Genomic DNA, 112,195 nt, shown 5'->3' on the forward strand with positions numbered 1-112,195 from the left:
GCCCGAGAGTGACACCGACCCGCGTACCGAGGTCGGGCAGGTGGGGGCGGCGCTGAACCGGATGCTGGGGCACGTCGCCGCCGCGCTCGCCGCGCGACAGGCCAGCGAGACCCGGGTACGCCAGTTCGTCGCCGACGCCAGCCACGAGCTGCGTACGCCACTGGCCGCGATCCGCGGCTACGCCGAGGTGGCCCGGCGCGGACGGGACCGGGTGCCGCCGGACGTGGCGCACGCGCTGCGCCGGGTGGAGTCGGCCAGCACCCGGATGACCAGCCTCGTCGACGACCTGCTGCTGCTGGCCCGGCTGGACTCCGGCCGGCCGCTGGTGGCGGAGCCGGTCGACCTGACCGCGCTGATCGTCGACGCGGTCAGCGACGCGCACGTCGCCGGACCGGAGCACCGCTGGCAGCTCGACCTGCCCGACGAGGTGCTCGACGTGCCGGGCGACGCCGTCCGGCTGCACCAGGTGGTGGCGAACCTGCTGGCCAACGCCCGGGTGCACACCCCGCCGGGCACCACGGTCACCACCCGGCTGGCCCGCACCCCCGGCGGCGTGCAGCTCAGCGTCGCCGACGACGGGCCGGGCATCCCGCCCGAGTTGCAGGGCGAGGTCTTCGAACGGTTCGCCCGCGGCGACAGCTCCCGGTCCCGGGAGCACGGCAGCACCGGCCTCGGCCTGGCGATCGTGGCGGCGGTGGTGGAGGCGCACCACGGGTCCGTCGAGGTCGAGAGCCGGCCGGGTCACACCGTCTTCCGGGTGCTGCTGCCGGCTTCCACAGCCGACGCATAGCCCGGTCACGGGGCCGGTCCAACCGGCCTCGCCAGGCTTGCCGGCATGGACAGAACCGAGACCCTGCTGACCGCGCCGGCGGTGACCGCACCGCCGGCACCACCCGCGCCGGAACCCGTACCCGTGGCGGCGGAACCCCCGCCGCCGCGCCCGGATCCGCGCTGGACGCGACCGGCCCTCGCGGTGCTGCTGCTCGCCACCGGCGTGCTCTACCTGTGGGGCCTCGGCGCCTCCGGCTGGGCGAACTCGTTCTACTCGGCGGCGGCGCAGGCCGGCGCGGAGAGCTGGAAGGCGTTCTTCTACGGCTCCTCCGACGCGGCCAACTCGATCACGGTGGACAAGACCCCGGCGTCGCTGTGGTTGATGGCGCTGTCGGTGCGGATCTTCGGCCTCAGCAGCTGGTCCATCCTGGTGCCGCAGGCGCTGCTCGGCGTCGCCACGGTCGGCGCGCTGTACGCCACCGTCCGCCGCTGGTACGGCCCGGTGGCCGGCCTGCTCGCCGGCGCGGTCCTCGCGCTCACCCCGGTCGCCACCCTGATGTTCCGGTTCAACAATCCCGACGCCCTGCTCGTCCTGCTGCTGGTCCTCGCCGCGTACGCGACGGTGCGGGCGGTGGAGACGGCCGGCACCCGGTGGATCGTCCTGGCCGGCGCGCTGGTCGGCCTCGGCTTCCTCACCAAGATGCTCCAGGCGTTCCTGGTGGTCCCGGTCTTCGCCGGGGTCTACCTGCTGGCCGCGCCGACCGGCCTGGGGCGGCGGATCTGCCAGCTGCTGCTGGCCGGGCTGGGCCTGGTCGTCGCCGCCGGCTGGTGGGTGGCCGTCGTCGAGCTGGTACCGGCGAGCGCCCGCCCCTACATCGGCGGTTCGCAGGGCAACAGCATCCTGGAGCTGACCCTCGGCTACAACGGCCTGGGCCGGATCACCGGCAACGAGGAGGGCAGCGTCGGCGGTGGCCGGGCCGGCGGCGGTGGCCCGTTCTCCGGCCAGACCGGCTGGCTGCGGATGTTCGACACCGAGGTCGGCGGCCAGATCTCCTGGCTGCTGCCGGCCGCGCTGATCCTGCTGGTCGCCGGCCTGGTGCTGGCCGGCCGGGCGCCGCGCACCGACCGGCGCCGCGCCGGCCTGCTGCTCTGGGGCGGCTGGCTGCTTGTCACCGGGCTGATCTTCAGCTTCATGTCCGGCATCTTCCACGCGTACTACACCGTCGCCCTCGCCCCGGCGGTCGGCGCCGTGGTCGGCGTCGGCGCCGTGCTGCTCTGGCGGGAGCGCGCCGCCGCGCCCGGACCGGTCGGGGCGCACGAGCCGGGCGTACCGACGGAGCCGGTTCCCGGCGCGGCGACGCCCGGGACGCGGGCCGGCCGGCGGGGTCTGCTCGCCACCGTGACGCTGGCGGCGGCCCTCGCCGTCACCGCCTGCTGGTCCTGGCGGCTGCTGGGCCGCAGCCCGGACTGGTACCCCTGGCTGCGCACGGTGGTGCTGGTGGGCGGGCTCGCCGCGGCGGTGCTGGTGGTGCTGGCGGGCCGGTTGCCCCGGCGGGTCGTGCCGGTGGTGCTCGCGCTCGGCGCGGCCACCGCGCTCGCCGGGCCGGCCGCGTACGCCCTGCAGACGGCGGCCACCCCGCACACCGGCTCGATCCCGAGTGCCGGCCCGGCGGTGCAGGGCGGCTTCGGCCCGGGACGGGGCGGCTTCCCCGGTGGCCGGATGCCGGCCGGCGCCCAGTTCCCCGGCGCCCCGGGCAGCCCGAACGGCCAGTTCCCGGGCCTACCTGGCGGCACCGGTCAGACCGGCCAGCCCGGCGGCGTCCCCGGCGGGCTGCCGGGCCAGGCCGCCGGCGGTGCCGGCCGGGCGCCGGGCGGCGGCGGGATGGGCGGGCTGCTCGACTCCCGCGCGCCGAGCGCCGAACTGAAGGCGCTGCTGGAGCGCGACGCCGCCGACTACACCTGGATGGCGGCCACCATCGGCTCGAACAACGCCTCCGGCTACCAGCTCGCCACCGGGCGGCCGGTGATGGCGATCGGCGGCTTCAACGGCAGCGACCCGTCCCCGACGCTGGCGCAGTTCCAGGCGTACGTGGCCGACGGCCGGATCCACTGGTTCGTCGGCGGCGGCGGGTTCCGGGCCAACGGGGGCAGCTCCGCCTCGCAGGAGATCGCCGCCTGGGTCGCCGAGACCTTCGAGTCGCAGACCGTCGACGGGGTCACCGTCTACGACCTCAGCAGCGGGCGGGAGGGATGAGGATGACGTACGCCACCGGCCCCCGCCCGGCCGTCGAGACCCGGGACGCGGTGCCCGCCGCGGTGCTGGACGTGGTGGTCCCGGTCCACAACGAGGAGGTTGACCTGGGCCCCTGCGTACGGCGGCTGCACGCGCACCTGAGCGCGCACTTCCCGTACCCGTTCCGGATCACCGTGGCGGACAACGCCAGCGTCGACGCGACCCTGGCCGTCGCCGAGGCGCTCGCCGCGGAGCTGCCCGAGGTGCGGGTGCGGCACCTGGCGGCCAGGGGCCGCGGCCGGGCGCTGCGGGCCACCTGGTCGGCCTCGGACGCCCCGGTGCTGGCCTATATGGACGTGGACCTCTCCACCGACCTGGCGGCGCTGCTGCCGCTGGTCGCGCCGCTCATCTCCGGCCACTCCGACCTGGCCATCGGCACCCGGCTGGCGCGTACCTCCCGGGTGGTGCGGGGCGCCAAGCGGGAGGTGATCTCCCGGGCGTACAACCTGCTGCTGCGGGGGGCGCTCGCGGCGCGGTTCTCCGACGCGCAGTGCGGGTTCAAGGCGATCCGCGCCGACGTGGCCCGGGAGCTGCTGCCGCTGGTGCAGGACGCCGGCTGGTTCTTCGACACCGAGCTGCTGGTGCTCGCCCAGCGGGCCGGGCTGCGCATCCACGAGGTGCCGGTGGACTGGGTGGACGACCCGGACAGCCGGGTGGACATCGTCGCCACCGCCCTGGCCGACCTGCGCGGCATCGGCCGGCTGGGCCGGGCGCTGCTGACCGGGGCGCTCCCGGTCGGGCGGCTGCGCGAGCAGCTCGGCCGGGCGCCGCTGACCGCCCCGCCGGCCCAGGTGCCGGTCGGGCTGCCCCGGCAGCTGGCCCGGTTCGCCGCCGTCGGCTTGGCCAGCACGCTGGCGTACCTGCTGCTCTTCGTGGCGTCCCGGGGGGTGCTGGGCGCGCAGTGGGCCAATCTGCTGGCGCTGCTGGTGACGGCGGTGGCCAACACCGCCGCGAACCGGCGGCTCACCTTCGGCATCACCGGGCGTCGGCACGCCGGCCGGCACCATCTGCAGGGGCTGCTCGCCTTCGGCCTCGGCCTGGCGCTGACCAGCGGGTCCCTCGCGGCCCTGCACGCGGCCACCGCGCCGTCGCGGCCGGTCGAGCTGGCGGTGCTGGTGGCGGCCAACCTGGCCGCGACCGCCCTGCGTTTCCTGCTGCTGCGCCTGGCCATGCACCACCGCCGGCCCGCGCCGCAGGTCAGGGGTTGAGGGCGGCGGCGAGGACCTCGACGAGGCGGCGCGCGTACCGCCCGTCGGGGTCCCCGTCGGCGTCGAGGTCGGCGAGGCTCATCCCGAGCAGGCGTCCGGAGCGCACCAGCGGCGTGAGCAGCGCGAGCAGGTCGGCCCAGCCCAGGCCGTCGGGCTCCGGGTACGTCACGGCCGGCAGCACCCGCGGGTCGAGCACGTCGACGTCCAGGTGCAGCCAGGCCGGCGCGGCGCCCTCCGCCGCCAGCTCGCGGCCAACCGCCCCGGCCCCCCGGCGTCGCAGCTCCGCCGCTGGCAGCTGGGGGATCCGCGGGTCCACCCGGTCGGCCTCCCGGCGGGCCTCCTCGTCGCCCGGCAGGCGGTGGCCGACCAGCCGGACCAGCTCGGGCGCCACCAGCGGCGTCGCCCGGTCGACGAGGTCCGGGCCGTGGCCGGTGAGGATGGACAGCTCCATGTCCGCGCCCTCCCCGGTGGCCGAGCCGAACCCGTCCTGGAAGTCCGGGTGACCGTCCAGGAACCACAGCCCGCTGCCGGGCGGCAGGGCGAGGAAGACGCCGAGCAGGATGGTGCAGTCACCGCCCAGGACCAGCGGGTGCCGCCCGGCGGCGCGGACCGCCGCCACCCCGGCGGCGATCGCCCGACTGGCCCGACGGACCTGCTCCGCCCCGATCAGCCCGGTCGCCAGGTCCCGCGTGGCGTCGTCGATCCGGGCGTCGACCGCTCCGCCGTCGTCGGCGTCCAGCGCGGTCAGCAGGCCGGCGGCCCGCAGCGCACGGGGGCCGCGTTCCTCACCCCGGCTCCGGCCGGAGGAGTCCAGCGCCGCGTCCAGCACCGTCCATCGCACAGGCGCAGGTTAGCCCCGACATGGCAGGCTGGGCGGGATGTACCGGGAACGTCGGGCCGCCCTGCGGGGCGCCGTGCTGTGGGCCGCCGTCAGCGAGGGCGCGGCCACCCGGGTGCTGCCGGACGGCTGTCTCGACCTGCTCTGGTCCAGCCGGTCCGGGCTGCTGGTGGCCGGGCCGGACCGCACCGCGCACCTGAGCGTCGCGACGCCGGGGGAGCGGTGGCTGGGGCTGCGGCTGCCACCGGGCACCGGCCCCGCGGTCTTCGGCGTCCCCGCCGACGAGCTGCGGGACCGTCGGGTGCCGCTCGACGCGCTCTGGGGCCGCGCGGCGGCCGAGGTCGCCGAGCGGCTGGGGGACCGGCCGACGGGGGCCGCGCTGGAGGCGGTCGCCGCGGCCCGGCTGGCCGCCGCCGGCGGTCCCGACCCGCTCGGCGCCCGGGTCGCCGCCCTGCTCGCCGCCGGCGCCACCGTCACCGCGGCCGCCGCCGAGGTCGGCCTCGGCCCACGCGTTCTGCACCGGCGCAGCCAGGCCCTCTTCGGGTACGGCCCGAAGACCCTCGCCCGCATCCTGCGGATGCGTCGCCCTCGCGCTGGCCCGCACCGGCGTCGGGCTGGCCGAGGTCGCCGCGCGCAGCGGGTACGCCGACCAGGCGCACCTCACCCGCGACGTGCGCGAGCTGGCCGGCGTCCCCCCGACGACCCTGCTCAGGAGCTGACCCGCGTGCGGTCGGTGCAGGGCTGACCCGGCGGCGGTCGCGCGTCGCTCGGTGCTTGGACTGGTCCCCGGCGGCGGGGACGGTCAGGCGGGCAGCGGGGCGTACAGGTCGACGCCGTTGCCGTCCGGGTCGTGCAGCACCGCGTACCGCTGGCCCCAGAAGGCGTCCCAGGGCGGCAGCTCGCCGTGGAAGCCGGCGCCGGTCAGCTCCGCCCAGTAGCGGTCCACCTCGGCCGGGTCGGCGCAGCGGAAGGCGAGGCTGACCCGGGGGCTGCCGGTCGGCGGCGTCCACCCCGGGTGGAAGGTGCGGATCATCGCCGCCGCGTCCCAGGCCAGCCGCAGGCCCCCGGGGAGGGTGACCTCCACGTGGTCCTCCGCGTCGGCCTCGGGCGGGATGGCCAGTCCCAGCCGCCGGTAGAAGTCGAGACTGCGGGCCATGTCGGCGACCACCACGCCGACCACATCCAGGTGAAGTGCCATGGCGACACGCTAGGCCCGGAGCGGGCTCCAGGTCTTGAACGGAACGGACGGGTCGCAGTGGTCGGTGTGGGCCGCACGACGGCCGTTGGCGGCGTACCGTGACGAAGGAACAAGTCCGGCCTTATGGGTGGAAAAGCCGCACCTCGGCGTGCCCGCAGCGCCGGCCCACACGAGGGCGAGGGAAGGGAGCGGTCGGTGATTCACCTGGCCTACCTGGACGCGGGGTCCGGCAGCCTGATCGTGCAGGCGGTGGTCGGCGGGGTCGCGGGGGCGGCCGTCGCCGCCAAGCTCTACTGGCGCCGGCTGGTCGACCGGTTCCGCCGGCAGCCCACCGACCGCGGCTGAGCAGGGTCCACCCCCGATGGCGGTCCCCGACACCGGGATCCGGGTCGAGCCCGGCTCCTTCCGCGACCCGGCCAACCGGGTCTTCCACGCCGGCGACGAGGTGCTGCGCGGGCTCGGCCCCGACGGCGCCCGCGACTGGGGGGCGCTCTCCGGCAGCGCCTTCTTCGCCGAGCTGCTCGCCGAGGGCAAGATCTGCGGCACCGAGCCGGTCGACGCGGCCCGGTTGCCGGGCTGGACGGCGGTGCTGCGGCACGAGCGCATCCCGTTCGTCTCCCACCCGTACGAGTGGTCGTTCGCGATGCTGCGCGACGCGGCGCTGCTGCACCTGGAGATCCTGCGCCGGGCGCTCTCCGCCGGCTTCACCACCAAGGACGGGTCGGCCTACAACCTGCAGTGGCGCGGCGCCACCCCGGTCTTCATCGACGTGGGCTCCTTCGCGCCGCTCGCCGACGGCGAGCCGTGGGCCGGCTACCGGCAGTTCTGCCAGACCCTGCTCTATCCGCTGCTGCTCCAGGCCCACCTCGGCCTGGACTTCCAGCCCTGGTTGCGGGCCCGCGTCGACGGCATCGAGCCGGACCAGATGCGCCGGCTGTTCCGGGGCGCCCGCCGGCTGCTGCCCGGCGTGCCGACCCACGTGCACCTGCACGGCGCCATGCAGGGCCGCAACGCCCGCGCCAGCACCACCGACGTCCGGGCCCAGCTGAAGGCCGCCGGCTACTCCCGCGACCTGGCCCTGGCCACCGTACGCGGCATCGACCGGCTGATCCGCCGCCTGGACCGGCGCCACGAGGGCAGCCACTGGGTCGACTACCAGCGCACCTGTGGCTACACCGTGCGGGACCGGGAGGAGAAGGAGCACTTCGTCGAGGCGGCGGTGGCCGCCGCTCCGCCCGGGCTGGTGCTCGACCTCGGCGCCAACGACGGCCGGTACGCCCGGATCGCCGCCCGGCACGCCGCGCAGGTGGTCGCCGTGGAGCAGGACCCGGCCGTGCTGGACTCCCTCTACCGGGCCCTGCGCGCCGAGGGCGAACACCGGATCCTGCCGCTGGTGATGGACCTGGCCGACCCCTCGCCCGGGGGCGGCTGGCGGGGCGTGGAGCGGGCCAGCTTCGGCGACCGGGCCCGGGCCGACGTGGTGCTCGCCCTGGCCGTCGCGCACCACCTGGCCATCGGCCGCAACGTGCCGCTGCCCGAGGTGCTCGACCAGCTCGTCGCGTACGGCCGGCCCGGCGGCCGGCTCGTGATCGAGTTCGTCCACCCCGAGGACCCGATGGCCCGCCGGCTGCTGGCCAACAAGCCGGACGGGCTCTTCCCCGACTACCGGCGTGACGAGTTCGAGCGGCTGCTGGCGGCGCGCTGTCGGGTCGAGCGGCAGCGGGAGCTGCCCTGCGGCACCCGCACGCTCTACCAGGCGGTGGTGGGTGGCTGACCCGGTCCTCGCGCCGCCGGCCGACCGGCGTGACCCCGGTCCGCCACCCGCGTCCACCCCGGCGGGCGTTGGCCGGTGGCGTGCCGAGCTGGGCCGGCTGCTGGAGGTGGCGGCCCTGCTCGGCCTGGTGGTCACCCAGCCCCTGCTCGACGTGCTCGGGCGCAGCCCCGACTTCTTCCTGTTCCACCGCGCCACCCCGCGCGACGTGCTGCTGCTGGTGGCGCTGATCGCGGTGCTGCCCACGCTCGCCGTCGCCCTGCTCGGGCTGGCCACCGGGCTGGCCGGCGGGCGGGTCCGGCGGGGCGCGCACCTCGCGGTCGTCGGGCTGCTGCTGGCCGCGCTCGCGGTGCAGGTGGGCCGGCACGGCACGCCGCTGCGGGGCGTACCGCTGCTGCTCGCCGCCGTGCTGCTCGGCGGCGCCGCAGCGGCGGCGTACGCCCGGTGGGGCGGGTTGGGGCGGGTGCTGCGGATCGCCGCGATCGGGCCGCCGGTCTTCGTCGCGCTCTTCCTCTTCGCCTCGCCCGCCTCGGCGGTCGTGCTGCCCCGGGCCCAGAGCGGCGCGGCGGGGGTGGTCGGGCCGGGCGAGCACCCGCCGGTGGTCATGATCGTCCTCGACGAGCTGCCGCTGGTCTCCCTGCTCGGCCCGGACGGCACAATCGACGCCGCGACCTACCCGCACTTCGCCGAGCTGGCCGCCGGGTCGACCTGGTACCGCAACGCCACCGGGGTCAGCGGCTGGACGCCGTACGCGCTGCCGGCGATGCTCACCGGCCGCTACCCGGCGCAGCCGCTCGCCCCGCACTACTCGCAGTACCCGGACAACCTGTTCACCGCCCTCGGCGGCCTGTACGACGTCCGCGCCCAGGAGAGCATCACCCGGCTCTGCCCGCCCAGCCGCTGCGACCAGCCGGCCGACCCGGAGCAGGGGCTCGGCGTGCTGGTCCGGGAGAGCGGCAAGCTGCTGCGGCAGGTCGCCGCGCCGGTGGACAGCCGGATCGACCCGGAGGAGTCGTACCGGGAGCGGACCCGCGCCGAGGCCGGCGTGGACGCCGCCGAGCCGGTCCCGGCCGACCCGAGGTTCCGCTTCGACAGCCTGGACGACAACCAGCCGGCCCGGTTCACCAGCTTCCTGGCCGGCCTGCGCCCGTCGTCCCGGCCCACGCTGCATTTCCTGCACCTGCTGATGCCCCACGCGCCCTGGACGTTCCTGCCCTCGGGAGCGCGCTACGCCGCCCCCGAGGACCTGCCCAACGACGGCGCCGGCTGGGTCGAGCTGGCCCGGGCCCGGCACCTGGCCCAGCTGCGCTACACCGACCGGCTGGTCGGCGAGACCTTGCGCACGCTGCGCGCCTCCGGCCTCTGGGACAAGGCGCTGATCCTGCTCACCGCCGACCACGGGGTGAGCTTCACCCGGGACTGGCAGGGCCGGGGACTGGACGCGATCGACCACGCGGCCGGCGAGGTGGCCTGGGTGCCGATGTTCGTCCGGACCCCCGGGCAGCGGGCCGGCCGGGTCGACGACCGCAATTGGGAGCACGTCGACCTGCTACCCACCATCGCCGACGCGGCGCACGTCCGGATCCCCTGGCGGGTCGACGGGCGCTCCGCCCGCCAGGCCCCGCGGCAGAGCGCCGAGAAGCACTTCTACGACCGGCCGGGCCAGCCGCTGACCCTGCGCGGCGGGGTGCCCAGCCGGCCGCCGGACCCGGCGCCGCACCCGCTGCTCGGCACCCTCGTCGGCGACCGGCCGACCGGCGGGACGGCCACCGTGGCGAACCGGGCGGCGTTCGAGCGCGTCGACCCGGACGCCGGCGAGCTGCCGGCCCTGGTCTGGGGGACCGTGCCCCGGGAGGTGCCCGACGGCACGCTGCTCGCGGTGGCGGTCAACGGCCGCGTCGGCGCGGTCGTGCCGGTGGTGCCCCGGGACAAGGGGGGCCGCCGCTTCGCCGCCCTGCTCCCCGACGACCACCTGTACCGCGCCGGGACCAACCGGCTCGACCTCTACCGGGTCGGCGCCGACGGCGACCTGCGCCGGCTCACCCTGTCGTAGAACCTTCGTCCCCGGCGTCCGTCATCGTCGCCGGTCGCCCCCGCTCACCAGGGTTTCCCAGCCGTCGGGCCGGGAATCGGGTGACGCATACCTCACCGCCGAACCACGGCGGGCGGTACCCCGGGGACCGTGATTACGGTAAAAGCGAAGGCAATTCAACGAAGATTCGCCGGCGAAGCGAGGAACCACATGACGGAAGTCAAGCTCGATCACCCCGGTGGGCAGCTTTCGATGCCGGTGCAGGCCGCGGTCGAAGGCCCCGCGGGCATCGGGGTGAGCAAGCTGCTGAAGGAAACCGGGATGACGACCTATGATCCCGGTTTCGTCAACACCGCGTCCTGTTCGTCCGAGATCACCTACATCGACGGCGACGCCGGCATCCTGCGCTACCGCGGGTACCCGATCGAGCAGCTGGCCGAGAAGTCCTCCTTCCTGGAGGTCTCCTACCTGCTGATCTACGGCGAGCTGCCCACCCAGCAGCAGCTCACCGAGTTCAGCGAGCGGATCCGGCGGCACTCGCTGCTGCACGAGGAGATGCGCCGGTTCTTCGACGGCTTCCCGCGCGACGCGCACCCGATGGCCGTGCTCTCCTCGGCCGTCAGCGCGATCTCGACCTTCTACCAGGACAGCCTGGACCCGTTCGACTCCGAGCACGTGGAGATGTCCACGGTCCGGCTGATGGCGAAGGTTCCCACCATCGCCTCGTACGCCTACAAGAAGTCCATCGGCCAGCCGCTGCTGTACCCGGACAACTCGCTGGGCTACGTGGAGAACTTCCTGCGGATGACCTTCGGCGTGCCGGCGGAGCCGTACGAGGTCGACCCGGTGGTGGCCCGCGTGCTGGACATGCTCTTCGTGCTGCACGCCGACCACGAGCAGAACTGCTCGACCTCCACGGTGCGGCTGGTCGGCTCCAGCAACGCCAACCTCTTCGCCTCGGTCTCGGCCGGCGTCAACGCCCTGTTCGGCCCGCTGCACGGCGGCGCCAACCAGGCCGTGCTGGAGATGCTGGAGAAGATCAAGGCCGACGGCGGTGACGTCCGCTCCTTCGTCCGCAAGGTCAAGGACAAGCAGGACGGCGTGAAGCTGATGGGCTTCGGCCACCGGGTCTACAAGAACTACGACCCGCGCGCCGCCATCGTGAAGAAGGCCGCCCAGGACGTGCTGGGCCGGATGGCCAAGCCGGACCCGATGCTGGACATCGCGATGGAGCTGGAGGAGATCGCCCTCGCCGACGACTTCTTCGTCACCCGCAAGCTCTACCCGAACGTGGACTTCTACACCGGCCTGATCTACAAGGCCATGGGCTTCCCGACCAAGATGTTCACGGTGCTCTTCGCGCTGGGCCGGCTGCCCGGCTGGATCGCCCAGTGGCGCGAGATGATCAACGACCCGGAGACCAAGATCGGCCGGCCGCGGCAGATCTACACCGGCTCCCCGGAGCGGGACTACACCGCGATCGCCGAGCGCTGAGCAACCCGTACCACGAAGGCCGCCGACCCCCTGCGGGTCGGCGGCCTTCGCCGTGCTCGGCGACCACGGCCCGGGGCACGACGCGGGCCGCCGGCCCCGTGCGGGGTCGACGGCCCGGTCCGGGTACGGCTCAGCGCAGGCCGGCGGCGACCAGCAGGTTCCCCTCCGGGGTCGGCGCGGACACCCGACCCAGCGTCATCCGCAGCTGGGCGCGCTCGGTGGTGAACGCCGCGTCGCCGGCGATCGCGGTGGCGTACGCGGTCGCGGTCCGGTGCGCGATCGCCGACCAGCCGTACTGCTCGTGGACCATGGCGCGGGCCCGGCGGGCGAGCAGCTGGGCCCGCTCGCGGTCGGAGAGCAGGGCGTCGACGGCCTCGGTGAGCGCGTCCGGGTCCTGCGGGGCGAAGGTCATCCCGGTGACGCCCGGCTCCACGATCTCGGCGAGCCCGCCGGTACGGGCGACCGCGAGGGGCGCGCCCGCCGCGGCGCCCTCCAGGGCCACCATGCCGAACGGCTCGTAGATGCTCGGCACCGCGAAGCAGTCCGAAGCGGCCATCACGGCCGGCAGGTCGGTGCCACCGAGGAAGCCCGGCATGCTCACCGCGCCGCCCAGCCCGAGCCGGTGCACCTCGGCCTCCAGCGCGGCCTTGTACGGGCCGTCGCCGACGATCACCGCGCGCAGCCCGGGGTGCCGCTCCCGCAGCCGGGGCAGCCCGGCGAGCAGGTGCTGCACGCCCTTCTCGTAGACCAGCCGGCCGGCGAAGGTGACCAGCGGGCCGTCCCCGGCGAACCGGGCCCGGGCCGAGGCGACCGCGGCCACCGGCACCCGCCAGCGGTGCGGCTCGACGCCGTTGGGCACCACGTCCACCCGGCCGGCGGGCACCCCGAACAGCGCGCCCACCTCGTCGCGCATGTACCCCGAGCAGACGATGACCCGGCCGGACTCGCTGGCCAGCCAGTGCTCGACGCCGTGGATGGTGCGGTTCATCTCCTCCGGCAGCCAGCCCTGGTGTCGGCCGGCCTCGGTGGCGTGGATGGTGCTGACCAGCGGGACGTCCAGGTGCTCGCGCAGGGTCATCGCGGTGTGCGCGACGAGCCAGTCGTGGGCGTGGATCACGTCGTACGAGCCGGCCTCGGTGGCGCGCAGCGCGGCCCGGGTCAGGGTGTGGTTGAAGGCCATCGTCCAGGCCAGCAGGGAGCCGGTGGCCAGCGGGAAGGTCACCGGGTCCTCGGCGGCGCGGACGATCCGCACGCCGTCGGCGTACTCCTCCAGGGGCGCGCCCTCGGCGTGCCGGGTGACGACGGTGACCTCGTGCCCGGCGGCGGCCAGCGCCACCGACAACGCGTGCACGTGCCGGCCCAGGCCACCGACCAGCACCGGCGGGTACTCCCAGGAGAGCATCAGGATGCGGCGGGTGCGCGGGGCCACCCCGGCGCCGGCGCCCTGCGTCGGGATCTGCGGGCGGTAGGTGGGGGAGGGCCGGCAGGTCCGGTCCGGTGCGGTCACGGGCTGCTCGCCGACCCGCGGGGTGGTCACATCAATCTCCGTCCATGCACGAAGGGTCGCGCCGGCAACGGTGGCGGCGGAAAGAAGGTGGGTGGGGTGGCCGAGGGCCGAGCGAAGGCGCCCGCGCGGGCGCGTCCGCATCAAGCAAAGGGCATGACGCCGTCCCGCGCATCTCGAAAAGGCCTATCGTGACGGAGGACACCCAAAGGTCTGTCTCGGCATCAGGTGGGTGGATATCGGGTGCCCACCGAACGGGTGGATTGGCCGGCGGCGGCGTGGGGCATTAGCGGCGTGCGCACCCGGTGGCCCGTCCGCCCGGTGCGCTCATGATCATGGGTCGAAGGAGCGACATGCAGGTCTGGCCGGGCGAGCGTTACCCCCTCGGGGCGACCTACGACGGGATGGGCACCAACTTCGCGATCTTCTCCGAGGTCGCCGAGAAGATCGAGCTGTGCCTCTTCGACGAGTGGGGCATCGGCACGGAGCGCCGGGTCGAGTTGCGCGAGGTGGACGCGTACGTCTGGCACGCGTACATCCCCGGGGTGGAGCCGGGCCAGCGGTACGGCTACCGGGTGCACGGCCCGTACGACCCGGCCAACGGGACGCGCTGCAACCCGCACAAGCTGCTGCTCGACCCGTACGCCAAGGCGGTCGACGGGGAGATCTCCTGGGACCCGGCGGTCTACGACTACGTACTGGGCGATCCGGACCGGATGTCGACCACCGACTCGGCGCCGTTCATGCCCAAGTCGGTGGTGGTGAACCCGTACTTCGACTGGGGCAACGACCGGCCGCCGCGCACCCCGTACCACCACTCGGTGATCTACGAGGCGCACGTGCGCGGGCTGACCATGCGCCACCCCGGGATCCCCGACGAGCTGCGCGGCACGTACGCGGCGATCGCCTCGCCCGTCATGATCGACTACTTCAAGCGGCTCGGCATCACCGCCGTCGAGCTGATGCCGGTGCACGAGTTCGTGCACGACCACCGCCTCGCCGACCTCGGGCTGCGCAACTACTGGGGCTACAACACCATCGGCTTCTTCGCCCCGCACCACGGATACTCCGCGCTCGGCCGGCTCGGCCAGCAGGTCCAGGAGTTCCGGGGCATGGTCAAGGCGCTGCACGCCGCCGGCATCGAGGTCATCCTCGACGTGGTCTACAACCACACCGCCGAGGGCAACCACCTCGGCCCGACGCTGAGCTTCAAGGGCGTCGACAACGCCAGCTACTACCGGCTCTCGGAAGAGGACCGCCGGTACTTCGTGGACTACACCGGCACCGGCAACAGCCTCAACGTGCGCAGCCCGCACTCGCTCCAGCTCATCATGGATTCGCTGCGCTACTGGGTGACCGAGATGCACGTCGACGGTTTCCGCTTCGACCTCGCCGCCACCCTGGCCCGCGAGTTCTACGAGGTCGATCGCCTCTCCACCTTCTTCGAGGTGGTCCAGCAGGACCCGGTGGTCAGCCAGGTCAAGCTGATCGCCGAGCCGTGGGACGTCGGCCCCGGCGGCTACCAGGTCGGCAACTTCCCGCCGCAGTGGACCGAGTGGAACGGCAAGTACCGGGACACCGTGCGGGACTTCTGGCGCGGCGAGCCGGCCACCCTCGCCGAGTTCGCCTCCCGCATCTCCGGCTCCGCCGACCTCTACCAGGACGACGGGCGGCGCCCCTTCCACAGCATCAACTTCGTCACCTGCCACGACGGGTTCACCCTCAACGACCTGGTCTCCTACAACGACAAGCACAACGAGGCCAACGGCGAGGAGAACCGCGACGGCGAGAGCCACAACCGGTCCTGGAACTGCGGCGTCGAGGGGGACACCGACGACCCGGCGGTGCTGGCCCTGCGCGCCCGGCAGCGGCGCAACTTCCTCGCCACCCTGGTCCTCTCCCAGGGCGTGCCGATGATCGGCCACGGCGACGAGCTGGGCCGCACCCAGGGCGGCAACAACAACGCCTACTGCCAGGACAGCGAACTCGCCTGGATCGACTGGGAGCACGCCGACGACGAGCTGCTGGCCTTCGTGCAGCGGCTCACCGACTTCCGGGCCCGGCACCAGGTGTTCCGCCGCCGCCGGTTCTTCACCGGCCTGGCGGTCGGCGGCCGCGCCGCCGGCTCGGGCCTGCCCGACCTGGCCTGGTACACCCCGGACGGCCGGGAGATGACCGGCGAGGACTGGGGCAACGACTTCGGCCGCTCGGTGGCCCTCTTCGTCAACGGCGACGGCATCCGCGAGCGCGGCCAGTACGGCCAGCGCCACCAGGACACCTCCTTCCTGCTCTGCTTCAACGCCCACGACGCCCCGCTGGACTTCACGCTGCCGGGGGAGGAGTTCGGGCAGCGGTGGGAGTTGGTGATCAGCACCGCGGAACCGGAACCGGAGAAGACCACGATCGTCGAGGCGGGCGGCGCGATCTGCGTGCCGGACCGCTCCCTGGTGGTCCTGGAGAGGACGGTCTGACCATGCCCGACACCCCTCGACCCGACCCGGCGGCGGCACCGACGACGCGGGTGGGGTCGACCTACCGCGTCCAGGTGCGGCCGGGCTTCGACCTCGACGCCACCGCCGGCCTGGCCGGCTACCTCGCCGACCTCGGCGTCACCCACCTCTACAGCGCACCCCTGCTGACCGCCACCCCCGGCTCCGCGCACGGCTACGACGTGGTCGACCACCGGGCGGTCAACCCGGAACTCGGCGGCGAGGCCGGCCGGCGGCGGCTGGTCCGGGCGCTGCGCGCGGCCGGGCTCGGCCTGGTCGTCGACATCGTGCCCAACCACGCCGGGGTGGCCCAGCCGGCCGCCAACCCGGCCTGGTGGGACGTGCTGCGCCGGGGCCGGTCCTCGGCGTACGCGGACTGGTTCGACATCGACTGGGACCGGGGCCGGCTGCTGCTGCCGGTGCTCGCCGACACCCCCGACGCCCTCGACGACCTCAAGGTCGTCGACGGGGAACTGCGCTACCACGAGCACCGCTTCCCGATCGCCGACGGCACCGCCGAGGGCGGGCCGCGCGAGGTGCACGACCGGCAGCACTACGACCTGGTCTCCTGGCGGCGTGGCGACAGCGAGCTGACGTACCGTCGGTTCTTCGCCGTCTCGGACCTGGCCGGGCTGCGGGTGGAGGACCCGGCGGTCTTCGACGCCACCCACGCGGAGGTGCTGCGGTGGGCGGCGGCCGGGGAGCTGGACGGCATCCGGGTCGACCACCCGGACGGTCTGCGCGACCCCGCCGGCTACCTGGCCCGGCTGCGCGCCGCCGCGCCCGACGCGTGGCTGGTGGTGGAGAAGATCCTGGAGTACGGCGAGGAGCTGCCCGACTGGCCCGTCGACGGGACCACCGGCTACGACGCCCTCGCGGCGGTCTGCGGGCTCTTCGTCGACCCGCGCGCCGAGGGCGACTTCACCGCCCTGGACGCCCGGCTGAACGGCCGGCACACCTCCTGGCAGGATCTGACCCACGACACCAAACTCGCCGCCGCCACCCGGCTGCTCGCCGCCGAGCTGACCCGGCTGGCCGCCCTCGCCCCGGAACTGGACCCGCAGGCCACCCGGGAAGCCCTCGCCGAGCTGGCCGCCTGCTTCCCGGTCTACCGCGGCTACCCGCCCGAGGGCGCCCGGCACCTGGCCGTGGCCCGCGCGGAGGCGGGACGCCGCCGCCCCGACCTGACCGCCACCCTGGACGCGGTCACCGCCCACCTGCGCGACCCGGAGCACGAGCTGGCGAAGCGGTTCCCGCAGCTGTCCGGCGCGGTGATGGCCAAGGGGGTGGAGGACACCGCCTACTACCGGTGGAGCCGGTTCGTCGCGCTCAACGAGGTCGGCGGCTCACCGGCGCACTTCGGCGTGCCACCGGCGGAGTTCCACCGCGCCGCCGCCGCCCGGCAGGTCCGCTGGCCGGCCGGCATGACCACGCTCTCCACCCACGACACCAAGCGCGGCGAGGACGTCCGGGCCCGGCTCGCCGTCCTGTCGGAACTGCCCGGACGGTGGGCCGAGCGGGTGCAGGACTGGATGTCCCGGGCACCGCTGGCCGACCCGGCCTTCGCCCACCTGCTCTGGCAGACCGCCGTCGGCGCCTGGCCCGTCGAGCGCGAGCGGCTGCACGCGTACGTGGAGAAGGCCGCCCGGGAGGCGTCGGTCTCCACCAGCTGGGCCGACCCCGACCTGGCCTTCGAGCGCGACCTGCACGCCCTGGTCGACCGGATGTACGACGACCCGGCGCTGCACGCCGAGATCACCGCCTTCGCCGACGAGATCACCCCGGCCGGCTGGTCCAACTCCCTCGGGCAGAAGCTGGTGCAGCTCGCCATGCCCGGCGTGCCGGACACCTACCAGGGCACCGAGCTGTGGGAGAACAGCCTGGTCGACCCGGACAACCGCCGCCCGGTCGACTTCGCCGTACGCCGGGAGGTGCTGGCCCGGCTCGACGGCGGCCGGCGACCGGCCGTCGCCGCCGACGGCGCGGTGAAGCTGCTGGTGGTCTCCCGGACCCTGCGACTGCGCCGCGACCACCCGGAGCTGTTCACCACCTACCGGCCGGTCGCCGCACCCGGGCCGGCGGGTGCGCACGCGGTCGCCTTCGACCGGGGCGGCGCGGTCGCGGTGGCCACCCGCCTCCCGCTGGGGCTGGCCCGCTCGGGCGGCTGGCGGGGGACCACCCTTTCGATTTCCGGCAACAGTGTTACGGACGTGTTCACCGGTCGGGTCTACAGTGGGTCTGAGCTGCTCCTGGATGATCTGCTGAGCACCTATCCCGTCGCCCTGCTGGCTCCCACCGACTCCGTGGAGGCTGCCGCATGACCGAGTTCACGGTGTGGGCTCCCGAGGCCGCGCGGGTCCGGCTGCGCCTGCCCGGCGTGGCCGACCATGACATGCGCTCCGGCCCCGGCGGCTGGTGGCGCGTCGAAATCCCCGCCGCCGGGCCGGGCACCGACTACGCGTTCCTGCTCGACGACGACGAGCGGGCCCTGCCCGACCCCCGCTCGGCCTGGCAGCCCGCCGGCGTGCACGGGCCCAGCCGGCTCTACGACCACACCGCCTTCCGCTGGACCGACCAGGACTGGACCGGCCGGCAGCTACCGGGCAGCGTCCTGTACGAGCTGCACGTCGGCACCTTCACCCCCGAAGGCACCTTGGACGCGGCGATCGGCCGCCTGGACCACCTGGTCGACCTCGGCGTCGACATGATCGAGCTGCTGCCGGTCAACGCCTTCAACGGAGAGTACAACTGGGGCTACGACGGGGTCTGCTGGTACGCCCCGCACCAGCCCTACGGCGGCCCGGACGGGCTGAAACGGCTGGTCGACGCCGCCCACGCCAAGGGGCTGGGGGTGATCCTCGACGTCGTCTACAACCATTTCGGGCCCTCCGGGGCCTACGCGCCGATGTTCGCGCCGTACCTCACCGAGCAGAGCAACACCTGGGGCCGCACCGTCAACCTGGACGGCCCGCACTCCGACGGGGTGCGCCGCTACATCGTCGACAGCGTGCTGATGTGGCTGCGTGACTACCACGTCGACGGGCTGCGGCTCGACGCCGTGCACGCCATGCCCGACTCCCGGGCCACCCACTTCCTGGAGCAGGTGGCCACCGAGGTGGAGGCGCTCTCGACCCACCTGGGCCGGCCGCTGTCGCTGATCGCCGAGTCCGACCTCAACGACCCGAAGCTGATCACCCCGCGCGAGGCCGGCGGCTTCGGCCTGCACGCCCAGTGGAACGACGACGCCCACCACGCCCTGCACACCCTGCTCACCGGGGAGCGGCAGGGCTACTACGGCGACTTCGGCTCGCTGGAGTGCCTGACCGACGTGCTGACCGGGGCGTTCTTCCACGCCGGCACCTGGTCCAGCTTCCGCAACCGCAGCCACGGGCGGGCGGTGGACCGGCAGCGGACCTCGGGGCACCGCTTCGTGGCGTACCTGCAGAACCACGACCAGATCGGCAACCGGGCCACCGGCGACCGGATCTCCGCCAGCCTCTCCCCGGCGCTGCTGCGCGTCGGCGCGGTGCTGCTGATGACCGCGCCGTTCACCCCGATGCTGTTCATGGGGGAGGAATGGGCGGCCAGCACCCCCTGGCAATTCTTCACCAGCCACCCCGAGCCGGAGCTGGCCACCGCCGTGGCCACCGGCCGCCGGCGCGAGTTCGCCGCGCACGGCTGGCCGCCCGGGGACGTGCCCGACCCGCAGGACCCGCAGACCTTCCTGCGCTCCCGGCTGGACTGGGCCGAGCTGGACAAGCCCGAGCACCGGGAGATGTACGAGTTCCACCGCCGGCTGATCACGCTGCGCAAGAGTCGGCCCGACCTGTCCGACCCCCGGCTGGACCGGGTCGAGGTACGCCACGGCGACCGCTTCCTGCTGATGCGCCGGGGCGAGCACCTGGTGGTGGCGAACCTGGCCGGGAAGGCGCAGCGGATCAACCTGCCGGGGGTGGTGCGCAGCGTGCTGCTGGCCACCGGTACCGGGGTCACGGTGATGCGGGACGGGATCGAGCTGCCGGCGGAGACGGCGGCGATCGTGGCGCTCTGAGGTCGGCGGCCCATGGCAAGATCTGCTGCGTGCAGATCGGGATGCTCGGATCGTTCGAGGTTCGCACGGACGACGGCGTCTTCGCCGACGTGCCGGGCGCGCGGCTGCGCGGACTGTTGATCGCTCTCGCGCTCGAACCTGGTCGCGTCGTCTCGAAGGCAACGCTCGTCGACTGGATCTGGGGTGAGCACCCGCCCGCCGACGCGACGAATGCCCTGCACCGCTTGGTTTCCCGGCTGCGTAAGGCGCTGCCGGAAGGATCGGTCGAGGGGCAGCCGGACGGCTACCGGTTGACGGTGGAACCCGACGCCGTCGACGCCGTGCGGTTCGAACGCCTCGTCACCGCGGGTCAGGTCCGCAACGACGACCATCCACGGCGGGTACGGCTGCTGCGCGAGGCCCTCGCCCTGTGGCGCGGTGCGGCCCTGCAGGACGTCGGTCTGCAGGGCAGTGCCGCGTTCGACGCGGCGGTCACCCGGCTCGAGGGGCTGCGCCTGAGGGCCTTGGAGGATCGGTTCGATGCGGAGGTCGACCTCGGCCACGGCGCGGAGCTGGTCACCGAACTGACCGACCTGGTGGCCGCGCATCCGGTGCGCGAACGGCTTGTCGCTGCGCTGATGCGTGCCCTCGTGGCGGCCGGTCGGGGCAGCGAGGCGCTGGTCGTGTACCAGCGCACGCGAGAAGCCCTGGCCGACGAACTGGGCGTCGACCCCGCACCGGAGCTGTCCGCCTTGCACGTCGCGCTGCTGCGGGGCGAGCTGGGACGGCGGGAGGAAAACCGGAAGACCAACCTGCGTGCCGAGCTGACCAGCTTCGTCGGCAAGGACGCCGATGTCGCCGCGGTCCGCGAACTCGTCGCCGACCATCGGCTCACCACCCTGATCGGGCCGGGCGGGTCGGGGAAGACCAGGCTGGCCACGGAAACCGCGCGCACGCTGCTCGACGACCTGCCGGACGGGGCCTGGCTGGTGGAGCTCGCACCCGTCGGCGCCGACGGTGACGTGGCGCAGTCGGCGCTCGCCGGGCTCGGCCTGCGGGATGCGCTGCTCGGCGAGGCACCGAACGCGGAGCCGACGGACCGGCTCATCGCCGCGATCCGCGAGCGCGAGGCGCTGCTGATCCTGGACAACTGTGAGCACGTGATCGAGTCGGCGGCGACGTTCGCCCATCGAGTGCTCGGGGAGTGCCAGCGGCTGCGGATCCTGGCGACGAGCAGGGAACCGCTCGGCATCACCGGTGAGGCGCTGTGGCTGGTCGAGCCACTGGCCCTGCCCGAGGGGGACGCCAGCCCCGGCGAGATCGAGTCCGCGCCGGCCGTCCGGTTGCTGCGCGACCGAGGGGGCGCGGTGCGCAAGGATCTCGCGGTCGACGCCCACACTCTGTCGACGATGGTGCGCGTCTGCCGGGCGCTGGACGGGATGCCGCTGGCGATCGAACTGGCCGCGGCCAGGTTGCGCACCATGTCCATCGACCAGCTCGCCCACCGGCTCGACGACCGGTTCCGCCTGCTGACCAGCGGTAGCCGTACCGCGTTGCCGCGGCACCGGACGCTGCGTGCGGTGGTCGACTGGAGCTGGGAGTTGCTCACCGACGCCGAACGGATGGTCCTGCGCAGGCTCTCGGTGTTCTCCGGTGGGGCGAGCCTCGAAGCGGCCGAGCGGGTCTGCGTCGGCGACGCGGTCGAGCAGGAGCAGGTGCTCGAGTTGCTCACGTCGCTGACCGAGAAGTCGCTGCTGGTCGCCGATCGCGACAGCGCACCGCGCTACCGGATGCTCGGCACGATCAAGGAGTACGCCGGGCACCGGCTCGCGGAGGCGGGGGAAGCGGACCTGGCGCGCCATGCGCATCTCGCCCACTTCACCGAACTCGCCGAGACCGCGGAGCCGCATCTCCGCCGCGCCGAGCAGTTGGAATGGCTCGCCACGCTCGGTGTCGAGCACGACAACATCAGTTCTGCGATGCGTGGTGCGCTCGCGGCCGGCGATGCGCACGCGGCGATGCGGCTCGCGGCTGGCGCGGGCTGGTACTGGTGGCTCAGCGGGCACAAGGCCGAAGGCATCGAGCTGATCACCGCGGCCACCAACACGCCCGGCGAGGTGGCCGATGAGATCCGGGCCACCGTGTATGCGCTCGTTGTGCTGTTCGTGAGCGCCGGGCGGGGCGACGAACACCATGCGGAGGAGTGGATCCACAAGGCATACCGGTTCAGCCAGCGCAGTCAGTCCCGTAATCCGCTGCTGGGATTGGTCGTCCCGCTGGAACGCATGTTGCAGGCGCCGGACGCGCTCCTGTCCGCGTGGGAACCATTGCTGGACGACGAGGACCCCTGGGTACGCGCACTGGCCCGGTTCCATCTCGGCAAGATGCGGATCATGCTCGGCCAGGGCGGGCGGGATGCGGATGCGTATCTCGAGATGGCGCTCGCCGAGTTCCGCGCGATCGGCGAACGGTTCGGGATCTCGATCGCCCTGAGCGAGCTGGCGGAGCGAATCGCCGTGCGCGGCGAGTTCGCCCGTGCCTGCGCGCACTACGAACAGGCGATCGCGGTCGTCACCGAAGTCGGTGCCATCGAGGATGTCATCCGCATGCGGTCGCGACAGGCTCAGCTGTACTGGCTGCTGGGCGACAAGGACTCCAGCACGGCGGCCATGGCCGAGGCGCAACGATGCGCGGAACGGGTCACCTGGCCGGATGCGCTGGCCGAACTGGCCCTCTCGAAGGCGGAACTCGCCCGCTGGCGCGGCGACGCCGAGGAGGCATACGAGCAACTCGGCGTCGCGACGACCATGCTGGGCGACGACGCGGAGCAGGCGAACATCCGCGCGGTGAAATACGACCTGCTCGGCCACCTTGCCGACGATCTCAGCGAGGCCCGCACGCACCACGCGGCGGCCTGCCAGGCGGCCTCCGAGGCGGGGCACGCACCCCTGATCGCGCAGATACTCGTCGGGATCGCGGACCTGGCACTACGCAGCGAAGAGTACGAGCAGGCCGCGCGACTGCTCGCGGCGAGCACCGGCGTACGCGGACTACCGGATCGTTCCCAGCCGGATGTGGCCCGGATCGAGCAGGCCGCGCGGAGCCGCCTCGGCGACACACGGTTCGCCGAGGCGGCTCGGGAAGGCACGCAGACGAGCTGGGCTCAGTTGGTCACGGTCACGCTCGCCTCCTGAACGCGGCAAGCCCCGTCAGCTTGCAACGCGCTGAATGGTGATGTCGCCGTGCCGCGTTCGGGCGTGAACCGTGAGCTGGTTGTCGGGCGTGTCAGGGTTGTCCTGGGGCGGTACGGAGTTGCGCACCGACCCTCGCTTGCTGTTGGCGTCCACCCGGGCAGCGGTGCCCTCGCTGATGCCGACCTCGATGTTTCCTGAGTGGTTCGCCAGCTCCGCCTGACCGCGGGTCAACCGGCCGATCCGAATGGCGCCGTTGCCTGTCTTGGCGGTGACGCTGCCGTCGGCGCGGTCGATGTCGAAACCGCCGCTGCCACTGCTGAGGTCGAGGTCGGCCGATGCGTGGCCGATCCAGATCTGCCCGCCGGAGCTCGAGAGCTTGACGGTGTCCTTGACCTCGCTGATCCGCAGTGCGAACGTGCTGCCGTCGATGGTGGCGCGCTCGGCGATGTGGCCGATCGTGACCTCACCGGCCGCGATGTTCGCCTGCAGCGCGTTGATCCGATCGAGCTGGACCCGACCGGATGCCATGTGCAGCTCGCACTCTCCCAATGAGCCGTCAGCGTGCACATCCGAGTGCGCCAGGTAGGAAACCAGGCTGGAGCCGGCGGGCAGGTCGATCGTGATGGCGACCGAACCGTTCTTGTCCCCGGAGGCGGTCGTCTTGACCGACAGCTGATCGCCGGCGAAGTCGACCTTGGTCTTGTCGGCCACCCTGACGTCCGACTGGCTCGCCTTGTTGATGGGTTCGACCAGCACCACGGTGTCGGTCCGGTCGCTCGCGGTGACCCGCACCTGAGCACCGGCGACCACAACGGTGGCGACGATGGGTCCTGGCGTGGCGAATGTAGGCATGACGCCGCTCCTCTTGTCTCATACGTGATCTGTTGGTGGGCGGCTCAGCCGCCCCAGCCGGTGAAGCATCGGTCCGCACGCCCACGGCGCGCGCTCGTCGGCGGCGAGCGCGCGCCGGGTCAGTTCGTCGCTGGCGGCTTCGGGGTCAGCCCGATCACGGCCCTCGGAAGGCCATCGCCCGGAAGGTCACGCGCGCTTCGTGAAGGTGGAACGCGCCCACAGGTAGCCGACGAGAGCGATGCCGACGCACCAGGCGATGGCGGTGATCGCGTCGCTGGAGGACGGTGCGCCGTTGAGCAACCCGCGCATGGTTTCGATGATCGGCGTGAAGGGCTGGTACTCCGCGAACTGCCGGAGGCCCGGCCCCATCTTCTCCGCCGGTACGATCGCGCTGCTGAAGAACGGCAGCATGACCAGCGGCACGGAGGCCAGACCCGCCGTCTCCGGAGACTTCGCCGCCAGTCCCAGGGCGACCGTGAGCCAGCCGGCCGCGAAACCGAGCAGCACGACGATGCCGACCACGCCGAGCCAGTCGAGGGAACTCGCCGACGGGCTGAATCCCAGCAGGAAGGCCACCCCGATGAGCGCCCCGATGGCGACCAGATTGGTCAGCACACTGGCGATGACGTGACCGGTCAACACCGCACCACGCGAGACGTGCATGACCTTGAACCGGTTGATGATGCCCTTCGTCATGTCGGAGTTCACCGACGTCGCGGTGGCCCCCAGCCCGTAACAGACGGCCAACAGCATCAGTCCCGGCGTCGCGTAGTCGATGTAGTCGACACCGACGTTGAAAGCGTCTCCGAACATGTACACGAACATCAACATGATCACGATCGGCATCAGGACCGCGTTGAACACCGAGGTGGGATTCCGGGCGATGTGCTTGAAGTTGCGACGCAGCATGACCATCGAATGGGACTTGGTGCTCATTTCGCGACCACCTCCGTGGTGTGGGTGTGGGTGTGGCCCGTCAGGGCGAGGAAAACGTCGTCGAGGTCCGGAGTGTGGACGGAGAGCTCTTCGGCACTGATCGAGTACTCGTCGAGCCTGTCCAGCAGGGCCCGCAGCGATCTCGTCCCACCGTCGCTCGGAACCCGCAGGGCCAGTGCGTCGTCGTCCCGCGTGGCGTCGGTGAGGACCCGCGCGGCCGCGTCGAGTTCGACGACGTCGGTGAACCGAAGCCGGACATGACTGCCGGGGACCTGGCGTTTGAGGTCGTCGGGAGTGCCCTGGGCAACCAGGCGGCCCTGGTTGAGTACCGCGATCCGGTCGGCGAGCTGATCGGCTTCCTCGAGGTACTGGGTGGTGAGCAAAATGGTCACGCCATCGGCCACCAACTCGCGGACGATCTCCCACATGGTGCGGCGGCTGCGCGGATCCAGTCCGGTCGTCGGCTCGTCCAGGAAGATGATCCGTGGCTTGCCGACCAGCGTCATCGCCAGATCCAGCTTCCGGCGCATGCCCCCGGAATAGGTCGACACCGGCTTCTGCGCCGACTCCACCAGATCGAACCGCTCCAGCAACTCCGTGACAACCCGCCTGCCGTCGCCGGAGCCCATGCGCTTCAGATCCGCCATCAGCTGCAGGTTCTCCTGGCCCGTCAGCAGCTCATCCACCGCCGCGAACTGACCGGTGACCCCGATTGCCGCACGCACCGCCTTGGTCTCGGTCGCGACATCATGCCCGGCAACCCGTGCCGTGCCACCGTCGGCCTTCATCAACGTGGTCAGCACGTTCACCGTCGTCGTCTTGCCCGCCCCGTTCGGACCGAGCAGGGAGAACACTGTGCCCGCAGGAACATCCAGATCGATGCCATCGAGGACGATTTTTTCCCCGAAAGCCTTTCGTAGCCCGGAAACCTCAACCGCTGAACTTGTCATGCGCCCACGATGGGCGGCCGACCTGTCACCTGCCTGACACGCCTCTGACACGGCCACTGACAGAAGCAGAGCCGGAGCTGGTGCAGACGTACCGGATCACCTCGTCGGTGCTGATGAAGCTCGGCGAGGCCGGGGCGGTCGAGCCGGGTGACCCCGGGGAGGCGGTGTACCGGCACGGGCAGACGGCCCGGCGGACGGCATCGCAGGGGCTGACGGCCGGCGGCGGGGCCGAGATCACCTCGGCCCCGCCGCCGTCAACCGAATGCGTCCGACAGGGTAGGGGCGCGGTCAGGCGCCGACGTAGGCGGCGAGGTGCTCGCCGGTGAGGGTGGAGCGGGCGGCGACCAGGTCGGCGGGGGTGCCCTCGAAGACGATCCGGCCGCCGTCGTGGCCGGCGCCCGGGCCGAGGTCGATGATCCAGTCGGCGTGCGCCATGACGGCCTGGTGGTGCTCGATGACGATGACCGACTTGCCGGAGTCGACGAGCCGGTCGAGCAGGCCGAGCAGGTGCTCGACGTCGGCGAGGTGCAGGCCGCTGGTCGGCTCGTCCAGGACGTAGACGCCGCCCTTCTCGGCCATGCGGGTGGCCAGCTTGAGCCGCTGCCGCTCGCCGCCGGAGAGCGTGGTGAGCGGCTGGCCGAGGCTGAGGTAGCCCAGCCCGACGTCGGCGAGCCGCTGCAGGATCGCGTGGGCCGCGGGGATCCGCGCCTCGCCGGCGCCGAAGAACTCCTCGGCCTCGGTCACCGACATCGCGAGCACCTCGCTGATGTCGCGGCCGCCGAGGTGGTATTCCAGCACCGACGCCTGGAACCGCTTCCCCTCGCACTGCTCGCAGATGGTGGCGACCCCGGCCATCATCGCCAGGTCGGTGTAGATGACGCCGGCGCCGTTGCAGGTGGGGCAGGCGCCCTCGGAGTTGGGGCTGAACAGCGCCGGTTTCACGCCGTTGGCCTTCGCGAACGCCTTGCGGATCGGCTCGAGCAGTCCGGTGTACGTCGCCGGGTTGCTCCGCCGGGACCCGCGGATCGCGGTCTGGTCGACCGACACCACACCGTCCCGCCCGGACACCGAGCCGTGGATCAGGGAGCTCTTGCCGGAGCCGGCGACGCCGGTCACCACGGTGAGCACCCCGAGCGGGACGTCGACGTCGACGTTCTGGAGGTTGTGGGTGGCGGCGCCGCGGATCTCCAGGGTGCCGGTGGGCGTGCGCACCGTCTCCTTGAGGGCGGCCCGGTCGTCGAAGTGGCGGCCGGTGATGGTGTCGCTGGCCCGCAGCCCCTCGACGGTGCCCTCGAAGCAGACGGTGCCGCCCGCCGTACCGGCGCCGGGGCCGAGGTCGACGACATGGTCGGCGATCGCGATCGTCTCCGGCTTGTGCTCCACGACCAGCACCGTGTTGCCCTTGTCCCGCAGCCGCAGCAGCAGGTCGTTCATCTTCTGGATGTCGTGCGGGTGCAGCCCGACGGTGGGCTCGTCGAAGACGTAGGTGACGTCGGTGAGCGAGGAGCCGAGGTGGCGGATCATCTTGGTGCGCTGCGCCTCGCCGCCCGACAGCGTGCCCGAGGGCCGGTCGAGCGAGAGGTAGCCCAGCCCGATCTCCACGAACGAGTCGAGGAGGTGTCGCAGCCCGGCGAGCAGCGGGGCCACCGACGGCTCGTCGAGTCCGCGGACCCAGTCGGCCAGGTCGCTGATCTGCATCGCGCAGACGTCGGCGATGTTCTTCCCCTTGATCTTCGACGACCGGGCCTCTTTGCTGAGCCGGGTGCCGTCGCACTCGGGGCAGGTCGTGAACGTCACCGCCCGCTCCACGAAGGCGCGGATGTGCGGCTGCAGCGCGTCGACGTCCTTGGACAGGAAGGACTTCTGGATCTTCGGGATCAGCCCCTCGTACGTCAGGTTGATCCCCTCGATCTTGATCTTGGTCGGCTCCTTGTAGAGCAGGTCGTGCAGTTCCCGCTTGGTGTACTTGCGGATCGGCTTGTCCGGGTCGAAGAAGCCGCAGCCGCGGAAGATGCGGCCGAACCAGCCGTCCATGCTGTAGCCGGGGATGGTGAGCGCGCCCTCGTTGAGCGACAGGCTGTCGTCGTACAGCGCGGACAGGTCGAAGTCGGTGACCGAGCCCATGCCCTCGCAGCGCGGGCACATGCCGCCGGTGATGGCGAAGCTGCGCCGCTCCTTGACGGTCTTCCCGCCGCGCTCGAGGGTGACCGCCCCCGCACCGCTGATCGAGGCGACGTTGAAGGAGAACGCCTGGGGCGATCCGATGTGCGGCTGGCCGAGCCGGCTGAAGACGATCCGCAGCATCGCGTTGGCGTCGGTGGCGGTGCCGACCGTGGACCGGACGTTGGCGCCCATCCGCTCCTGGTCGACGATGATCGCGGTCGTCAGCCCGTCGAGTACGTCGACCTCGGGCCGCGCCAGCGTCGGCATGAAGCCCTGCAGGAAGGCGCTGTAGGTCTCGTTGATCATCCGCTGCGACTCCGCGGCGATCGTGCCGAACACCAGCGAGCTCTTGCCCGAGCCGGAGACGCCGGTGAACACCGTCAGCCGGCGCTTCGGGATCTCGATGCTGACGTCCTTGAGGTTGTTCTCTCGCGCGCCCTGCACGCGGATCAGGTCGTGGCTGTCGGCAACGTGCGGCGCGGCCGACTGCGGGTCCGTCCTCGTGGCCATGCTCATCGTGTCTCCATCTGTGTGGCGGGGTCGCTTCGCGGGCTCCGTCGGCGTCGCGCTCGGCGCAGCAACCACGGTATCCATGCCCCTTCGCGTCTCGGTCACCGCGCGCCGACAGCCGGACGGCTCAGCGCAGCTCGTTGATCCGGATCAGGTTGCCGGTGGGATCGCGGAAGGCGCAGTCGCGAACCCCGTACGGCTGCTCGGTCGGCTCCTGGACGACCTCGGCGCCGCTGGCCCGCAGCCGCTCGAAGACGCCGTCGAGGTCGTCGGTGGCCAGGGTGATGGCGAGGTAGCTGCCCTTGGCGATCAGTTCCAGGATGGTACGGCGCTCGTCGTCGGTGATGCTGGGATCGGCGGCCGGCGGGTGCAGGACGATGGACGTACCCGGCTGATCGGGGGGACCGACCGTGATCCACCGCATCCCGTCGTACCCGACGTCGTTGCGGACCTCGAAGCCGAGGGTGTCGCGATAGAAGGCCAGGGCGGCGTCCGCGTCGGTGTGCGGGAGGAAGGCGTAGTGAATGCTGATGTTCATGGCGGTCACGCTATTTGCGGCTACCTGGCCCGTGCTTCTCGATTCCTGACCGGTCTGGTCACCTGTTTCGAGATGCACGGCGGCATCTCCGCCGTCGCGCGAGCCTGCTCGGCCCGATAGGTGCTCGGCGGCACACCCACCAACTCGGTGAAGCGGGTGCTGAAGGTGCCCAGCGACGAGCAGCCGACCGCGAAGCAGACATCGGTGACGCTGAGGTCGCCACGACGCAGCAGCGCCATGGCGCGCTCGACGCGCCGCGTCATGAGATAGGAGTACGGCGACTCGCCGTAGGCCTGCCGGAACTGGCGGCTGAGGTGCCCGGCTGACATGTTGGCACCGCGGGCGAGCGCCTCGACGTCCAGCGGCTGCGCGTACTCCCGGTCGATCCGGTCGCGGACCCGGCGCAGCCGCGCGAGGTCGCTCAGGCGCTGCGCCTCGGGGGATCTGCTGGTCACCTATGAGATCGTGCCACATCCGACGGCGTCTGGAGCGTTGCCGACCGCCATGCGGTGCGGGACGACGCCTGCTGACCAGCCGGCCCGATCCTCGCCCGCCCCGTCCGGAGCTACGTCCGGGTTTCGTGTTGATTCGGGGCTCGTGGGGCGATTGGTGGGCATAGCGTCAGGCGTGGCGGCTTCCGGCCGCCGGGCCGTCCCGTGGGCGGTCACGGCCGAGCGACGGTGGTGCGGACGTGGACAGGACCGAACCGACGGTGCTGGACGAGTTGGAAGGCAAGGGCCGGGGCACCCGTCTGCCCCGGCTGCTGGGCGTGGTCAGTCTCGCCCTCGGCGCGGGCGGCCTGCTCGCCCCGCGCGCGGTGGGCCCGGCTGACCGGGGTGGACGACTCCCCGCACGCGGCGGGCGTCATCCCGGCGGTGGCCGCCCGGGAACTGGGGCACGCCGCCGGGCTGCTCACCGGGCGTCGCCCCGGTGGCTGGGCCTGGACCCGGGTGGCCGGAGACGCGGCCGACCTGACCCTGCTCGGCCGGGCACTGGCCGACCGGTGCGGCGAGCGGCGTCGGCGGGTCGCCATGGCCACCGCCGTCGTCGCCGGGATCGCCGTCGTCGACCTGCTCGCCGCCGTCCGCGCCGGCCGGGCCCGCCGGGCCCGGGAACGGCTGATCCTCATGGCGGTCGGCGTCACCGTCAACCGGCCGGCGTCGGAGGCGTACCGGTTCTGGCGGGACCTGGAAAACCTGCCCCGCTTCATGGCGCACCTGGAGTCCGTCCGCGCCGACGACCTGCGCCGCTCGCACTGGACCGCACGGGGCCCCGCCGGCCGGCTGGTCGGCTGGGACGCCGAGATCGTCGAGGACCGTCCGGACGAGCTGATCGCCTGGCGTTCGCTGCCCGGCGCCCAGGTGCCCAACGCCGGCCGGGTCCGCTTCGTGCCGGCCCCCGGCGACCGGGGCACCGAGGTCCGGGTGGAGCTGGGGTACGCCCCGCCCGCCGGGCGGCTCGGCCGCGCGGTGGCGAAGCTCTTCGGCGAGGAGCCGGAGCAGCAGATCCGCGACGACCTGCGCCGGTTCAAGCAGGTGCTGGAGACCGGTGAGGTGGTCCGCTCCGACGCCAGCCCGCAGGGGATCACCCTGCACCAGCAGCTCAAGCAACGTCCCGCCCAGCCGTTGCCGGCCCGCTGAGCGCCACCGGGAAGGAAGGACGATGAGAGCCACCACCTGGACGGGCAAGGACAGCGTCAAGGTCGTCGACGTGCCCGACCCGCGCATCATGAACGCCCGGGACGCCATCGTGAAGGTCAGCTCGACGGCGATCTGCGGCTCCGACCTGCACCTCTACCACGGGTACATCCCCGCCCAGCGCAAGGGCGACATCCTCGGCCACGAGTTCATGGGCGAGGTGGTCGAGGTCGGCCCGGAGGTGGACAACCTCGCCGTCGGCGACCGGGTGGTGGTGCCGTTCCCCATCGCGTGCGGCAACTGCGCCTCCTGCCAGCAGGGCCGCTACTCGGTCTGCGAGAACTCCAATCCCAACGCCGGCATCGCCGAGAAGATCATGGGCCACTCGCCGGCCGGCATCTTCGGCTACAGCCACCTGCTCGGCGGGTACGCCGGCGGCCAAGCCGAGTACGCCCGGGTGCCGTTCGCCGACGTCGGCCCGATCAAGATCCCCGACGAGGTGCCCGACGACCAGGCGCTGATGCTCGCCGACGTCTTCCCCACCGCCTACATGGGGGCGGAGATGTGCGACATCACCCCCGGCGACGTGGTCGCGGTCTGGGGCGCCGGGCCGGTCGGCCTCCTCGCCGCCGCCAGCGCCCGGCTGCTCGGCGCGGAGCGGGTCATCGTGATCGACCGGGACCCGTACCGGCTGCGGCTCGCCGCCGAGCGGGCCGGCGCGGAGACGATCAACTACGAGCAGCTCGACGTGCTGGACGAGCTGAACCGGCTCACCGCCGGCCTGGGCCCGGACGCCTGCATCGACGCGGTCGGGCTGGAGGGGCACCACGGCAACGCCGCGATGTACGCCTACGACCGGGTGAAGCAGGCCGGGCGGCTGGAGACCGAGCGGCCGTTCGCGCTGCGCGAGGCGATCCTGGCCTGCCGCAGCGGGGGAGTGGTCTCGGTGATCGGGGCGTACGGCGGGTTCGTGGACAAGTTCCCGATGGGCGCGTTCATGAACCGCTCGCTGATCATGCGGACCGGGCAGTGCCACGTGCAGCGCTACACCCGGCCACTGCTGGCGCGGATCGTGAAGGGCGAGATCGACCCGAGCTTCGTCGTCAGCCACCGGATGCCGCTGAAGGACGCGGCCAAGGGCTACAAGATCTTCCAGAAGAAGCAAAACGACTGCACCAAGGTGGTGCTCAAGGTCTGACGGCGCGGGGCTGCGCGAGGATCCGTCACCCTGAGGCTGATCCGCTCAGGGCAGCGGCCACTCGTGCACCGGGCGGTTGCTGTGCATCAGGTCCACGTAGTGGCGGACCACCTCGCGCAGCGCCGCCGGCCGGTCCAGGTGGTCGGCGGACTCCAGCCGGTGCAGGGTCTCCACCTGCCACGTCGCCCCGTTGCGCCCGGTCAGGCAGCGCTGCTCGATGATGCTGAGCAGCCGGTCGCGCTCGGCCGGGTCCACCCCCCACCGGTCCAGCCCGTGGTACGCCAGCGGCAGCAGCCGCCGCAGCACCAGCTCGGTCACCGGCAGGTAGCCCAGGCCGGGCCAGTAGACCTGCGCGTCGATCCCGTGCCGGGCGCAGTTGGTGAAGTTCTCCTCCGCGGCGCTGAACGACATCTGCGACCACAGCGGACGGTCGGACTCCGCCAGGGCCCGGACCAGCCCGAAGTAGAACGCGCCGTTGGCGACGGTGTCCAGCACCGTCGGCCCGGCCGGCAGCACCCGGTTCTCCACCCGCAGGTGCGGGCGGCCCTTGAGCACGTCGTAGACCGGCCGGTTCCACCGGTAGACGGTGCCGTTGTGCAGCCGCAGCTCGGCCAGCTTCGGCACCCCGCCGGCGGCCAGCGCCTCGGCCGGGTCCTCCGGGTCGCAGACCGGCAGCAGCGCGGGGAAGTACCGGACGTTCTCCTCGAACAGGTCGAACACGCTGGTGATCCAGCGTTCGCCGAACCAGACGCGGGGGCGTACCCCCTGGGCCTTGATCTCCTCCGAGCGGGTGTCGGTGGCCTGCTGGAACAGCGGGATGCGGGTCTCCCGCCACAGCTCCCGGCCGAAGAACAGCGGCGAGTTCGCGCCGAGCGCCACCTGGATGCCGGCGACCGCCTGGGCGGCGTTCCAGTGGTCGGCGAACTGCGCCGGGCTGACCTGGAGGTGGAACTGGGTGCTGGTGCAGGCCGCCTCCGGGGTGATGGTGTCCGCGGTGGTCGCCAACCGCTCCACCCCGTTGATCGAGATCCGCAGGTCCTCGCCCCGAGCGGCGAAGATCTGCTCGTTGAGCAGCTCGTAGCGCGGGTTCTGCGACAGCGTCGCGGCGGTGAGGTGCTCCGGGCGCAGGGTGGGCAGGATGCCGATCATCACCATGTGCGCGCCGACCGTGCGGGCCTTCTGCTCGGCCGCGTTCAGGCTGGCCCGGACGTTCTCCTCGAACTCGGCGGTGCCGGTGCCGGCGAGCCGGCGGGGCGCCACGTTGATCTCGACGTTGAACTGCCCCAGCTCGGTCTGGAAGCTGGGGTCGGCGACGGCGGCGAGCACGTCGGCGTTGCGCATCGCCGGCATCGACTCCTCGTCGACCAGGTTCAGCTCGATCTCCAGCCCGGTCATCGGCCGCTCCACGTCGAACCGCGACTCGCGCAGCATCTCGGCGAAGACGTCCAGGCAACGGCGTACCTTCTCGCGGTAGCGGGCCCGGTCCTCTCGGCTGAAGGTCCGCGCGCCGACGTCTTCGCCCATTGGTCACCACCCTGTCACCGTTGGTTCCCCCAAACCTCGCACGTTCCGGCGCGGGCGGGGAAGACCCGAAGGACTCTTACCTACCCATTCGCGGCCTCCGTGATCCCCGTCCCTCAGCTGCGGTTCCGCCCCGGGTCGAGCGACCCGGCTGGTTAGCATGGCGCGATGCGTGAGAAGACGACCCGGCTGTTCGTGGCGGCGGCGATCGCCGAGGCGTGCTCCTGGCTGGCCCTGCTGGTCGGCATGGCCGTCAAGTACGGCCCGCCGGCCAACGAGATCGGCGTCAAGATCTTCGGGCCGATCCACGGCGGACTCTTCGTCGCCTACGGGCTGCTGGTGCTGGTGATGGCCCGTACCCACCGGTGGAGCCTGCCGGTCACCGCCGTCGCGCTGGTCAGCGCTGTGCCGCCGTTCGCCACGCTGTTCTTCGAGCGCTGGGCCCAGCGGCGGGGCATGCTCCGCGCCGCCCCCGAGCCGGCCCGCCCGCTCACCCCGGTCGGCTAACTGCCCTCGGCCGCCAGGAACGCGCCCAGCACGGCGGCGAGCTGCTCCGGCGCCTCCTCGGCCATGTGGTGCCCGGAGTCGACGGACGCCACCCGCAGGTCCGGGGCCCACTCGCGCCAGATCGCGGCCGGGTCGCCGTACAGCTCCTCCATGTCGTCGCGGGTGGAGAAACAGAACAGCACCGGGCAGTCGATCCGCCGCCCGGCGGCCCGGTCGGCCTCGTCGGCCGCCCGGTCCGGGCCGAGGCCGGCCCGGTAGTCCTCGCACATCGCGTGCACCGTCGCCGGGTCGTGGATGGCCCGGTGGTAGTCGGCGTACGCCTCCGCACCCATCTCGGCGGGGGAGCCGCCGTACCAGGCGTCGGGGTCGGCGTTGATCACCCGCTCGGCCGGCTTGTCCGACTGGGCCAGGAAGAACCAGTGCCACCAGCGGGCGGCGAAGCGGGCGTCGCAGCGGGCCAGCGCCTCGCCGATCGGCACCCCGTCCAGGACGCCGAGCCGGCTCACCCGGCCCGGGTGGTCCAGCGCCGTGCGCATCGCCACGTAGCAGCCCCGGTCGTGGCCGACGACCGCCGCCCGGTCGTGGCCGAGGGCGTCGAGCAGGCCGACGACGTCGGCCGCCATCGCCCGCTTTGCGTACCCGGCGTGGTCGGGGCCGGCCGGCGGCTTCGACGAGCCACCGTAACCGCGCAGGTCCGGGCAGATCACGGTGAACCGGTCGGCGAGCAGCGGCGCCACCCGGTGCCAGGTGGCGTGGGTACGCGGGTGCCCATGCAGCAGCACCACCGGCGGGCCGTACCCGCCGTGCCGTACCCGCAGCCGGACCGGGCCGACGTCGATCTGCTCCAGGGCGAATCCGGCAAACATGGCCTCCCCGGTGCCCGGGGCGGCGGGCCGGGAAACTCCTCAGCCGGTGACCACCGAGCAGGCCGCCACGCCGGCGAGCAGCAGCGCGCCGAGCAGCGCCTGGAGCAGCAGTGGCGGCCCCAGGTGCGACCAGACGGTCGCGGTGCGCGGGGTGAGCAGCTGCCCGGTGGTGACGTTGACGATCCGCTCCACCCGGGGCGGCAGGTCCGCGTCGGCCTGCCGGCGCAGGGTCAGCTGCACGTGGTCGGCCGGGTGCAGCGCGCTCTGCGGCAGGTGGCCGTGCAGCTCCACCTCGTAGAGCAGGCCGACGGCGTCGCGCACCCGCAGCGGGGTGACGAGGAACTCCGGGCCCTTCTTCAGGTCCTTCCAGCCGCGCCGCCCGCCGCCGCCCCAGCCGCCGGTGGAGAGCAGGCTGCGCACCAGCAGCATCAGCAGCCCCACCACGCTCGCCGCGGTCAGCACCGCCACCAGCACCGGCTGGCCGACCCGCACCTCGCGGGGATATCCCTCCAGCAACCGGACGACCCGCCCGGTGAGGATCCGCTGCGTCGGATGCACGACGCGGAGCCGGAGATCGCTGTCCATGGCCACCACCGAGAGTCCGGATACGTGCACTGATGGTAGCGGTCGCCCCGGTCGAACGACGTGAATGAACCCGGGTCACGCCGTCGTGCCGGCGAGGTGACATCCCCGGCGGCGCGGGTAAGCGTGCGGCCGAGCTGGAAAGGGGTCTCGAGCATGCAGCTGTCCTTCCTGCGCCCGCTCTACGACCGTCCCGGGCCGTGGTGCTCGGTCTACCTGGACGCTTCCAGGGACACCCACGACGCCCATCCCCAGGTGGACCTCCGCTGGCGGGCCGTCAAGGGGCGCCTGCTGGAGCAGGGCGCCGACGCGGCGACCGTCGAGGCGGTCGGGCAGGTGGTGCGTGGGCACGACCCGATGCCCGGCGACTACGGCGTGGCGATCTTCGCCACCGGTGGCCGGGTGGTGCTCACCGAGTACCTCAGCGCGCCACCGTTCAAGGACCTGGCCGTCTGGTCCGCCCTGCCGCACACCATGCCGCTGGTCGCCTCGCGGGGCGAGCAGATCGCCTGGGTCCGGGTGCTGGCCGACCGGTCCGGCGCCGAGGCGATCGCGATCAGCGCCGGTGGGGTGCCCCGCCGGGCGCAGATCGCCGGCCGGGAGAGCTACCAGCTGCGCCGGGTCCAGCCGGGCGGCTGGTCGCAGTCGCGCTACCAGCGCGCCGCCATGGAGGCGTGGCACCACAACGCCGGCGACGCCGTCGCGGCCACCGTCCAGTTGGCCGAGCAGGTCGGCGCCGAGGTGGTGGTGGTGGCCGGGGACGTCCGGGCCACCGGCATGATCGCCGCGCAGCTGCCGGACCGCTGGCAGGACGCGATGGTCCGTACCGACGCGGGCAAGCGCGCCGGCGGTGCCGACCCGCAGTTGATGGACGACATCACCGTGCAGGCCATCGCCGAGGTCGCCGAGCAGCACGTCAACGCCGCCCTCGACCGCTTCGGCATGCAGGAGGACGTGGGTGCCGGGCTGGAGGCCGTGGTGGCCGCCCTGCAGCGCAACCAGGTCGACACCATGCTCATCGTCGACGATCCGTCGGCGACCGGTCAGCTCTGGATCGGTCCGGAGCCGACCGACATCGCCATCGAGCCGGGGCAACTCGCCGCGGTGCGCGACCCGCAGCAGGTCCGGGCCGACGCGGCCCTGGTCCGCGCCCTGGTCGGCACCGACGCCGAGCTGGCTGTCCTCGGCCGGGACGAGGCACCCGACCTGACCGACGGCATCGGCGCGGTGCTGCGCTACGTCGACGCCGGCACCCCCGGGCGCGGCAATGGCTGACCGGACGGTCGCGGACCTGGTGGTGGACCGGTTGCGGGCCTGGCGGGTGCCCCGCGCCTTCGGCTACCCGGGCGAGTCCATCGCCCCGCTCGTCGAGGCGCTGGACGCCGCCGGGGGTGACCCGGAGTTCGTGCCGGCCCGCCACGAGGAGACCGCCTCGTTCATGGCCACCGGGCACGCCAAGTTCACCGGTGGGATCGGCGTCTGCCTGGCCACCCAGGGCCCCAGCGCGGTGCACCTGCTCAACGGCCTGTACGACGCCAAGCTGGACAGCAAGCCGGTGGTGGCGATCGTCGGGGAGGACGTCACCGGCCCGCTGGGCGGCGCGCACGAGGAGATCGGGCTGAGCCGGCTCTTCGGCGACGTGTGCAACCAGTTCGTCCGCTACGGCCGCGCCCCGGGGCAGGTGGTGGCCCTGCTGGACCAGGCGTTCCGGACCGCCGCGGCCACCCGCAGCCCCACCTGTGTGGTGCTGCCCCGGGACTTGCAGAGGACCGTCGTACCCGATCTCCAGCCGCAGGCGGCCGGGGTGCTGACCGCGACGCCGGGGGAGCCGCTGGCCCGGGTGCTGCCGCACGACGCGGACCTGGACGCCGCCGCGTCGTTGCTCACCATCGGGCAGCGGGTGGCGATCCTGGTCGGTCAGGGCGCCCGGGGCGCGGAGGACGAGGTCGTGGCCCTGGCCGACCGGCTCGGCGCCGGGGTGGCCACCTCGCTGCTGGGCAAGCCGGTGCTCGACGAGCGGCTGCCGTTCCACACCGGGGTGCTCGGCGAGGCCGGCACCACCGCCGCCGCGCAGCTGATGGGCGGCGCCGACACGCTGCTGCTGGTCGGCACGAACGACCCGTGGACCGACTACTTCCCGATGGCCGGGCAGACCCGGACCGTTCAGATCGACATCGACGGGCGGCGGATCGGCACCCGCTACCCGGTCGACGTGCCGCTGGTCGGCGACGCCGCCGAGACGCTGCGCGCGCTGCTCACCCGGGTGCACGACCAGCCGAACCGACAGTGGCGCGCCACCGTCGAGGGCTCGGTGGACCGCTGGCGGCAGGAATCGATCGCCCGGGCCGGAGCGCCCGCCCAGCCGGTCAACCCGCAGCTGGTGCTGCACGAACTCTCCCACCGGCTGCCGCGGCGCGGCGCGGTCGCCGTCGACGTCGGCTCGGTCATCTACTGGTACGCCCGCCACCTCGAGCTGCCGCCCGGGGTGAACGCGCAGCTCTGCGGAACGCTCGGCTCGATGGGCTGCGCGCTGCCGTACGCGCTCGCCGCCAAGCTCGCCCACCCCGACCAGCCGGTGCTCGCGTTGCTCGGTGACGGCGCGATGCAGCTCAACGGCCTCGCCGAGCTGATCACCGTGGCGCACCGCTGGCACGAGTGGACGGATCCGCGACTGGTGGTGCTGGTGCTCAACAACCGCGACCAGTCCGGCATGGGCGGCGGCCGGCAGGTCACCGACGCCACCCACCGCCGCCCGGACGTGCCGTACGCGGGCTGGGCCCGGCTGCTCGGGTTGCACGGGGTCCGGGTCGACCGGCCGGACCTGGTCGGGGCGGCCTGGGACGAGGCGCTCGCCGCGGACCGGCCGTGCGTGCTGGAGGCGGTGGTGGACCCGGAGGTGCCGCTGCGCCCGCCGGAACCGGCGCTGGCCGACCTGCGGGGGGTCTTCGCCGACGGCGACGCCGCCCGCCGGGTGCGCGAGCGGATGCTCGCCACCCGGATGACCGTGGAGGCGGAGGACCTCGTTTAGGGCAATCGGGGCAGGGCATCAGGAGACCCCCAGCCGTCACCGGGAGGTTTCATGTCCGACTCCGTCGACCGCCGCTACGGCCCCGCGCCGCTGCCGCAGCCCCGGGGCCCGGTCTCCACCGCCGTGGTCGAGGCGCTGCGCCGGTCGCCGCACGAGCTGCCGGCCGGGCTGGGCGCGGAGTTCGACCCGGCGGACCCGGTGGTCGACGAGGACCTTCAGCTCACCCTCTTTCTGTGCTACGAGCTGCACTACCGGGGCTGGCAGGGGGTGGACGAGGACTGGGAGTGGCAGCCGTCGCTGCTGGCGCTGCGGTCGGCCGCCGAGCGGCCCTTCGAGGCGGCCCTGCGCCGGCTGGTCGGACCGCTGCCGGCGGTGCTGCCCGGCGGGGTGCCGCGCGCGCTGGCCAACCTGGTGGCCGTCGCCGACGGCCCGTCGCTGGCCGCCGCGCTGCAGCGCCGGGCGACGCTGGCCCAGTTCCGTGAGTTCGTCACCCACCGGTCGATCTACCACCTGCGGGAGGCCGACCCGCACAGCTGGGGGCTGCCCCGGCTGGCCGGTCCGGCCAAGGCCGCGCTCGTGGAGATCCAGATGGACGAGTACGGCAACGGCCGGCTGGACCGGATGCACGCCGAGCTGTTCCGCCGCACGCTGGGCCGGCTCGACCTGGACACCGGGTACGCGGCGTACCTGGACCGGGTGCCCGCGGTAACCCTGGCCACCAACAACCTGATCTCGCTGTTCGGCCTGCACCGGCGGCTGCGCGGCGCGCTGCTCGGTCACCTCGCCGCCTTCGAGATGACGTCCTCGCTGCCCAACCGCCGGTACGGCAACGGCCTGCGCCGCCTCGGGCTGGACGAGACGGCCACCCGCTTCTACGACGAGCACGTCGAGGCCGACGCGGTGCACGAGCAGATCGCCGCGCACGACCTCTGCGGCGGACTGGTCCGCACCGAGCCCGGCCTCGCCGCCGACGTGCTGTTCGGCGCGGTGGCCGCCCTGGCGGTGGACCGGCTCTTCGCCGGCCACCTGCTGGACAGCTGGGCGGCCGGCGGCTCGTCGCTGCGGGCCGTCGCCGAGCCGTCCCGGGTGGCCGTGGCCGCCTGAGCCGTCCCGGCAGCACGCTGTTTGCACCGCTGCCCTCCGGGGGCGGTGGGTCAGCCTTTTCGGTCGGTGCCCGCGCGGAAGTTGATCGCCTTGTGCGTGCCGTCGCAGAACGGCTTCAGCGCCGACTTGCCGCACCGGCACAGCGCCACCGTGCCCCGCCGGGCGTCGATGCTGCGCCCGTCCGGGGTGACCAGGGCGAAGTCGCCCCGGACCAGCAGCGGTCCGTCCTCGTAGGGGGTGATGGTGGCCGCCGCGTCGGCGGTGGGGTGCTCGGCGCTCATGGGACCGGATGTGCCCCTGCCAGCCCGGCCGAAACCCGGCGGTGCGGCCGGACGCCGGTGGGCGTCGACTCACCCGAGCGCCCCGGACCGGCGTACCGTCGCCCACCCGAGCATTGCCCCCAATGCCCGTTTAGACCCCATCCGGACGGGAAGCCGGGTCGCGTGGTGAGCGAACGAGGCAAGGTGGGGCCGGTGCCCAAGGTGCAGAAGGGGCTGACGGCCGACGGTGCCGGCATGGCCGGCGACCGGGTCGTCGCCGCGGGCAGCACGGCCCGGGTACTGGTGGCGGCCACCACCCGGGCCCTGCGCGGCGACGACTGCGGCGACCTCGGCCAGTCGACGCCGCTGTCCCGGTTCACCGCGGCGCCCGAGCCGGTCCGCCGCGCCGCCGCCGCGCGGGCCGCCAGTCGGGTCGCGCTCACCCCGGACCAGACGGCCGAGGTCGACGCCGAGCGGGTCGCCCGGTGGTTCGTCGACCAGTACCCCCGTCGCCGGTACCCCGGGGTGGTGCTGGGCTCCCCGCACGCCTCGGCGGTGCACCTGGCAGTCGCCCTGGGCGTACCGTGGCTGCCCGCCGCCTTCGAGATGACCGCGCACTGGACCCGCGGCGCGGTGGACCGGCCGCGCGCGGCCCTGGACCACGGCGCGGCGCTCGCCGCCCGGGTGCTGGCTGGCAACCCCGAGCTGCACCTGCGGCAGGTGCACTGCCCGGCCAGCCGGGGCGCGCTGGCCGGGTCCACGGTGTCGCTGGTGGCCCGCTGGCAGGCCCTGCCCCAGGCGTACGCCCGCTTCCTGGCCGACCGGCTGGAGCCCGCCGCGTCGCTGCTGGTGGTCCGCGACGCGCGCACCTGGCCGGTCAGCGACGAGGGGCAGGGACACAGCTTCCAGCTCGGCTGCCCGGGCAGCGGCCTCGAGCCGGTGGACTTCCACCCCGACTCGCACGCGCTGCGCCAGGTGCTCCGATCGGCCGGCGGTGACGGCGGGCACTGGGAACCGCCGGAGGTCTCCGCCGCCGGCGAGCACGCCGAGCACGGGGTGGAGCCCGGCTTCATCGACGGGACGCGGCACTGGGGCCGGCGCCACGGCCACGGGCTGCACGAGGTGCACGTCCCGCAGCCCACGGCGCTGAGCGCGGCCGTCGCCGACCTGTACCGGCGCTGGCTGCGGCGGGCCGGCAAGACCGGCGACCGGCTGGTCGTCGAGTGCGGCCGGCTGCTCGACCCGTGGCAGGTGGTGCGGGCGGGGCTGGTGCCGTACTGGTGCGAGAACGCCACCCGGCGCAGCGTCGACGGGGTGGAGCTGTGGCTGGCCGGCAGCGAGCCGTTCAGCTCGGTGGACGTGCTGCCGGAGTCGCCGGGGATGCGCTCGCCCGCCCTCGCCGGGCTGCCCCAGTGGCTCGCCGTGGCCGCGTTCGGCCGCCGCCGCCGGGCGCTCGACCGCACCGCCGCCCGGGGCTACCCGGTCGCCTCGGTGCCCACTCGACGGGCCACCGAGGTGCTCCGCAACCAGCCGTACGACCTGCCGGTGCCGCCGCCGCTCGGGGTGGCCGAGGCGGTCGCCGCGCTGCGGGAGGACGGTGCTCCGATGGGCCTCGCCGTCTCCTGAATTCGGCGGGAAACCGGACGTCCGGCGGTTTCCCGCCGACCGGCCGGACCGAGCTGCCGAAACATCCTCGCGAACCCGGGGTCGCGTGATTGAGTACCTACGGAGCGGGAACACCGCTCGCTGCGACGGACCGAGCACGCCGCGTAGCGTGCTGTCGTCGCTCTCGCGCGTCCGGTGACACCGGCGCGGCACGTGACCCAACTTCCGGCCCGGTGCGTGGCCCGACCACGCGCACGACCGGCTCCCATCCGGGCGGGGGACCTTCCTGAGGGAGGCGCGGATGTTAGGACAGACCACCACAACCACACCACCGCCGACGGAACGCGGCCTGGAGGACCTGGACGCGGCCGCGCTGGCGTACGCGGCGCGGATCGCGGGCCTGCCACCGGAGCGTCGGCAGGAGGCCCGGGACGACCTCGTCCGGTTCGCCCTGCCCTTCGCCGGCCGGCTGGCCCGCCGCTACCGGGGGCGCGGCGAGCCGCTGGAGGACCTGGAGCAGGTGGCCCGCCTCGGCCTGGTCAACGCCGTCGACCGGTACGACCCCGAGCGGGGTTCGTTCACCGCGTACGCGGCGATCACCATCGTCGGCGAGATCAAACGGCACTTCCGGGACCGCACCTGGGGGGTGCACGTGCCCCGCCGGCTGCGCGACCTGATCCTGGAGGTCGGGCAGGCCACCGCGGCGCTGACCAGCGAGCTGTCCCGGGCGCCGAGCGTGGCGGAGCTGGCCGCGCGGCTGGAGACCCCGGAGGAGGAGATCCTCGCCGCGCTGGAGTCGGCCGCCGGCTACAGCCCGGCCTCGCTGAACGCGCCGGTGGGCGGGGAGAGCTCGGCCGAGTTCGGCGACCTGGTCGGCGAGTCCGACAACGCGCTGGAGTCCGTCGACGACCGGGTGACGGTCAGCGGGCTGCTGCACCGGCTGCCCTGGCGGGAACGGCGCATCCTGGCCATGCGGTTCTACGGCAACCAGACCCAGGCGGAGATCGCCGCCCGGTTCGGCATCTCCCAGATGCACGTCTCCCGGCTGCTGTCCCGGGCGCTGACCTGGCTGCGCCAGGCGATGCTCGCCGACGCGCCGCCGCCCTGGCAGAACGGCGCCGCCGAGTGCGAGACCGGCCGGAACCGGATCGCGCTCAAGCGCACCGGCGACCGGGTGGTGGTCGAAATCGGCGGCGAGATCGACCGGGACGGCGCCGACCAGCTGCGCCGGGTGATGCTGGAGGCGGTCACCGGCCAGCCCCGCGAGGTGGTGGTCGACCTGGACGGCGCCGGCGGGGTCGACGCCGGCGGGATCGCCGCCCTGATGGCCGGCCGTGACGCGGCGGCGCGCACCGGCGTCCCGCTGCGGCTGACCCGGGTCCAGCCCGCGGTACGCCGGTCGCTCACGGCCGCCGGCCTGCCCGCCACCGCCGACGCCTGATCATCGCCGCCCGACCCCGGCACGGCGCGCCTGTGCCGGGGTCGCCCGGCTGCCCGTTTCCCGCGACCATTGCTCGCCGCCCCGGCTGCCGGCTTGGTCACGACGGCCGGCGGCTAGCGGTCGGCGGCCCCTCGGCCGCGTCGCCGAGCCGCACGCGGACGGCTGGTCGGCGCGGGAGTCACCTGGCCGCTGGCCACTCGGCCGCGTCGCTGAGCCGCGCGCCGCGGAAGGCAGGTGGGCGCGCAGGCCCACCTGGCCGGCGGCCACTCGCCCCTGTCGCCGAGCCGCCCGCCGCCGACGGCAGGTTGGCGCGCACCCGTGGATCTTGGACAGTTGCCGTCAGCGGCGAACGGCAACTGTCCAAGATCCACCGTTGTCGCCCGCCGCGGCGCGAGGGAGCAACGGGGGCGACACGGTGCGGCCGCCACCACCGAGTCGCGGTGGTGGCGGCCACGTGCCCGTCGGCTCGCGAGCGGCCGGTCAGTGCTCCTCGGGGTCGCCCTTGGTGTGCGGATGCCGCCAGCGCTCGTCCGGCTCCGGGCGCTCCTGGGCGTCGAGCGGGTTGCCCTCCGGCTCGTCGGGCTGCTCGAAGCTGGGCCGGCGCACCGCCTCCGGCTCCGGTACCTCGACCGGCCGGGCCCCGGACTGCGGGGCGGGCTGGTACTCCACCGCCTCCCGGGCGCCGTGCGCACCCTCGGCCGCCGGCGACTCCGGGACGTGCCGCTCGTGTCGCAGCTCCTCGCGGAACTCCTGGGGCGGGAGGGTGGTGCGCTGCGGCAGGTCCCGGCCCAGGTCGGCCACGTGCGGGCCGTACTTGGCGTCGAACGCGGGGCGCTCGGAGCGGATCCGGGGCATCCGGTCGAAGTTGCGCAGCGGGGGCGGGCAGGTCGTCGCCCACTCCAGGGAGTTGCCGAAGCCCCACGGGTCGTCCACGTTCACCATCGCCCCGTACCGCCAGGATTTCCAGACGTTGTAGATAAAGAACAACGTGGACGCGCCGAGTACGAACGAGCCGATGCTGGAGACCATGTTCAGCGTGGTGAAGCCGTCCTGCGCCAGGTAGTCGGCGTACCGGCGGGGCATGCCCTCGTTGCCCAGCCAGTGCTGCACCAGGAAGGTGGTGTGGAAGCCGAGGAACATCGTCCAGAAGTGGATCTTGCCGAGCCGCTCGTCGAGCAGCCGGCCGGTCATCTTCGGGAACCAGAAGTAGATTCCCCCGAAGAACGCGAAGACCACCGTGCCGAAGAGGACGTAGTGGAAGTGGCCGACCACGAAGTAGGTGTCGGTCACGTGGAAGTCCAGCGGAGGGCTGGCCAGCAGTACGCCGGTGAGGCCGCCGAACAGGAAGGTGACCAGGAAGCCGACGGCGAAGAGCATCGGTGTCTCGAAGGTGATCTGCCCCTTCCACAGGGTGCCGATCCAGTTGAAGAACTTCACCCCGGTCGGCACCCCGATGAGGAAGCTGAGAACGCTGAAGAACGGCAGCAGCACCTGGCCGGTGCCGAACATGTGGTGCGCCCAGACGGTCATCGACAGGATGGTGATCGAGATGGTGGCGAGCACCAGACCGGTGTAGCCGAAGATCGGCTTGCGGGAGAAGACCGGAATGATCTCGGTGATGATCCCGAAGAACGGGATCGCGATGATGTAGACCTCGGGGTGGCCGAAGAACCAGAACAGATGCTGCCACAGCATCGGCCCGCCGGTGGTCGGGTCGAAGACGTGCGCGTTGAGCAGCCGGTCGGCGGCGAGCGCGAGCAGCGCGGCCGCCAGGAGCGGGAAGACCAGCAGCACCAGGACGCTGGTGAGCAGTATGTTCCACGTGAAGATCGGCATCCGGAACATGGTCATCCCGGGCGCGCGCAGCGTGATGATGGTGGTGACCAGGTTGACGGCGGTGAGGATGGTGCCCAGACCGCCGATGACCAGCCCGACCACCACCATGTTTGCCCCGACGCCGGGGGAGTGCTGTGCCGTGCTCAACGGCGTGTAGGCGGTCCACCCGAAGTCGGCCGACCCGCTTGGCGTGACGAAGCTGCCGTACAGCATCAGGCCGCCGAACAGGAACAGCCAGTAGCCGAACGCGTTCAGCCGGGGAAACGCGACGTCCGGGGCGCCGATCTGGATCGGGACGATGTAGTTGGCCATCCCCAGCGCCGCGGGTGTGGCGAAGAGCAGCAGCATCGCCAGCCCATGAGTGGTGAAGAGTTGGTTGTACTGCTCGGACGAGAGGAGCTGCAGCCCTGGCCGGGCCAGTTCGGCTCGGATCAGCATCGCCTCGATCCCGGCGATCACGAAGAACAAGAACGCGGTGACCAGGTACAGCAGGCCGATCTGCTTGTGGTCGGTGGTGCCGAGCAGCTTGATCACCTGGTTGCCCGGCAGCGCCGGTCGGACCGGGCCGGGGTAGCCGCCGAACCGCGCCGGCGCGAGGATCGCCGGTCCCCGGTCTCGTGCCGGCTCCGTGGTCACCCGTCTGGGCATTGGCTTCTCACCCCGTCGTCACGACAGAACGGACGAGCGCGACTACCCGCCCCTCAGCCCATGTAACCAGGCTAGAGAGGGAATTTCGGTCAATTCGCCGGCACGACCGCCCAGACGACCTTTCCGTCGGCGAGCGGGGCGCTGCCCCACCGCTGTGCCAATTCCCGGACCAGCATCAGGCCGCGCCCACCCTCGGCACGCAGCCCCGGGTTGTTCGGCCGCGCCGCGCTGCGGCTGCCGTCGGTCACCGCCACGTGCAGGTACGGCCGGCGCAGCGTCAGCGTCACCTGCATCGGCGTGTGCGCGTGCCGCACCACGTTGCCGACCAGCTCGCTGAGCACCAGCGAGGCCGGGCCGACCAGCTCCGGCGCGTTCCACCGGCCGCAGGCCTCGCCGACCAGCTCCCGGGCGCGCCGGCAGGCGCTCGCCACCGGCTCCAGCCGGGCCCGCAGCCGGGGTGCGGCGACCTCGCCGGCCAGCCGGGTCGCCTCGGCGCAGTCCCGGTGCACCGGCACCACCCGGCAGGTGGTGGACTCGGCGAGCCAGACGGCCGCGTCCGACGGGGGAGCGCAGACCAGCACCGGCACGGCCGGCCACCCGGCGGCCTGGCGGGCCGTGGCGGCGAAGACGGACAGCGCGAGCCGGTCGGCGACGGTGACGTCCTCCAAGTCGATCACCAGCGCGTCGGGCTGGGCGGAGAGGCAGCGGTCCAGCACGGTGTGCACCGACCGCATCGTGCCGAGGTCGAGCTCGCCGTGCAGGTGGACGACGGTCACGGGTGACTCGTCGCGCACCTCGCAGGTGATCCGGCTCGCCATCGGCCCCTCGATTCCGCTCGCATGCCCAGATCCAGCCAGGTACCCGGGGCTTCTCCGGGTGAAACCGGACCGACCGGATACGGTGGCCGGGTCAGTGGCGATCCCCGTCACGGCGGGCGAGCACGCCGAGCGCGAGCATTCCCGCGCCGAGCGCGAGGTGCAGGACGTCGTCGGCGGGGTTGACCGGGATGACGTTCGCCGCGCTGCGATGGTCGACGGCCAGCCCGTAGAGCCACAGCACCAGGTAGACCGCCCCGCCGCCGACCAGGTAGGCGCGCGCGAGCCGGACGGTGCGCGACAGCGCCAGCCCGGCCACGCCGAAGGCCAGGTGCAGCAGGTTGTGCAGCACCGACACCTGGAACAACCCGAACAGCTGGGCGCCGGACTGGTGCCCGGCCAGCCGCAGGTCGGCGTAGTCGCTGGTGATCCCGGGCACGAACCCCAGGGCCCCGATCAGGAGGAACACCGTGCCGACCGTGGCGGCGGCCCGGCGTACCGGCGCGCGGCCGTCGGCCGGGTTGCGCCGGGCCCGGGAGTGGGCCATCGGACCGGCCATCGCGCGCTCCCTCCGTCGCGGCCTGGCGTTCCCGCCCCCCGGCCCCACAAACGGGCCCGGACCATGCCGGTCCGGGCCCGTGAGAGCAGGGGGTACGCCTCAGGCGACCAGCAACTGCCGGGCCTTGGCGCCGTGCCGGACCCGCTCGTACAGCTCGACGTAGCGCTGCGCCATCACCGCCGGGGTGAACCGGGCCGCGGCCTCCCGCCGGCACTCGTCCGCGTCGAGCAGACTGGCCGCCAGCAGCAGGTCGCCGAGCTCGTCCTCGTCGGTGGTGAGCAGGCCGGTGCGGCCGTGCTCGATCAGCTCGGGCAGGCAGCCGCGGGCGGTCGCCACGACCGGGGTGCCCAGCGCGAGGGACTCCACCACGGCGGTGCCGCCCGGTTCCTCCCAGCGCAGCGGGAACAGCGCGGCCTTCGCCCCGGCCAGCAGGTCGTCGCGGTCCTGACCGGCCACCGTGCCGACCCAGCGGACCAGCTCGCCGTCGACGTGCGGGGCCACCTCGTCGTAGAAGAAGCGCACGTCCGGGTTCTGCCGGGCCTCGTCCCCGGCGGCGGCCAGGTCCTCCGGCCGGTGGTACGGCCCGACCGGGCCGGCGAGCACCAGCGGCACCCCGACCCGCTGGGCCAGCCGGGCGCCCACGTCCTGCCCCTTGCCCGGGTTGATCCGCCCCAGGATGATCGCGTAGTCGCCCTTCTCCGGGCGCGGCGTGCGGTCCGCGCCAACGGCCAGCGGGGTGGACAGGTGCACGTGCCCCACCGAGTGCTCCCGCAGCGCCCGGGGGGCGCGGGCCAGCTGGGAGGCGGAGACGCCGTTCACCCGGACCCGGTCACCGGCGTCCAGGTTGCCGTAGAGCTCGGGGTGCTTGGCCAGGTCCCAGTGCAGGGTGTGCAGCACGGGCGGGCCGTCCGGCCCCATCGCGGCCAGGGTGGCCAGCCCGACCGCCTCCACGTGGTCGTGCACCAGGTCGATGTCGTCGCGGTGGTGCAGCTGCCGGATCACCCCGTTGAGGTGGGCCTGGGAGACGCCGCACACCTGGTTGTAGGGGCGTTGCAGGGCGTGGAACTGCCCGTCGGGAAAGACCGAGAACTTCTCGTCCACCGGCAGGGTGCTGCTCTCCACCGAGGCCAGCACCACCCGTACGCCGAGGCGCCGCAGCTCCGGCACCAGGGTGGCGATGATGTTCTCGATCCCGCCGTAGCCGGGGGGCGGCACCGACAACCAGGGGCCGGCGTTCATCAGGACGGTGAGGCTCATCGCGCTGTGGTCCTTCCCTCGGCGGAGGGCCGGTCGGCCGTCCGCTCTCCGCCCCCGGCCGGCTCCTGCCGACCGTCGGGTACCCGTCGCGGCGACCCGCCGCTCACGCCGCCACCCGCCGGCTCGGCACCCGGTGCCGCAGCTGGGCCAGCGGCGGACGCTCCTCCACGGAGACGTCGCTGACCACGATCTCCCGGTCCAGGTTGGGCAGCGCGTCCGAGCCGCCCCGGCGGAACTGGGTCAGCATGGTGGCCGGCATGGTGCCGGGGCTTGCCCAGCCGCGGCGCTGCAACCGCGACCAGGCGGTGTGCATGATCTGCGCGGACATCCGGCCCAGCGCCGCGGTGTCCTGGTGGCGGTGCTTGCGCTCGCCGAGGTCGACCTGGGCGAGGGCGTCGAGGCCGACCAGCTCCAGCAGGTCGATCAGCATCGCTGTCTCGACCCCGTAGCCGGAGACGAACGGCACCTGCTCCAACACCTCCCGGCGTCCGGCGTACTCGCCGGCGAGGGGCTGCACGAAACCGGCCAGCTCCGGCCAGAAGAGGTTGAGCAGGGGGCGGGCCATCAGCTCCGTCACCCGCCCGCCACCGTCGGCCTCCACGCTGCTGGCGCCGACCAGCGGCCGGTGGTAGAAGCCCTTCACGAAGTCCACCGACGGATCGGTCAGCAACGGTCCGATCAGGCCGGTCACGAAGTGCGGACGGAACTCGCGCAGGTCGGCGTCGATGAAGGCGACCACGTCGCCCTCGGCGGCGGCCAGGCCGGCCCAGAGCGCGTCGCCCTTGCCGGTCAGTCGGGGCAGCCCCCGGGTCATCGCGTCCTGGCTGACCACCTCCGCGCCCGCCGCCCGGGCCACCTGCGCGGTCCGGTCGGTGGACCGGGAGTCCACCACGATCAGCTCGTCGACCAGGGCGACCCGGTCCATCAGGTGTTCGCGGATCGTCGACACGATCGCGCCGACGGTGACCTCCTCGTTGCGGGCCGGCAGCACCACACTGACCCGGGTGTCACCCTTGGCCCGCATCAGCCGCCGCGTCGGCCAGTCGTCGGCCGAAGTCGTCCGGTAAGTCGCCCATGCCTCCACCACTGGTGAGACGATCGAATCTGTATCCCGCACTGGCACACCCCCAGATCGTGGCGGAAACGCGGATATGGTTTTCCCATCTCCGCCCGCGTGCTAACCGGATCATGCCTAACAGCTTGATCACGGACCGTGCACCAGCCGGTTCCCGGCAGATGAACGGTTCATTGCCGAACGCACGGGGTTTCGCGTTCGGGCGGTGGGGGGAGTGCTGTTCCCGCGAGTCGGAGAACAGTGTCGAGAGGGTCGGTGGAATGCGCACGTGCCGGGTGGGACTGGTAGGGGCCGGTGGGGTGGCGCAACGCCATGCCCGCGTGTTGAGCGGTTTCGAGGACGTGGAACTGCTCGGGGTGCACGACGTGTCCCGGGACGCGGCGGCGGAGCTGGCCGGCGCGTACGGCGGCCGGAGCTTCGTCGACGTGGACGAGCTGCTCGCCGCCGGACCGGACGCGGTGTACGTCTGCGTGCCGCCGTTCGCGCACGGGCCGGTGGAGGAGGCGGTCATCGCCGCCGGCGTCCCGATGTTCGTGGAGAAGCCCGTCGCGGTCGACCTGGACACCGCCGAGCGGATCGCCGCGCTGGTGCAGGAGAAGCGGCTGCTCACCGCCGTCGGCCACCACTGGCGCTACCTGCACGTGGTGGAGCAGGCCCGCGAGCTGCTGGCCGACCGGCCGGTGCGGATGGTCAACGGTTCCTGGCTGGACAAGATCCCCCCGGTGGCCTGGTGGGCGGTGCGGGACCGCTCCGGCGGCCCGGTCGTCGAGCAGGCCGCGCACGTGCTGGACCTGGTGCGGTCGCTGGTCGGCGAGGCCGTCGAGGTGACCGCGTACGGCGACGGGAACCCGCCGCCGGTCGACGGCGCCGACATCGACTCGGTGACCGCGGCCACGCTGCGCTTCGCCAACGGGGCGGTGGGCACCCTCGCCGCGGCCTGCGTGCTGACCTGGAAGCACCGGGCGGGGCTGGAGATCCTCGCCGACGGCCTGGCGCTGTCGCTGGCCGAGGACGGCCTGGTGATCTGCGACGCCGACGGGGAGCGCCGGATCGAATCCGATCCGGACGGTGCCCGGATCGCCGTCGACCGGGCCTTCATCGACGCGGTGACCGGCGTCGGCGACGACGTCCGGGTGCCGTACGCCGAGGCGATGCGGACCCAGCGGCTGGCCCTCGCGGTCGCCGAGTCGGCCCGGACCGGGCGTGCCGTGACCCTGCCGACCGGCCCGGCGTCGGCGCCGCTGGCCACCGCGGGGGTGAGCGTCGATGCGTGACAAGGTCGTGGTGGTCAGCGGCCCCGGCGCCGTCGAACTGGCCGAACAGGACGCCGCCGAGCTGCGCGAGGGCACCTTCCGGGTGGAGACGCTCTACAGCGGCGTCTCCGCCGGCACCGAACTGAGCTTCGTCAAGGGCACCAATCCGTACCTCAACGTCACCTGGAACCCCGACCTCGGCCTGTTCCAGCCCGGTGCGGCGAGCACCCCGTACCCGGTCACCCGGCTCGGCTACATGCAGGTCGGCCGGGTGGTGGAGAGCCGCACCCCGGCCGTCGCAGTCGGCACGGTGGGCGCCATGACGTACGGCCACCGCACCGGCTACGTCGCCGACCCGGTCGCCGAGCGGTTCGTCCCGCTTCCCGACGACCTCGATCCGCTGCTCGGCATCTACGTCGCGCACATGGGCCCGATCTGCGCAAACGGCCTGCTGCACGCCGCCGCCGACCTGTGCGGCACCGACGTGCGCTCGCTCGGCGACGGGGTGCGCGGCCGGCGGGTCGCGGTGGTCGGCAGCGGCGTCGTCGCCCTGCTCACCGCCCTGTTCGCCAAGCGGCACGGCGGCGCCTCCGTGGTGGTGCTGGACCCGACGCCGCAGCGCCGTCAGGTCGCCGAGGCGCTCGGCCTGGAGACGCTCGACCCGGAGGCCGACGACCCGGCGGTGGTGCTCAAGACCCGGTGGAACCATGCCGCCGGCGACCGGGGCGCCGACGTGGTGTTCCAGTGCCGCGGCCAGGCCTGGGCGCTGCACCTGGCGCTGCGCCTGCTGCGTCCGCAGGGCACCGTGATCGACCTGGCCTTCTACCAGGACGGCGCGGACGCCGTCCGGCTCGGCGAGGAGTTCCATCACAACGGGCTCTCGCTGCGCTGCGCCCAGATCGGTCGGGTGCCGCGCGGCCTGACGCCGACCTGGGACCGGGAACGGCTCTCCGCCGAGACCATCGAGCTGCTGCGGCAGTACGGCGACGTGATCCGCAAGCACCTCGTCTCGGCGGTGGCGCCGATGGAGGAGGCGCCCGCCCTGCTGACCGACCTGGCCGAGCGTCGCCGGCAGGAACTCCAGGTGGTGCTGACCGGCTGAGCCGGGCATCCGGCACCCGGCTGGGCGCGGGCGGCTACGGTCGGCCCATGACCACCGCCGCCGTCCGCCGGCCCGCCGGCCTGGCCGCCCTGCTGCCGTACCTGCGCGCCCACCGCGGCACCCTCGCCGTGGTGGGCGCGTTGTCGTTGGCCGGCGCGGGCGCCGCGCTGGCGCAGCCGCTGCTCACCCGCCAGGTGCTCGACCAGATGGCGGCGGCCCGGCCGGTCGCCGGCCTCGTGGCGGCGCTGGTGGCCCTGGTGGTGGCCGGCGCCGCCCTCGGCGGCCTGCGCGACTTCCTGCTGCAACGCACCGCCGAGGGCGTCGTGCTGGGCACCCGGCGCCGGCTCGCCGGGCACCTGCTGCGGCTGCCCATCGTCGAGTACGACCGGCGCCGCACCGGCGACCTGCTCTCCCGGGTGGGCTCGGACACCACCCTGCTGCGGGCCGTGGTCACCTCCGGGCTCTTCGAGACGGTCACCGGCGCGGTGATGGTGGTCGGCGCGGCCGGCGCGATGGCCCTGCTCGACCCGGTGCTGTTCGGGGTGACCCTGCTGGGGGTGGCCGCCGGCGTCGGTTTCGCGCTCACCGTGGCCCGCCGGGTGCGCGGGCTGTCCCGCGCCGCCCAGGAGCGCGTCGGGGAGATGACCTCCGCCGTCGAGCGGGCCATCTCCGCCGCCCGGACCATCCGCGCCGCCCGGGCCGAGCACCGCGAGGCCGAGGCCGTCGGCGAGAGCGCCGCCCAGGCGTACGCGGCGGGGCTGCGGGTGGCCCGGGTGCAGGCGGTGGTCGGCCCGGTCAGCACGGTCACCATCCAGGGCGCGTTCCTGCTGGTCCTCGGCGTGGGCGGAGCCCGGGTGGCGGCCGGGGCGATCACCGTCGGCGACCTGGTGGCCTTCGTGATGTTCCTGTTCTTCCTGGTCCTGCCGCTGGGCCAGGCGGTGCACGCGTACACCCAGTTGCAGACCGGGCTGGGCGCGTTGCAGCGGATCGAGGAGGTGCTGGCCGTACCCGCGGAGGACGCCGGGGAGGGCGCGGACCCGGCGGCGGCCCCGTCCGCCGGTCGCCCGGCGGCGATCGAGTTCGACCGGGTGGGGTTCGGCTACCCGGACGCTGCCCCGGTGCTGCACGAGGTGAGCTTCACCGTGCCGGCCGGCAGCCGCACCGCCCTGGTCGGCCCCTCCGGAGCCGGCAAGTCGACCCTGCTCGCGCTCGTGGAGCGCTTCTACGAGGTCGACTCCGGGTCGCTGCGGCTCGACGGCGTCGACGTGCGCCGGCTGCCCCGCGACGCCCTGCGGGCCCGGCTCGGCTACGTCGAGCAGGAGGCTCCGGTGCTGGCCGGCACGCTGCGGCAGAACCTGCTGATCGGCGCCCCGGACGCGACCGACGCCGCGCTGCTGGCCGTCCTCGACGAGGTCAACCTCGGCCACCTCGCCGAGCGCACCGACGCCGGGTTGGACGTCCAGGTGGGGGAGGGTGGCGTGCTGCTCTCCGGCGGCGAGCGCCAGCGCCTGGCGATCGCCCGGGCGCTGCTCGCCGGCCCGCCGGTGCTGCTGCTGGACGAGCCGACCAGCAACCTCGACGCGCGCAACGAGGCGGCGCTGCGCCGGGCCATCGACGCGGTGGCCGTGCGGCGCACCCTGCTGATCGTCGCGCACCGGCTCGCCACCGTCGTCGACGCCGACCAGATCGTGGTGCTCGACGGCGGCCGGGTGGTCGCGGTCGGCACCCACGACGAATTGACCGTCACCAGTCCGCTCTACCGCGAGCTGGCCGCCCACCAGCTGCTGGTGAGCTGACCCGACCCGCCGCCCCTGACCTGCCCGGACGTGCCGCGACGGGGACACCCGGGACGCCCCGGACGAGCCGGGCAGCGACAGCCCGGCCGGTTCGCGTACCGTTGCCGCTCATGGGTGTGTCGCAACGGTTGAAGAGCAGGTTCCGGCGGTTCCTCCAGCGCCCGGGGACGACGGTCGACCTGGCCCCGCTGGAGAAGTTGCTGCCGCAGATCGCCGCGCGCGAGGACGAGCTGTCCGCCCTCGACGACGCCGAGCTGACCGAGGCCGCCGGCGCCGCCACGGAGTACGCGGAGATCTGCGCGATCGGCCGCGAGGCCGCCCGCCGCGGGCTGGACCAGCGGCCGTACGACGTGCAGCTGCTCGGGGCGATGGCGCTGCTGTCGGGCAAGGTCGCCGAGATGGCCACCGGTGAGGGCAAGACGCTCACCGCCACCATCGCCGCGTACGGGCACGTCCGGCTGGGCAACGGGCCGGTGCACGTGCTCACCGTCAACGACTACCTGGCCCGCCGCGACGCCGAGTGGATGGCGCCGGTCTACCGGCTGCTCGGGCTGACCGTGGGCTGGGTCAACGAGGCCTCCACCCCCGAGGAGCGGCGCACCGCGTACGCCTGCGACGTGACGTACGTCGCGGTCAGCGAGGCCGGCTTCGACTTCCTCCGCGACCAGCTCGTCACCGACCTCGCCGACCGGGTCCAGCCGCCGCTGAAGACCGCGATCGTGGACGAGGCCGACTCGATCCTGATCGACGAGGCCCGGGTGCCGATGGTGCTCGCCGGCGCGGTCGCCGGCGAGCAGGACCCGGTGCACGCCGCCGCGGCGCTGGTGCGCGGCCTGCGCAAGGGCAAGCACTACACCGTCGCCGAGGACGGCCGCAGCGTGGCGTTCACCGCCGCCGGCCTGGCCACCGTCGAGGCGAAGCTCGGCGGCATCGACCTGTACGACACCGAGCACGTCGGGCAGCTCTCGGCGGTCAACGTGGCGCTGCACGCGCACGCCCTGCTGCACCGCGACGTGGACTACATCGTCCGGGACGGCTCGGTCGAGCTGATCGACGAGATGCGCGGCCGGGTGGCCCAGCGCCGCCGCTGGCCGGACGGCCTGCAGGCGGCGGTCGAGGCCAAGGAGGGCCTGGACGCCACGGCCGAGGGCGAGGTGCTGGGCACCGTCACCGTGCAGGCGTACATCGCGCTCTACCCGACGGTCTGCGGGATGACCGCGACCGCCGTGCTCGTCGGCGACCAGCTGCGGGAGTTCTTCGGCCTCGAGGTGGCGGTGATCCCGCCGAACACCCCCTGCGTCCGGGAGGACGAGCCGGACCGCATCTACGCCACCCGGGCCGAGAAGGAGGAGGCGCTGATCGACGAGATCACGCGCTGCCACCAGGCCGGTCGGCCGGTGCTGGTCGGCACCCTGGACGTCAAGGAGTCCGAGGGGCTGGCCGCCGGCCTGCACGCCGCCGGGGTGCCCTGCGTCGTGCTGAACGCGAAGAACGACGACGAGGAGGCGGCGATCATCGCCGAGGCCGGCGCGTACGGCGCGGTCACCGTCTCCACCCAGATGGCCGGCCGGGGCGTGGACATCCGCCTCGGCGGCAGCGACCAGAGCGACCGGGACCGGGTGGCCGAGCTGGGCGGCCTGTACGTGATCGGCAGCGGCCGGCACGACAGCCGCCGGGTCGACGACCAGCTGCGCGGCCGGGCCGGCCGGCAGGGCGACCCGGGCGGCTCGGTCTTCTTCGCCAGCCTGGAGGACGACCTGGTGGTCCGGCACGCCAGCGACAGCGTGCCGGCCTCGCCGCGGATGAACGCCGACGGCCTGGTCACCGACGAGCAGGTGGACTACGCCGTGGAGCACGCCCAGCGGGTGGCCGAGGGCGTCAACCACGAGATCCACCGCAACACCTGGCGGTACAGCGTGGTGATCGAGCAGCAGCGCAAGGCGCTCGCGGAGCGCCGTGAGCGGCTGCTCACCAGCGACGTGGCCGCGCTGATGCTGCTCGACCGGGTGCCGGACAAGGCCGGCGAGATGGACGAGGACCTGCTCGCCCGGGTGGCCCGGTCGATCGCCCTCTACCACCTCGACCGGCTCTGGGCCGAGCACCTGGCCGAGCTCTCCGAGGTCCGCGAGGGCGTGCACCTGCGGGCGCTGGGCCGCCTCGACCCGCTGGACGAGTTCCACCGGGCGGCGGTGCCGGCGTTCAACGACCTCGTCCCCGAGATCGAGACCCGCACCCTCGCCACCTTCACCGAGACCGAGTTCGACGCCGACTGGGAGCCGGACGCCGCCAAGCTGGTGCGGCCGACCGCCACCTGGACGTACCTGGTCCACGACAACCCGTTCGGCTCGGAGCTGGACCGGCTGATCGCCTCGGTCGGCCGGCGGCTCTCCGCCGCTCGCTGAGCGGTCATCGGGGTCCCTTCCGGCGCGGGTCCGCGCCGGAAGGGACCCCTTTACGCGGTTTCGATCCTGGTTTGCGAGGGTAGAAGCCCGGGGCTCATGAGTCAGGGGAGATCACACGATGGGACAGGCAATGGGGCCGGTCGACGGGATCGGTCGGCGCGCGGGGGCCGTGCGCCGGTGAACCTGGACATGCGGGAGCCGACGATCGACACCCTCGGCGTGCTGGAGACCGCCGGCCTGCTGCGCGAGCTGACCGCCGGCCTGATCGCGGCCGACGACTTCGACGAGGCGCTGGCCCGGCTGGTGCGGATCGCCCGGGACGCCGTACCGGACGTGACCTGGTGCGGCTTCACCGCGCTGCGGGCCGGGGAGCCCGCTGGGGTGGCCGCCTCCGACCCCGGCCTGGCGGAGCTGGACGACCTGCGGCACGGCCCGGAGTCGCCGGCGATGAGCGCCATCGGGCGCCGGGAGATGACCGTCGCCCAGGACCTCGCCGTCGAGGAGCGCTGGCCGGGCTGGACAGCCCGGGCGCGGGGCCTCGGGGTGCGCGGGGTGATCTCCGCGCCGGTCGACGTCGACGAGCAGGCGATCGGGGTGATCAACCTCTACACCGACTCCGCCGGCACCTTCACCACCCGGCACCAGCTCACCGCGATGCTGCTCGCCGAGCACGCCGGCCTGCTGCTGGCGGCCGTGCGTGACCGGGTCAAGCAGGCCGAGCGCGCCGGTGAGCTGGACGAATCGCTGCTGGAGAAGGGCGTCGTCGGCCAGGCGGTGGGGGTGATCATGACCCAGCGCGGGTGCCCCGCGCCGGAGGCCCTCGACGTGCTGCGCAACGCCGCCTCCTCGCTGGACATCCCGCTGCGCGAGGTGGCCGAGCGCCTGGTCGCCACGGTGTCGCGTCCCCGGGAGGGTTGAGCGCGTCGTTTCGCCGGACTGGTGCCCGGGTAGCACCCTGGTTTCGTGAGCTGACACGAAACCTGGGGAGGAACCGATGGAGAGCCGGCTGCGGGTGCAGGGGCATCCGATCCAACCGATGCTGGTGACGTTCCCGTTCGGGCTCTTCGTCAGCGCGGTCCTCTTCGACCTCGCCGACGTGGCTGGCGGGCCGGCCTTCCTCGGCGAGGTCGGCTACTGGACGGCGGTCGCCGCCCTGGTCGCCGCCGCGCTCGCCGGGGTGGCCGGCATGGTCGACCTCTGGGACGTCCGGGCCGGGCGAACCCGCCGCACCATGGTCACCTTCAACCTGGTCAACGCCGGCATGGCCGCGCTGTTCCTGCTGGCCTGCCTGATCCGGGCCGACGCGCCGCAGCGCGGCGCCACCGCGGTCCTGGTGATCACCGAGCTGGTCGCCCTGGCCGTCGGCGCGGTCGGGGTCCGGCTGGGCGCCCGCCTGATGCGCCAGTTCGACGCGGGCCGCCGGGAGCCGAGCGGCTTCGAGGCCCTGGAGGGCGTGCCCGCCGCCGGCGCCACCGTGGAGATCATCCGCCCCCGCGCCTGACCCCGCCGCTCGCGCCGGGCCGTTCGCCGGCCCACGTCGGCGAGGTGGCGGTGGCCCCCGGGCCGGCTCCGCCCCGACCCGGGGTCGGCCGCGGCCGGCGGAATCCGGTTGTCGGCCACCCCTCGGGCCCGGCAGGGTGGCCGGATGGCAGAGCGCGCCTTCGCCGAACTGGTCGCCGAGGCGGCGGCCGCGCCCGTGCACGGCTGGGACTTCTCCTGGCTCGACGGCCGGGCCACCGAGGAACGCCCGCCGTGGGGCTACGCCCGGCTGGTGGGGGCCCGGCTGGCGGCGGTCTCCGCCGCGCTGGACGTCGACACCGGCGGGGGAGAGGTGCTGGCCGAGGCGCCGGCCCCGCCGCCGCTGCTGGTCGCCACCGAGGCCTGGCCGCCCAACGTCGCGGTCGCCCGGCGTACGCTGCGCCGGGTCGGCGCCACCGTCGTCCAGGTCGGCCCCGCGTCCGGGCTGCCGTTCCGGGACGCCTCCTTCGACCTCGTCACCAGCCGGCACCCAGTCGCCACCGGGTGGGCCGAGATCGCCCGGGTGCTGCGCCCCGGCGGGGCGTACCTGTCCCAGCAGATCGGCCCGGGCACGATGCGGGAGCTGAGCGAGGCGATCCTCGGCCCGCTGCCGCCCCCGACCGGCCGGCAGCCGGAGCGGGCCGTGGCCGCCGCCCGGGACGCGGGCCTGTCCGTGGTCCGCCTCGAAGAGGCCACCCTGCGGGCGGTCTTTTACGACGTCGGCGCGGTGGTCTGGTTCCTGCGCAAGGTCGTCTGGACGGCGCCGGGCTTCGACGTGGACCGGCACCGGCCGCAGCTCGCCGCGCTGGACCGGCGGATCTGCGCGGAGGGGGCCTTCGTCGCCCACGCCCGCCGGTTCCTGATCGAGGCGGTCCGGCCGGCCTGACCGGCGTCAGTGGCTGCGGGCGTGGTGGGCGGCGAGCACGTCCGCGCCGAAGTCGCCGGCCGGGCGGCGCAGCACGGTGTGCGCGTGGTTGCCGTCCTCGGTGGTGTTGTCGTACTCGATCAACAGGTCGTCGCCCTGCACCCGGTAGTAGTGCCGCCCACCCGGCCGGGTCGACCCGGCCCAGGCGAAGTGCAGCTCGCCGCCGGCGAGCCGGTCCGCCTCGCGGACCGCCAGCTCGGCGGGGAGCCGGTCCAGGTAGAGCGCCACCAGTTGGTCGAGCAGGGCGCGGCCGGTGACACCGAGCCGGTCGCCGGGCACGCCCAGCGGGGTGAGCGGCCCGTCGACCGACGGCCGGGTCGCGCTGACGATGTCCGCCGGGGCCTCGTCGGCGATGATCGCGGCGGCCCGCCCGGCCGGCCCGATCGCCTCCAGCAGCTCCCGGCCGAGGTCCTCCTCGATGCCGAGCGGGCGGGAGACGGGCCGCCCGGCGTGCCGGACGGTGGCCGGGTTGGCGCCGAGGAAGAGCGGGGCGGGGGAGACCTCGTCGTCGACCACCGTCATGCTCACCGACAGGTGGTGCCCCTCGAACCGCCACGCCCAGCGGTCGTCGCGGGTCGGGTCGCCGTAGAGCGCCACCCAGTAGTCGCCGCTGTGCCGGCCGCGTCGCCACTCCTCGGCCCGGTCCAGCACCTCCTCCAGCGCCACCACCGTCATCGCCTGGGCGTACGCCGGTGGGCTCAGCGCGGTGGCCAGCAGCCGGTGCGCCGCCTTGCGCCCGGCGCGGTCCAGGTCGGCCAGGCACACCCCGGGGCGGGGCCGGGGCCGGTACTCCAGCCACCGCCGGCCCTCGTCGTCGAAGGCGTGCCCGGCGGCGGCGCGGGCCGGCTCGTCGAGCGTGGCCAGCAGCGCGCCGGCCGCCGTGCGCATCCGCTCCGGTACGGGATCGTCCATGGTGTCGCCTCAGTGGGAGGTGAGCAGGGTGAGCATCTCCGACAGGTCGAAGAAGCGGGCGGTCTCCAGCGCCGACGGGTTGCCGTGTGCCGGGTCGGCGCCCGCCTCCAGCAGCGCCCGGACCGCCTCGGCGTTCTTGCGGAACCCCGCCGCCGCCAGCGCGGTCTGCCCCCGGTCGTTGACGCGCGAGTGGTCGGCGCCCCGGCCGAGCAGGGCCGCCACCGTCGCCGGGTGGGCGTGGTAGGCGGCCAGGATGAGCAGGGTGTCGCCCTTGTCGTTGGTCATGTTCACCGGCAGGCCGGCCTCGACGTAGCCGCTCAGCTCCTCGGTCGCACCGGCGCGGGCCAGGTCGAACATCCGGTGGGCGAAGGCCAACGTCTCGGTGTCCAGGTCGTCGGTCACCCGTCCAGGCTAGTCGGCCGCCGCCCGGCGGACTGGTAGCTTGCCTGCCCACGACGGGAGGGCCATGGACGACGTGTACGTCGGCAACGCGGGTGTGGACGGTGCCACCAACGCCGGTTGGCTGCTCGGGCACTTCATGCCCGCCGGCGACCCTCGACACAGCGCCGAGGTCGAGGTGAAGTGGGGCGTGCACCCGCCGGGGGAGGCCCGCTCGCGGTGGGCCACCCGGGAGCGGCGGATCGCGCTGCTGGTCCTGGTCAGCGGCCGGTTCCGGGTGGAGTTCCCGGACCGGACGGTGGTGCTGGGCACGCCGGGCGACTACGTGGTGTGGGGCCGCGGGGTGGACCACTGCTGGTACGCCGAGCAGGCGTCGGTGGTGCTGACCGTGCGCTGGCCCTCGGTGCCGGGCTACCGGGTGGACCCGCCGGTCCCGCGCTGATCCCCGGTGCTCCCGCTCGGCGTCCCAGCATCCGGTATTACCTACTAAACCTATAGGCTTTGACTTCTATAGTGGTGGCCGGACGCATCACCACGGGAGACCGCCATGACCGACCCGCACACCGACCTGCTCGCCGTCGCCGCCTCGTACGCCGACCCGGCCGGCTGGCCGGTGCCGCTGCGCTTCGACCCGGTCGAGCGCTGGTACGCCCGGCTCGCCGGCACCGACACGCACGAGGTCTGGGCGCTGAGCTGGCTCCCCGGCCAGGGCACCGACCTGCACGACCACGGCGGCTCCTCGGGCGCCTTCCTGGTCGTCGCCGGTGAGCTCACCGAGGAGACGGTGTCCGGTGCCCGGCTGCGCCCGCACCGCCTGGCCGCCGGGGCCGGGCGACGGTTCGGCCCGCGGCACGTGCACGTGGTGACCAACCGCGCCCACCAGCCCGCGGTCAGCGTCCACGTCTACCGGCCCGCGCTGCGCCGGATGACCCGCTACCGGCTCGACGCCGGCCGGCTGCGGGTCGCCGACGTGGCCGAGGCCGGCGTCGCCCGGTGACCCCCACCGCCCCCACACCCACCCGCCGGCTCGTTCCTGGAAGGACCGCGAGGATGCCGCAGCAGCACCACCCGAGTACCGACAGCCCGCCGCTGCCACCGCCCGGATCCCGGGGCATCGACGAGATCCTCGCCGCCGCCCGCGCCCGGCTGCGCCGGCTCGACCCCGAGGCGGCGCACCTGGCGTACCGTGCCGGGGCCCTGCTGGTCGACATCCGGCCGGCCGCCCAGCGGGCCGCGCACGGCACCGTGCCGGGCGCGCTGGCCATCGAGCGCAACGTGCTGGAGTGGCGGCTCGACCCGCGCTGTCCGGCCCGGCTGCCCCAGGCGGTCGGCTACGACCTGCCGGTCGTCGTGATCTGTCAGGAGGGCTACACGTCCTCGCTGGCCGCGGCCGCGTTGCAGGATCTCGGCCTGCACCGGGCCACCGACGTGGTCGGCGGCTTCGTCGCCTGGCGGATCGCCGGCCTGCCCGCGCTCGGCCCCACCCCGCCGGCCGGCGCCCCGGCCACCGCGCCCCCGGTGACCGCCGGCCGGGCGCCGCGCTGACCGCCACGCTCCACCGGGCGTGGCGGACGACCCGTCATCTCAGGAGGCACCGATGTCCGTCGTCGCCATCACCTCACGCCCGCACCCGCCGGGCCGCTCCGACCGGCCCGGGCCGCCCCGGCCCCGGCCCGCCCCGACGCTGACCATCACCCTCGACCTGGCCGCCGCGCCGCTGACGCCCCGGCTGGCCCGCCTGGTCGACCTGCTCGGCGAGCTGGCCGAGGCGGGGGAGGGCGTGGTCCGGCTGGCCGAGCCGGTGCCGGTACGGGCGGTCACGGCCGTGCCCGCGCCGGCCCCCGCCGACGAGCATCCCGACACGCTGCGGATCCTGGCCGGCTCCCGGGTGGTCCGGCAGGGCGACCGGGAGATCCCGCTCACCCGGATCGAGTTCGACCTGCTGCTCTTCCTCGCCGAACACCCGCACCGGGTCTTCACCCGGCTCCAGCTGCTGGGCAGCGTCTGGGGCTACGAGCACGCCGTGGCCCGTACCGTGGACGTGCACGTGCGCCGGCTGCGCGCCAAGCTCGGCACGGACACCCCGCTGGTGACCACCGTGTACGGCGTCGGCTACCGGCTGGCCGACGAGGCCCGGGTCCGGGTCGACCGGTTCCGCTGACCGGTCGCCGCGCGGCGCGCCCGGGGGACCGTCCGCCCTGGTGCGTCGGGTCGGACCGGCCAATGTGAACCGGTGCGGGTACCCCCCGTCTCCGGGCACCCCGGCGACTCTGCTGTAATCATCTGGCTCGTACGCAGAGCGAGGGTTCGGCTGCGATGTGTTCGTCAATTGTCACATTCATGCAACGTAGCCGCCCCTTGACCCTCGCTCAGGGGCCGGGAAGCATCGATGAAGCGGCGTCCCGGGCCGTGGGTTTACCCGGACCAGCCAAGGAGGACCATGTCGGTCAGCCCCGCCTCGTCGCGCGCCGGATGGCATACGTCCCAACCTGCGGTTCCCGGTCGTCCCCCCGGCGGCCAGCGCCGCCCGGCGAACACGGCCGCACCCGTGCTCACCGTGACCCTGTCCATCCCGTTGGCGTGTGAGGAGTCGTTGACCCCGCCGGCCCGCCGGCTGCTGGAGGCCGCCCGCGAGATGTTGGAACGCGGCGAGGGCACCATCACCAGCAACGGTGTCCCCGCCGAGCGGCGGCCCGAGCCGCTGCCCGGCGGCCGGTCCCCGGCCCGGTCGCTCGCGCCGACCATCCCGGCGCTGCACATCCTGGCCTCCTCCCGTTCCGTGCTGCGCGACGGCGAGCCGCTGCCGCTGACCCGGCTGGAGTTCGACCTGCTGCTGCACCTGGTGGCCCACCCGCGCCGGGTCTTCACCCGGTTGCAGCTGCTCAACGCGGTCTGGGGGTACGAGCACGCCGGGGTCCGCACCGTCGACGTGCACGTGCGCCGGCTGCGCGGCAAGGTCGGCGTGGACGTCCCCCTGGTGACCACCGTCTACGGGGTCGGCTACCGGCTCGCCGACGACGCCCGGGTCACCATCGACCGCACCGGCTGACCCGGCCGGGGCACCATCGACCGCGCCGGCTGACCGGCCGGGGCACCATCGACCGCACCGGCCGACCGGCCGGGGCACCATGGTCGGATGCGCGTCCGACCCATCTCGCCCGAGCGGCTCGTCGCCGAGCTGACCGAGCGGCTCGCCGCCGCCGCCACCGAGCCGGGCCTCCCGCCCGGTACCGGTGCGGGCCCCGACGTTGCGGCCGACCGGCCGGGCCGACTGCGGGTCGCCGTCGACGGCCCGCCGGCCGCCGCGCCGCAGCGCCTCGCCGAGGCGCTGGTCGACCCGCTGCGCGCGCTCGGCCGCCCGGTGCTGCATGTCCGCGCCGAGGACTTCCTACGGCCCGCCTCGATCCGCTTCGAGCAGGGTCGGACCAACCCGGACGCGTACTACGAGAGCTGGACCGACGAGTCCGGGCTGCGCCGCGAGGTGCTCGACCCCGCCGGCCCGGGCGGCTCCGGACGGGTGCTGCCCTCCCTCTGGGACCCGGCGACCGACCGGGCCAGCCGGGCCGCGTACGTCCCGCTGCCGCCCGGCGCGGTGCTGCTGGTCAGCGGGGCGCTGCTGCTCGGCGGCGGGCTGCCCTTCGACGTCGCGGTGCACCTGGCGCTCTCGCCGGCCGCCCTGACCCGGCGCACCGACCCGGAGCTGCGCTGGACCCTGCCCGCCTTCGCCCGCTACGCCGACGAGGTCGACCCGGCCTCCTTCGCCGACGTGGTGGTCCGCGCCGACGACCCGCGGCACCCGGCCCTCGTCGAGCCGGACGAACCGGTCGACCGAGGTCGGAAAAACTCGTCGGTTTGATCCACTGCGGAGGTGGGTATTCGCCCGGCTCAAAGAGCACGGGTGATCTCGCCCGTGCGGACCGTATCCGGGCGACCGGCCCGACCGGGCCGGAGCCCCACGAAAGGCAGGCAGCGATGCTCGTCCACGACACCGTCGGTACGGGCCGATCCCAGGCGGAGATCGACCAGATCCGACTCTCCCTGCAGGCCCGCTACGACGAGCTGTCCGCGGAGTACGAGCAGGCCGTCGCGCAGAGCCAGGTGCTGCGGCTGGTGGAGGTCGGTGACACCGCCGGCGACGACCAGGCCGACAGCGGCACCAAGACCGCCGAACGGGACACCGCGCAGTCGTTGCTGCGCACGATCCTCGATCGTCGCGCCCAGTTCGAGCACGCGCTGACCCGCCTGGAGGAGGGCACCTACGGCTTCTGCGAGGGCTGCTCGGCGCCGATCCCGGTCGAGCGCCTGGAGATCTTCCCGTCGGCCACCTCCTGTGTGGCCTGCAAGCAGACGCGGGAGCGGCGGGCCGCCTGAGCGGCGGGCGTCGCGGTTGCCGGTCAGGTCCGGGCGCGGTGGACTCTCTCCATGGGTGACATCAAGGTGGGCACCGCGTCCTGGACCGACCGGACCCTGCTGGAGTCGGGGTGGTATCCGCAGACCGCCGACAACCCGGAGAAGCGCCTGGCGTACTACGCCCGGCGCTTTCCGCTGGTCGAGGTGGACGCCACCTACTACTCGCCGCCGGCCGAGCGGACCGCCCGGCTGTGGGCCGAGCGCACCCCGGCGGGTTTCACCTTCAACGTCAAGGCGTTCAGCCTGCTGACCGGGCACCCGACGAAGGTGTCCGCGCTCTACAAGGACCTGCGCCCGGAGACGGAGAAGAAGAACCTCTACCCGGACGACCTGCCCGCGCAGGCGTACGAGGAGGTGTGGACCCGGTTCCTGTCCGCGCTGGACCCGCTGGTGACGGCCGGCAAGCTCGGCGCGGTGCTGTTCCAGTTCCCGCCCTGGTTCACCATCAAGCGGGAGAACAAGGAGTACCTGCTGGAGGTGGAGCGGCGCTGCCGCCCGCTGCGGCCGGTCTTCGAGTTCCGGCACGCCTCCTGGTTCGACGGCGCCAACGCCGACGAGACCGTCGCCTTCCTGCGCAAGCACCGGCTGCCGTACGTCTGCGTGGACATGCCGCAGGGGCACCGCTCCTCCGTACCCCCGGTGCTGGCCGCCACCGCGGACCTCGCGGTGGTGCGCTTCCACGGGCACAGCGACAAGTGGACCAGCAAGGACATCCACGAGAAGTTCGGCTACCACTACTCCGACCGGGAGTTGCGGGACTGGGCGCCGAAGCTGCGCGAGCTGGCCGACTCGGCCGGGCAGACCCACGTACTGATGAACAATTGTTACCGCGATTTTGCCCAGACCAACGCGGCAACCCTGGCCGGCCTGCTCGGTGGGAGCGAGCCCGGCTGAGGCGGCCGCCGGGTTCACCCGGTCCGGGTGACGCCGGCTCACCTCACCGACGGACAGCATGGGCGGTGTCTGCGGTCCGTCGACCGACGCGACCGCGAGGCCGACAGCGACGGAGGTGGCCCATGGCGGTTCGGGTCGTGACGGACAGGCGACGCGGCGGTGTGCTGCACGTGGTCGGAACGGCTGACGGCAACACCCGGCGCGGCGAGCGGCCCGGTCGGATCAGGCCGACCCGGCCGTGGCGGGGGCCGAGCGGCCCGCCGCGACGCGACGACGACCGACGGTGGGAAAGCGACGCACGGGGGTGGACACATGGCTGAGCAGCTGCAATCGGCGTTCGAGTCCTCGTTGGAGAAGACGAACATAATCCTCAAGGACATCGAACAGGCGTACGGTTGGCCGAAGGAGCAACGGAACCAGTCCTACTGCGCGCTGCGCACGGTTCTGCACCTGCTGCGCGACCGGATGCCGGTGCAGGAGAGCGTGGAGTTCTCCGCGCAGTTGCCGGTGCTGGTCCGCGGGATCTATTTCGACGGCTGGAAGCCGATGGACGTGCCGATCAAGCTCAATCGGGACGACTTCCTCCTCGAGGTCCGGCGGCACTTCCCGTACGACGTCGAGGGCGGAACCGAGCGCGTGGTGCAGGTGGTGCTGGACGCACTGAGCCGGCACGTGACCCAGGGTCAGTGGGACGACGTGAAGGACACGATGCCGAGCGACCTGCAACGGATGATGCCGTGACCGGATGACCACGGCCCGTCCCGCCCGTTCGGCGGGGCGGGCCGCCTCACGCCGTCCGGCTGACCATCCGGTCCGCCCGCCGGGCCAGTCCCGCGAAGGCCACCGCGTCGACCACGGCCGCCCCGCCCGGGTCGTTGTTGAAGTAGACGTACGCCGGCTCGGCGTCGTCGAAGGTCTCGGTGAGGCGGCGTACCCAGGAGGCGAGCGCGGCCCGGCCGTAGCGCGGCCACGGCTGTGCGCGGCCCTCGTGCAGCCGCAGGTAGCCGAAGTCCGTGGTGCGCCACAGCGGGGTCACCGGCCGGCCCCGCCGGTCCGCCCAGACCAGCGCGGCCCGCCGGCGTTCCAGCACCTGCCGTACCGGCGCCGTCCACCAGGACGGGTGCCGGGGTTCCACGGCCACCCGCACCTCGGCCGGGAAGAGGCGCAGGGTGGCGTCCAGCGCCTCCGGATCGGCGGGCAGGTTCGGCGGGAGCTGCACCAGCACCGGCCCGAGCCGGTCGCCGAGCGCGGTGGCCCGGCCCAGAAACCGGGCGACCGGCTCGGCCGGGTCGCGCAGCCGCTTGATGTGGGTGAGGTAGCGGCTCATCTTCACCGCCACGCAGAAGTCCTCCGGGGTACGCGCCCGCCAGGCGGCGAAGGTGTCCCGCTCGGGCAGGCGGTAGAAGGCGTTGTTCACCTCGACGGTGGCGAACCGGGTGGTGAAGTGCTCCAGCCAGAGCCGCTGGGGCAGCTTCGGCGGGTAGAAGCGCTCCCGCCAGTCGCGGTACTGCCATCCCGAGGTGCCGACCAGGATCATCGCTGCCGCCTAGTGCAGGCCCAGCGGGAAGACCTCGAACGCGGCGCCGTAGCGAACCCCGAGCCGGGTGCCGACCGGGCGGCTGATGCTCTCCAGGAACTCCTCCGGGTCGAACCCGCCGTCGCCGAGGCCCCGCAGGTAGGCGTCGTGCGCGCGCAGCGAGGCCAGCCCGGCGTCGAAGGTGGCGGTGACGTCCACCCCGTGCCGGGACAGCGGCGAGGCGGCGGCCCACACCTCCCGGACCCGGTTCCACGGCCCAACGCCGCCGGTCAGCTGCTCCGGGAAGATCCACCGGTTGCCGGCGTCGCGGGCCGCGTCGAGCACGGCCCGCCCGGTCGCGATGTGGTCGGCCTGGTTGAGCGCGTACGCCCCGTCCCAGGTGTCGCGGAAGTTGTTGGTGATCACCACGTCGGGGCGGTGCCGCCGGATCACCTCGGCGATCGCCCGGCGCAGCGGCACGCCGTACTCCAGCAGCCCGTCGGGCTGGCCGAGGAACTCCACCGTGGTCACTCCGACCACGGCGGCCGAGGCGCGCTGTTCCTCCTCGCGGACCACCCGGGCCCGCTCCGGGGTCGTCCCGTCGATGCCGGCCTCGCCGCTGGTGACCAGGCAGTAGACGACCTCCTTGCCCTGCCCGGTCCACCGGGCGACGGCGGCGGCCGCGCCGAACTCCAGGTCGTCGGGGTGGGCCACCACGGCCAGGGCGCGCTGCCAGTCCTCGGCCAGCGGCGTCAGCGGTGCGGGCTGCGGCTGCCCCATGGTGACCTCCCTGCCGGACGTACCGTGCCCCCATCCTGGCACCGCCGTCGCCGCCGCGCCCGGTTCGTGCCGCCCAGGTGAGCCCCGGCGGGGCCGGGCGAACTGTCCCGCTCGCCGGGTCCCGCCGTCTACGGTGTGGTTAGAGAAGATCGCGCGTGGGGTACCACCCGCTGCACGATGGACCCCGCCTGTGGCGGGGCGGCACACCCGAGGGAGCACCCATGGCACTCAATGACGACGACATGCAGACCACCAGCGGCGGCGGCCTCGAGGGCCCGGCCGACGGTGGCGCGACTCCCGGTCAGCAGGACGGCGGCGCCGACGGCGGCGCGGACCGTGGTGCGGAGCGCGGCGCCGACCAGGGCGCCGACCGGGGTGCCGAGGGTCCGGCCGACGGTGGCGCGACCCCCGGCCAGCAGGACGGTGGCGCCGACGGTGGTGCCGAGGGTCCGGCCGACGGTGGCGCGACCCCGGGTCAGCAGGACGGCGGCGCCGACGGCGGCGCGCGCTGACGTCATGACGATCATCGACCCGCCGGGCGGTCACGGCCGCCCGGCGGTTCCGTCCGCCGCCGAGGCCCTGGCGCGCTGCGTCAGCGTGGAGCCGGCGAAGTTCGCCGCCGCCCACTGGGGACGGGCCCCGCTGCTCTCCCGCGCCGACGAGCTGCCCAACCCCGACGGCTTCACCGACCTGCTCAGCCCCGCCGACGCCGACGAGCTGCTCAGCCGCCGGGGTCTGCGTACCCCGTTCCTGCGGGTGGCCAAGGACGGCCAGCTCGTGCCGGCGGCGCGCTACACCGGCGGCGGCGGCGCCGGCGCCGAGATCACCGACCAGGTCCTCGACGAGAAGATGCTGGAGCTGTACGCCTCCGGCGCCACGCTGGTGCTCCAGGGACTGCACCGCACCTGGCCCGCCCTGGTCGACTTCGCCCGCGACCTCGGCGCCGCGCTGTCCCAGCCGTTGCAGGTCAACGCCTACCTGACCCCGGCCGGCAGCCAGGGCTTCGCCACCCACTACGACACCCACGACGTCTTCGTGCTCCAGGTCGACGGCCGCAAGCACTGGCGCATCCACCCGCCGGTGCTGCCCGACCCGCTGGAGCAGCAGCCCTGGGGCGGGCGGGCCGACGAGGTCGCCGCCACCGCCGACGGGCCCGCCGCGCTGGACGTGGTGCTCGCCCCCGGCGACGCGCTCTACCTGCCGCGCGGCTGGCTGCACAGCGCGCAGGCGCAGGAGTCCAGCTCGCTGCACCTGACCGTCGGCATCCGCGCGCTGACCCGGTACGCCATGGTCGAGGAACTGCTCACCCTGGCCGCCGAGGATCCGCGGCTGCGCGCCGGGCTGCCCTTCGGCACCGACGTCGCCGACCCCGACGCCGTCGAGCCCGAGCTGACCGAGACCGTCGAGGCGCTACGGGACTGGCTGCTGCGCGTCGACCCGGCGGCGGTCGCCGCCCGGCTGCGGCAGCGCGCCTGGTCCGCCGCCCGGCCGGCCCCGATCCGGCCCCTCGCTCAGGCCGCCGCGCTCGCCGCGCTCGACGCCGACAGCCGGATCGCCCCGCGGGCCGGGCTGCGCTGGCAGCTCACCGCCACCGCCGACCACCGGGTGGCGCTGCGGCTGCCCGACCGGACCATCACCCTGCCCGGCACCTGCGAGCCGGCGGTGCGCACCCTGCTCACCGGCACCGTCACCCGGGTGGGCGACCTGCCCGGCCTGGACGACGACGCCGACCGGCTGGTGCTGGCCCGCCGACTGCTGCGCGAGGCCGTCGCGGTCCCCGCCTGACAGCCTCTGCGCCTCGGCCGGTCCACCGAGCCGATCGGGCGGCCCGCCGCCCGGTCCCGCCGGACCCGGCCGGACCGCCGGGTTCAGCGGGTCAGCACCAGCAGGGCCACCGTGGTCGCCACCCCGGCGGCCAGCACGATCGCCATCGGCCGCGGCCCCAGCAGGGCGTGCCGCCGGTCGGCCAGCCGCTTCGCTGGCGCCAGGCCGGCCAGCGGTCCGAGCAGCGTCACCACCAGGGCCAGCACCGGCATGCCCACCGCCAGGTCACCGCCGTAGCGGTGGCCGAGCGCGCGGGCGCCCACCCCGAGGCCGTACGCCACCAGTGCTCCCGCCACCCCGCAGAGCGCCAGTAGCGGGTTCACCGACGCGGGCAGCTCACCCGGCTGCCCGGCCCGGTCCAGCAGCTCCCGCACCCCGCGCAGCGACGACACCGGGTCACCGGAGGCGTCCCGGGCCGGCCCCGGCGCCGGGCCGAGCCGTCGCCCGCCCAGTCCCAGCCGGCCCCGCAGCTCCGCCCAGAGGTGCCCGACCTCGGCGTCGACCCGATCCACCATGGACCGGGCCTCGGCCACCTCGGCCTCGGCCCGGCGCAGCTGCGCGGTCGCCTCGGCCACCGCCCGTTCGGCGGCGGCGCACTGCTGGTCGTGCCAGGCCTGCGCCTCGGCCCGCTGGGCCCGTACCCGGCCGGTCAGCTCGGCCAGTCGGCGGACGTGGGCGGCGTACGTGGCACTGGCGACCGGTTCGTTCATCGGGAGGGACCATAAGGGATGATCACCTGTCCGGTGCGGTGCACCGCCCGGTCGAAGAAGAGCCCGCGCCACGGGCGGGGGTACCAGTCCGGGCCGCCGGTGCCCGGGTAGAGCGAGGAACCCAGCTCCGCGCCCTGCACGTCGAGGGCGACCCAGGCCCCGATCTGGTCGGTGCGAGCGGCCGGCCCGCCGAGGTCCACCCGCATCCGGGCGATCCCGCGCCACCAGGCCAGCACGTGGGTACGCCGTTCCGGCCCGTCGTGCAGGATCCGGCGCAGCTGCTCCAGCCCGCTGCGCCCGCCGGCCGGCGCGGCCAGCCGCCCGGCCGCCGCGTCGACGGCGAACAGCAGCAGGTAGTGCGGGGTGCTCGGGGTGCCCGGCCGGCCCAGCGCCTCGGCCGTCTCGGCCATCAACTCCGGCACCGTCTCCTCGTCGTACCAGGCCGCGTCGTCGGCCAGGTCCTCGTAGAGGGCGCGGGCGGCCGGGTCGGCGTCCGGGTCGAGGCAGGCGATGGAGAACCGGGCGGTACCCGGCCGGTGCTGGCGGGCCAGCGAACGGGCGGCGGCGTCGAGCACCGCGCACGCCTCGTCCACCCGGGTGCCCAGCACCGCCAGGTTGCGCCCGGGGGCGCGGGGCAGCCGCAGCGCCGCCGAGCGGGACTGCACGTCGATGATCTCGCCGAGCAGGGCGACCGGCCCCCGTGGCGGCGGGGTGTCGCCCTGCGGGGTCAGCGCGCGGTAGTCGGGCGCGTCGACCAGCCGGGGGACGGCGTCGCCGTCGAAGAGCCGCGCCGGCGCGGCGTCCTGCGGCCGCATCCGCCACAGCCGGTGCTGCAGTTCGCTCCAGGTCTCCCAGTCGCTGGCCGACGGGATCCGGGCCACCTGGTTGCCCTCGGTCATCCCGGACTCGGCGTTGACCACCGCGTGGTGCCGGGGCAGCGCCTGCGCCGCGTCGTTGCGCTCGGCCAGGATGCGCAGCGCCTTGGGCAGCGCGATCCGCAGGGTGAACTGGGCGACCAGCGCGGGCCGCCCCCACAGCGCCTCGATGCCCCGCACGTCCTGCGAGGCGAGCACCAGGTGGATGCCCTGCGACCGGCCCCGCCGGGCCAGGTCCTCCAGCAGGTCGGCGGCCTCCCGGGCCACCACGTCCCGGCCGGCCAGCAGCGCCTGGAACTCGTCGACCACCGCCACGATCCGCGGCCAGTGCCCGGTCGGGTCCACCGCCCGCAGCTCGGCCAGCTTGGTGACCTCGTGCTTCTTGGCGGCGTCGGCCCGCCGGCGCAGCTCCTCGGCGAGGAACCGCAGCAGGGCCAGGCCGAACTCCCGGTCGGTGTTGACGTTGATCCCGACCAGCCGCATGTGCGGCAGCCAGCTCGGGTCGCGCCGGCCCTGGGCGAACCGCGCGAAGGACACCCCCTCCTTGAAGTCGAGCAGATAGAACTCCAGCTCGGCGGGGGAGTAGCGGGCGGCGAGCGCACCGATCCAGGCGAAGATCAGGTTGGTCTTGCCGGTGCCGGAGGGGCCGCCGATCAGCGCGTGCGGCGGGTAGTCGCCCAGCGTCAGCAGCACCGGTCGCCCGTGCGGGCCCTCGCCGATCGGCGCGGTCAGCCCGTGCGCCGAGTCCTCCTTCCACATCTGCTCCGGCGGGGGCAGCAGGTCGGTGAAGGGCATCGGGGGCGGGCCGGCGTTGACCCGGGAGGCGATCTCCCGGCAGGTCTCGGTGACCAGCGTCGCGGGCGGCGGTGGGTCGAGGCGTACCGGCAGGCCGGGCGGGGCGCCGACGCGGGCGTCGCCCGGCTCGGCGACGATCCGGGTGACCGTCGGGTCCTCCGGCAGCGGGATGCCCCGCACCACCAGGTGCACCCCGCAGGCCGCGCCGGTGCGGACCACCCGGTCCAGCTGGCCGCGTTCGTGGCGGGACAGTTCGTCCCCGCCGAGGAGCACCGCCACCCGCCACGGCTCCGGCCGGCGGCCGGTCGCCGCGGCCAGTTCGCGCAGCGAGGCGTACTCGCCGGCCAGCACGGTCTCGTTGATCCGGCGGATCTGCTCCACCAGGTCGTCGAGCAGCCGGCCGAGCCCGCCCGGACCGACGAAGGTGAGCAGCCCGGCGGTGCCCAGCGGGGCGAAGCCGGCCAGCGCGCCGCCCAGGTGCTCCGGGTCGTAGCCGTACAGCCGCACCGCGCCCGGGTCGGCCCGACCGACGCCGCGCAGCAGCAGCGCGCCGACCACCGCGTCCGCGCCGTCCCGGTCGCCGCCGGACAGGTGCACGTGGCCGGCGTCCAGCAGCGGGACCAGCGCCGGGACCGGTTCCGCGCCGGCGATGCGCAGCGTGCCGACGCGTACCGGACCGACCGGCTCGCCGCGCCCGGCCGGCGCCGCCCGCCAGGCCGTCCACGCCGCGGACGCCGCGCCCGGCGCCTCCCGCAGCGCGGCGGCGGCGGCCCGGCGGGCCAGTTCGGCGATCCGCGCCGCGTGCCGGTCGTCGATCTCGGCCAGCCGGCGGTCGCGTTCCGCGCCGACCCGCTGCGGCACCGCCGCCGCGGCCCGCCGCACCCGGACCAGCCGTTCACGGGCGGCGGTCAGCTCCGTCTCGGCGCCGGCCAACCGGGTACGCGTCGCGCCGAGGGCCTCGGAGAGCATCCCCCGTACCCGCGTGACCAGTTGGCTGCGCAGGTCAGCCACGGTGCCCACCGTCGGGCCGGCGCCCGGCGCCCGGCGCGGCGGCGGCCGGCGCCCGGCGGGCGTCGGGCTCGTCGCGGGGCAGGTCCCGACCGAGCCGGGCCAGCAGCACCCCGGTCACCACCCCGGCGGTGACCGCCGGGTCGGCGGCGTGCGGCTGCTCGCCGGCGCGGGGCGGGGGCATCCGGCAGACCCGGGTGAGCAGGGTGTCCAGCACCGGGGCCGGCAGCCCGGGGAGCAGGTCGCGGACCCGGCCGTCCAGCTCGCGCCGCAGCCGGCCCAGGTCGTCGGCGCGGGGCGGGTGCCCGAGCAGTTCCCCGGCCAGGTCGCGCAGCAGCGGCGGGGCCACCGCGGCCAGCCCGAGGCCGACGTCGGCGTGTGCCGTGCGCAGCTCCCGGTGCAGCCGGTCCCGGTCGCCGGAGCGGACCCCGGTGACCACCCGGCGCAGCAGCTCCCGCGAGTCGGCGATCCGCTCGTCCGGCTCGTCCGGCGGGCCCTCCCGGCCCCCGGTCAGCTCCGCCACCCGCACCGACCACCAGCGCTTGACCGTCGGGTCCGCCGGTGGTTGCGGCGCCGGACCGGTCGGCGGCACGGCGTCCGCGCGGGGTGCGTCGTGCCTCGGCTCGCGGCGGGCCGGCGCCGTCGGGGGCGCGCCGTCGGGGGCCAGCCCGATCGCTGCCAGGTACGCCGACAGCTGCTCCTGGGCCACCCGCAGCGCGTGCCCGGCGGCTTCGGCGTGCTCGGTGGCCGCGGAGAGCTCCGGCACCCCCATCGGGTTGGCCGACTCCTGCCGGACCCAGCGCAGCCGCTCGGTGGCCTGGCCGAACTTCTCCAGCGCCTGGGCCAGCGGCGCCAGCGGCAGCTCCTCGGCGGCGGCGCGCACCTGCGCGCCCACGTCCTCGATGATGGACACGGCCGCCCGCTCAGAGCGTCGAGACGTAGAGCTGCGCCTGCTCGACCGCGACGAGGGTCGCGGCGAGGCACTCCTCCAGCTCCTGGCCGGCCTGGGTCAGCGAGGCCTGCGCGCTCTCCACCGTCTCGTGCCCGCTGCCCTCCAGCGCCCCGGCCAGGGTCTGCTGCGCCTCGGAGAGCTTCTCACCGGCCGCCTGCACCGCTGTCTGCCCGTCACCGATCTGTTGGAGGGCGACCTCGATGGCTGCCTTCAGCTCGGCGACGCTCGCCACGGTGACCTCCTGGGGGCGGGGAGACGTCCATTACAACGTATACCCGCCGGGTAGAGAACATCCGCCCTGTCGGTGTTCCCGCCCCGGTGTCCGGTTACCCCCGTGACGTGCGGGAAAGCGCTCGCCGCCCGGTGCGTCCGGTCCCACCAGGGGATCCGCCGGTCCCGTTGAGGGGACCGTCGCACCCGCCGGCGCGGGCGCCGCCGCAGACCGGAAACCGGCCGGTCAGGGGGTCGGGTGGGTGTGCTCGCGCAGCCAGCGCGGGCCGTGCAGCTCCGCGCCGAGGGCCGCCACCCGGTCGCGCAGCTCCCGGTCGGAGGTGACCACCAACCGGCGCCGGTCCGGCGCGTCGCGCACCAGCGCCACGATGGCGTCGTCACCGGAACCGGGCGCCGGCACCGTGTGCACCCCGGCCACCCCGGGCACCTCCCGCGCCGCGCCCTCCACCACCAGCACCACCTCCACCGGCGCAGGCAGCTCCGGCGGCAGCCCCCGGTCGGCCAGCGGCGCCAGGGCGTCGCGCAACCGGGCCGCCGCCCCGGCCCGGTCCCGCCACCAGCCGTCCGGGCGGGAACCGACCACGTTGGCACCGTCGACGATCAGCAGCGGGCGGGAGTCCATGCCCCCAGCCTGCCATCCCCTGGCGTTTGTCGCGTCGGTCGCCGGGTAGCCACCGGCGACCGTGCCGCGCCCGCGGTGTCGCCCTCGGCGACCGTGCCGCGCCCCGACTGCGGAGGACAGAGATGATGGGACCCGGTGACTACGGCTCCGACCCCTGGGACGAGTTCCTGGCCCGGTACTTCGGCCGGGGTGAGGGCGGACGCCGACCGGCCCACCGGGTCGACATCACCCGGCTGATGACCGCCGACGCCCGGGAGATGCTGGCCGACGCGGCCCGGCGGGCCGCCCAGAAACACAGCAACGACCTGGACACCGACCACCTGCTCTGGGCGGCGCTGCAACGCGAGCCGCTGCGCGACCTGGTACGCCGGGCCGGCGCCGACCCGGACGCCCTGGTCAACGCCCTCGGCGGGCGTGGCGACGGCGCGCCCGGGGGCGAGGTGCCGCCGAACCTGTCGCTCACCCCCGCCGCCAAGCGGGCGCTGCTCGACGCCCACCAGCTGTCCCGGGCGATGGGGGCGAACTACATCGGCCCCGAGCACATCCTGATGGCGCTGCCGCTCAACCCGGAGTCGCCCGCCGGCCGGATGCTGGCCGCCGGCCGGATCCAGCCCGAGTCGTTGCAGGCGGCCAGCGCGGAACGCGGACCGATGGGCGGGCCGAGGCCCGACCGGGGCACCCCGACCCTCGACCAGTACGGGCAGGACCTCACCGAGCTGGCCCGGATGGACCAGATCGACCCGGTGATCGGGCGGGCCGACGAGATCGAGCAGGCCGTGGAGATCCTGTCCCGGCGGACCAAGAACAACCCGGTGCTGATCGGCGAGGCCGGCGTCGGCAAGACCGCGATCGTGGAGGGGCTGGCCGAGCGGATCTGCGACGGCGACGTGCCGCAGACCCTGCTCGGCAAGCGGGTGGTGCAGCTCGACCTCGCCGGCCTGGTCGCCGGCACCCGCTACCGCGGCGACTTCGAGGAACGGCTGAAGAAGGTCATCGACGAGATCCGGGCGCACCGGGACGAGCTGATCATCTTCCTGGACGAGATCCACACCCTGGTCGGCGCGGGCGGCGCCGGCAGCGAGGGCGGCATGGACGCGTCCAACATGCTCAAGCCGGCGCTGGCCCGCGGCGAGCTGCGGGTGATCGGCGCGACCACGCTGGACGAGTACCGCAAGAGCATCGAGAAGGACGCTGCGCTGGCCCGCCGCTTCCAGCCGGTCCTGGTGCCCGAGCCCAGCGTCGAGGACACCGTCGCCATCCTGCGCGGCCTGCGCGACCGGTACGAGGCGCACCACCAGGTCCGCTTCACCGACGAGGCGCTGGTCGCGGCCGCCGAACTCTCCGACCGGTACGTCACCGACCGCTTCCTGCCCGACAAGGCGATCGACCTGATCGACCAGGCCGGCGCGCGGGTACGGCTGCGCACCCGCACTCCCGACGCCGACGTGCGCGAGCTGGAGCAGCAGCTCGACGAGGTGCGCCGGGACAAGGAACAGGCGGTCGCCGACGAGCAGTACGAGCGGGCCTCCGCGCTGCGCGACCGGCTCGCCGAGGTCGAGGAGCAGATCCGCCGCGCCCGGGGCGACGAGGGCACCGGCCGCGTCCCCTCGGTCGGCCCGCAGGAGATCGCCGAGGTGGTCTCCCGCGCCACCGGCATCCCGGTCAGCCAGCTCACCGAGGAGGAGCGGGACCGGCTGCTGCGGCTGGAGGGGCAGCTGCACGAGAAGGTCGTCGGCCAGGACGACGCGGTCACCGCGGTGGCCGAGGCGGTGCGCCGCTCGCGTACCGGGCTGGCCGACCCGAACCGGCCGATGGGCAGCTTCCTCTTCCTCGGCCCCACCGGCGTCGGCAAGACCGAGCTGGCCCGGGCGCTGGCCGAGGCGCTCTTCGGCGAGGCCGACCGGATGGTGCGGGTCGACATGAGCGAGTTCCAGGAGCGGCACACCGTCGCCCGGCTGGTCGGGGCGCCCCCCGGCTACGTCGGGTACGAGGAGGCCGGCCAGCTCACCGAGGCGGTGCGCCGCCGCCCGTACGCGGTGGTGCTGCTCGACGAGATCGAGAAGGCCCACCCGGACGTGTTCAACATCCTGCTCCAGGTGCTCGACGACGGCCGGCTCACCGACAGCCAGGGCCGGACGGTGAACTTCAAGAACACCGTCCTGATCATGACGAGCAACCTGGGCTCGGAGCTGATCACCGGCACCACGCGCGCGGTGGGCTTCGAAGCCGGCGAGCCCGGCGGCACCCAGGAGAGCGACGAACTGCGCGAGCGGCTGATGCGCCGCCTCCAGGAGAACTTCCGCCCGGAGTTCCTCAACCGGATCGACGAGACGATCATCTTCCGCCGGCTGGAGGCCCAGCAGCTGCGGCAGATCACCGAGCTGCTGCTGCAGGAGACCCGCCGCCGGCTGCACGCCCAGGACGTCCAGGTCGAGTTCACCACCGCCGGCGTCGACTGGCTCGCCGAGCACGGCTACCAGCCGGAGTTCGGCGCCCGGCCACTGCGCCGGGTGATCCAGCGGGAGGTCGACAACCGGCTGTCCCGGATGCTGCTGGAGAACCAGCTCTCGCCGGGGCAGAAGCTCACCGTCGACGCGCGCGACGGACAGCTCGCCTTCGACGTGGCTGCGGGAGAGCGGGGCTACACCGCGGCCTCGACGTCCCACCCGCGATGACCCGGAGGGCGGAGATGACCGAACCCGAGGAGAGCGACGAGGAGACCGACCGCACCGAACCGATCCTCGCGCCGCCGACGGCGAACCCGGCCCGGGTGCAGGTGCCGCCGGAGGGCCTGAAGCAGCAGACCGACGAGAACCCGGCGCCGTCCGGGCCACCGGAAGAGGAGGCGTGATGGTACGCGAGCAGCGACTCGACCCCGAGGTCGAGGTGATCTGGGACGACTTCCACGCCGAGGTGAACGTCCCCTCCGAACAGTTGCGGCAGTGGCTGCTGACCCGGGGCTCGGGGGAGGAGTCGTTCGGCCCGAACCCGGACATGGACCTGCCCGAGCCGGGCCGGCAGATCCTGCGGGTGCTCAGCAAGCGCAAGGTGGACCTGACCCCGGAGGACATCGAGGTGATGCGCGAGGCGATCGACCGGATCCGGGCGCTGACCGCGGAGAAGCCGCGCGGCGGCAACACCGACAACGAGTGGCGGCACTCCCTGCTCGACCTGGGCCACGACGTCCTGGTCGAACGCTGACATGCAGGCGGCGGCACCCGGGACACTTCTCCCGGGTGCCGCCGCCCGTCGGTGGCGGCTCGCGCTACGGCTCGGTGCCGAGGCTGGGCAGCTCCAGGCCGGCGGCGGTGGCGAGGGCCTGCCGCTCGGCCCGGGTCTGCTCCTCCCGGGTGAGCAGGGTGGCGTACTCGGTGATGTCGGCCGGATCGGGCACCTCCGGCAGCCGACGCAGGAACGCCTCGAGGTCCCGGACGGCGGCGGAGTGCGCGGCGGCCGCATCACGCAGCAGTTCCCGCTCGTCGGCGTCGGAGTAGCGATCGGTCATGGGGTCCAGGTACCCGCCGTCAGGCGATTCGCACCCCGCCGACCGGTCGGGCCCCGAACTCCGGGTGGCGCAGCAGCCAGGCCAGGTAGTCGGGGTGCGGCGCCAGCGAATCGGTGTACGCCGCCACCGCCGTCTCCAGCACCGCCTCGGCGACCCGGGCGGCGGGCGACTCGGGGTGCCAGCCGAGCAGCAGCCGCCAGCGCAGCGGCACACCGGCCAGCCGGCGGGTGACCAGGCCGTCGACCGGGCGGAAGGTCGCCTGGCACAGCGCCACCGCCTCGCCGGCGTCGACCAGGTCCACACAGCCGCGCACGTCGGTCTCGTACACCTTGCGGGGGGTGAAGCCGGCCCGGGCGCAGGCGGCGGCGAAGCAGTCGCCGAAGCAGCCCTCGCCCGGCGCGGCCACCCATTGTTCGCGGCGCAGCTCGGCCAGGCCGATCTCCTCCCGGCCGGCCATCGGGTGGGTGGTCGGCAGCAGCACCAGCACCGGGTCGACCGCCACCTCCCGCCAGCAGAGCCCGAACTCCGGGGACGGCGTGGCGTCGCCGCAGACCCCGGTGAGCGCGAAGTCGAGCCGCCCGCCGGCCACCAGTCCGGCCAGCTCCGCGGCCGACCAGGAGGCGTACGTGGTGATCTGCGCCTGCGGCTGCTCGGCCACCAGCCGGTGCACCAGCCGGCCGAGGATCGGGCTGTTCACCCCGCCGAAGCGGTACCGGCCCAGGCTGTCGTCCGCCCCGGCCAGCCGGGCCGCCTCGTCCTGGAGCCCCTTCATCGCCGGCAGCAGCACCCGGGCCCGGGCCAGCACCAGCTCGCCCAGCGCGGTGGGCCGGGCGCCGCGCCGGTCGCGTTCGAACAGCGGGCCGCCCAGAGTGCGCTCGATGCGCTGGAGCTGCGCCGTCAGGGCCGGCTGGGCCAGGCCCAGAGTGGACGCGGCCTTGGTCACGCTCCCCGTCTCGGCGATCGCGCAGACGACCCGCAGGTGTCGCAGCTCCAGATTCATAACGTGACGGTAGGACCACCGCACGGGCCGGCGGAAGGGCCTGGGCGGATCGGCGTCGGGCGATGGATCAGTCGCGCGCGTCCCGCTTCAGGTCGGCCAGGTACGTCCGCCGCCCGGTGACCGCGTCGCGCACCTTGTCCACCACGCCCAGCGCCGGCTCGACCACCCGGTTCCACGGCGGGGTGGCCGGCGTACCCGGGTGCGGGCGGGTGGGGGCCGCCTCCTCGGCGATCTCCCACCGGTTGCCCAGCCGGATCAGCTCCGCGTCGGTGGCCACCTCGCGCAGCGGGGTGATCAGCGCCGACACCCCCTCGACATGCCGGCGGACCCGCGCGGCGACGTCCGCCAGCGCCGGGTCGTCCGGCCCGCCGAGCGCCTTGAGCGCGGCCAGCAGCCCCGCGTCGGCCTCCAGTTCCCGGTCCACCCGCTCGGCGCTCTCGGGCAGCGCCGCCCGCGCGGCGGGCAGCAGGTACTGCTCCTCTGCGGAGAGGTGCCGCGAGATCGCCGCGGTCAGCACCTCGGCCACCTCCCGGCGCCGCTCGGTGCTCAGCCGCGGGTCGGTCACCTGGTCGGCCAGGCCGAGCAGTTGCCGGTGCTCGGTGTCGGCGATGTCGGCCATGCTGCGCCCGCCGGGCCGGTAGGCGTCGTCGGCGGTGGGCGGCAGGGGTGGCAGCGGGACGGTCATGGGGCCCTCCTCGACGGGCGACCGGAGCCTGGGGACGGCCGGCGCGACGGGCGGTGCGGGGTCGCCGACGCGGTACCCGTACCGCAAGATCGTGAAACGGGGACGGCCCGGGAGTGCCGCGCGGACGCTGCCGCCCGCGAGCGCCGGCCGGGCCGCCGCGACAGCTCGCCCGACTGGTAGAAAGAGCCGATGACGAGCGACCCCGCCTCCGCCCGACCCGACCCCACCGACGAGGTCGTGGAACTCTGCCGCGACCTGCTGCGGATCGACACCACCAACACCGGTGACAACGCCACCAGCGCGGGGGAGCGGCTGGCCGCCGAGTACGTCGCGGAGAAGCTGGCCGAGGTCGGCGTCGAGTCGCAGCTCCACGAGTCGGCGCCCGGGCGGGCCAACCTGGTCGCCCGGATCCCCGGCACCGACCCGGGCCGGGACGCCCTGCTGGTGCACGGCCACCTGGACGTGGTGCCCGCGGACGCCGACGAGTGGTCGGTGCACCCGTTCTCCGGGGAGATCCGCGACGGCTACCTGTGGGGCCGGGGCGCGATCGACATGAAGGACTTCGACGCGATGGTGCTGGCCGTGGTGCGGCACTGGCAGCGCACCGGTGTGCGCCCGCCGCGCGACATCGTGCTGGCCTACACCGCCGACGAGGAGGCGGGCAGCGACTACGGCGCGCACTTCCTGGTGCAGCGGCACCGGGAGCTCTTCGACGGCTGCACCGAGGCGATCGGCGAGGTCGGCGGCTTCTCCTACGACCTCAACGACGCCACCCGGCTCTACCTGATCGAGACGGCGGAGAAGGGGCTGGACTGGCTGCGGCTGCACGCCAAGGGCCGCCCCGGGCACGGGTCGTTCATCCACGACGACAACGCGGTCACCGCGCTCGCCGAGGCGGTCGCCCGGATCGGGCGGCACCGCTTCCCGATCACCGTCACCGCGACCGTGCGGGCCTTCCTCGAAGAAATCTCCGACGTGCTCGGCGTCGAGCTGGACCCGGACGACCCGGAGGCGGCGATCGCCAAGCTCGGTCCGATCGCCAACATCATCGGGGCGACCATCCGCAGCACCGCCAACCCGACCCGGCTCGCCGCCGGCTACAAGGACAACGTCATCCCTGGCCGGGCCACCGCCACCATCGACTGCCGCAGCCTGCCGGGGCAGTCGGAGATGCTGGAGCGTCAGCTGCGCGAGCTGGTCGGACCGGACATCGACATCGAGTACATCCAGCGCCAGCCGGCCCTGGAGACCACCTTCGACGGTGACCTGGTCGAGGCGATGTCGGCCGCGCTGCGCGCGGAGGACCCGGGCGCCCGCCCGGTCCCGTACATGCTCTCCGGCGGCACCGATGCCAAGGCGTTCTCCCAGCTCGGCATCCGCTGCTTCGGGTTCGCGCCGCTGCGCCTGCCGGCCGATCTCAACTTCTCCGCCCTGTTCCACGGCATCGACGAGCGGGTACCGGTGGACGGACTACAGTTCGGCGTGCGGGTCCTCGACCGGTTCCTGCGCACCTGCTGACCGGGTCCGTCGCCGGACCGCATCCTCCCCATCGCGAAGGGACTCCCTCATGACCGACCAGCACGGTGAGCTGGACGCTGCTCTGGAGCGCGTGATCGACGCCGCCCGGGCCCACCTGACGGCCGTGCGCGCCGCCCAGGGCCGGATCGACGACGACGGCGTCTGGCAGGCGTACGTGGCGTTGAACAACGCCTCGTACGCCTACGACGAGCAGCTGCTCGACGCGTTCGGGGAGGTCACCCCGTGGGACGTCGAGTCGATCGACCCCGACGAGGCCGACGAGCGGTTCGGCGGCGCCGAGGGTGTCGAGGCCAGCGACCCGCACCCGGCGGTGATCTCGGTGCGGCAGCGCCGCGACTACCGGGTGCCGAGCGTGTCCGCGCTGATCCGGGTCGCCGAGGCGGCCCGCCGCGAGGGCACGCCGGAGGAGGACGAGCCGGCGCCCGTCGAGGGGGTCGGCGAGGCGGTGCTGGAGCTGCTGCAGAGCGGGGACGGCTCGCTGAGCGCGCTGGACGTGCCGGAGCTGGAACCGCTCGACGGCGTGGTGATGGTCAGCGAGGTGGGCACCCCGGTCGACCTGGAGTCCTTCGACGACGACGACCCGGTGGGCCCGTTCCAGCCGGCCGCCGACGACCGTCTCGTCGGGCGGCTCGACGAGCACCCGTTCCTCGACGAGGACGACCACGACCACGCCGGGCACCACCACTAGGCCCTGGGCCGCGACGCCCCCGGGGCCCGACCGTGCGGTCCGGCCCCGGGCGCGTGGGCTTCCGACCCGGGGTGCGCCGGGCGGCGTGCCCGCCGTCAGTAGGACAGACCCGGCTGCGGCTGGTTGACCCGCCGACGGCGCAGCATGACCTGCCGCGTGCCGTCCCGGAACAGCCGCACCCGGGCCAACTCCCAACCGGAGAACTCCGCCTGGATCGCCAGCTGCGCCGCGGCGGTCAACCGGTCGACGTTCGGCGGCAGCCGCAGCGGCGCGTATTCGTAGTCCATGGACCTATGCTGCCCAGCCCGCAGGCCGTTCGCCACCCCCTCTCGCGTGACCCACACCGCTGGCCGGCCCACCCCGGCGCGGCCACCGTCCCGGAGGGCGCCGCTCGCCCGATTTCCCCCGGTATGCGTGCGGCGTCCCTGGGGGTGCCCGCCCGCGCCGCCGCGCCCCTATGGTGCGTTCGTGACGACCATCCGGCTGGAACCGATGACCGAGGCGCGGTACGCGCGCTACCGCGAGCGGGCGGAGACCGACTACGCCGACAGCATCGCCGCCAGCGGTCTGCTGCCCCCGCCCGAGGCGCGGGACAAGGCGCGCCGGGACCACGCCCGGCTGCTCCCCGACGGACTGCGCACCGAGGGCCACCGGCTGTGCACCGCCTACGCCGGTGACGACGAGGTCGGCGTGCTCTGGCTGCACCTGGAGCGCCGCTCGAACGGCCTGCACGCCTTCGTCTACGACGTCGAGGTCCGCGCGGACCTGCGCCGGCGCGGCTACGGCCGGGCGATGATGCGGGCGGCGGAGCAGCTCTGCCGGGAGCTCGGCGTGGTGTCGATCGGGCTGAACGTGTTCGGCCACAACTCCGGCGCCCGCGCCCTGTACGAGCAGTTGGGCTACGAGGTCACCTCCGTGCAGATGGCCAAGCGGTTGTGACGGGCAGCGGGCGACGGCCGCGGCCCGGCGGCGGTCGCGCTCCGATGGCCCGCCGCCGCTGTCGTCGCGCCCCGCCGTACCATGCGCCGGTGCCGCTCACCATGATCGTGACCCGACCCCGCACTCGCCGCGCCGCTCCGCTCTTCCTGCGCGTCGTCGCCGGGCTGGTCGTCCCGTTGCTGCTCGCCGGCTGCGGCCTGCTCGTCCGGCCCCGCCCCGCCGCCGCGCTGCGGTTCGAGTTCGCCCCGACCACCGGGGACGGGTACATGAACCAGGTGCTCACGATCGTCAACGAGGGCAACCGGGTAGTCGCGCCGACGCTGGAGTTCACCGCGCTGGACGCCTCCGGGCGCACGCTGCCCAGCGTGCGGGTCGCCTCGGTCTACGGCAGCGACCGGGGGCGGCTGGTCGTCCCGCCGGGCGCCAGCACCGACGTGCTGACCTTCACCGGTGCCGGAGCCCGGGCGGCCGAGGACGTGGCCGTCTCGGTGCGCACCGCGGAGCCGGTGGACGCCCCGGCCGTCGACGTCCAGCCGGTGGTGACCCCGGTGGACGACAACGGCCGCGTGCTCGACCGCAACAGCCGGTTCACGGCCGTGTCGGTGCGCAACGACGACAGCGAGCAGATGAGCGTGCGGCTCGTCTACATCATCTGGACCGATCCGCCCGCCGACCAGCGGCAGCAGGCCGAGCGGGTGGTGCCGGTCGGCGACCTGATCGTCCTGCCGCCCAAGCACACCACCCTGGTGCCGGTGACCGGAGAGGCGCGGGCCGCCGTGGCGGATGCGGCGGGCCGCGTCCCGACCAGCATCAAGGCGTACCTGTCCCGTTGACGTTCTCCCCGCCCTGAGGGATGGGGATTGCCTCCGTGCTGCGCGTGGAACAGGGCGTAGCGCGGGGGCGGATTCCTGCTTCCTCGCGCGGTGCCGGCACGGGTGCCGGTCTTACCTGCGCTCCACAGGCGTTTAGGCTCTCGGCGCGTCCCGCCGCGAGCACGTTGATGGCCGCGTTGACGTCCCGGTCGTGGATCGCCCCGCACGGGCAGGTCCACGACCGGACGTTCAGCGGCTTGGGTCCGTCGAGCCGGCCGCACGCCGAGCACGTCTGCGACGTGGGCGCGAACCGGTCGATCTTGTCGAAGATGCGCCCGTACCGGGCGGCCTTGTACTCCAGCATCGCGGTGAAGCCGGCCCAGCCGGCGTCGTGCACCGACTTCGCCAGGCGGGTCCGGGCAAGGCCGGTAACACACAGGTCCTCGACGTACACCGCTTGGTTGTCGCGGATGATCTCAGTCGAGAGCTTGTGCTGCCAGTCTCGCCGGGTGTCAACCACCCGGGCATGCGCCTTCGCCACCGCGACGACGGCCTTCTTGCGGTTGTTGCTGCCCCGCTGCTTGCGGGACAGGTCCTGCTGGAGTCGGCGCAGCTTGCGGGCGGCTTTTCGCAGGAATTGCGGCGCCGCCACCTTCGTGCCGTCGGACAGGACCGCGAAGTGGGTCAGACCCAGGTCGATGCCCACCTCGGCGTCGGCCGGCGGGAGCGGCTCGTCGGCAACCTGGACAACGAACGAGGCGAAGTACCGGCCCACGGCGTCCATGACGATCGTCACGGAGCTCGGCGCAGCGGGCAGCGCCCGCGACCACCGCACCGCCAGATCACCGATCTTCGGCAGCCGCAGCCGACCGTTGTCCATCACCTTGAATCGGGCGTTGGCGGTGAACCGGATGGCCTGCCGGTTGTCCTTGCGCGACCGGAACCGCGGCGGGGCCACCTTGCGGCCCTTCCGCTTCCCGGGCAGGGATGCGAAGAAGTTGCGGTACGCGAGGTTCAGATCGGCGAGGGCCTGCTGAAGCACCACCGCCGACACCTCGCCCAGCCACGCCCGCTCCGGCGTCGTCTTCGCCTCGGTAATCACCTGCTTGGACAGGTCCCCGTCGGAGATGTAGGGCAGACCCTGCTCCCGGGCTTCCTGTCGTGCGCGCAGCGCGTCATTGAACACCACCCGCGCGCACCCGAACGCCCGCGCCAACGATTGCTGCTGGGCGAGCGTCGGGTAGACGCGGTAGTTGTACCGGAGCTGCACATCGGACAGTCTGGCAGTGGGCTATGACGGAAACCGCAAGCGTACGCACCCTAAGGCGTGTTTCAGCACGGGCCATGACCGGACTCGGCCGGCCACGGTGGGAGCACCGCCGGTCGGGGTGCCGACGGTGGGGTCACCCCGGTCGGGCGCCGACGACGCGACCAACGCGAGCGGCCGGGAAGGCGACCGCGCCGATCCGGCGTGACCGAGGTGCGGCGGGGACGCCGGTCAGCGGCCGGCGGCGCCCGGATCCTCCACGGTGGCCGGAGCGAGGGACCCCTGCGGATCGGTGAGGTCGTTCGCGGCGAGCAGCGCGGTCAGCGCCGGGGCGGTCAGCGTCAGGCCGTGGGCGGCGCCCGGGTCGACGGCGAGGCCCCAGCCCGGGTCCGGCCAGTCCGCCAGCAGGTCGGCGGCGGACAGCGCGACGAACGGCACCCCGACCCCGGCGAAGGCGGTCAGCGCGTCCGCCGAGGTGAAGACCGGCAGCAGCGGTGCGCGGTCCGCCCCGAGGACGACCGTCCACGGAAAGTCCCGGTCGGGCGACGGCTCGCCGGCCAGCGGTACGCAGACCGGGCCGGCGGCGAGCACCCCCAGGTAGCGGGGCAGGTCGTGCGCGGCCGCCGCCCGGGCGAGGAGTTCGGCCGGCTCCGGCTCGGCCGGGCGCGACCCGCCGTCATCCGCGACCGTATCGCCGGGGGAGGCGAGGTGGGCGGCCGTTCTGTCCGCCCCGGCGCCGTCGGCGGCCTCGACCGGCACGGGGACGCCGACTCCGACCGGCACGCCGACTCCGACCGGCACGCCGACGCCGGCCGGTGCGGGCGCGCCGACACCGGACCCGGCTCCGCGGGTCACCTCGACGCCGGTTGCCGTCGGCGGTGCCGCCCCGCCGTCGAGCGGGAGCACCCGACAGGAGAGCGCGGCCGGGTCGGCGGTCAGCGCGACGGCGGCGGTCCGGGCGGCGAAGCCGCTCCACCAGTGCAGGCCCTCGGCAGAACGCGGGGTGGCGTACCACCAGTCGCCGTCGTCGCCGGGCCGCCAGCCCAGCTCGGCCAGCCGCTGCCCCTCGTACCCGGGGCAGTGGCCCTCGACGGTGTCGCGGCGCACGGACAGCCGGAGCCGGCGCGACCCGGCGCTGAGTTCGACGTCGGTGTCCCGGTCGCAGGCGACGAGGGTGCGGTGCAGCCGGGCCACGATCTCCGGCCAGCCGGTCGCGGTCACGCCGGCGGCCTCGGCAGCCGGGCGTCCAGGGCGCCGAGTCGGGCGACGGCCTCCTCCAGGCGGCCCAACGCCGCGAAGTCGCCCGGCTTGCCGAACAGTTCGGTCAGGCCCGCCCCGAGCGTCGCGTCGAGACCCTCGGTGCGCTCGTCGAGCTGGGCGGTCGCCGCCGCCCTGGCCCGCCGGTACGCCTCCAGCACCATCCTCGCCAGGTCGGCGGTGCCGGCCCGCAGCGCCGCCGGCTCGACGGTCAGGTCGGTGAGCCCTCCGGTGGCGTCCACGGTGGCCGACACCAGGCCAGTGTCGTCGGTGGCGGTGCCGTCGAGGTCGTCGAGGCCGGCGTGCAGCCCGGCGAAGCGGCGTTCGATGTCGGCGAGCCGGCCGGCGAGCGCGTCCAGACCGGACAGCGGATCAGTCATGCGGGCTTCCTCCCCCTTGGTTTCTCCTCGGGCCGGGGTGGCGGCCGGAGGCCGGGGAATCGTATCTTCGACCCGCGTCGGATGCGGGGGAGGAACGGCGATGGCAGCTGACATCGAAGTGGACGTGACGGCCGTGAAACGGCTGGAGGCGGCCGCCACCGGAGTGGCCAACGCGCTGGGCGCGCTGGAGAGCCGGGTGGTGGCCGCGGGTGACCTGCCCGACGGCGCCTTCGGTCACCTGCCGTTCGCCAGCGACATGCTGCGCGCCAAGTACGCCGAGCAGGTCGCCGACGGCACGACGCTGTTCCGGGCCGGTCAGGACGCGTTCACCCGCGTCGGGGCGGCGCTGGGGTCCACCGCCGAGTCGTACGACCGCAACGAGCAGGACATCGACTCCGGCTTCCGGGCGATGCGCGAGGGGATGGGCCGGTGAGCGGGCCCGCCGGCAGCGCCGTCCAGCTCTGGAACGGCATCGACAACGCGCTGTCCGGTGTGGAGGACGTGGTCGACAGCGTCTGCCGCACCCTGGCCTGGCCGCTCATCCAGCTGGTCGACATGGTCGACGGCGAGCCGGAGGCGCTGCGCGCCCGGGCCGGTGACTGGGACGCCCTCGCCGCCCAGGTGCGCGAGCTGGCGCTGAGCCACCGCGGCGTGCGCGAGGCCGAGCAGCCCGGCTGGCGGTCGCCGGCGGGCGAGGCGTACGGCAAGCGCCTCGCCGAGGTCGAGCAGCAGCTGCTGGACGTGGCCGGGCAGTTCACCGCCACCGCCGAGTACCTGCGCGGGGTCGCCGAGGCCCTGCAGATCGTCCACGAGGTGCTGGTCGACCTCTGCGTCGAGTTCGTCAACTGGATGCTGGTCACCCTGGTGACCGCCCTGCTCATGGCGCCGTTCACCGCCGGGGCGTCCTGGGCGGCCGGCATGGCGGTAACCGTGACCCGCGGCATGATCGTGCTCACCCGGTCGCTGAAGATCATCCGCCCGCTCGCCACCCACCTGCAGAAGGTCATCCGGCTGCTCCAGCGGGTCATGCTCTACCTGCGCAAGCTGCGCAACCACCTGGACAAGCTGGTGGACAAGCAGAAGGCGCTGCGGATGGGGCAGAAGGCGATCGACAAGCGGCGCGCCGCCGGCAAGGCCGACAAGTGGTTCCACAAGATCACCGACCCGGCGAAGGGCACCTTCAAGCTCGGCAAGTCCGGGTCGCCGTTCGACATGGGGATGCTGGAGCGGGCCGGCGCCCTGCGCGCGCACGGCCTGGCGGACGGCGGCCGGATGATCGCCCAGAACTGGGCCACCAACCTGCCCTGGAACGTGCCGAACTCGGTCGTGCACGGGGCGGTGTGGGGTGGCACCGCCCTGGTCAGTGGCCTGTCGGTGCCCGGCTCCGACCTGGTCAGTGACGAGATCGGCGACGTGGTGCAGGGCGGCGCCGACTGGATCGACCAGAATGTCTTCGGGCAGCCACCCGCCGAGCAGCAGCCGGCGGGCCGCTGACCGGCGACGGAGGAGGTACGGCGTGACGGGTGCGTGGGGACGGCTCGGGCGGCTCGGCGACGCGGTGCGCGACGGCGCGCGGGTGGCCCGCGACCGGGCCCGCGCGTTGCGCGACGAGTTCCGCACCTCCGACGAGCCGGAGCGGGCCCTGGTCGCCCCCCTGGTGACCGGGCAGGAGCTGCGCTACGTCGGCCTGGCCCCGGTGCGGGCGCACGAGACGCACCGCGCCGGCAGCCAGTTCGTCGACCACGTCGGCACCGAGGTCGCCGAGGCGCTCGATCCTCGGGCGCTGTTCGGGCTGCTGAACATCGTCAACCCGGTGGCCTGGGTGGAGGCGGTGCTGACCCCGGTCCGGATCGTCGCCGGGGTGCTGCTGCTGCCCGGCAAGGCGGCCGCGCTCGCGGCGGGGCTGCCCGAGGCGGCCGGTCGGGACGTGGACGTCGAGCCCACCCCGGCGGTCCCGCAACCCCGGCCGGTGCTGCCGCTCACCGATGAGCAGGAGGCGTTCCGGGCGCTGTTCCGGCTCAGTCGCCACCGCCCGCTCGCCGACCAGCTCGCCGAGATCGCCTACCGCCGCCGGTACGTCTTCAGCGGCGACCTGGCCACCCTCGCCGGCAGCCTGCTGCTGTTCCTGGAGCGCTACACCGGCACCCCGCTCGCGGTCACCGACACCCACCTGCACCTACTGCGGATGGGTCGCCGCCCGGACGAGGGCCGGCCGGACCGGCGCGAGCCCCGGCTGCTGTGGAGCGTCGAGCGGCGGCGGATCACCCGGATCGACTGCGACCACGGGTCGGCGCGGCTGATGCAGTTCCCGGCGACCCTGCACTTCGACGACGGCTCGTGGATCCGGATCGTCAACCCGGCCACCCGTGACGACCAGGCCCGCTTCCTGGCCGCCGTCCGGGAGATCCCCGGCGACCGGCCCACCCTCGACTGATCCGCCCGCCGGCGCGCACCGGCCGGCCTACCCGCCGGCCCCCGGGCCGCCGCCTCAGCCGTCGCGTTCCGGGTAGCCCACCGGCACCGCCGAGACGTCGTCCAGCGCCGTGGTGATCTCCGCCGGCAGCGTCATCCGCTCCACCTGGAGCGCGCCGAGGAGCTGCCCCACCGTCCGGGCGCCCAGGATCGGCGCGGTGACGCCGGGCCGGTCCCGGATCCAGGCCAGCGCCACCTCCATCGGCGACACGCCCAGCCCGCCGGCGGCGGTGGCCACCGCCTCGACGATGCTGGAGCAGCGCGGCTCCAGGTAGGTGGCGACGAACCGTTCGAAGTGCGGCGAGGCGGCCCGCGAGTCGGCCGGCCGGCCGTGCCGGTACTTGCCGGTGAGCACCCCACGGCCCAGCGGGGACCAGGGCAGCACGCCCAGCCCGAGCGCGCCGCAGGCCGGCAGCACCTCCCGTTCGACGCCCCGCTCCAGCAGCGAGTACTCCACCTGCGCGGCGATCACCGGGGCGCGCCCCGGCCAGGCCGCCTGCCAGGCGGCGGCGCGGGCGGTCTGCCAGCCGGAGAAGTTCGACACGCCGACGTAGCGGACCCGGCCGCTGGCCACCGCGTGGTCCAGCGCCGCCAGGGTCTCCTCCAGCGGCGTGTCCGGGTCGTACCCGTGGACCTGCCACAGGTCGACATGGTCGGTGCCGAGGCGGCGCAGCGAGGCGTCCAGGGTGCGCAGCAGGTGCCCGCGCGAGCCGTCCCGGCGCCGGCCGCTGCCCGGCCGCAGCCCTGCCTTGGTGGCGATGAGCAGCTCGTCGCGGGGGACCAGGGCGCCCAGCAGCGAGCCGAGCACCGACTCGGCGTCACCGTCGCCGAAGACGTCCGCGGTGTCGACGAGGTTGCCGCCCGCGTCGAGAAAACTCTTCAGCTGGGCGGCCGCGTCGTCGGCGTCGGTGTCCCGGCCCCACGTCATGGTGCCGAGCGCGAGCCGGGAAACCGCCAGCCCGCTTCGGCCGAGCGGTCGCTGTTGCATGGGTGAACCTTATTTCGAACCTGGCGTCACGGATATCCTCGCTCCCGTCATCTCTGCCCGCCACGTCGCCGATCCGACCGTGGCCAGGCCCCGCGCTGGTCGCCGGGCACCCCGGCGGGGCCCGGGTGAGCCGGTGATCGGGTCCCCCGGCGGCATTGCGTACCCTGGTGCGACCTGTGGTGCGGATGGGGGAGGATCCAGTGCGACTCGGGCTCAGCCTCGGATACCAGACGGCGTGGAGCACGCCCGCCGACCACCTGGCACTTGCCCAGGAGGCGGACCGGCTCGGTTACTCGGTGGTGTGGGCGGCGGAGGCCTACGGCTCCGACTCGCCCAGCATGCTGGCCTGGATGGCCGGCCAGACCCAGCGGATCGACGTGGGCAGCGCGGTGATGCAGATCCCCGCCCGGACCCCGGCCATGACCGCGATGACCGCGGCCACCATCGACGCGCTCTCCGGCGGCCGGTTCCGGCTCGGCCTGGGCGTCTCGGGGCCGCAGGTCTCGGAGGGCTGGCACGGGGTGCGGTTCGCCAAGCCGCTGGCCCGCACCCGCGAGTACGTCGACATCGTGAAGCTCGCGGTGGCCCGCAAGGAGGTGGCCTACGACGGCGAGCACTACACGCTGCCGCTGCCCGACGGCCCCGGCAAGGCGCTGCGGCTGGGCTTCCACCCGCCCCGCGAGCACATCCCGATCTACCTGGCCGCCGTCGGCCCGAAGAACCTGGAGCTGGCCGGCGAGATCGCCGACGGCTGGCTGGCCGTCTTCTACGCCCCCGAGTTCGCCGAGGAGCAGCTCGCCTCGGTGCGCGCCGGCCGGGCCAAGGCCGGCAAGGAACTGGCCGGCTTCGACGTGGTCCCCTCCGTGCCGGTGGTGGTCGGCGACGACATCGCCACCTGCGCCGAGCTGGTCCGGTGGTACGCCGCGCTCTACGTCGGCGGGATGGGCAGCCGCCAGCAGAACTTCTACAACCAGCTCGCCACCCGGATGGGCTACGGCGACGCCGCCCGCGAGGTGCAGGACCTCTACCTGGCCAAGCGGCAGCGCGACGCGGCCGCCGCGGTGCCGATGGAGTTCATCGACCGCACCTCGCTGCTCGGCCCCAAGGAGCGCATCGCCGAGCGGCTGCGCGAGTACGCGGCGGCGGGCGTGACCACCCTCTCGGTGACCCTCTTCGTCGCCGACCGGGACAGCGGCGTGCAGACCCTGCGTACCGTCGCCGAGGCGCTGGAGCTGTCCGGGGTCGGCGAGTGACCTGGGTCGAAGCCATCGTCCTGGGCATCGTCCAGGGACTCACCGAGTTCCTGCCGGTCAGCTCGTCCGGACACCTGCGGATCACCTCCGCGATCTTCTTCGACCGGGACGCCGGCGCCTCCTTCACCGCGGTGACCCAGCTGGGCACCGAGGCGGCGGTGCTGATCTACTTCGCCAAGGACATCTGGCGGATCACCCGCACCTGGCTGCTCGGCCTGCGGGACCGCTCGGTGCGCGCCAGCCTCGACTACCGGATGGGCTGGTACGTGATCGTCGGCTCGATCCCGATCGGGCTGTTCGGCTTCCTGTTCAAGGACCAGATCCGTACCGCCGGCCGCAACCTGTGGGTGGTCGCCACCACCCTGATCGTGTTCGCCTTCGTGCTCGCCTTCGCCGAGTACTGGGGGCGGCAGACCCGCACCCTGGAGAACTTCCGGATGCGCGACGGCGTGGTGATGGGCTTCGCCCAGGCGATGGCGCTGATCCCCGGGGTGTCCCGCTCCGGCGGCACGCTCACCGCCGGCCTGCTGCTCAACCTCACCCGGGAGGCGGCGGCGCGGTACTCGTTCCTGCTGGCCATCCCGGCGGTGGTGATGTCCGGGATCTTCAGCGTCGGTGACGTGTTCGAGCCGGCCGCGCCGGGCACCTCGGTGCCGAGCGTGGCGCAGATGGTGGTGGCCACCGCGATCGCCTTCGCCATCGGCTACGCCGCGATCGCCTGGCTGCTGCGCTACGTGGCCCACCACACCCTGTACGTCTTCGTGCTCTACCGGGTGGCGCTCGGCACGTTGGTGCTCGCGCTGCTGCTCACCGGCACGATCAGCGCCACCTGAGGCGTACCGGCGACGACCGCCGGCGACGGCCCCCGACACCACCGGTGCCGGGGGCCGTCGCCGTCCGCGGCCTGCGCCTAGGGTGGTGTCGTGGCGACCCTTCTGCTTCTGCGACACGGCCGGACGACGGCGAACGCCGACGGCGGGCTGGCCGGCCGCCGGCCGGTCGAGCTGGACGACACCGGCCGGGCCCAGGCCACCGCGGTCGGCGAGCGGCTGCGCGCCCTGCCCCTGGCCACCGTGGTGACCAGCCCGCTGATCCGCTGCCGGCAGACCCTGGAGCTGGCGTTGCCGCAGGTGCAGCCGGTGGTCGAGGAGGGCCTGATCGAGTGCGGCTACGGCACCTGGGAGGGGCAGCCACTGAAGAAACTGGCCAGGGAGCCGCTCTGGCCGGTGGTGCAGCAGCACCCGAGCGCGGTGGTCTTCCCCGAGGGCGAGTCGATGGCGGCGATGGCGGCGCGGGCGGTCGCCGCGGTGCGCACCTGGGACGCCGCGGTCACCGCCGAGCACGGGCCGGAGGCGGTCTGGCTCGCGTGCAGCCACGGCGATGTGATCAAGGCCATCGTGGCGGACGCGCTCGGCGTACACCTGGATCTGTTCCAGCGCATCGTCGCGGACCCGGCGTCGGTCACCGCGATCCGCTACACGCCGCTGCGGCCCTTCCTGGTCCGGCTCAACGACACCGGCGGTGACCTCGCCGGGCTGGTGCCGCCGCCGCGCAAGCGGCGCCGGCGGGCGACCCGGCCGACCGACTCGGACGCCGCGGTCGGCGGCGGCGCGGGGGCGGCCGGGTGAGGGGCCCCGCCACGCCCGGCGCGGCGCGAGCGGCTGGCGGCGTTTCGCCCTCGGCTGAACCACCCTCGGTGCGGTGCGCGACGCCTCCGTGTGCCGGATAGGGTCGTGGGTATGACCCACCAGGTGCACGCCTTCGAGCCGCCGGAGCGGTTCGTCGCCGGGACCGTCGGGCCGCCGGGGGAGCGTACGTTCTTCCTCCAGGCGCGCGGCGGTGGCCGGCTGGTCAGCGTCGCGCTGGAGAAGGTGCAGGTCTCCCTGCTCGCCGAGAAGCTGGAGGAGCTGCTCGCCGAGGCCCAGCGCCGGTTCGGCGTCGACCTGCCCGAGGCGCCCGCCCTCGTCGGCGACAACGACCCGCTGGACACCCCGGTCGACGAGGAGTTCCGGGTCGGCACCCTCGGCCTGGCCTTCGACGTCGACAGCGCGACCGTGGTGATCGAGGCGATCGCCGCCGGCGAGGCGGAGGTCGAGGTCGAGCTGGGCGGCGACGAGGACGACGACGAGGACGACGTCGAGGAGCCGGACGAGGACCTCGACCGGCTCCGGGTCCGGCTGACCCCAGAGGCGACCCGGGAGTTCATCGAGCGGGCCCGCCGGGTGGTCAACGCCGGCCGCCCGCCCTGCCCGCTCTGCGGCCAGCCGCTCGACCCCGCCGGGCACCTCTGCCCGCGGCACAACGGTTACCACCGGTGACCTCGTCGGAGTTGCAGCCCCGCCAGGACGGCAGCGCGGCGCTCCGGCTGCTGCGCGACGGTGAGCTCGCCCTGGAGGGGCGGCTGGTCGACGCCTCCAACACCACCCTGCGCGGAATCCTGACCCTGGGCCGGCGGACGGCCCGCTGCGTCTACAAGCCGGTGCGCGGCGAGCGGCCGCTCTGGGACTTCCCCGACGGCACCCTGGCCGGCCGGGAGGTCGCCGCCTACCTGGTCTCCCGGGCCACCGGCTGGGACCTGGTGCCGCCGACCGTGCTCCGCGACGGCCCGTTCGGCCCCGGTTCCTGCCAGCTCTGGATCGACGAGCCGGACGACGCCGAGCCGCTGGTCGGCTTCGTACCCGCCGAGGCGGTGCCGCCGCGCTGGTTCCCGGTCGCCGCGGCCCGCGACGACGACGGCGCCGCGTACGCCCTGGCGCACGCCGACGACCCGCGGCTGGCCCGGCTGGCGGTGCTCGACACGGTGCTGAACAACGCCGACCGCAAGGGCGGCCACGTGCTGGTGGGCCCGGACGACCGCCTCTACGGCGTCGACCACGGCGTCTGCTTCCACGTGGAGGAGAAGCTGCGCACGGTGCTCTGGGGCTGGGCCGGCCGACAACTCCCGCCGGACGCGGTGGAGATGCTCGACACGTTGGCCGGCCAGGTCGCCGGTGAGCTGGGCGAGGAGCTGTCCGTCCACCTCACGATCGGGGAGATCGCCGAGCTGGCGGCGCGGATCGACCGGCTGCGCGAGACCGGGTGCTACCCGCAGCCCCCGCAGGACTGGCCGGCGATGCCCTGGCCCCCCATGTGAGTCGCTGTCACGTTGATCACCCGTGGGGTGCCTGCCCGCCGCCTGACGGCTCGTTAGGCTGACGGTCATGGAGTCTTGGGCGGGACACGAGGTGCCACGGCTGCCGGGCGGCGGCGGGCCACTGGGCTTGTACGACTCGGCGCGGCGCGGCATCCACCCCAGCCGTCCCGACGGCGCGGCCACCATGTACGTCTGCGGCATCACCCCGTACGACGCTACCCACCTCGGCCACGCCGCCACCATGATCACGTTCGACCTGGTGCAGCGGATGTGGCGCGACGCGGGCCTCACCGTGCGGTACGTGCAGAACGTCACCGACATCGACGACCCGCTGCTGGAGCGCGCGGCGCGCGACGGCGAGGACTGGAAGGTCCTGGCCATGCGGGAGACCGCGCTGTTCCGGGAGGACATGGAGGCGTTGCGGATCATCCCGCCGGCGCACTACGTCGGCGCGGTGGAGTCGATCCCGGACATCGCCGAGAAGGTCCTCGTCCTGCTCAAGGACGGCGCCGCGTACCGGCTCGACGACGGCACCGGCGACATCTACTTCGACGTCAACGCCGCCCCGCAGTTCGGCTACGAGTCGAACCTGACCCGCGAGCAGATGCTGGAGATCTTCCCGGAGCGCGGCGGCGACCCCGACCGGGCCGGCAAGCGCGACCCGCTCGACCCGCTGCTGTGGCGCGGCGCCCGCGAGGGCGAGCCGTCCTGGCCCGGCGGTGAGCTGGGCGCCGGCCGCCCCGGCTGGCACATCGAGTGCGCGGTGATCGCGCTGAACCTGCTCGGCGACCGGATCGACGTACAGGGCGGCGGCAACGACCTGCTCTTCCCGCACCACGAGTGCTCCGCCGCGCATGCCGAGCGGCTCACCGGCGAGGCGCCCTTCGCCGCCCACTACATGCACGCCGGCATGATCGGCCTGGACGGCGAGAAGATGTCGAAGTCCCGGGGCAACTTGGTCTTCGTCTCCCGGCTGCGCGCCGACAAGGTCGATCCGATGGCGGTGCGGCTGGGCCTGATGTCCGGGCACTACCGCGCCGACCGCGCCTGGTCCGACGACCTGCTCACCACCGCGCACGCGCGCCTGGACCGCTGGCGGCGGGCCGCCGCCGCGCCCGCCGGGCCGTCCGGGGCGGACTTCCTGGCCGGGGTACGCGCCCGGCTCGCCGACGACCTCGACACCCCCGGCGCCCTGGCGCTGGCCGACGACTGGGCCGACCGCGCCCTGGCCGGTACCGGCGACGACCCGCAGGGGCCGGCCCTCTTCGCCGACACCGTCGACGCCCTCCTCGGCATCCGCCTCTGAGCCTCGGCCGGCGGCCGCCCCGGCGGTTGCCGCCCCGGTCGCAGCCCCATGATCCAGTCGCATTTACCGACACCACCGACGGCGTGTCGTGTCGGTAAATGCGACTGGATCATGAGGGTCGGGTGGTGGGTTTCCTACCGGGTGCGGAGGGGGTCAGCCGAGCACCAGGCCGGGGTCGGGGTCCTGGTCCGGGGTGGGGGCGGGGATCTTGTACTCCTCGGTGAGGGTGGTCATCGGGCCGGGCCAGGTGGCCTGGGCGACCTCGATCGGCTTGCGCTTCTCGTCGTAGGCGACGTGCAGCAGGTGCAGCACCGGGGTGTCCGGCCGGATCTGGAGGGTTTCCGCCTCTTCCCGGCTGGGCTGGCGGGCGCTGATCGTGTCGGTGGCCGAGACGTACCGGCGGCCGGTGGCCTCCTCGACCTCCTGGTAGAGGGGGCGGCCGAACGCCTCGGCCCGTTCCAGCGAGGTGCCGGCGGTGTCGGCCGGCAGGAACCACGAGGCGCCCACCTCCACCGGCGAGTCCTCGGTGCGTACCAGGTGCCGGCGGCAGAGCAGCTCGGTGCCGTCGGGCACCCCGAACGCGTCGGCGACCTCCGGCGGGGCGGGGGAGCGGCCGACGGAGACCAACTGCTGCCGGTACCGGGCGGCCAGGTCGGTGTGGTAGCCGCGGAAGCCGCCGTAGCGGCCCCGGGAGAGCCGGTTGAGCCGACGCCGGGTGCCCCGCACGTACGTACCGGAGCCGGGCTTGGTGATCAGGATGCCCTCGACCCGCAGCTGGTCGACGGCGCGCTGCACGGTCTGCTTCGCCACGCCGAACATCTCGGCGATGGCCGGGATGGACGGCAGCCGCTCGCCCGGCGCCCAGTCGCCGCGGCGCACCTGGGTCTTGAGCTGCGCGGCGATCTGCCGGTGCGGGAACTCGGCGGCCCCCGGGTTGATCTGCACACCCGCCTCCTCATACCACTAGGTTCCTAGGATGCCCTACAGGGCGTGACCGGCACCACCCCGACACGCACGCAAATCGGCCCCGGACGTGAGCGTCCGGGGTCGATGCGACGAGGAAGGGGTGTTACCAGGAACCCGCCGTGGGGCCGGCGGAACCGCCCCGGCGGCGCAGGTACTTCTCGAACTCCTGGGCGATCTCGTCCCCGGTCAACGGGGTGATGCCGGCGTCGCCGACCCGCTCCTCCAGCTCGCGGACGTACTCACCGAGCTCGGCGTCCTGCTCGGCGGCGCCGCGCACCCGCTGTTCCCACTCGGCGGCCTCCTCGGCCAGGTCGGCCATCGGCACCGGCAGGTCGAGCACGTCCTCGACCCGGTGCAGCAGGGCCAGGGTGGCCTTCGGGCAGGGCGGGTTGTTGGCGTAGTGCGGCACGTGCACCCAGAACGAGACGGCGTCGACCTCGGCCCGGGTGCAGGCGTCCTGCAACACCCCGACGATGCCGGTCGGCCCGTCGTAGCGGGTGGGGGTGAGCTGGTAGCGCTGGGCGGCCTCGGCGTCGGAGGCGCTGCCGCTGATCGGCAGGGGACGGGTGTACGGCACGTCGGCCAGCAGCGCGCCGAGCAGTACCACCCGCTCGACCTCCAGGCTGTGGCAGATCTCCAGCACCTGCTCGCAGAAGGTGCGCCAGCGCATGCTGGGCTCGATGCCACGGATCAGCACCACGTCCCGCTCGGTGCCCTCCGGGCTGGCCACCATGAACTTCGTGGTGGGCCACTCGACCCGCCGGGTCTCACCCTCGGCCATCGTGATGGTCGGGCGGCTGACCTGGAAGTCGTAGAAGTCCTCCGGGTCCAGCTCGGTGACCGGGCGGGCCTGCCAGACCTGCTCCAGGTGCTCCACGGCGGCGGTGGAGGCGTCCGCGGCGTCGTTCCAGCCCTCGAAGGCGGCGATCGCCACCGGGGACCGCAGCACCGGCAGCCCGTCGAACTCGGTCACGCCGTCACCTCACCCTGCTCGTCGGAGACGGCGCCGGGCGCCGACCCGGTCCTCCGACCGCCGTGCACGGTGGCGTCCCTGATGTCCTTCACGTCCGCCAGCCTACGTGGCGGCGCCAGGTGCGGCCCGTCGGCCGCGCCGGTCCGCCGCGCCGGCGGACCGCCCAAAGGGTACGAAAGGGATGCGCGTTCCCGCTGGCAGAATGTGGGACCGGCTACGGCTGTGGACCGACGGGCGCATCGTCGCATTAACCTGAACCCGTGCGGACTTCGTTGCTGGATGTGCTGGCCGATCGGATCCTCGTCGCCGACGGGGCGATGGGGACGATGTTGCAGGCTGCCGACCTGACCCTCGACGACTTCGAGGGGCTGGAGGGGTGCAACGAGATCCTCAACATCACCCGGCCGGACGTGGTGCGCGGCGTGCACGAGGCGTACCTGGCCGCCGGGGCCGACTGCGTGGAGACCAACACCTTCGGCGCCAACCTCGCCAACCTCGGCGAGTACGACATCCCGGAGCGGATCCGGGAGCTCTCCGCGGCCGGCGCGCGCCTGGCCCGGGAGGCCGCCGACGCGTACGCCACCCCGGAGCGGCCCCGGTTCGTGCTCGGGTCGATCGGGCCGGGCACCAAGCTGCCCACCCTCGGGCACACCGCGTACGCGACGCTGCGCGACGCGTACCAGGAGAACGCCGCCGGCCTGATCGAGGGCGGCTCGGACGCGCTGATCGTGGAGACCTGCCAGGACCTGCTCCAGGTCAAGGCGGCGGTGGTCGGCTGCCACCGGGCAATGGCCGAGCTGGGCCGCAAGGTGCCGATCATCTGCCACGTGGCGGTGGAGACCACCGGCACCATGCTGGTGGGCAGCGAGATCGGGGCGGCGCTGGCGGCCATCGAGCCGCTGGGCGTGGACCTGATCGGGCTGAACTGCTCGACCGGCCCGGCCGAGATGGGCGAGCACCTGCGCTACCTGTCGCAGCACTCCCGGATCCCGCTGTCGGTGATGCCGAACGCCGGTCTGCCGGTGCTGACGGCGGACGGGGCGTACTTCCCGCTGACCCCGGTGGAGCTGGCCGACGCGCTGGAGCGGTTCGTCGCCGAGTACGGCGTGGCGCTGGTCGGCGGCTGCTGCGGCACCACGCCGGAGCACATCCGGGTGCTGGCCGAGCGGCTGCACGGCACGACCCCGACGCCGCGCGAGCCGCGGCACGAGGCCGGCGTCTCCTCGATCTACCACCCGGTGCCGTTCGCGCAGGACGCCTCGGTGCTGATGGTGGGGGAGCGGACCAACGCCAACGGTTCCAAGGCGTTCCGCGAGGCGATGCTCGCCGCCGACTGGCAGGCGTGCGTGGAGATCGCCCGGAGCCAGGCCCGGGACGGCTCGCACCTGCTCGACCTCTGCGTCGACTACGTCGGCCGGGACGGCACGCAGGACATGCGCGAGCTGGCCGGGCGCTTCGCGACCGCCTCCACCCTGCCGATCATGCTGGACTCCACCGAGCCGGCGGTGATCGAGGCCGGGCTGGAGATGCTCGGCGGCCGGTGCGTGGTCAACTCGGTGAACTTCGAGGACGGTGACGGGCCGGAGTCCCGCTACGCCCGGGTGATGCCGGTCGTCAAGGAGCACGGCGCCGCCGTGGTGGCGCTGCTGATCGACGAGGAGGGGCAGGCGCGGACCGCCGAGTGGAAGGTCCGGATCGCGGCCCGCCTGATCGAGGACCTCACCGGACGGTGGGGGATGGACCGCTCCGACATCCTCATCGACGCGCTGACCTTCCCGATCGCCACCGGGCAGGAGGAGACCCGGCGCGACGGCATCGAGACGATCGAGGCCATCCGGGAGATCGCCCGCCGCTACCCCGGGATCAACTTCACCCTCGGCATCTCCAACGTCTCGTTCGGGCTCAACCCGGCGGCCCGGCAGGTGCTCAACTCGGTGTTCCTGCACGAGTGCCAGCAGGCGGGCCTGACCAGCGCCATCGTGCACGCCAGCAAGATCCTGCCGATCAGCCGGATCCCGGACGAGCAGCGGGAGGTGGCGCTGGACCTGATCTACGACCGGCGCCGCGAGGGGTACGACCCGGTGCAGCGGTTCATCGAGGCGTTCGAGGGCGTGGACGCGGCGTCGGCGCGGGCCGGGCGGGCCGAGGAACTGGCCGCGCTGCCGCTGGACGAGCGACTCAAGCGGCGGATCGTCGACGGCGAGCGCAACGGCCTGGAGGCCGACCTGGACGCGGCGATGGCCGGCGGCCGGTCACCGCTGTCGATCATCAACGACCTGCTGCTCGACGGCATGAAGGTCGTCGGCGAGCTGTTCGGCTCGGGGCAGATGCAGCTGCCGTTCGTGTTGCAGTCCGCCGAGGTGATGAAGACCGCGGTGGCCTACCTGGAGCCGCACATGGAGACGGCCGAGGACGGCGGCAAGGGCCGCATCGTGCTCGCCACCGTCCGGGGCGACGTCCACGACATCGGCAAGAACCTGGTCGACATCATCCTGTCCAACAACGGCTACGAGGTCGTCAACATCGGCATCAAGCAGCCGATCACCGCGATCCTGGACGCCGCCGAGGAGCACCGGGCCGACGCGATCGGGATGTCCGGCCTGCTGGTCAAGAGCACCGTCATCATGAAGGAGAACCTGGCCGAGATGGCCTCCCGAGGGGTGGCCGAGCGCTGGCCGGTGCTGCTCGGCGGGGCCGCGCTCACCCGCGCGTACGTCGAGGACGATCTGCGGTCGATGTTCCCCGGCCAGGTCCACTACGCCCGCGACGCCTTCGAGGGGCTGTCCCTGATGGACCGGGTGATGACCGCCAAGCGTGGTGGCGCGCCGGTCGTCGACCCGGAGCGGGAGGCCGCCCTGGCCGCCCGGCGGGCCCGCCGGGAGCGGCAGCGCACCATGGTCACCGAGGCGCTGCCCGAGCTGCACGACGCCTCGGTCCGCTCCGACGTGGCCAACGACGTGGAGGTGCCCACCCCGCCGTTCTTCGGCACCCGGGTGGTCAAGGGGGTGCCGCTGGCCGACTACGCGGCGCTGCTCGACGAGCGGGCCACCTTCCTCGGGCAGTGGGGGCTGCGCGGCGCCCGGGGCGGCCAGGGCCCGTCGTACGAGGAGCTGGTGGAGACCGAGGGCCGGCCCCGGCTGCGCTACTGGCTGGACCGGCTGATCGCCGACAAGGTCCTCGAGGCGGCGGTGGTGTACGGCTACTTCCCGGCGTACGCCGAGGGCAACGACCTGGTGGTGCTCGACGAGAACGGCAGCGTCGAGCGGGCCCGGTTCTCCTTCCCCCGCCAGCGGCAGGAGCGCCGGCTCTGCCTGGCCGACTTCTTCCGCCCGAAGGGCGACCAGCTGGACGTGGTGGCGTTGCAGTTGGTCACCGTCGGGCAGCCGATCAGCGAGTACACCGCGAAGATGTTCGCCGGCAACGAGTACCGCGACTACCTGGAGGTGCACGGGCTGTCCGTGCAGCTCACCGAGGCGCTCGCCGAGTACTGGCACCGGCGGGTGCGCGCGGAGCTGACCCTGCCTGGTGGCCGTACCGTCGCCGACGACGACCCGGCGGACCTGGCCGGCCTGCTGCGCACCGACTACCGGGGCTGCCGGTACGCGTTCGGCTACCCGGCCTGCCCGGACCTGGAGGACCGGGCGAAGATCGTGGAGCTGCTGGGCGCGGAGCGGATCGGGGTGCAGCTGTCCGAGGAGTTCCAGCTCGTGCCGGAGCAGGCGACGGACGCGATCGTGGTGCATCACCCGGAGGCGAACTACTTCAACGCCAAGTGATCACCGCAGGTGCTCTGACCTGCGGCGGAGCACCCGGAAGAGCCCTGTTTTGCATGATCATGCCGTCTCCAGGCCGTCCAGCGTCTGTGGGTCGTCGGCGAAGGCGTGGTCGATAGCGCGGCCGGTGCGGTCGTCGCTCGTCGGCAGCAGGTGGGTGTAGATCCGGAGGGTGAAGCCGGGATCGGAGTGCCCCAGGTACGCCGAGACGCAGAAAGCAAGCGATTAGCCGACCTAGAGGCCGCCAAATCGGAACATCGTCGCAAGGTGGAAGCGGCGCGATCGGCAGCTGCGGTTTACGACCAGAATATTGAGTCGCGGCGCAACGGCTTCGCGCTCGGCGAGGCCGAGGCGGTCGAATGGTTTCACGCCGCCGAGACATGGTGGAGGTGTGGAACGACTATGTGGAGCGGCAGCCCCACGACATCCAGTTGGTGCACCAGGGCGAAGGGGTGCACGTAATCCGAGTGATCGAGAACGAGCCGATCCCAGCCGACTTCGCGGGGCTGTTCGGTGAGTGGCTCTACAACCTGCGAGCGTCACTCGACTACATCATCTGGGCGGCGGCCGCCTATGCATCCGGCGCACTGCCGCCACCCAGCGAGGGAGTTCTCCAGTATCCTATTTACGAGGATGAGGCCGCATGGAAGCGCAACCTCTATCGCCTCAAGGGCCTGCCCGAGCACCAGCAGCGGCGGCTCAGGGAGATGCAGCCCTTCGTGAGCGACCCGGACGCAAACTTTCTGGGGTGGATCAACCGGCTCGCCCGCATTGATCGGCACCGGACACTGGTCGACGGCGCCTGCTACCTCGCTGAGGTCCGCCCGGTGATGGGGATTGATCACGGCAGGAAGGCAAGCCTGCAATGGGGAAGTAGGGTGGTGCGAGGGCCAGTAACCGACGTTGCTCGCGTGACTATTAGTCCATGGGACGACGATGCCGTAGTGAGGTTCAACCCTCGCGCGGGCATGGACCCGGAGATCGCCCAGTGGTCCGTCTCTCCATTCTGGGGGTCGAAGCGCTTTGGTGATCGGGTGTCCATAATGCAAATCTTCGTAGCGGGTGAGATTGCGGTCTACGAGTACGACTGCAAGGGTGCGAGCCGTCGTGAAGACATGCTGACGGACAACTTCCGGCAAGAGTGTACTGCTCGTGGAGGTGGCAAGCGGCCTGTAAGGGCGGCTCGCCCTGCTGAAAGGTGGGGTGCACCGGTCGCGCCAGCGCCGACGACGCTTGAGCGCATCGACGCTGATATAGCGGGGATGCATGAGCCGCACCGAGCCGACTAGGCGTCGGATGGCTTCGGAACTGAATTGTCGGGTCTCAGGACCTGCGTGACAGATCGGTATCCGGACCTGGGTGACAGGACAGGACCTCTAGTCGTTTTGCGCCCAGGTGAGGGCAGTCGCGGGGACTTCGAGCTCTCCGGTTCCGTGGGGATGCTCGACCTGGTACACGTATGACGGCCCCTCGGCGGTGTTGACCTGCCAAAAGGTGCGCACGACGGTTTCGGACCCGGCGTACTCGCCCTCAATCAGTCGCACTCGCACGCCGGGCATGTAGGCGCGGCCGGGTAGCGGCGGACCCGCCGGGTCACGCCAGCTCGGTCCAGGCTGTCGTTCTCGCACCAGCATCAGGTCCGGCTGAAGGTCGTCGGCGTCCAGGACTACTCGGAACCCGACCGATGTGAGGATCTGCGCTATCGCGGCGAGCATGGCGTCCGTGACGGTCGAGGCATGCCGGATCGCGGGATGCATCTCCGAGCCGTCAGGCGACCACGCGCCCGCTTCCATGGCCGCGAGGACGGCGTAATGCAGCGCACTGCTCTCCTTCCAGCCGATCCAGGCCCCAGGATCGTCCGCGTGGGCGTGGATGACCACGCCGGTGCCCGGGGGGAAGTCATCCCACGGTTGCCAGGGCAGCACGGGCAGGCCAGCGGCAACCAGCTCGTCTCGGACGGCTTCGGCAAGGGCGTTTGGCGCGCCGGGCGGGGAGACACTCATGCTCCTCATGATCCATGCCGGGTCAGCAAGATGAGTGTCACCCAGATCCTGATACCGATCTGTCACGCAGGTCCTGAGACCGGACAGCTTCGGAACTGAATAGGTGTGAGAACTTTCTGTACGAGATCAAGGCGGCCCGCTTCGCAGGCCGCTCGCGCCGCCGACCAGGGGCCGGGCCAATCGGCCCGCCGCTCGGCCGCCTTGCCGCTTCGCTCCCGGCGGCCGGCGGTAGAGCCCCGCCGGCGGCGCGACATACGAAGGAGCCCCGGGCCGCCTTGGTTGCTGGCAGATCCAGGGCTTGAGAGTTGATCGATGCAAGGGCAGTGCCTCCGGCGGGGTCCTCGGGCACTCCGGGATGGTGGGCGCCATCCCGACAACCTCCGTCCGGGCAAAGCCGAGCAGGTGGGGCCTGCCCGGTCAAGGTCGTTCAGCCGCTGGGTGCTCCACCTTGACCGGGCAGGCCCCACCCACTCCACGGGGTGCGGACGAAGGCCGACGGGATGGCTAGAAGGCGCAGACCGGGAAACCGAGCGTTGGTCAAGGTGGGGCGACTTGAGCTGAGGTCCAGATAGGATGCTCTATGGCCTCGGACAAGTACATCTACGCTCAGCTCGTCATATACCCCCCAAAACCACCGTACAAGGCGGTATTCGTCGGGCCGGCCGGTCGGCTAGAGGAGTGGGATGGCGGGCAGGTCGCGCCGGTTTACCTGAACAGGGCTGCCGCCGACGGGTGGCGCGTTGTCCAGGCTAAGGCCAGCATCTTGGACAGCACCGTGTATCTGCTCGAAAGACCGCACAGCTCTTACCCGGGCTCATCGACCTAAGGCCAGCCGTTTGCCCGGTGGGTGACTAGCTGGGTCACGACGGGCACGGCTAAGAGCGAACGTCCACGGACTGCGATGTAGCGTTGTCGCAGCTAGACCGCACCGACCCGGCAGCTCAGTGAGCTGTGTTGGTTCCTTCACACAGAATACGTCACGTTGGTGGTGCGGCGGAGAAGGGCGGGTCGGAAAGAGCTATGGGAGATCGTGCACGCCGAATCGCTGGGCGACATCAGTTGCCTCAGCAACCAGCGTTTCCCAGAACTGAAGTTCCCGGTCGCCTCGTAGGTATGCGTACGGCATTCCATCATCGATTTTGCCGGCCCGCCCGCCTTCGGCCGCTAGGTCGCCATCCTTTGTAAGGTAGGTTGCCAAGGTAAGCTGATGATTCCTCGTTTCGCCGTCGTATGTACGGCTTTCAATCAGCCACGGATGCGAGCCAAGCAGCCAACCGTAGCGGTCTCTGCTTGGATCTCGAATATCAATCATCTTGGTGTCTAACCAGAATAATCCCGCACGTACCTGCTTGGATGTGGTTCCCTCGACATACCTATCCCTGGGTTCCACTCCAGCCGCAACCAGTGCTCCAGCGATCCGCTTGAGCTTTTCTCGCGCTGCTCCGATGGAAGTGGCCACCTTATTTTCGAGACGGTCGGCGGCGCGGAAGCACAAATTGCACGTACCTGCATAGTTGTGCGACATGCAGAAAGGGGCGCCGCCGGGCACTGAGCACCCCGCTTTCTTGCACCTTCCAATGGCCAGGACTCCACAGTTGTCCACCACGCACTCGGCTGGCATCTTCTTGATCCTTCAGTGGGAAGCGACGGGCGGCTGAAATCCGATTGAACAGGCCTTGGCACGAGAAGGCAAGCGCCGATCGGATGGCGGAGCCAAGTTTTAGTTGGATGTGCCGACGCCGACAGCAACCCGAAACGACGACGTGTGGACCTGGTGTTCCCTGACCGTCTATGCCACATGGACATACTGCCGCCGCAACTGGCCAACCGAAAAGGGTGATCAGAGGAACCATCGGCCAAGATCTGGACCATGCGCGGAATGATCTAGGGCTCAGGTTGCAGGGGCTCGGCCTAGCCGGTAGGCGAGGCCAAGCGGTACAGCAACGAAATACAGCAACCGACGACACCATGCGCAACCATGGCGACCACCACCGGACCGTCGACCAGCGGTGCGAGCCGAACCCGGCCGCATTGCCGATCTCTGGGGGACAAGCGGCCATCCTGGCGACACCGAGGGAGGCCCAAGGTCATGTCGTCTACAGGCCGTCTGAGGTGAACCAACGACGACCAACGATGACGATCGACCGCAGAGCCCAGCACAGGTCAGAGGCCGTCCGGTCCTATTGAAGCGGATACGCCCAAGGCCTTCCACATTGCAACGCCAAGTGACGCCGCCACCCTGCCTGAGCTGCGCAGACTCCCCCCGCTGCCCACCTAGGCCGTCACGAGTGTGAAGCATCAACCGGCGCAGGACACCGGCCGCCGGCGATGTCGGGTCTCGGGACGTGCGTGACAGATGACGGCGTGACTACCTCAGTAGGATGCGCGCATGTCTCGGCCAGTGATCTTCGATCTCTTCCACACCTTGGTTCAGGGTGCCGACGACGAGCGCGACCGGGTAGTCGGCGAGATGGCGCTCATGGTCGGGGTAGCTCCGGCGGCGCTGGTCGCGGCGTACCACGCCACTTGGCGTGACCGGCTGGTCCGGTGGGACGTGGAGGAAACCGTTCGTATCCTCGCCGGTCGCCTGGGCGGCACGCCGACTGAGGAGCAGGTAGCACGGGCCGGGGAACGTCGGCGAGCCCTCGCGCGCCGGGTGCTGGACAGCGTCTCGGCCGCCACCTTGGATGTGCTTGACGCGCTGCGCGACGACGGCCATCCGCTTGCGCTCCTCAGCAACGCCACCTCGGAAACCGCGGAGGCATGGCCAGAGAGCCGGCTCGCCCGCCGCTTCGACGTAGCGGTCTTCTCCTGCGACGTTGGGCTGGCCAAACCAGGTCCGGCGATTTACCGCGCTGCCGCGAGGCGGCTGGGCGTTGCGCCGGCGGAGTGCGTCTTCGTGGGCGACGGCGCAGACGGCGAGTTGACTGGCGCGGCAGTGGTCGGCATGACCGTGTTCCGCACCACGGAGCACAACGACACCGACCCGAGCTGGGGCGGAACCGCGTTCCCCGCCCTCAGCGATCTGCCCGCCCTGCTGCGCGAGCCGTCCCGGGGCTGAAGGAGCCGTCTGGGGCACACACGGGGCACAGGACAGCGTGAAACGTCGGCAACAAGCCACCGATGCCATGAGCCAAATCTGGGGCGTGGCCAGGGTGCCGGCGAGGTTGCCGCAGGTCACGGGAGGGCCGATCTAGGTTCAGCTTCAACGTCTGATGGTCCGCATGACTACGGATAGACGTCGTGGGAGGGTGGCAACCAGTACGGCCACCAGGGCGGCTCTCCGGCCGGGCACAGGGCGTTCCGCAGAGGCAGGCCGGCAAGCGCGAAGTACGTCCAGGAGAGAAGCACGACGACGGCACCGGTGGTCAACACTGAGACCCCGGCCCGCAGGGCGGGGGACATCATCCACCGTCCAGTGACCGCGTACGCGCCGACAAGAGCCGCACCATGGACGATGACCAGCACCGGAAGCAACGCTCCGAGCCCGAAGGCGTTGGCGCTTGGGACAGCCGGCACGCCCCGCAGACCGCCGGCAGTTCAATGTGGAGGATCCAGCTGGACCCCGCCGGACGAAGCGCCCAGAACTTGCAAGCGAGGGGTCGGAGGGCATGGGGGCAGCCTTCGCATCGTCCACAAGCAGCAGGTCCAGGCCGTCGCCAGGCCGTCAAAGGCGGACCCACGGCGACCAACGACGGCCACCGGTGCCAAGCGTTTGTGCAGCTCAGCGTCCAAATCGCCATCCCGTGCCGGACAGGTCAGTAGAGCGGCAACAGATCAACGCCAAGTGACGCCCAGACACGCGCGGGCCCGGCCCAGGATCGGATGATCCTGAATCGGGCCGGATTCGTCTGCCGGTCAGTTGAACGCGGCGGCGAACATGCCGGGCTCGTAGGAACCCCCCTGCTGGTGCACGATCACCGCGAGCCGGTTGGCCGCGTTGATCAGGGCGACCAGGGAGACCAGCGCGGCGATCTGGTCGTCGTCGTAGTGCTTGCGTACCTGTGCCCAGGTCTCGTCGGACACGCCGTGGTGGGCGTCGGCGAGCCGGGTGCCCTCCTCGGCGAGCGCCAGCGCGGCCTGCTCGGCCTCGGTGAAAACGGTGGACTCGCGCCAGGCGGCGACCAGGTTGAGCCGGACCGAGGTTTCACCGGCGGCCGCGGCCTCCTTGGTGTGCATGTCGATGCACCAACCGCAGCCGTTGATCTGGCTGGCCCGCAGCGACACCAGCTCCTGCGTGGACTTCGGCAGCGGCGACTGATGGATCACCAGGCTGGCGTTGGCGAACCGCTTGAAGAACTTGACCGCGATCTCGTTGTCGAGCATGTTGAAGCGAGCGTCCATGATTCCGGCCTTCCTCGTGGTGTTGCACTGGACGAACACGAGATGCCGCCGATCAGATCCCTGTGACAGCGGGATTAGGTGACGCCCGCCACAAGGTCTTGGTGTCACACAACGGCGGGGCCCGGCATCTGGTGGGTGACACAGTCGCGAGCGAACAGGAGTCACCCATGGTCGGCACGTCGCAGGCCGCACCCGACGATCGTGGCAGGGACAGCGGCCGCGACGACCGCCCGGACCTCGCCACCGAGGCGTTCCTCGCCCACCGCAACCTGCTGTTCACCGTCGCCTACGAGATGCTCGGCTCGGCCGCCGATGCGGAGGACGTGCTGCAGGAGACCTGGCTGCGGTGGGCGGGTGTCGATCTCGGTACGGTGCGGGATCAGCGTGCCTACCTGGTGCGGATCACCACCCGCCAGGCACTCGGCCGGCTGCGTTCGCTCGGCCGCCGCAAGGAGTCGTACGTCGGTCCGTGGCTGCCCGAGCCGCTGCTCACCACGCCCGACGTGGCCGAGGACGTCGAGCTGGCCGACAGCGTCTCGATGGCGATGCTGCTGGTGCTGGAGACGCTCACGCCGACCGAGCGGGCGGTGTTCGTGCTGCGCGAGGTGTTCGATGTCGGGTACGACGAGATCGCCGAAGCCGTCGACAAGAGCCAGGCCGCGGTCCGCCAGATCGCGCACCGGGCACGGGCACACGTTGCGGCGCGCCGGCCGCGCGGGGTCGTTTCCGCGGCTGAGACCCGAGACGCGCTCGAGGCGTTCCGGCGGGCGGCCGAAACGGGCGATCTACAGAGTCTGCTCGACATCCTCGCACCGGATGTCGTGCTGGTGGGTGACGGTGGCGGAGTCAAGCAGGCCGTCCCGCGGCCCGTGGTGGGGGCCGACAAGGTGGCGCGCCTGCTGGTTGCCGGGTTGGGCAGGCTTGCCGACACCGCGTCGCTGCGGCCGGCGCAGGTCAACGGCTACCCGGCGCTGATTCTCTGGCAGGCCGGCGAGATCGACTCCGTCGTGGCGGTGCGCATCGACGACGGCCTCATCACCGGGCTCTACGCCGTGCGCAATCCCGAGAAGCTGTCGCACATGGAGCGGGAGACCGCCCTGCGACGCTGAGGCGTGCGGTGAGCGGCAGATCCGGATGCGGGATCAGAGGCCGAACGAGGCTCGGCAGGTGTCCACGCCGTCGACCGTCACGGCTGGCCGCTTGTGCTGGCGCCACTTCTGCAGGGTCAGACGCAGGCGGTCGGAGACGACGGCCTCACCGTCGCGCGCATCGACGGAAATCCCGTCGTGCTCGTAGCCGAGTTTGCGCGATACGCCCTGGGAGGAGTGGTTGTCCTGGAACACCTCGGTCAGTGCGGCGGTGGCGCCGAGATGATCGAAAGCAAGGGTGAGCAGTCCGGCCCTCGCCTCCGTTCCATAGCCTCTGCCCTGATGATCCACGCCGAGCCAGGCCGAGGTCGTCACCTGTCTCACCACCGGGAAGTCCCGTGCGCGAAGCGTGACCATGCCGATCGGCTGGCCCGCCCGGAAGACGCCCATCCCGAGCCGCCACGCTGCCACGTCCCAGGAGGCAAGCTGGTCCCAGTGTCCTTGCAGGACAGACCGCGCCCGGTCCGCATGGCTGCCGTCGGTCAATGGGGTCAGGTACGGCCGCTCGCCGGGACGATGCACGCCCTGGCCTGCGAGATCGGCCAGCTCAGCCAGTTCCTCCTCGCGTGGCAGGCGCAGCTGCAGGTGCGGTGTGACGATGGTGAGGCCGTACAGCGGCCACAGATCGGCGAGCATGTCCCGCATCCTGTCCGTCACGATCCGTCTGGGCAAGCGAGATACATCCGACGCACTGATCTCGGCAGAAGGCCGGCGATAGCTCAACGCCAAGCGACGCCGTCGTCGCCGGACCACGCGGAAAGATTGCGCCCGGGCAGGACTTTCGCCGTAGCGTCCCGCGCGATTGCCGGACCCCTGCCACGACGTCAACGGCCGTCTTCCGGGCGACATGCCGGGCGTTCGTCCTCATCCGGGGCCGCAGGCCCGTCCGAGCGCTGCCGTCTGACGAACTCCACCGCCGCGACTCCCAGCAGGACGATGGTGGCGCCGAAGCCCAGGACCAGGTTCGACAGGTACGGGGCGGCCGGCGCGAGGGCGACGGCGACGAGGACGCCGACCACGTGCGAGAGCGGGATGCGTCCGAGGACCTCGTGGTCTAGCGTGGCCCGCCCGACCAGGAACAGCGCCGCGCCGCCCAGGATGAGCGCGGTCAGGGTGTCGTCCGGCCGCTCCCTGGGATGCTCGATGACCCGCATGAATCCGGCGGCGACGCCGACCACGCCCACCACCATGAGCCAGTGGACGTACGGGTTGGTCTGGACGAGCCGCTCCCGGTGCGGGGAGCGCTCGATGGCGGTACTCAGCCTGGCGCCGGCTCCCCGGGCGTAGCTCCACCACAGCAGCACCGCCGCGACGAACGCGGTGGCGAACGCGGTGATCCGGCCGGCGCTGAACGGCATGTCGCTCAGGGTGAGGACGGTGACCAGGATGAGCTCGCCCAGGGTGAGGACGTAGATCTGCTGGTACCGCTCGGCCAGGTGCTCCGGCACCACGTCGTACCTGGGCAGTGGCGGTCGGCCGGGGATCGGGAACCGTAGGCCGAAACCGAGGTAGTCCACGGCCAACGCGGCCAGCCACAGGGCGAGACGGGTACCGGGGGAGGGAATCAGGCCGCCGATGATCCACAAGGTCCCGGACACCGTGGTCCAGAGCAGGACCCGCTTCGGGCGTTGCTGCTCCGGTCGGCCCCGCAGGGACGGGATGACCACCAACGCCCGACCCCAGTTGATCCCGGCCCAGGTGGCGCCGAACACCAGGCCGTGGTTGCCGAACGCGGTCGGCAGGGCGGCGGACATCAGCATGCCGCCGAACATGATGCCCAGGATCACGAGCTGGACGGGTCGCGCCTGAGGGCTGTAGAGGTCGGTGAACGACGTGGTGGTCACCCAGACCGCCCAGAGCGTCGACAGGGCGAGCAGTGCCTGGGCGATACCCGTCCAGCTCTGCTCGGTCGCCATCTTCTCCGAGGTCAAGGTCAGGGTGGCGATGGCCGCGAGGTCGAAGAAGAGCTCCAGCAGATCGGTCCGTCGTGCACCGCCCGGCTCCCGCGTTATCAGCCGGCGTCCGCCATCCATCACTTCGGCCTTCTCGATCTCGCGACGCCGGGCCGCCCTCTCAGATCTCGGACTGATCCCCGGATGTCGCCGACCGTCGGCGCCGGGACGATTGACAACCGCGTCGCGCAGCTCGGGCGCCGGGGGAACGTCCAGGTCGGCCGGCCGACCGGACCCTCCCGGGTACGCGACAGGGCAGGGGCCGGTGCTCCCGCGTGGCTTCACACCGCCCCGCTCAACGCTAGTCGACGCGAGGTCGGGCGACCGGCGATTGTCGAACTGCGTACGCAAGGCTCACAGCGCTCAGCGGGCCCGGGCGGCCGCGCTACGACGACGCGCCGTTTTTCAGCGGACCGACGTGACCGCCGGCCTCACCTCGGTGCCGCCGCCGCGCGCCCGGCTCGCTCCACGGCTCGACACACGGGCCGCCGGTCGCGGTTCACGCCCGCGCCGCCGTGGTCAACAGTTGGTACGTCGCCTCATCGGAGGCGACCAGGCGGACGCGCTCGACCTGGGTCGGCGTGGCCCTGATGGTCGAGATCGCGATCGTCGCCGCCTGCTCCGGCGGGAACCCGTACACGCCGGTGGCGATGGCGGGGAAGGCGACGCTGCGGGCGCCGATCCCGTCGGCGACGGCGAGGCTGCGCCGGTAGCACGAGGCCAGGGTGTCGGCCTCGCCGTGGCCGCCGCCTTCCCATACCGGGCCGACCGTGTGGATGACGTGGCGCACCGGTGGGTCGAGGTCGAACGCCGGTGTGGCGACCGCGTCGCCGGCGTCGCAGGGCGCCAGCGCGGCACCCGCCCGGGCCAGTCGCGGTCCGGCCGCGCGGTGGATCGCCCCGTCCACACCGCCGCCGCCCAGCAGCGACTCGTTGGCCGCGGTGACGATGGCATCGACGTCCTCGGCGGTGATGTCACCGAGCACCACTTCGATCGCGGGCATGCCCCATCATGTCACCGGCGGCAGGTGGTCCGAGCGGCGCGGGAGCACCGCGGCGCAGGAGCAGGTGGCGGTCCGCTGCTCAGTTCCCCGTGGCCGGGCCCAGGTGCGTGGTGCCAAACCCGGGGGGCGGCGTCTCCCAGGTGCCGCTGACGTCCCGGGCGACGTCGTCCAGCAGTCGGAGGAAGGCGCCGACCAGGGGCGTGAGGGCGGTGTCGGTGAGCGTCGCGGCGTAGAGCCGGCGGTGCAGGGTGGGCGGGGCGAGTTCGCGGTGGGTGGTGCCCGCCGTGTTGGTCAGGGCCAGGCGCGAGACCAGTGCGACACCAATACCGGTGGCGACGAGGGCCTGCGCGACGTCGTACGACTCGGTCTCGAACCGTACCTTCGGGGTGAAGCCGGCGGCGGCGCTGGCGCGGTCGAACTGTGCGCGAGCGGCGTGCCCGGCCCGGATGGTCACCCAGGCTTCGTCCCGAAGCTGTTCCAGGCGCAGGGGCGCGTCCGTGGGGTGGTGGGCGGCGAGGCGGTGGTCGTCCGGTAGGACGACCACCATCGGGTCGGTCAGCAGTGGATGTGCCCGGACGTGCGGGGGCGGGACGGGCGGAGCGTCCCAGGCGGCGATGACCGCCACGTCCAGTTGACCGGCGGCGACGGCGGGCATGCCCTGCTCGGACGTGATGTCGATGACGGACAGGTCGGCGTCGGGGTGCCGGTGGCGCAGCGCCGTCAGCGACGGCGGCAGCAGGTGCAGGGCGGCCGCCTGGAACGCCCCGATCCGCAACCGGAGCGACAGTCTGCCGAGCAGCGCCGCCACCTCCTCGTTGGCCTGCCTCGTCTCGCGGTCGATCACATGGCCGTGGGTGGCCAGGGCGGCGCCGGCGGCCGTCAGAGAGGCACCCCGGGGGCCACGTCGTACCAGCGGAGCGGCGCAGTCACGCTCGGCCCGGGCCACCTGCTGGGTCACCGCGGCGGGGGTCACGCCGAGCACCGCCGCAGCGGCCGACAGGGATCCGTGCCGGTCGATCAGGGCGAGAAGGCGCAGGTGGTCCGGGCCGATCAGCATCAAACCAGCTTAAGGCTGACCCCCTGAAGCTTTAGTTCCGTGAACGCCGTTCGGCGGGAAGCGTGGGAGCCGTCACCGGCCGCACCGCACCTGAGGGGTTTCGGACATGCCCGTTCAC

The 112,195-nt window shown here is 73.3% G+C and carries 102 protein-coding genes and 1 pseudogene (2 of these 103 cut by a window edge); 59 read left to right on the forward strand and 44 right to left on the reverse strand.

The window, feature by feature from the left end; translation table 11 throughout:
* The 3 genes in view from ACTWM8_RS13515 to ACTWM8_RS13525 are tightly spaced (at most 45 nt apart) and all read left to right on the forward strand, a layout consistent with a single transcriptional unit that may run on beyond the window.
* A protein-coding gene (locus ACTWM8_RS13515) for a HAMP domain-containing sensor histidine kinase (protein WP_446214123.1) crosses the window boundary here: on the forward strand, positions 1-790 show its 3' portion. The gene continues 710 nt to the left of window position 1, outside the view; 790 of the gene's 1,500 nt are visible here — the last part of the coding sequence; its start codon lies beyond the left edge, outside the window; it ends in the stop codon at positions 788-790.
* A 45-nt stretch (positions 791-835) separates the two neighbouring features.
* Positions 836-3,025, forward strand: a complete 2,190-nt coding sequence (locus ACTWM8_RS13520; RefSeq protein ID WP_446214124.1) for an ArnT family glycosyltransferase — start codon at positions 836-838, stop codon at positions 3,023-3,025.
* Positions 3,026-3,027: 2 nt separating this feature from the next.
* On the forward strand, positions 3,028-4,272 hold the full coding sequence (locus ACTWM8_RS13525; protein ID WP_446214125.1) for a glycosyltransferase: 1,245 nt from the start codon (positions 3,028-3,030) through the stop codon (positions 4,270-4,272).
* Here the strand turns inward: ACTWM8_RS13525 and ACTWM8_RS13530 are convergent.
* Complete coding sequence (locus ACTWM8_RS13530) at positions 4,262-5,113, reverse strand: arginase family protein (protein WP_446214126.1); 852 nt, start codon at positions 5,111-5,113, stop codon at positions 4,262-4,264. The two genes, ACTWM8_RS13525 and ACTWM8_RS13530, sit on opposite strands and share 11 nt — an antisense overlap.
* A 37-nt stretch (positions 5,114-5,150) precedes the next feature.
* Here ACTWM8_RS13530 and ACTWM8_RS13535 point away from each other — a divergent pair.
* A pseudogene (locus ACTWM8_RS13535) lies at positions 5,151-5,829 on the forward strand (helix-turn-helix domain-containing protein).
* 83 nt (positions 5,830-5,912) lie between these two features.
* Here the strand turns inward: ACTWM8_RS13535 and ACTWM8_RS13540 are convergent.
* Positions 5,913-6,308: a VOC family protein gene (locus ACTWM8_RS13540; RefSeq protein ID WP_446214127.1), complete on the reverse strand. Its 396-nt coding sequence runs from the start codon at positions 6,306-6,308 to the stop codon at positions 5,913-5,915.
* Between the two features lie 195 nt (positions 6,309-6,503).
* On the opposite strand from ACTWM8_RS13540, the gene ACTWM8_RS13545 reads away from it, so the two are divergent.
* From ACTWM8_RS13545 to ACTWM8_RS13560, 4 genes are all read left to right on the forward strand, one after another.
* Entirely contained in the window at positions 6,504-6,653 is a 150-nt protein-coding gene (locus ACTWM8_RS13545; protein ID WP_170285311.1) for a hypothetical protein, read from the forward strand.
* A gap of 16 nt (positions 6,654-6,669) precedes the next feature.
* Positions 6,670-8,082, forward strand: a complete 1,413-nt coding sequence (locus ACTWM8_RS13550) for a class I SAM-dependent methyltransferase (RefSeq protein WP_446214128.1) — start codon at positions 6,670-6,672, stop codon at positions 8,080-8,082.
* The gene (locus tag ACTWM8_RS13555) at positions 8,075-10,132 is read left to right on the forward strand and encodes a sulfatase-like hydrolase/transferase (RefSeq protein ID WP_446214129.1); all 2,058 of its coding nucleotides are present in this window, start codon (positions 8,075-8,077) and stop codon (positions 10,130-10,132) included. The genes ACTWM8_RS13550 and ACTWM8_RS13555 overlap by 8 nt, the downstream gene beginning before the upstream one ends.
* Before the next feature lie 189 nt (positions 10,133-10,321).
* Positions 10,322-11,605, forward strand: coding sequence for a citrate synthase (locus ACTWM8_RS13560; protein ID WP_446214130.1), 1,284 nt, complete (start codon positions 10,322-10,324; stop codon positions 11,603-11,605).
* 130 nt (positions 11,606-11,735) lie between these two features.
* Here the strand turns inward: ACTWM8_RS13560 and ACTWM8_RS13565 are convergent, their stop codons facing one another.
* Positions 11,736-13,142: a glycosyltransferase family 4 protein gene (locus ACTWM8_RS13565; protein ID WP_446214131.1), complete on the reverse strand. Its 1,407-nt coding sequence runs from the start codon at positions 13,140-13,142 to the stop codon at positions 11,736-11,738.
* Between the two features lie 320 nt (positions 13,143-13,462).
* Between ACTWM8_RS13565 and glgX the strand changes: the two genes are divergently transcribed.
* The 4 genes from glgX to ACTWM8_RS13585 are packed head-to-tail and all read left to right on the forward strand — an operon-like array spanning position 13,463 to position 22,822.
* Positions 13,463-15,580: a glycogen debranching protein GlgX gene (glgX, locus tag ACTWM8_RS13570; RefSeq protein WP_446214132.1), complete on the forward strand. Its 2,118-nt coding sequence runs from the start codon at positions 13,463-13,465 to the stop codon at positions 15,578-15,580.
* 2 nt (positions 15,581-15,582) lie between these two features.
* A complete protein-coding gene (gene treY / locus ACTWM8_RS13575) occupies positions 15,583-17,919 on the forward strand; it encodes a malto-oligosyltrehalose synthase (protein ID WP_446214133.1) in 2,337 nt (778 codons plus the stop codon).
* Positions 17,916-19,649: a malto-oligosyltrehalose trehalohydrolase gene (gene treZ, locus ACTWM8_RS13580; protein ID WP_446214134.1), complete on the forward strand. Its 1,734-nt coding sequence runs from the start codon at positions 17,916-17,918 to the stop codon at positions 19,647-19,649. The genes treY and treZ overlap by 4 nt, the downstream gene beginning before the upstream one ends.
* 29 nt (positions 19,650-19,678) lie before the next feature.
* Positions 19,679-22,822, forward strand: a complete 3,144-nt coding sequence (locus ACTWM8_RS13585; protein ID WP_446214135.1) for a BTAD domain-containing putative transcriptional regulator — start codon at positions 19,679-19,681, stop codon at positions 22,820-22,822.
* 15 nt (positions 22,823-22,837) lie between these two features.
* Here the strand turns inward: ACTWM8_RS13585 and ACTWM8_RS13590 are convergent, their stop codons facing one another.
* From ACTWM8_RS13590 to ACTWM8_RS13615, 6 genes are all read right to left on the reverse strand, one after another.
* Positions 22,838-23,674 carry a DUF4097 family beta strand repeat-containing protein gene (locus tag ACTWM8_RS13590; protein WP_446214136.1) on the reverse strand — a complete coding sequence of 279 codons (837 nt, stop codon included), beginning with the start codon at positions 23,672-23,674 and terminating at the stop codon, positions 22,838-22,840.
* Between the two features lie 186 nt (positions 23,675-23,860).
* Positions 23,861-24,610, reverse strand: coding sequence for an ABC transporter permease (locus ACTWM8_RS13595; RefSeq protein ID WP_446214137.1), 750 nt, complete (start codon positions 24,608-24,610; stop codon positions 23,861-23,863).
* Complete coding sequence (locus ACTWM8_RS13600; RefSeq protein WP_446214138.1) at positions 24,607-25,560, reverse strand: ATP-binding cassette domain-containing protein; 954 nt, start codon at positions 25,558-25,560, stop codon at positions 24,607-24,609. The genes ACTWM8_RS13595 and ACTWM8_RS13600 overlap by 4 nt, the downstream gene beginning before the upstream one ends.
* Before the next feature lie 288 nt (positions 25,561-25,848).
* Positions 25,849-28,239, reverse strand: coding sequence for an ATP-binding cassette domain-containing protein (locus tag ACTWM8_RS13605; RefSeq protein WP_446214139.1), 2,391 nt, complete (start codon positions 28,237-28,239; stop codon positions 25,849-25,851).
* Positions 28,240-28,360: 121 nt separating this feature from the next.
* On the reverse strand, positions 28,361-28,771 hold the full coding sequence (locus tag ACTWM8_RS13610; RefSeq protein WP_446214140.1) for a VOC family protein: 411 nt from the start codon (positions 28,769-28,771) through the stop codon (positions 28,361-28,363).
* Between the two features lie 20 nt (positions 28,772-28,791).
* Positions 28,792-29,226, reverse strand: a complete 435-nt coding sequence (locus ACTWM8_RS13615; RefSeq protein WP_446214141.1) for a helix-turn-helix transcriptional regulator — start codon at positions 29,224-29,226, stop codon at positions 28,792-28,794.
* Positions 29,227-29,607: 381 nt separating this feature from the next.
* Here ACTWM8_RS13615 and ACTWM8_RS13620 point away from each other — a divergent pair, with 381 nt between their 5' ends.
* Both ACTWM8_RS13620 and ACTWM8_RS13625 read left to right on the forward strand, forming a co-directional pair.
* Positions 29,608-30,411 (forward strand): SRPBCC family protein, encoded by an 804-nt coding sequence (locus ACTWM8_RS13620; protein ID WP_446214142.1) that lies wholly within the window; start codon positions 29,608-29,610, stop codon positions 30,409-30,411.
* A gap of 22 nt (positions 30,412-30,433) precedes the next feature.
* Entirely contained in the window at positions 30,434-31,606 is a 1,173-nt protein-coding gene (locus tag ACTWM8_RS13625; protein ID WP_446214143.1) for a zinc-dependent alcohol dehydrogenase, read from the forward strand.
* Between the two features lie 45 nt (positions 31,607-31,651).
* On the opposite strand, the gene ACTWM8_RS13630 is transcribed toward ACTWM8_RS13625, so the two are convergent.
* The gene (locus ACTWM8_RS13630; protein ID WP_446214144.1) at positions 31,652-33,130 is read right to left on the reverse strand and encodes a glutamate--cysteine ligase; all 1,479 of its coding nucleotides are present in this window, start codon (positions 33,128-33,130) and stop codon (positions 31,652-31,654) included.
* Between the two features lie 165 nt (positions 33,131-33,295).
* On the opposite strand from ACTWM8_RS13630, the gene ACTWM8_RS13635 reads away from it, so the two are divergent.
* A complete protein-coding gene (locus ACTWM8_RS13635) occupies positions 33,296-33,634 on the forward strand; it encodes a DUF3817 domain-containing protein (protein ID WP_446214145.1) in 339 nt (112 codons plus the stop codon).
* Here the strand turns inward: ACTWM8_RS13635 and ACTWM8_RS13640 are convergent.
* Positions 33,631-34,500 (reverse strand): alpha/beta fold hydrolase, encoded by an 870-nt coding sequence (locus tag ACTWM8_RS13640; RefSeq protein ID WP_446214146.1) that lies wholly within the window; start codon positions 34,498-34,500, stop codon positions 33,631-33,633. The genes ACTWM8_RS13635 and ACTWM8_RS13640 overlap by 4 nt on opposite strands.
* 39 nt (positions 34,501-34,539) lie before the next feature.
* Positions 34,540-35,094, reverse strand: a complete 555-nt coding sequence (locus ACTWM8_RS13645) for a hypothetical protein (RefSeq protein WP_446214545.1) — start codon at positions 35,092-35,094, stop codon at positions 34,540-34,542.
* Between the two features lie 144 nt (positions 35,095-35,238).
* Between ACTWM8_RS13645 and ACTWM8_RS13650 the strand changes: the two genes are divergently transcribed.
* Genes ACTWM8_RS13650 through ACTWM8_RS13660 form a run of 3 tightly spaced genes read left to right on the forward strand, consistent with a single transcriptional unit; the run spans position 35,239 to position 39,214 of the window.
* Entirely contained in the window at positions 35,239-36,357 is a 1,119-nt protein-coding gene (locus ACTWM8_RS13650; RefSeq protein ID WP_446214147.1) for a baeRF2 domain-containing protein, read from the forward strand.
* Complete coding sequence (locus ACTWM8_RS13655; protein WP_446214148.1) at positions 36,350-38,110, forward strand: thiamine pyrophosphate-binding protein; 1,761 nt, start codon at positions 36,350-36,352, stop codon at positions 38,108-38,110. The genes ACTWM8_RS13650 and ACTWM8_RS13655 overlap by 8 nt, the downstream gene beginning before the upstream one ends.
* 51 nt (positions 38,111-38,161) lie before the next feature.
* Positions 38,162-39,214 (forward strand): iron-containing redox enzyme family protein, encoded by a 1,053-nt coding sequence (locus ACTWM8_RS13660; protein WP_446214149.1) that lies wholly within the window; start codon positions 38,162-38,164, stop codon positions 39,212-39,214.
* A gap of 50 nt (positions 39,215-39,264) precedes the next feature.
* On the opposite strand, the gene ACTWM8_RS13665 is transcribed toward ACTWM8_RS13660, so the two are convergent.
* Positions 39,265-39,495 carry a CDGSH iron-sulfur domain-containing protein gene (locus tag ACTWM8_RS13665; protein ID WP_446214150.1) on the reverse strand — a complete coding sequence of 77 codons (231 nt, stop codon included), beginning with the start codon at positions 39,493-39,495 and terminating at the stop codon, positions 39,265-39,267.
* Positions 39,496-39,729: 234 nt separating this feature from the next.
* Here ACTWM8_RS13665 and ACTWM8_RS13670 point away from each other — a divergent pair, with 234 nt between their 5' ends.
* Together ACTWM8_RS13670 and ACTWM8_RS13675 are read left to right on the forward strand one after the other, a co-directional pair.
* On the forward strand, positions 39,730-41,100 hold the full coding sequence (locus ACTWM8_RS13670) for a hypothetical protein (protein ID WP_446214546.1): 1,371 nt from the start codon (positions 39,730-39,732) through the stop codon (positions 41,098-41,100).
* Positions 41,101-41,380: 280 nt separating this feature from the next.
* Complete coding sequence (locus ACTWM8_RS13675) at positions 41,381-42,520, forward strand: SigB/SigF/SigG family RNA polymerase sigma factor (protein ID WP_446214151.1); 1,140 nt, start codon at positions 41,381-41,383, stop codon at positions 42,518-42,520.
* A gap of 480 nt (positions 42,521-43,000) precedes the next feature.
* Here ACTWM8_RS13675 and ctaD read toward each other — a convergent pair whose 3' ends face one another.
* The 5 genes from ctaD to ACTWM8_RS13700 form a co-directional block, all read right to left on the reverse strand.
* Positions 43,001-45,004, reverse strand: coding sequence for an aa3-type cytochrome oxidase subunit I (ctaD, locus tag ACTWM8_RS13680; protein WP_446214152.1), 2,004 nt, complete (start codon positions 45,002-45,004; stop codon positions 43,001-43,003).
* Positions 45,005-45,093: 89 nt separating this feature from the next.
* On the reverse strand, positions 45,094-45,822 hold the full coding sequence (locus ACTWM8_RS13685) for an ATP-binding protein (RefSeq protein WP_446214153.1): 729 nt from the start codon (positions 45,820-45,822) through the stop codon (positions 45,094-45,096).
* Positions 45,823-45,913: 91 nt separating this feature from the next.
* Positions 45,914-46,378 carry a DUF4383 domain-containing protein gene (locus ACTWM8_RS13690; protein ID WP_446214154.1) on the reverse strand — a complete coding sequence of 155 codons (465 nt, stop codon included), beginning with the start codon at positions 46,376-46,378 and terminating at the stop codon, positions 45,914-45,916.
* A gap of 99 nt (positions 46,379-46,477) precedes the next feature.
* Positions 46,478-47,635, reverse strand: a complete 1,158-nt coding sequence (locus tag ACTWM8_RS13695; RefSeq protein ID WP_446214155.1) for a glycosyltransferase — start codon at positions 47,633-47,635, stop codon at positions 46,478-46,480.
* Positions 47,636-47,738: 103 nt separating this feature from the next.
* Positions 47,739-48,719 (reverse strand): glucosyl-3-phosphoglycerate synthase, encoded by a 981-nt coding sequence (locus ACTWM8_RS13700; RefSeq protein WP_446214547.1) that lies wholly within the window; start codon positions 48,717-48,719, stop codon positions 47,739-47,741.
* Between the two features lie 251 nt (positions 48,720-48,970).
* Between ACTWM8_RS13700 and ACTWM8_RS13705 the strand changes: the two genes are divergently transcribed.
* From ACTWM8_RS13705 to ACTWM8_RS13735, 7 genes are all read left to right on the forward strand, one after another.
* Positions 48,971-49,984 carry a Gfo/Idh/MocA family protein gene (locus ACTWM8_RS13705; protein ID WP_446214156.1) on the forward strand — a complete coding sequence of 338 codons (1,014 nt, stop codon included), beginning with the start codon at positions 48,971-48,973 and terminating at the stop codon, positions 49,982-49,984.
* Positions 49,977-51,065: a zinc-binding dehydrogenase gene (locus ACTWM8_RS13710; protein ID WP_446214157.1), complete on the forward strand. Its 1,089-nt coding sequence runs from the start codon at positions 49,977-49,979 to the stop codon at positions 51,063-51,065. The genes ACTWM8_RS13705 and ACTWM8_RS13710 overlap by 8 nt, the downstream gene beginning before the upstream one ends.
* Positions 51,066-51,112: 47 nt before the next feature.
* Positions 51,113-52,861: an ABC transporter ATP-binding protein gene (locus tag ACTWM8_RS13715; RefSeq protein WP_446214158.1), complete on the forward strand. Its 1,749-nt coding sequence runs from the start codon at positions 51,113-51,115 to the stop codon at positions 52,859-52,861.
* 110 nt (positions 52,862-52,971) lie between these two features.
* Positions 52,972-55,263, forward strand: coding sequence for an accessory Sec system translocase SecA2 (secA2, locus tag ACTWM8_RS13720; protein WP_446214159.1), 2,292 nt, complete (start codon positions 52,972-52,974; stop codon positions 55,261-55,263).
* A gap of 177 nt (positions 55,264-55,440) precedes the next feature.
* Complete coding sequence (locus ACTWM8_RS13725) at positions 55,441-56,181, forward strand: ANTAR domain-containing protein (RefSeq protein ID WP_446214160.1); 741 nt, start codon at positions 55,441-55,443, stop codon at positions 56,179-56,181.
* Positions 56,182-56,257: 76 nt separating this feature from the next.
* Positions 56,258-56,764 carry a DUF2231 domain-containing protein gene (locus ACTWM8_RS13730; protein ID WP_210778332.1) on the forward strand — a complete coding sequence of 169 codons (507 nt, stop codon included), beginning with the start codon at positions 56,258-56,260 and terminating at the stop codon, positions 56,762-56,764.
* A gap of 144 nt (positions 56,765-56,908) precedes the next feature.
* Positions 56,909-57,667 carry a class I SAM-dependent methyltransferase gene (locus tag ACTWM8_RS13735; RefSeq protein ID WP_446214161.1) on the forward strand — a complete coding sequence of 253 codons (759 nt, stop codon included), beginning with the start codon at positions 56,909-56,911 and terminating at the stop codon, positions 57,665-57,667.
* A gap of 6 nt (positions 57,668-57,673) precedes the next feature.
* On the opposite strand, the gene ACTWM8_RS13740 is transcribed toward ACTWM8_RS13735, so the two are convergent.
* Both ACTWM8_RS13740 and ACTWM8_RS13745 read right to left on the reverse strand, forming a co-directional pair.
* A complete protein-coding gene (locus ACTWM8_RS13740) occupies positions 57,674-58,618 on the reverse strand; it encodes a DUF3500 domain-containing protein (protein WP_446214162.1) in 945 nt (314 codons plus the stop codon).
* Positions 58,619-58,627: 9 nt separating this feature from the next.
* Positions 58,628-59,020 (reverse strand): ankyrin repeat domain-containing protein, encoded by a 393-nt coding sequence (locus ACTWM8_RS13745; RefSeq protein WP_446214163.1) that lies wholly within the window; start codon positions 59,018-59,020, stop codon positions 58,628-58,630.
* Positions 59,021-59,084: 64 nt separating this feature from the next.
* On the opposite strand from ACTWM8_RS13745, the gene ACTWM8_RS13750 reads away from it, so the two are divergent.
* From ACTWM8_RS13750 to ACTWM8_RS13790, 9 genes are all read left to right on the forward strand, one after another.
* Positions 59,085-59,459 (forward strand): signal peptidase I, encoded by a 375-nt coding sequence (locus ACTWM8_RS13750; RefSeq protein WP_446214164.1) that lies wholly within the window; start codon positions 59,085-59,087, stop codon positions 59,457-59,459.
* A 105-nt stretch (positions 59,460-59,564) separates the two neighbouring features.
* Positions 59,565-60,014, forward strand: a complete 450-nt coding sequence (locus ACTWM8_RS13755) for a cysteine dioxygenase (RefSeq protein ID WP_446214165.1) — start codon at positions 59,565-59,567, stop codon at positions 60,012-60,014.
* 53 nt (positions 60,015-60,067) lie between these two features.
* Complete coding sequence (locus ACTWM8_RS13760) at positions 60,068-60,562, forward strand: rhodanese-like domain-containing protein (protein ID WP_446214166.1); 495 nt, start codon at positions 60,068-60,070, stop codon at positions 60,560-60,562.
* A 139-nt stretch (positions 60,563-60,701) separates the two neighbouring features.
* On the forward strand, positions 60,702-61,178 hold the full coding sequence (locus tag ACTWM8_RS13765) for a winged helix-turn-helix domain-containing protein (RefSeq protein ID WP_446214548.1): 477 nt from the start codon (positions 60,702-60,704) through the stop codon (positions 61,176-61,178).
* 279 nt (positions 61,179-61,457) lie between these two features.
* Entirely contained in the window at positions 61,458-62,066 is a 609-nt protein-coding gene (locus tag ACTWM8_RS13770; RefSeq protein ID WP_446214167.1) for a winged helix-turn-helix domain-containing protein, read from the forward strand.
* Positions 62,067-62,153: 87 nt separating this feature from the next.
* Positions 62,154-62,873: a uridine kinase gene (locus ACTWM8_RS13775; RefSeq protein WP_446214168.1), complete on the forward strand. Its 720-nt coding sequence runs from the start codon at positions 62,154-62,156 to the stop codon at positions 62,871-62,873.
* Positions 62,874-62,989: 116 nt separating this feature from the next.
* Positions 62,990-63,388, forward strand: a complete 399-nt coding sequence (locus ACTWM8_RS13780) for a TraR/DksA family transcriptional regulator (protein ID WP_088962383.1) — start codon at positions 62,990-62,992, stop codon at positions 63,386-63,388.
* Positions 63,389-63,439: 51 nt separating this feature from the next.
* Complete coding sequence (locus ACTWM8_RS13785; protein ID WP_446214169.1) at positions 63,440-64,321, forward strand: DUF72 domain-containing protein; 882 nt, start codon at positions 63,440-63,442, stop codon at positions 64,319-64,321.
* Between the two features lie 312 nt (positions 64,322-64,633).
* Positions 64,634-65,062: a DUF2267 domain-containing protein gene (locus ACTWM8_RS13790; protein ID WP_446214170.1), complete on the forward strand. Its 429-nt coding sequence runs from the start codon at positions 64,634-64,636 to the stop codon at positions 65,060-65,062.
* A gap of 46 nt (positions 65,063-65,108) precedes the next feature.
* On the opposite strand, the gene ACTWM8_RS13795 is transcribed toward ACTWM8_RS13790, so the two are convergent.
* A complete protein-coding gene (locus tag ACTWM8_RS13795) occupies positions 65,109-65,858 on the reverse strand; it encodes a DUF72 domain-containing protein (RefSeq protein ID WP_446214171.1) in 750 nt (249 codons plus the stop codon).
* A 9-nt stretch (positions 65,859-65,867) separates the two neighbouring features.
* Complete coding sequence (locus tag ACTWM8_RS13800) at positions 65,868-66,617, reverse strand: PIG-L deacetylase family protein (protein ID WP_446214172.1); 750 nt, start codon at positions 66,615-66,617, stop codon at positions 65,868-65,870.
* A gap of 221 nt (positions 66,618-66,838) precedes the next feature.
* Between ACTWM8_RS13800 and ACTWM8_RS13805 the strand changes: the two genes are divergently transcribed.
* Positions 66,839-67,129, forward strand: a complete 291-nt coding sequence (locus ACTWM8_RS13805) for a hypothetical protein (protein WP_441148188.1) — start codon at positions 66,839-66,841, stop codon at positions 67,127-67,129.
* Positions 67,130-67,133: 4 nt separating this feature from the next.
* The gene (locus ACTWM8_RS13810; RefSeq protein ID WP_446214173.1) at positions 67,134-68,402 is read left to right on the forward strand and encodes a cupin domain-containing protein; all 1,269 of its coding nucleotides are present in this window, start codon (positions 67,134-67,136) and stop codon (positions 68,400-68,402) included.
* An 83-nt stretch (positions 68,403-68,485) separates the two neighbouring features.
* On the opposite strand, the gene ACTWM8_RS13815 is transcribed toward ACTWM8_RS13810, so the two are convergent.
* The 5 genes from ACTWM8_RS13815 to ACTWM8_RS13835 all read right to left on the reverse strand — a co-directional run bounded on the left by ACTWM8_RS13815 (position 68,486) and on the right by ACTWM8_RS13835 (position 73,634).
* Entirely contained in the window at positions 68,486-69,151 is a 666-nt protein-coding gene (locus ACTWM8_RS13815) for a hypothetical protein (RefSeq protein WP_446214174.1), read from the reverse strand.
* Positions 69,148-71,832, reverse strand: coding sequence for an FtsK/SpoIIIE domain-containing protein (locus ACTWM8_RS13820; protein ID WP_446214175.1), 2,685 nt, complete (start codon positions 71,830-71,832; stop codon positions 69,148-69,150). The genes ACTWM8_RS13815 and ACTWM8_RS13820 overlap by 4 nt, the downstream gene beginning before the upstream one ends.
* Positions 71,825-72,742 (reverse strand): hypothetical protein, encoded by a 918-nt coding sequence (locus tag ACTWM8_RS13825; RefSeq protein WP_446214176.1) that lies wholly within the window; start codon positions 72,740-72,742, stop codon positions 71,825-71,827. Before ACTWM8_RS13825 ends, ACTWM8_RS13820 begins: the two co-directional genes overlap by 8 nt.
* Positions 72,743-72,752: 10 nt before the next feature.
* On the reverse strand, positions 72,753-73,013 hold the full coding sequence (locus ACTWM8_RS13830) for a hypothetical protein (RefSeq protein WP_088962374.1): 261 nt from the start codon (positions 73,011-73,013) through the stop codon (positions 72,753-72,755).
* Between the two features lie 225 nt (positions 73,014-73,238).
* Positions 73,239-73,634 carry a hypothetical protein gene (locus tag ACTWM8_RS13835; protein WP_446214177.1) on the reverse strand — a complete coding sequence of 132 codons (396 nt, stop codon included), beginning with the start codon at positions 73,632-73,634 and terminating at the stop codon, positions 73,239-73,241.
* 122 nt (positions 73,635-73,756) lie between these two features.
* Here ACTWM8_RS13835 and ACTWM8_RS13840 point away from each other — a divergent pair, with 122 nt between their 5' ends.
* The 3 genes from ACTWM8_RS13840 to ACTWM8_RS13850 are packed head-to-tail and all read left to right on the forward strand — an operon-like array spanning position 73,757 to position 76,835.
* Positions 73,757-76,309, forward strand: coding sequence for an ATP-dependent Clp protease ATP-binding subunit (locus ACTWM8_RS13840; protein WP_446214178.1), 2,553 nt, complete (start codon positions 73,757-73,759; stop codon positions 76,307-76,309).
* A gap of 14 nt (positions 76,310-76,323) precedes the next feature.
* Complete coding sequence (locus ACTWM8_RS13845; protein WP_170285310.1) at positions 76,324-76,485, forward strand: hypothetical protein; 162 nt, start codon at positions 76,324-76,326, stop codon at positions 76,483-76,485.
* The gene (locus ACTWM8_RS13850; RefSeq protein ID WP_446214179.1) at positions 76,485-76,835 is read left to right on the forward strand and encodes a DUF3140 domain-containing protein; all 351 of its coding nucleotides are present in this window, start codon (positions 76,485-76,487) and stop codon (positions 76,833-76,835) included. The genes ACTWM8_RS13845 and ACTWM8_RS13850 overlap by 1 nt, the downstream gene beginning before the upstream one ends.
* Positions 76,836-76,899: 64 nt before the next feature.
* On the opposite strand, the gene ACTWM8_RS13855 is transcribed toward ACTWM8_RS13850, so the two are convergent.
* The 3 genes from ACTWM8_RS13855 to ACTWM8_RS13865 all read right to left on the reverse strand — a co-directional run bounded on the left by ACTWM8_RS13855 (position 76,900) and on the right by ACTWM8_RS13865 (position 78,824).
* Positions 76,900-77,139 (reverse strand): hypothetical protein, encoded by a 240-nt coding sequence (locus tag ACTWM8_RS13855; RefSeq protein ID WP_446214180.1) that lies wholly within the window; start codon positions 77,137-77,139, stop codon positions 76,900-76,902.
* A 19-nt stretch (positions 77,140-77,158) separates the two neighbouring features.
* Entirely contained in the window at positions 77,159-78,139 is a 981-nt protein-coding gene (locus tag ACTWM8_RS13860) for a LysR family transcriptional regulator (protein WP_346534540.1), read from the reverse strand.
* Between the two features lie 67 nt (positions 78,140-78,206).
* Positions 78,207-78,824 carry a hemerythrin domain-containing protein gene (locus ACTWM8_RS13865; protein ID WP_446214181.1) on the reverse strand — a complete coding sequence of 206 codons (618 nt, stop codon included), beginning with the start codon at positions 78,822-78,824 and terminating at the stop codon, positions 78,207-78,209.
* A gap of 189 nt (positions 78,825-79,013) precedes the next feature.
* Here ACTWM8_RS13865 and ACTWM8_RS13870 point away from each other — a divergent pair, with 189 nt between their 5' ends.
* A complete protein-coding gene (locus tag ACTWM8_RS13870; RefSeq protein ID WP_446214182.1) occupies positions 79,014-80,342 on the forward strand; it encodes a M20/M25/M40 family metallo-hydrolase in 1,329 nt (442 codons plus the stop codon).
* A gap of 49 nt (positions 80,343-80,391) precedes the next feature.
* The gene (locus tag ACTWM8_RS13875) at positions 80,392-81,051 is read left to right on the forward strand and encodes a hypothetical protein (RefSeq protein WP_179804593.1); all 660 of its coding nucleotides are present in this window, start codon (positions 80,392-80,394) and stop codon (positions 81,049-81,051) included.
* 95 nt (positions 81,052-81,146) lie between these two features.
* Here ACTWM8_RS13875 and ACTWM8_RS13880 read toward each other — a convergent pair whose 3' ends face one another.
* On the reverse strand, positions 81,147-81,338 hold the full coding sequence (locus ACTWM8_RS13880) for a DUF5703 family protein (protein WP_039906151.1): 192 nt from the start codon (positions 81,336-81,338) through the stop codon (positions 81,147-81,149).
* A gap of 181 nt (positions 81,339-81,519) precedes the next feature.
* Between ACTWM8_RS13880 and ACTWM8_RS13885 the strand changes: the two genes are divergently transcribed.
* Both ACTWM8_RS13885 and ACTWM8_RS13890 read left to right on the forward strand, forming a co-directional pair.
* The gene (locus ACTWM8_RS13885) at positions 81,520-81,990 is read left to right on the forward strand and encodes a GNAT family N-acetyltransferase (protein ID WP_446214183.1); all 471 of its coding nucleotides are present in this window, start codon (positions 81,520-81,522) and stop codon (positions 81,988-81,990) included.
* An 89-nt stretch (positions 81,991-82,079) separates the two neighbouring features.
* Positions 82,080-82,823: a hypothetical protein gene (locus ACTWM8_RS13890; protein ID WP_446214184.1), complete on the forward strand. Its 744-nt coding sequence runs from the start codon at positions 82,080-82,082 to the stop codon at positions 82,821-82,823.
* On the opposite strand, the gene ACTWM8_RS13895 is transcribed toward ACTWM8_RS13890, so the two are convergent.
* The 3 genes from ACTWM8_RS13895 to ACTWM8_RS13905 form a co-directional block, all read right to left on the reverse strand.
* Positions 82,801-84,072, reverse strand: a complete 1,272-nt coding sequence (locus ACTWM8_RS13895) for an RNA-guided endonuclease InsQ/TnpB family protein (RefSeq protein WP_446214185.1) — start codon at positions 84,070-84,072, stop codon at positions 82,801-82,803. The two genes, ACTWM8_RS13890 and ACTWM8_RS13895, sit on opposite strands and share 23 nt — an antisense overlap.
* Positions 84,073-84,300: 228 nt before the next feature.
* Complete coding sequence (locus tag ACTWM8_RS13900; RefSeq protein WP_446214186.1) at positions 84,301-85,290, reverse strand: SseB family protein; 990 nt, start codon at positions 85,288-85,290, stop codon at positions 84,301-84,303.
* The gene (locus ACTWM8_RS13905; protein ID WP_446214187.1) at positions 85,287-85,706 is read right to left on the reverse strand and encodes a YbaB/EbfC family nucleoid-associated protein; all 420 of its coding nucleotides are present in this window, start codon (positions 85,704-85,706) and stop codon (positions 85,287-85,289) included. The genes ACTWM8_RS13900 and ACTWM8_RS13905 overlap by 4 nt, the downstream gene beginning before the upstream one ends.
* Before the next feature lie 100 nt (positions 85,707-85,806).
* Between ACTWM8_RS13905 and ACTWM8_RS13910 the strand changes: the two genes are divergently transcribed.
* From ACTWM8_RS13910 to ACTWM8_RS13920, 3 genes are read left to right on the forward strand one after another with little or no spacing between them, the layout of a single operon-like run.
* On the forward strand, positions 85,807-86,139 hold the full coding sequence (locus tag ACTWM8_RS13910) for a hypothetical protein (RefSeq protein ID WP_446214188.1): 333 nt from the start codon (positions 85,807-85,809) through the stop codon (positions 86,137-86,139).
* Entirely contained in the window at positions 86,136-87,200 is a 1,065-nt protein-coding gene (locus ACTWM8_RS13915; RefSeq protein ID WP_446214189.1) for a WXG100 family type VII secretion target, read from the forward strand. The genes ACTWM8_RS13910 and ACTWM8_RS13915 overlap by 4 nt, the downstream gene beginning before the upstream one ends.
* Before the next feature lie 22 nt (positions 87,201-87,222).
* Complete coding sequence (locus ACTWM8_RS13920; protein WP_446214190.1) at positions 87,223-88,140, forward strand: hypothetical protein; 918 nt, start codon at positions 87,223-87,225, stop codon at positions 88,138-88,140.
* Between the two features lie 54 nt (positions 88,141-88,194).
* Here the strand turns inward: ACTWM8_RS13920 and ACTWM8_RS13925 are convergent, their stop codons facing one another.
* On the reverse strand, positions 88,195-89,166 hold the full coding sequence (locus ACTWM8_RS13925) for an aldo/keto reductase (protein ID WP_334572773.1): 972 nt from the start codon (positions 89,164-89,166) through the stop codon (positions 88,195-88,197).
* A gap of 200 nt (positions 89,167-89,366) precedes the next feature.
* Here ACTWM8_RS13925 and ACTWM8_RS13930 point away from each other — a divergent pair, with 200 nt between their 5' ends.
* From ACTWM8_RS13930 to mshC, 6 genes are all read left to right on the forward strand, one after another.
* Positions 89,367-90,419, forward strand: a complete 1,053-nt coding sequence (locus tag ACTWM8_RS13930; protein WP_088962358.1) for an LLM class F420-dependent oxidoreductase — start codon at positions 89,367-89,369, stop codon at positions 90,417-90,419.
* Complete coding sequence (locus ACTWM8_RS13935) at positions 90,416-91,252, forward strand: undecaprenyl-diphosphate phosphatase (protein WP_238450554.1); 837 nt, start codon at positions 90,416-90,418, stop codon at positions 91,250-91,252. Before ACTWM8_RS13930 ends, ACTWM8_RS13935 begins: the two co-directional genes overlap by 4 nt.
* Positions 91,253-91,342: 90 nt before the next feature.
* Positions 91,343-92,047: an MSMEG_4193 family putative phosphomutase gene (locus ACTWM8_RS13940; RefSeq protein WP_446214191.1), complete on the forward strand. Its 705-nt coding sequence runs from the start codon at positions 91,343-91,345 to the stop codon at positions 92,045-92,047.
* 111 nt (positions 92,048-92,158) lie between these two features.
* A complete protein-coding gene (locus ACTWM8_RS13945; RefSeq protein ID WP_446214192.1) occupies positions 92,159-92,737 on the forward strand; it encodes a DUF3090 domain-containing protein in 579 nt (192 codons plus the stop codon).
* The gene (locus ACTWM8_RS13950) at positions 92,734-93,552 is read left to right on the forward strand and encodes an SCO1664 family protein (protein WP_446214193.1); all 819 of its coding nucleotides are present in this window, start codon (positions 92,734-92,736) and stop codon (positions 93,550-93,552) included. Before ACTWM8_RS13945 ends, ACTWM8_RS13950 begins: the two co-directional genes overlap by 4 nt.
* Positions 93,553-93,619: 67 nt before the next feature.
* Positions 93,620-94,858 carry a cysteine--1-D-myo-inosityl 2-amino-2-deoxy-alpha-D-glucopyranoside ligase gene (gene mshC / locus ACTWM8_RS13955; protein ID WP_446214194.1) on the forward strand — a complete coding sequence of 413 codons (1,239 nt, stop codon included), beginning with the start codon at positions 93,620-93,622 and terminating at the stop codon, positions 94,856-94,858.
* Positions 94,859-95,011: 153 nt separating this feature from the next.
* On the opposite strand, the gene ACTWM8_RS13960 is transcribed toward mshC, so the two are convergent.
* Entirely contained in the window at positions 95,012-95,803 is a 792-nt protein-coding gene (locus ACTWM8_RS13960; RefSeq protein WP_446214195.1) for a GntR family transcriptional regulator, read from the reverse strand.
* Between the two features lie 124 nt (positions 95,804-95,927).
* Positions 95,928-96,797 (reverse strand): PAC2 family protein, encoded by an 870-nt coding sequence (locus ACTWM8_RS13965; protein WP_154937452.1) that lies wholly within the window; start codon positions 96,795-96,797, stop codon positions 95,928-95,930.
* Positions 96,798-97,057: 260 nt separating this feature from the next.
* Between ACTWM8_RS13965 and metH the strand changes: the two genes are divergently transcribed.
* Both metH and ACTWM8_RS13975 read left to right on the forward strand, forming a co-directional pair.
* Positions 97,058-100,573: a methionine synthase gene (gene metH, locus ACTWM8_RS13970; protein ID WP_446214196.1), complete on the forward strand. Its 3,516-nt coding sequence runs from the start codon at positions 97,058-97,060 to the stop codon at positions 100,571-100,573.
* Between the two features lie 377 nt (positions 100,574-100,950).
* The gene (locus ACTWM8_RS13975; protein WP_446214197.1) at positions 100,951-101,859 is read left to right on the forward strand and encodes a hypothetical protein; all 909 of its coding nucleotides are present in this window, start codon (positions 100,951-100,953) and stop codon (positions 101,857-101,859) included.
* Between the two features lie 87 nt (positions 101,860-101,946).
* Here ACTWM8_RS13975 and ACTWM8_RS13980 read toward each other — a convergent pair whose 3' ends face one another.
* Positions 101,947-102,573, reverse strand: a complete 627-nt coding sequence (locus tag ACTWM8_RS13980; protein ID WP_446214198.1) for a hypothetical protein — start codon at positions 102,571-102,573, stop codon at positions 101,947-101,949.
* Between the two features lie 1,018 nt (positions 102,574-103,591).
* Positions 103,592-104,098 carry a hypothetical protein gene (locus ACTWM8_RS13985; RefSeq protein ID WP_446214199.1) on the reverse strand — a complete coding sequence of 169 codons (507 nt, stop codon included), beginning with the start codon at positions 104,096-104,098 and terminating at the stop codon, positions 103,592-103,594.
* An 864-nt stretch (positions 104,099-104,962) separates the two neighbouring features.
* Here ACTWM8_RS13985 and ACTWM8_RS13990 point away from each other — a divergent pair.
* A complete protein-coding gene (locus ACTWM8_RS13990; protein ID WP_446214200.1) occupies positions 104,963-105,634 on the forward strand; it encodes an HAD family hydrolase in 672 nt (223 codons plus the stop codon).
* 797 nt (positions 105,635-106,431) lie between these two features.
* Here the strand turns inward: ACTWM8_RS13990 and ACTWM8_RS13995 are convergent.
* Positions 106,432-106,917: a carboxymuconolactone decarboxylase family protein gene (locus ACTWM8_RS13995; RefSeq protein WP_446214201.1), complete on the reverse strand. Its 486-nt coding sequence runs from the start codon at positions 106,915-106,917 to the stop codon at positions 106,432-106,434.
* A 293-nt stretch (positions 106,918-107,210) separates the two neighbouring features.
* On the opposite strand from ACTWM8_RS13995, the gene ACTWM8_RS14000 reads away from it, so the two are divergent.
* Positions 107,211-108,026, forward strand: coding sequence for an RNA polymerase sigma-70 factor (locus tag ACTWM8_RS14000; RefSeq protein ID WP_446214549.1), 816 nt, complete (start codon positions 107,211-107,213; stop codon positions 108,024-108,026).
* A 33-nt stretch (positions 108,027-108,059) separates the two neighbouring features.
* Here ACTWM8_RS14000 and ACTWM8_RS14005 read toward each other — a convergent pair whose 3' ends face one another.
* The 4 genes from ACTWM8_RS14005 to ACTWM8_RS14020 all read right to left on the reverse strand — a co-directional run bounded on the left by ACTWM8_RS14005 (position 108,060) and on the right by ACTWM8_RS14020 (position 112,077).
* Positions 108,060-108,701 (reverse strand): GNAT family N-acetyltransferase, encoded by a 642-nt coding sequence (locus ACTWM8_RS14005; RefSeq protein ID WP_446214202.1) that lies wholly within the window; start codon positions 108,699-108,701, stop codon positions 108,060-108,062.
* 188 nt (positions 108,702-108,889) lie between these two features.
* Entirely contained in the window at positions 108,890-110,098 is a 1,209-nt protein-coding gene (locus ACTWM8_RS14010; RefSeq protein ID WP_446214203.1) for a low temperature requirement protein A, read from the reverse strand.
* Between the two features lie 418 nt (positions 110,099-110,516).
* Complete coding sequence (locus tag ACTWM8_RS14015) at positions 110,517-111,020, reverse strand: O-acetyl-ADP-ribose deacetylase (RefSeq protein ID WP_446214204.1); 504 nt, start codon at positions 111,018-111,020, stop codon at positions 110,517-110,519.
* 79 nt (positions 111,021-111,099) lie between these two features.
* A complete protein-coding gene (locus ACTWM8_RS14020; protein WP_446214206.1) occupies positions 111,100-112,077 on the reverse strand; it encodes a LysR family transcriptional regulator in 978 nt (325 codons plus the stop codon).
* Positions 112,078-112,183: 106 nt separating this feature from the next.
* Here ACTWM8_RS14020 and ACTWM8_RS14025 point away from each other — a divergent pair, with 106 nt between their 5' ends.
* On the forward strand, positions 112,184-112,195 hold the start of the coding sequence (locus tag ACTWM8_RS14025; RefSeq protein WP_446214207.1) for a LysE family translocator. Its footprint extends 612 nt past the window's final position; 12 of the gene's 624 nt are visible here — the first part of the coding sequence; its start codon is at positions 112,184-112,186; the stop codon falls past the right edge of the window.

This window comes from Micromonospora sp. IBSANI012 (assembly GCF_052814045.1).

Coding starts and splice junctions, on each gene's coding strand:
- ACTWM8_RS13520 (WP_446214124.1), top strand. CDS start 836: ATGGACAGAACCGAGACCCTGCTGACCGCGCCGGCGGTGACCGCACCG.
- ACTWM8_RS13525 (WP_446214125.1), top strand. CDS start 3,028: ATGACGTACGCCACCGGCCCCCGCCCGGCCGTCGAGACCCGGGACGCG.
- ACTWM8_RS13540 (WP_446214127.1), bottom strand. CDS start 6,308: ATGGCACTTCACCTGGATGTGGTCGGCGTGGTGGTCGCCGACATGGCC.
- ACTWM8_RS13550 (WP_446214128.1), top strand. CDS start 6,670: ATGGCGGTCCCCGACACCGGGATCCGGGTCGAGCCCGGCTCCTTCCGC.
- ACTWM8_RS13560 (WP_446214130.1), top strand. CDS start 10,322: ATGACGGAAGTCAAGCTCGATCACCCCGGTGGGCAGCTTTCGATGCCG.
- glgX (WP_446214132.1), top strand. CDS start 13,463: ATGCAGGTCTGGCCGGGCGAGCGTTACCCCCTCGGGGCGACCTACGAC.
- treY (WP_446214133.1), top strand. CDS start 15,583: ATGCCCGACACCCCTCGACCCGACCCGGCGGCGGCACCGACGACGCGG.
- treZ (WP_446214134.1), top strand. CDS start 17,916: ATGACCGAGTTCACGGTGTGGGCTCCCGAGGCCGCGCGGGTCCGGCTG.
- ACTWM8_RS13590 (WP_446214136.1), bottom strand. CDS start 23,674: ATGCCTACATTCGCCACGCCAGGACCCATCGTCGCCACCGTTGTGGTC.
- ACTWM8_RS13595 (WP_446214137.1), bottom strand. CDS start 24,610: ATGAGCACCAAGTCCCATTCGATGGTCATGCTGCGTCGCAACTTCAAG.
- ACTWM8_RS13600 (WP_446214138.1), bottom strand. CDS start 25,560: ATGACAAGTTCAGCGGTTGAGGTTTCCGGGCTACGAAAGGCTTTCGGG.
- ACTWM8_RS13605 (WP_446214139.1), bottom strand. CDS start 28,239: ATGAGCATGGCCACGAGGACGGACCCGCAGTCGGCCGCGCCGCACGTT.
- ACTWM8_RS13610 (WP_446214140.1), bottom strand. CDS start 28,771: ATGAACATCAGCATTCACTACGCCTTCCTCCCGCACACCGACGCGGAC.
- ACTWM8_RS13625 (WP_446214143.1), top strand. CDS start 30,434: ATGAGAGCCACCACCTGGACGGGCAAGGACAGCGTCAAGGTCGTCGAC.
- ACTWM8_RS13630 (WP_446214144.1), bottom strand. CDS start 33,130: ATGGGCGAAGACGTCGGCGCGCGGACCTTCAGCCGAGAGGACCGGGCC.
- ACTWM8_RS13635 (WP_446214145.1), top strand. CDS start 33,296: ATGCGTGAGAAGACGACCCGGCTGTTCGTGGCGGCGGCGATCGCCGAG.
- ACTWM8_RS13640 (WP_446214146.1), bottom strand. CDS start 34,500: ATGTTTGCCGGATTCGCCCTGGAGCAGATCGACGTCGGCCCGGTCCGG.
- ACTWM8_RS13650 (WP_446214147.1), top strand. CDS start 35,239: ATGCAGCTGTCCTTCCTGCGCCCGCTCTACGACCGTCCCGGGCCGTGG.
- ACTWM8_RS13655 (WP_446214148.1), top strand. CDS start 36,350: ATGGCTGACCGGACGGTCGCGGACCTGGTGGTGGACCGGTTGCGGGCC.
- ACTWM8_RS13660 (WP_446214149.1), top strand. CDS start 38,162: ATGTCCGACTCCGTCGACCGCCGCTACGGCCCCGCGCCGCTGCCGCAG.
- ACTWM8_RS13665 (WP_446214150.1), bottom strand. CDS start 39,495: ATGAGCGCCGAGCACCCCACCGCCGACGCGGCGGCCACCATCACCCCC.
- ACTWM8_RS13670 (WP_446214546.1), top strand. CDS start 39,730: ATGGCCGGCGACCGGGTCGTCGCCGCGGGCAGCACGGCCCGGGTACTG.
- ACTWM8_RS13675 (WP_446214151.1), top strand. CDS start 41,381: ATGTTAGGACAGACCACCACAACCACACCACCGCCGACGGAACGCGGC.
- ctaD (WP_446214152.1), bottom strand. CDS start 45,004: ATGCCCAGACGGGTGACCACGGAGCCGGCACGAGACCGGGGACCGGCG.
- ACTWM8_RS13685 (WP_446214153.1), bottom strand. CDS start 45,822: ATGGCGAGCCGGATCACCTGCGAGGTGCGCGACGAGTCACCCGTGACC.
- ACTWM8_RS13690 (WP_446214154.1), bottom strand. CDS start 46,378: ATGGCCGGTCCGATGGCCCACTCCCGGGCCCGGCGCAACCCGGCCGAC.
- ACTWM8_RS13695 (WP_446214155.1), bottom strand. CDS start 47,635: ATGAGCCTCACCGTCCTGATGAACGCCGGCCCCTGGTTGTCGGTGCCG.
- ACTWM8_RS13705 (WP_446214156.1), top strand. CDS start 48,971: ATGCGCACGTGCCGGGTGGGACTGGTAGGGGCCGGTGGGGTGGCGCAA.
- ACTWM8_RS13710 (WP_446214157.1), top strand. CDS start 49,977: ATGCGTGACAAGGTCGTGGTGGTCAGCGGCCCCGGCGCCGTCGAACTG.
- ACTWM8_RS13715 (WP_446214158.1), top strand. CDS start 51,113: ATGACCACCGCCGCCGTCCGCCGGCCCGCCGGCCTGGCCGCCCTGCTG.
- secA2 (WP_446214159.1), top strand. CDS start 52,972: ATGGGTGTGTCGCAACGGTTGAAGAGCAGGTTCCGGCGGTTCCTCCAG.
- ACTWM8_RS13730 (WP_210778332.1), top strand. CDS start 56,258: ATGGAGAGCCGGCTGCGGGTGCAGGGGCATCCGATCCAACCGATGCTG.
- ACTWM8_RS13735 (WP_446214161.1), top strand. CDS start 56,909: ATGGCAGAGCGCGCCTTCGCCGAACTGGTCGCCGAGGCGGCGGCCGCG.
- ACTWM8_RS13740 (WP_446214162.1), bottom strand. CDS start 58,618: ATGGACGATCCCGTACCGGAGCGGATGCGCACGGCGGCCGGCGCGCTG.
- ACTWM8_RS13750 (WP_446214164.1), top strand. CDS start 59,085: ATGGACGACGTGTACGTCGGCAACGCGGGTGTGGACGGTGCCACCAAC.
- ACTWM8_RS13755 (WP_446214165.1), top strand. CDS start 59,565: ATGACCGACCCGCACACCGACCTGCTCGCCGTCGCCGCCTCGTACGCC.
- ACTWM8_RS13760 (WP_446214166.1), top strand. CDS start 60,068: ATGCCGCAGCAGCACCACCCGAGTACCGACAGCCCGCCGCTGCCACCG.
- ACTWM8_RS13770 (WP_446214167.1), top strand. CDS start 61,458: ATGTCGGTCAGCCCCGCCTCGTCGCGCGCCGGATGGCATACGTCCCAA.
- ACTWM8_RS13775 (WP_446214168.1), top strand. CDS start 62,154: ATGCGCGTCCGACCCATCTCGCCCGAGCGGCTCGTCGCCGAGCTGACC.
- ACTWM8_RS13780 (WP_088962383.1), top strand. CDS start 62,990: ATGCTCGTCCACGACACCGTCGGTACGGGCCGATCCCAGGCGGAGATC.
- ACTWM8_RS13785 (WP_446214169.1), top strand. CDS start 63,440: ATGGGTGACATCAAGGTGGGCACCGCGTCCTGGACCGACCGGACCCTG.
- ACTWM8_RS13790 (WP_446214170.1), top strand. CDS start 64,634: ATGGCTGAGCAGCTGCAATCGGCGTTCGAGTCCTCGTTGGAGAAGACG.
- ACTWM8_RS13795 (WP_446214171.1), bottom strand. CDS start 65,858: ATGATCCTGGTCGGCACCTCGGGATGGCAGTACCGCGACTGGCGGGAG.
- ACTWM8_RS13800 (WP_446214172.1), bottom strand. CDS start 66,617: ATGGGGCAGCCGCAGCCCGCACCGCTGACGCCGCTGGCCGAGGACTGG.
- ACTWM8_RS13805 (WP_441148188.1), top strand. CDS start 66,839: ATGGCACTCAATGACGACGACATGCAGACCACCAGCGGCGGCGGCCTC.
- ACTWM8_RS13810 (WP_446214173.1), top strand. CDS start 67,134: ATGACGATCATCGACCCGCCGGGCGGTCACGGCCGCCCGGCGGTTCCG.
- ACTWM8_RS13815 (WP_446214174.1), bottom strand. CDS start 69,151: ATGAACGAACCGGTCGCCAGTGCCACGTACGCCGCCCACGTCCGCCGA.
- ACTWM8_RS13835 (WP_446214177.1), bottom strand. CDS start 73,634: ATGGACTCCCGCCCGCTGCTGATCGTCGACGGTGCCAACGTGGTCGGT.
- ACTWM8_RS13840 (WP_446214178.1), top strand. CDS start 73,757: ATGATGGGACCCGGTGACTACGGCTCCGACCCCTGGGACGAGTTCCTG.
- ACTWM8_RS13845 (WP_170285310.1), top strand. CDS start 76,324: ATGACCGAACCCGAGGAGAGCGACGAGGAGACCGACCGCACCGAACCG.
- ACTWM8_RS13850 (WP_446214179.1), top strand. CDS start 76,485: ATGGTACGCGAGCAGCGACTCGACCCCGAGGTCGAGGTGATCTGGGAC.
- ACTWM8_RS13855 (WP_446214180.1), bottom strand. CDS start 77,139: ATGACCGATCGCTACTCCGACGCCGACGAGCGGGAACTGCTGCGTGAT.
- ACTWM8_RS13860 (WP_346534540.1), bottom strand. CDS start 78,139: ATGAATCTGGAGCTGCGACACCTGCGGGTCGTCTGCGCGATCGCCGAG.
- ACTWM8_RS13865 (WP_446214181.1), bottom strand. CDS start 78,824: ATGACCGTCCCGCTGCCACCCCTGCCGCCCACCGCCGACGACGCCTAC.
- ACTWM8_RS13870 (WP_446214182.1), top strand. CDS start 79,014: ATGACGAGCGACCCCGCCTCCGCCCGACCCGACCCCACCGACGAGGTC.
- ACTWM8_RS13875 (WP_179804593.1), top strand. CDS start 80,392: ATGACCGACCAGCACGGTGAGCTGGACGCTGCTCTGGAGCGCGTGATC.
- ACTWM8_RS13880 (WP_039906151.1), bottom strand. CDS start 81,338: ATGGACTACGAATACGCGCCGCTGCGGCTGCCGCCGAACGTCGACCGG.
- ACTWM8_RS13905 (WP_446214187.1), bottom strand. CDS start 85,706: ATGACTGATCCGCTGTCCGGTCTGGACGCGCTCGCCGGCCGGCTCGCC.
- ACTWM8_RS13910 (WP_446214188.1), top strand. CDS start 85,807: ATGGCAGCTGACATCGAAGTGGACGTGACGGCCGTGAAACGGCTGGAG.
- ACTWM8_RS13925 (WP_334572773.1), bottom strand. CDS start 89,166: ATGCAACAGCGACCGCTCGGCCGAAGCGGGCTGGCGGTTTCCCGGCTC.
- ACTWM8_RS13945 (WP_446214192.1), top strand. CDS start 92,159: ATGACCCACCAGGTGCACGCCTTCGAGCCGCCGGAGCGGTTCGTCGCC.
- mshC (WP_446214194.1), top strand. CDS start 93,620: ATGGAGTCTTGGGCGGGACACGAGGTGCCACGGCTGCCGGGCGGCGGC.
- ACTWM8_RS13975 (WP_446214197.1), top strand. CDS start 100,951: ATGGTGGAGGTGTGGAACGACTATGTGGAGCGGCAGCCCCACGACATC.
- ACTWM8_RS13980 (WP_446214198.1), bottom strand. CDS start 102,573: ATGAGTGTCTCCCCGCCCGGCGCGCCAAACGCCCTTGCCGAAGCCGTC.
- ACTWM8_RS13985 (WP_446214199.1), bottom strand. CDS start 104,098: ATGTCGCACAACTATGCAGGTACGTGCAATTTGTGCTTCCGCGCCGCC.
- ACTWM8_RS13990 (WP_446214200.1), top strand. CDS start 104,963: ATGTCTCGGCCAGTGATCTTCGATCTCTTCCACACCTTGGTTCAGGGT.
- ACTWM8_RS13995 (WP_446214201.1), bottom strand. CDS start 106,917: ATGGACGCTCGCTTCAACATGCTCGACAACGAGATCGCGGTCAAGTTC.
- ACTWM8_RS14000 (WP_446214549.1), top strand. CDS start 107,211: ATGCTCGGCTCGGCCGCCGATGCGGAGGACGTGCTGCAGGAGACCTGG.
- ACTWM8_RS14005 (WP_446214202.1), bottom strand. CDS start 108,701: ATGCTCGCCGATCTGTGGCCGCTGTACGGCCTCACCATCGTCACACCG.
- ACTWM8_RS14010 (WP_446214203.1), bottom strand. CDS start 110,098: ATGGATGGCGGACGCCGGCTGATAACGCGGGAGCCGGGCGGTGCACGA.
- ACTWM8_RS14015 (WP_446214204.1), bottom strand. CDS start 111,020: ATGCCCGCGATCGAAGTGGTGCTCGGTGACATCACCGCCGAGGACGTC.
- ACTWM8_RS14020 (WP_446214206.1), bottom strand. CDS start 112,077: ATGCTGATCGGCCCGGACCACCTGCGCCTTCTCGCCCTGATCGACCGG.